The 115,343-nt window shown below is 44.0% G+C and carries 88 protein-coding genes (1 of these 88 running past the window's edge); 47 read left to right on the top strand and 41 right to left on the bottom strand.

What is annotated here, in order from left to right:
• Positions 1 to 212 precede the first annotated feature (212 nt).
• Both gyrB and FAM09_RS19865 read left to right on the top strand, forming a co-directional pair.
• Positions 213 to 2,192 carry a DNA topoisomerase (ATP-hydrolyzing) subunit B gene (gene gyrB, locus FAM09_RS19860; RefSeq protein WP_136578880.1) on the top strand — a complete coding sequence of 660 codons (1,980 nt, stop codon included), beginning with the start codon at positions 213 to 215 and terminating at the stop codon, positions 2,190 to 2,192.
• Between the two features lie 394 nt (positions 2,193 to 2,586).
• Positions 2,587 to 2,793, top strand: coding sequence for a hypothetical protein (locus FAM09_RS19865; RefSeq protein WP_136578881.1), 207 nt, complete (start codon positions 2,587 to 2,589; stop codon positions 2,791 to 2,793).
• A gap of 66 nt (positions 2,794 to 2,859) precedes the next feature.
• Here the strand turns inward: FAM09_RS19865 and FAM09_RS19870 are convergent, their stop codons facing one another.
• The 4 genes from FAM09_RS19870 to serS form a co-directional block, all read right to left on the bottom strand.
• On the bottom strand, positions 2,860 to 4,059 hold the full coding sequence (locus tag FAM09_RS19870) for a DUF1501 domain-containing protein (protein ID WP_136578882.1): 1,200 nt from the start codon (positions 4,057 to 4,059) through the stop codon (positions 2,860 to 2,862).
• A 150-nt stretch (positions 4,060 to 4,209) separates the two neighbouring features.
• On the bottom strand, positions 4,210 to 5,658 hold the full coding sequence (locus FAM09_RS19875; protein WP_136578883.1) for a DUF1800 domain-containing protein: 1,449 nt from the start codon (positions 5,656 to 5,658) through the stop codon (positions 4,210 to 4,212).
• 246 nt (positions 5,659 to 5,904) lie between these two features.
• Entirely contained in the window at positions 5,905 to 6,558 is a 654-nt protein-coding gene (locus FAM09_RS19880; RefSeq protein ID WP_136578884.1) for a porin family protein, read from the bottom strand.
• A gap of 125 nt (positions 6,559 to 6,683) precedes the next feature.
• Positions 6,684 to 7,955, bottom strand: coding sequence for a serine--tRNA ligase (serS, locus tag FAM09_RS19885; RefSeq protein ID WP_136578885.1), 1,272 nt, complete (start codon positions 7,953 to 7,955; stop codon positions 6,684 to 6,686).
• A 204-nt stretch (positions 7,956 to 8,159) separates the two neighbouring features.
• Between serS and FAM09_RS19890 the strand changes: the two genes are divergently transcribed.
• The 6 genes from FAM09_RS19890 (at position 8,160) to FAM09_RS19915 (ending at position 11,947) form a co-directional block, all read left to right on the top strand.
• Positions 8,160 to 8,504, top strand: a complete 345-nt coding sequence (locus FAM09_RS19890) for a hypothetical protein (protein WP_136578886.1) — start codon at positions 8,160 to 8,162, stop codon at positions 8,502 to 8,504.
• A 225-nt stretch (positions 8,505 to 8,729) separates the two neighbouring features.
• Positions 8,730 to 9,413, top strand: a complete 684-nt coding sequence (locus FAM09_RS19895) for a peptidylprolyl isomerase (RefSeq protein ID WP_136578887.1) — start codon at positions 8,730 to 8,732, stop codon at positions 9,411 to 9,413.
• A gap of 120 nt (positions 9,414 to 9,533) precedes the next feature.
• On the top strand, positions 9,534 to 9,914 hold the full coding sequence (gene gcvH / locus FAM09_RS19900) for a glycine cleavage system protein GcvH (RefSeq protein WP_136578888.1): 381 nt from the start codon (positions 9,534 to 9,536) through the stop codon (positions 9,912 to 9,914).
• A 93-nt stretch (positions 9,915 to 10,007) separates the two neighbouring features.
• On the top strand, positions 10,008 to 10,553 hold the full coding sequence (locus FAM09_RS19905) for an RNA polymerase sigma factor (RefSeq protein ID WP_136578889.1): 546 nt from the start codon (positions 10,008 to 10,010) through the stop codon (positions 10,551 to 10,553).
• Between the two features lie 86 nt (positions 10,554 to 10,639).
• Positions 10,640 to 11,383 carry an anti-sigma factor gene (locus FAM09_RS19910; protein ID WP_136578890.1) on the top strand — a complete coding sequence of 248 codons (744 nt, stop codon included), beginning with the start codon at positions 10,640 to 10,642 and terminating at the stop codon, positions 11,381 to 11,383.
• A 171-nt stretch (positions 11,384 to 11,554) separates the two neighbouring features.
• A complete protein-coding gene (locus FAM09_RS19915) occupies positions 11,555 to 11,947 on the top strand; it encodes a VanZ family protein (RefSeq protein ID WP_166437206.1) in 393 nt (130 codons plus the stop codon).
• Positions 11,948 to 12,665: 718 nt separating this feature from the next.
• Here FAM09_RS19915 and prfA read toward each other — a convergent pair.
• Positions 12,666 to 13,730 carry a peptide chain release factor 1 gene (gene prfA / locus FAM09_RS19920; protein ID WP_136578892.1) on the bottom strand — a complete coding sequence of 355 codons (1,065 nt, stop codon included), beginning with the start codon at positions 13,728 to 13,730 and terminating at the stop codon, positions 12,666 to 12,668.
• A 144-nt stretch (positions 13,731 to 13,874) separates the two neighbouring features.
• Here prfA and FAM09_RS19925 point away from each other — a divergent pair, with 144 nt between their 5' ends.
• Entirely contained in the window at positions 13,875 to 15,044 is a 1,170-nt protein-coding gene (locus FAM09_RS19925; RefSeq protein WP_136578893.1) for an amidohydrolase family protein, read from the top strand.
• 123 nt (positions 15,045 to 15,167) lie between these two features.
• On the opposite strand, the gene recO is transcribed toward FAM09_RS19925, so the two are convergent.
• Both recO and porZ read right to left on the bottom strand, forming a co-directional pair.
• Entirely contained in the window at positions 15,168 to 15,908 is a 741-nt protein-coding gene (recO, locus tag FAM09_RS19930) for a DNA repair protein RecO (protein WP_136578894.1), read from the bottom strand.
• On the bottom strand, positions 15,905 to 18,205 hold the full coding sequence (gene porZ / locus FAM09_RS19935; protein ID WP_136578895.1) for a type IX secretion system anionic LPS delivery protein PorZ: 2,301 nt from the start codon (positions 18,203 to 18,205) through the stop codon (positions 15,905 to 15,907). Before porZ ends, recO begins: the two co-directional genes overlap by 4 nt.
• Before the next feature lie 509 nt (positions 18,206 to 18,714).
• On the opposite strand from porZ, the gene FAM09_RS19940 reads away from it, so the two are divergent.
• From FAM09_RS19940 to FAM09_RS19980, 9 genes are all read left to right on the top strand, one after another.
• Complete coding sequence (locus FAM09_RS19940) at positions 18,715 to 21,066, top strand: efflux RND transporter permease subunit (protein ID WP_136578896.1); 2,352 nt, start codon at positions 18,715 to 18,717, stop codon at positions 21,064 to 21,066.
• 87 nt (positions 21,067 to 21,153) lie between these two features.
• Positions 21,154 to 24,285 carry a SusC/RagA family TonB-linked outer membrane protein gene (locus FAM09_RS19945; RefSeq protein ID WP_136578897.1) on the top strand — a complete coding sequence of 1,044 codons (3,132 nt, stop codon included), beginning with the start codon at positions 21,154 to 21,156 and terminating at the stop codon, positions 24,283 to 24,285.
• Positions 24,286 to 24,322: 37 nt separating this feature from the next.
• On the top strand, positions 24,323 to 25,831 hold the full coding sequence (locus FAM09_RS19950; protein ID WP_136578898.1) for a RagB/SusD family nutrient uptake outer membrane protein: 1,509 nt from the start codon (positions 24,323 to 24,325) through the stop codon (positions 25,829 to 25,831).
• Positions 25,832 to 26,296: 465 nt separating this feature from the next.
• A complete protein-coding gene (locus FAM09_RS19955) occupies positions 26,297 to 29,293 on the top strand; it encodes a SusC/RagA family TonB-linked outer membrane protein (RefSeq protein ID WP_136578899.1) in 2,997 nt (998 codons plus the stop codon).
• A gap of 25 nt (positions 29,294 to 29,318) precedes the next feature.
• Positions 29,319 to 30,746, top strand: a complete 1,428-nt coding sequence (locus FAM09_RS19960) for a RagB/SusD family nutrient uptake outer membrane protein (RefSeq protein ID WP_136578900.1) — start codon at positions 29,319 to 29,321, stop codon at positions 30,744 to 30,746.
• Positions 30,747 to 31,265: 519 nt separating this feature from the next.
• A complete protein-coding gene (locus FAM09_RS31110; RefSeq protein ID WP_208025610.1) occupies positions 31,266 to 31,910 on the top strand; it encodes a polymorphic toxin type 44 domain-containing protein in 645 nt (214 codons plus the stop codon).
• A gap of 27 nt (positions 31,911 to 31,937) precedes the next feature.
• Positions 31,938 to 32,420: a hypothetical protein gene (locus FAM09_RS19970; RefSeq protein ID WP_136578901.1), complete on the top strand. Its 483-nt coding sequence runs from the start codon at positions 31,938 to 31,940 to the stop codon at positions 32,418 to 32,420.
• A gap of 1,633 nt (positions 32,421 to 34,053) precedes the next feature.
• Positions 34,054 to 37,146 (top strand): SusC/RagA family TonB-linked outer membrane protein, encoded by a 3,093-nt coding sequence (locus tag FAM09_RS19975; protein WP_136578902.1) that lies wholly within the window; start codon positions 34,054 to 34,056, stop codon positions 37,144 to 37,146.
• A 38-nt stretch (positions 37,147 to 37,184) separates the two neighbouring features.
• Positions 37,185 to 38,672 carry a RagB/SusD family nutrient uptake outer membrane protein gene (locus FAM09_RS19980; RefSeq protein WP_136578903.1) on the top strand — a complete coding sequence of 496 codons (1,488 nt, stop codon included), beginning with the start codon at positions 37,185 to 37,187 and terminating at the stop codon, positions 38,670 to 38,672.
• A gap of 81 nt (positions 38,673 to 38,753) precedes the next feature.
• On the opposite strand, the gene FAM09_RS19985 is transcribed toward FAM09_RS19980, so the two are convergent.
• The 5 genes from FAM09_RS19985 to alaS form a co-directional block, all read right to left on the bottom strand.
• Positions 38,754 to 39,956: a TlpA family protein disulfide reductase gene (locus FAM09_RS19985; protein WP_243751723.1), complete on the bottom strand. Its 1,203-nt coding sequence runs from the start codon at positions 39,954 to 39,956 to the stop codon at positions 38,754 to 38,756.
• Positions 39,957 to 39,973: 17 nt separating this feature from the next.
• Entirely contained in the window at positions 39,974 to 41,422 is a 1,449-nt protein-coding gene (gatB, locus tag FAM09_RS19990; RefSeq protein ID WP_136578904.1) for an Asp-tRNA(Asn)/Glu-tRNA(Gln) amidotransferase subunit GatB, read from the bottom strand.
• A 250-nt stretch (positions 41,423 to 41,672) separates the two neighbouring features.
• Positions 41,673 to 42,665, bottom strand: a complete 993-nt coding sequence (locus FAM09_RS31490) for a PDZ domain-containing protein (protein ID WP_136578905.1) — start codon at positions 42,663 to 42,665, stop codon at positions 41,673 to 41,675.
• A gap of 108 nt (positions 42,666 to 42,773) precedes the next feature.
• Positions 42,774 to 43,760, bottom strand: coding sequence for a M28 family metallopeptidase (locus tag FAM09_RS20000; RefSeq protein ID WP_136578906.1), 987 nt, complete (start codon positions 43,758 to 43,760; stop codon positions 42,774 to 42,776).
• An 8-nt stretch (positions 43,761 to 43,768) separates the two neighbouring features.
• Positions 43,769 to 46,408 carry an alanine--tRNA ligase gene (gene alaS, locus FAM09_RS20005; RefSeq protein ID WP_136578907.1) on the bottom strand — a complete coding sequence of 880 codons (2,640 nt, stop codon included), beginning with the start codon at positions 46,406 to 46,408 and terminating at the stop codon, positions 43,769 to 43,771.
• Positions 46,409 to 46,544: 136 nt separating this feature from the next.
• Between alaS and FAM09_RS20010 the strand changes: the two genes are divergently transcribed.
• The 9 genes from FAM09_RS20010 to FAM09_RS20050 all read left to right on the top strand — a co-directional run bounded on the left by FAM09_RS20010 (position 46,545) and on the right by FAM09_RS20050 (position 57,087).
• On the top strand, positions 46,545 to 47,516 hold the full coding sequence (locus FAM09_RS20010) for a M23 family metallopeptidase (RefSeq protein ID WP_243751725.1): 972 nt from the start codon (positions 46,545 to 46,547) through the stop codon (positions 47,514 to 47,516).
• Between the two features lie 394 nt (positions 47,517 to 47,910).
• A complete protein-coding gene (locus FAM09_RS20015) occupies positions 47,911 to 48,864 on the top strand; it encodes a helix-turn-helix domain-containing protein (RefSeq protein ID WP_243751726.1) in 954 nt (317 codons plus the stop codon).
• 239 nt (positions 48,865 to 49,103) lie between these two features.
• On the top strand, positions 49,104 to 51,221 hold the full coding sequence (locus tag FAM09_RS20020) for a TonB-dependent receptor plug domain-containing protein (RefSeq protein WP_136578910.1): 2,118 nt from the start codon (positions 49,104 to 49,106) through the stop codon (positions 51,219 to 51,221).
• Between the two features lie 28 nt (positions 51,222 to 51,249).
• The gene (locus tag FAM09_RS20025) at positions 51,250 to 51,876 is read left to right on the top strand and encodes an HmuY family protein (protein ID WP_136578911.1); all 627 of its coding nucleotides are present in this window, start codon (positions 51,250 to 51,252) and stop codon (positions 51,874 to 51,876) included.
• Between the two features lie 171 nt (positions 51,877 to 52,047).
• Positions 52,048 to 52,866, top strand: coding sequence for a heme/hemin ABC transporter substrate-binding protein (locus tag FAM09_RS20030; RefSeq protein WP_136578912.1), 819 nt, complete (start codon positions 52,048 to 52,050; stop codon positions 52,864 to 52,866).
• Between the two features lie 3 nt (positions 52,867 to 52,869).
• Positions 52,870 to 53,919 (top strand): FecCD family ABC transporter permease, encoded by a 1,050-nt coding sequence (locus tag FAM09_RS20035; protein WP_243751727.1) that lies wholly within the window; start codon positions 52,870 to 52,872, stop codon positions 53,917 to 53,919.
• A complete protein-coding gene (locus FAM09_RS20040; protein ID WP_136578913.1) occupies positions 53,916 to 54,785 on the top strand; it encodes a heme ABC transporter ATP-binding protein in 870 nt (289 codons plus the stop codon). Before FAM09_RS20035 ends, FAM09_RS20040 begins: the two co-directional genes overlap by 4 nt.
• A complete protein-coding gene (locus FAM09_RS20045; RefSeq protein WP_136578914.1) occupies positions 54,751 to 55,785 on the top strand; it encodes a hemin-degrading factor in 1,035 nt (344 codons plus the stop codon). The genes FAM09_RS20040 and FAM09_RS20045 overlap by 35 nt, the downstream gene beginning before the upstream one ends.
• A gap of 177 nt (positions 55,786 to 55,962) precedes the next feature.
• Positions 55,963 to 57,087, top strand: coding sequence for a PepSY-associated TM helix domain-containing protein (locus tag FAM09_RS20050; RefSeq protein WP_136578915.1), 1,125 nt, complete (start codon positions 55,963 to 55,965; stop codon positions 57,085 to 57,087).
• A 121-nt stretch (positions 57,088 to 57,208) separates the two neighbouring features.
• On the opposite strand, the gene FAM09_RS20055 is transcribed toward FAM09_RS20050, so the two are convergent.
• The 9 genes from FAM09_RS20055 to hemA form a co-directional block, all read right to left on the bottom strand.
• Positions 57,209 to 58,396: a heparan-alpha-glucosaminide N-acetyltransferase domain-containing protein gene (locus FAM09_RS20055; protein WP_136578916.1), complete on the bottom strand. Its 1,188-nt coding sequence runs from the start codon at positions 58,394 to 58,396 to the stop codon at positions 57,209 to 57,211.
• Positions 58,397 to 58,584: 188 nt separating this feature from the next.
• On the bottom strand, positions 58,585 to 59,871 hold the full coding sequence (gene hemL / locus FAM09_RS20060; protein ID WP_136578917.1) for a glutamate-1-semialdehyde 2,1-aminomutase: 1,287 nt from the start codon (positions 59,869 to 59,871) through the stop codon (positions 58,585 to 58,587).
• 17 nt (positions 59,872 to 59,888) lie between these two features.
• Positions 59,889 to 60,863, bottom strand: a complete 975-nt coding sequence (gene hemB / locus FAM09_RS20065; RefSeq protein WP_136578918.1) for a porphobilinogen synthase — start codon at positions 60,861 to 60,863, stop codon at positions 59,889 to 59,891.
• Positions 60,864 to 60,931: 68 nt separating this feature from the next.
• Positions 60,932 to 61,291 (bottom strand): four helix bundle protein, encoded by a 360-nt coding sequence (locus FAM09_RS20070; RefSeq protein WP_136578919.1) that lies wholly within the window; start codon positions 61,289 to 61,291, stop codon positions 60,932 to 60,934.
• A 73-nt stretch (positions 61,292 to 61,364) separates the two neighbouring features.
• The gene (gene hemF / locus FAM09_RS20075; RefSeq protein WP_136578920.1) at positions 61,365 to 62,279 is read right to left on the bottom strand and encodes an oxygen-dependent coproporphyrinogen oxidase; all 915 of its coding nucleotides are present in this window, start codon (positions 62,277 to 62,279) and stop codon (positions 61,365 to 61,367) included.
• 116 nt (positions 62,280 to 62,395) lie between these two features.
• Entirely contained in the window at positions 62,396 to 63,436 is a 1,041-nt protein-coding gene (gene hemE, locus FAM09_RS20080) for a uroporphyrinogen decarboxylase (RefSeq protein ID WP_136578921.1), read from the bottom strand.
• Between the two features lie 10 nt (positions 63,437 to 63,446).
• The gene (locus FAM09_RS20085; RefSeq protein WP_166437207.1) at positions 63,447 to 64,148 is read right to left on the bottom strand and encodes a uroporphyrinogen-III synthase; all 702 of its coding nucleotides are present in this window, start codon (positions 64,146 to 64,148) and stop codon (positions 63,447 to 63,449) included.
• Positions 64,138 to 65,115, bottom strand: a complete 978-nt coding sequence (locus FAM09_RS20090; protein ID WP_208025611.1) for a hydroxymethylbilane synthase — start codon at positions 65,113 to 65,115, stop codon at positions 64,138 to 64,140. The genes FAM09_RS20085 and FAM09_RS20090 overlap by 11 nt, the downstream gene beginning before the upstream one ends.
• 198 nt (positions 65,116 to 65,313) lie before the next feature.
• Positions 65,314 to 66,546 carry a glutamyl-tRNA reductase gene (gene hemA / locus FAM09_RS20095; RefSeq protein WP_136578924.1) on the bottom strand — a complete coding sequence of 411 codons (1,233 nt, stop codon included), beginning with the start codon at positions 66,544 to 66,546 and terminating at the stop codon, positions 65,314 to 65,316.
• An 874-nt stretch (positions 66,547 to 67,420) separates the two neighbouring features.
• On the opposite strand from hemA, the gene hemH reads away from it, so the two are divergent.
• The 4 genes from hemH (at position 67,421) to FAM09_RS20115 (ending at position 74,850) form a co-directional block, all read left to right on the top strand.
• A complete protein-coding gene (gene hemH, locus FAM09_RS20100; protein ID WP_136578925.1) occupies positions 67,421 to 68,449 on the top strand; it encodes a ferrochelatase in 1,029 nt (342 codons plus the stop codon).
• Positions 68,450 to 68,674: 225 nt separating this feature from the next.
• Complete coding sequence (locus tag FAM09_RS20105; RefSeq protein WP_136578926.1) at positions 68,675 to 69,199, top strand: CopD family protein; 525 nt, start codon at positions 68,675 to 68,677, stop codon at positions 69,197 to 69,199.
• A gap of 1,297 nt (positions 69,200 to 70,496) precedes the next feature.
• Entirely contained in the window at positions 70,497 to 73,958 is a 3,462-nt protein-coding gene (gene ileS, locus FAM09_RS20110; RefSeq protein ID WP_136578927.1) for an isoleucine--tRNA ligase, read from the top strand.
• Positions 73,959 to 73,962: 4 nt separating this feature from the next.
• On the top strand, positions 73,963 to 74,850 hold the full coding sequence (locus FAM09_RS20115; RefSeq protein WP_136578928.1) for a TraR/DksA family transcriptional regulator: 888 nt from the start codon (positions 73,963 to 73,965) through the stop codon (positions 74,848 to 74,850).
• Between the two features lie 246 nt (positions 74,851 to 75,096).
• Here FAM09_RS20115 and FAM09_RS20120 read toward each other — a convergent pair whose 3' ends face one another.
• Together FAM09_RS20120 and FAM09_RS20125 are read right to left on the bottom strand one after the other, a co-directional pair.
• Positions 75,097 to 77,214, bottom strand: coding sequence for a S9 family peptidase (locus tag FAM09_RS20120; protein WP_136578929.1), 2,118 nt, complete (start codon positions 77,212 to 77,214; stop codon positions 75,097 to 75,099).
• A 278-nt stretch (positions 77,215 to 77,492) separates the two neighbouring features.
• Positions 77,493 to 79,313 carry an ABC transporter ATP-binding protein gene (locus FAM09_RS20125; protein ID WP_136578930.1) on the bottom strand — a complete coding sequence of 607 codons (1,821 nt, stop codon included), beginning with the start codon at positions 79,311 to 79,313 and terminating at the stop codon, positions 77,493 to 77,495.
• A 68-nt stretch (positions 79,314 to 79,381) separates the two neighbouring features.
• Here FAM09_RS20125 and rbfA point away from each other — a divergent pair, with 68 nt between their 5' ends.
• Positions 79,382 to 79,747: a 30S ribosome-binding factor RbfA gene (rbfA, locus tag FAM09_RS20130; RefSeq protein ID WP_136578931.1), complete on the top strand. Its 366-nt coding sequence runs from the start codon at positions 79,382 to 79,384 to the stop codon at positions 79,745 to 79,747.
• Positions 79,748 to 79,782: 35 nt separating this feature from the next.
• Positions 79,783 to 81,006 (top strand): FtsX-like permease family protein, encoded by a 1,224-nt coding sequence (locus FAM09_RS20135; RefSeq protein WP_136578932.1) that lies wholly within the window; start codon positions 79,783 to 79,785, stop codon positions 81,004 to 81,006.
• A 92-nt stretch (positions 81,007 to 81,098) separates the two neighbouring features.
• On the opposite strand, the gene FAM09_RS20140 is transcribed toward FAM09_RS20135, so the two are convergent.
• Positions 81,099 to 81,935, bottom strand: a complete 837-nt coding sequence (locus FAM09_RS20140) for a transketolase (protein WP_136578933.1) — start codon at positions 81,933 to 81,935, stop codon at positions 81,099 to 81,101.
• 253 nt (positions 81,936 to 82,188) lie between these two features.
• Here FAM09_RS20140 and FAM09_RS20145 point away from each other — a divergent pair, with 253 nt between their 5' ends.
• Both FAM09_RS20145 and frr read left to right on the top strand, forming a co-directional pair.
• Positions 82,189 to 83,322, top strand: a complete 1,134-nt coding sequence (locus FAM09_RS20145) for a glycosyltransferase family 4 protein (protein ID WP_136578934.1) — start codon at positions 82,189 to 82,191, stop codon at positions 83,320 to 83,322.
• A 213-nt stretch (positions 83,323 to 83,535) separates the two neighbouring features.
• Entirely contained in the window at positions 83,536 to 84,099 is a 564-nt protein-coding gene (gene frr / locus FAM09_RS20150; protein ID WP_136578935.1) for a ribosome recycling factor, read from the top strand.
• 110 nt (positions 84,100 to 84,209) lie between these two features.
• Here the strand turns inward: frr and FAM09_RS20155 are convergent, their stop codons facing one another.
• Positions 84,210 to 85,091, bottom strand: a complete 882-nt coding sequence (locus tag FAM09_RS20155) for a DMT family transporter (protein WP_136578936.1) — start codon at positions 85,089 to 85,091, stop codon at positions 84,210 to 84,212.
• Between the two features lie 66 nt (positions 85,092 to 85,157).
• On the opposite strand from FAM09_RS20155, the gene FAM09_RS20160 reads away from it, so the two are divergent.
• From FAM09_RS20160 to FAM09_RS20175, 4 genes are all read left to right on the top strand, one after another.
• Complete coding sequence (locus FAM09_RS20160) at positions 85,158 to 85,907, top strand: PPK2 family polyphosphate kinase (protein WP_136578937.1); 750 nt, start codon at positions 85,158 to 85,160, stop codon at positions 85,905 to 85,907.
• Between the two features lie 96 nt (positions 85,908 to 86,003).
• Positions 86,004 to 86,369, top strand: coding sequence for a large conductance mechanosensitive channel protein MscL (gene mscL, locus FAM09_RS20165; RefSeq protein ID WP_317130692.1), 366 nt, complete (start codon positions 86,004 to 86,006; stop codon positions 86,367 to 86,369).
• A 73-nt stretch (positions 86,370 to 86,442) separates the two neighbouring features.
• Positions 86,443 to 87,375, top strand: a complete 933-nt coding sequence (locus FAM09_RS20170) for a DUF3078 domain-containing protein (protein WP_136578939.1) — start codon at positions 86,443 to 86,445, stop codon at positions 87,373 to 87,375.
• A gap of 293 nt (positions 87,376 to 87,668) precedes the next feature.
• Positions 87,669 to 88,493 (top strand): segregation and condensation protein A, encoded by an 825-nt coding sequence (locus tag FAM09_RS20175; protein WP_136578940.1) that lies wholly within the window; start codon positions 87,669 to 87,671, stop codon positions 88,491 to 88,493.
• Between the two features lie 74 nt (positions 88,494 to 88,567).
• Here FAM09_RS20175 and FAM09_RS20180 read toward each other — a convergent pair whose 3' ends face one another.
• A complete protein-coding gene (locus FAM09_RS20180; protein WP_166437208.1) occupies positions 88,568 to 89,203 on the bottom strand; it encodes a murein L,D-transpeptidase catalytic domain-containing protein in 636 nt (211 codons plus the stop codon).
• Positions 89,204 to 89,389: 186 nt separating this feature from the next.
• A complete protein-coding gene (dxs, locus tag FAM09_RS20185) occupies positions 89,390 to 91,321 on the bottom strand; it encodes a 1-deoxy-D-xylulose-5-phosphate synthase (protein WP_136578942.1) in 1,932 nt (643 codons plus the stop codon).
• A gap of 248 nt (positions 91,322 to 91,569) precedes the next feature.
• Here dxs and FAM09_RS20190 point away from each other — a divergent pair, with 248 nt between their 5' ends.
• The 3 genes from FAM09_RS20190 to FAM09_RS20200 all read left to right on the top strand — a co-directional run bounded on the left by FAM09_RS20190 (position 91,570) and on the right by FAM09_RS20200 (position 94,734).
• The gene (locus tag FAM09_RS20190) at positions 91,570 to 92,625 is read left to right on the top strand and encodes a sensor histidine kinase (protein ID WP_243751728.1); all 1,056 of its coding nucleotides are present in this window, start codon (positions 91,570 to 91,572) and stop codon (positions 92,623 to 92,625) included.
• Between the two features lie 8 nt (positions 92,626 to 92,633).
• Positions 92,634 to 93,368 carry a LytR/AlgR family response regulator transcription factor gene (locus tag FAM09_RS20195; RefSeq protein WP_207625781.1) on the top strand — a complete coding sequence of 245 codons (735 nt, stop codon included), beginning with the start codon at positions 92,634 to 92,636 and terminating at the stop codon, positions 93,366 to 93,368.
• Between the two features lie 79 nt (positions 93,369 to 93,447).
• The gene (locus tag FAM09_RS20200; RefSeq protein WP_136578944.1) at positions 93,448 to 94,734 is read left to right on the top strand and encodes a M28 family peptidase; all 1,287 of its coding nucleotides are present in this window, start codon (positions 93,448 to 93,450) and stop codon (positions 94,732 to 94,734) included.
• A gap of 184 nt (positions 94,735 to 94,918) precedes the next feature.
• Here the strand turns inward: FAM09_RS20200 and argH are convergent, their stop codons facing one another.
• The 12 genes from argH to FAM09_RS20260 form a co-directional block, all read right to left on the bottom strand.
• Positions 94,919 to 96,220, bottom strand: coding sequence for an argininosuccinate lyase (argH, locus tag FAM09_RS20205; protein WP_136578945.1), 1,302 nt, complete (start codon positions 96,218 to 96,220; stop codon positions 94,919 to 94,921).
• A gap of 220 nt (positions 96,221 to 96,440) precedes the next feature.
• Complete coding sequence (locus tag FAM09_RS31495) at positions 96,441 to 96,719, bottom strand: four helix bundle protein (RefSeq protein ID WP_317130693.1); 279 nt, start codon at positions 96,717 to 96,719, stop codon at positions 96,441 to 96,443.
• 84 nt (positions 96,720 to 96,803) lie between these two features.
• Positions 96,804 to 97,877: a M20 family metallo-hydrolase gene (locus FAM09_RS20215; RefSeq protein ID WP_136578946.1), complete on the bottom strand. Its 1,074-nt coding sequence runs from the start codon at positions 97,875 to 97,877 to the stop codon at positions 96,804 to 96,806.
• Positions 97,870 to 98,655 (bottom strand): acetylglutamate kinase, encoded by a 786-nt coding sequence (argB, locus tag FAM09_RS20220; protein ID WP_136578947.1) that lies wholly within the window; start codon positions 98,653 to 98,655, stop codon positions 97,870 to 97,872. Before argB ends, FAM09_RS20215 begins: the two co-directional genes overlap by 8 nt.
• 11 nt (positions 98,656 to 98,666) lie before the next feature.
• Complete coding sequence (locus FAM09_RS20225; protein WP_136578948.1) at positions 98,667 to 99,638, bottom strand: Rossmann-fold NAD(P)-binding domain-containing protein; 972 nt, start codon at positions 99,636 to 99,638, stop codon at positions 98,667 to 98,669.
• 122 nt (positions 99,639 to 99,760) lie between these two features.
• Positions 99,761 to 100,906 carry an aspartate aminotransferase family protein gene (locus FAM09_RS20230; RefSeq protein WP_136578949.1) on the bottom strand — a complete coding sequence of 382 codons (1,146 nt, stop codon included), beginning with the start codon at positions 100,904 to 100,906 and terminating at the stop codon, positions 99,761 to 99,763.
• Between the two features lie 49 nt (positions 100,907 to 100,955).
• Entirely contained in the window at positions 100,956 to 101,312 is a 357-nt protein-coding gene (locus tag FAM09_RS20235) for a four helix bundle protein (protein WP_136578950.1), read from the bottom strand.
• Positions 101,313 to 101,412: 100 nt separating this feature from the next.
• Positions 101,413 to 102,444 (bottom strand): N-acetyl-gamma-glutamyl-phosphate reductase, encoded by a 1,032-nt coding sequence (argC, locus tag FAM09_RS20240; RefSeq protein ID WP_136578951.1) that lies wholly within the window; start codon positions 102,442 to 102,444, stop codon positions 101,413 to 101,415.
• A 108-nt stretch (positions 102,445 to 102,552) separates the two neighbouring features.
• Positions 102,553 to 103,758 (bottom strand): argininosuccinate synthase, encoded by a 1,206-nt coding sequence (locus tag FAM09_RS20245; protein ID WP_136578952.1) that lies wholly within the window; start codon positions 103,756 to 103,758, stop codon positions 102,553 to 102,555.
• A 17-nt stretch (positions 103,759 to 103,775) separates the two neighbouring features.
• Entirely contained in the window at positions 103,776 to 104,516 is a 741-nt protein-coding gene (locus FAM09_RS20250) for a GNAT family N-acetyltransferase (protein WP_136578953.1), read from the bottom strand.
• A 475-nt stretch (positions 104,517 to 104,991) separates the two neighbouring features.
• Entirely contained in the window at positions 104,992 to 105,750 is a 759-nt protein-coding gene (locus FAM09_RS20255) for a geranylgeranylglyceryl/heptaprenylglyceryl phosphate synthase (protein WP_136578954.1), read from the bottom strand.
• A 91-nt stretch (positions 105,751 to 105,841) separates the two neighbouring features.
• Complete coding sequence (locus FAM09_RS20260) at positions 105,842 to 106,570, bottom strand: DUF2490 domain-containing protein (RefSeq protein WP_166437209.1); 729 nt, start codon at positions 106,568 to 106,570, stop codon at positions 105,842 to 105,844.
• Between the two features lie 449 nt (positions 106,571 to 107,019).
• Between FAM09_RS20260 and FAM09_RS20265 the strand changes: the two genes are divergently transcribed.
• The 4 genes from FAM09_RS20265 to FAM09_RS20270 all read left to right on the top strand — a co-directional run bounded on the left by FAM09_RS20265 (position 107,020) and on the right by FAM09_RS20270 (position 111,993).
• The gene (locus tag FAM09_RS20265; RefSeq protein ID WP_136578956.1) at positions 107,020 to 110,388 is read left to right on the top strand and encodes a vitamin B12-dependent ribonucleotide reductase; all 3,369 of its coding nucleotides are present in this window, start codon (positions 107,020 to 107,022) and stop codon (positions 110,386 to 110,388) included.
• A gap of 448 nt (positions 110,389 to 110,836) precedes the next feature.
• Positions 110,837 to 110,959 (top strand): hypothetical protein, encoded by a 123-nt coding sequence (locus tag FAM09_RS31440; protein WP_262711675.1) that lies wholly within the window; start codon positions 110,837 to 110,839, stop codon positions 110,957 to 110,959.
• 80 nt (positions 110,960 to 111,039) lie between these two features.
• Positions 111,040 to 111,177: a hypothetical protein gene (locus tag FAM09_RS30765; protein WP_153825466.1), complete on the top strand. Its 138-nt coding sequence runs from the start codon at positions 111,040 to 111,042 to the stop codon at positions 111,175 to 111,177.
• Positions 111,178 to 111,513: 336 nt separating this feature from the next.
• Positions 111,514 to 111,993 carry a YcxB family protein gene (locus FAM09_RS20270; RefSeq protein ID WP_136578957.1) on the top strand — a complete coding sequence of 160 codons (480 nt, stop codon included), beginning with the start codon at positions 111,514 to 111,516 and terminating at the stop codon, positions 111,991 to 111,993.
• A gap of 153 nt (positions 111,994 to 112,146) precedes the next feature.
• Here FAM09_RS20270 and gldB read toward each other — a convergent pair whose 3' ends face one another.
• Positions 112,147 to 113,163: a gliding motility lipoprotein GldB gene (gene gldB, locus FAM09_RS20275; RefSeq protein ID WP_136578958.1), complete on the bottom strand. Its 1,017-nt coding sequence runs from the start codon at positions 113,161 to 113,163 to the stop codon at positions 112,147 to 112,149.
• A 236-nt stretch (positions 113,164 to 113,399) separates the two neighbouring features.
• Here gldB and FAM09_RS20280 point away from each other — a divergent pair, with 236 nt between their 5' ends.
• Positions 113,400 to 115,115 carry an NAD+ synthase gene (locus FAM09_RS20280; RefSeq protein WP_136578959.1) on the top strand — a complete coding sequence of 572 codons (1,716 nt, stop codon included), beginning with the start codon at positions 113,400 to 113,402 and terminating at the stop codon, positions 115,113 to 115,115.
• A 100-nt stretch (positions 115,116 to 115,215) separates the two neighbouring features.
• Here the strand turns inward: FAM09_RS20280 and FAM09_RS20285 are convergent, their stop codons facing one another.
• A protein-coding gene (locus FAM09_RS20285; RefSeq protein WP_136578960.1) for a lipocalin family protein crosses the window boundary here: on the bottom strand, positions 115,216 to 115,343 show its 3' end. It continues 319 nt past the right edge of the window; only the last 128 of its 447 coding nucleotides appear in the window; its start codon lies off the right edge, out of view; the stop codon is at positions 115,216 to 115,218.

Consider the following 115,343-nt stretch of genomic DNA (forward strand, 5'->3'; position numbering starts at 1 on the left):
CCCAAAAGCCATGGATTGAACAACTTATTAACGATTGCTGAATAATGTGGAAAACCTCTTGCTTTATCCCTTAAAACACAGGCGGTTGAGGCCTTTACAGACCTTGAAAAAAGTTCATAAAAAGGGGCATTAAATAAGGTCAAACCCTTTTATTTTTAGTAAATTTGCAGGATTAATTTTTTATAAACTGCAAGAGCATTCCACACGAATCTATGGCTACAGAAACTACGGAAATCCCTATCACTGCCAATAACGGTTACGGAGCAGATAGCATACAGGTTTTAGAAGGTTTGGAAGCAGTACGCAAGCGTCCTGCGATGTACATTGGAGATATTGGGGAGAAAGGTCTGCATCACCTTGTGTACGAGGTTGTAGATAACTCCATTGACGAAGCCCTGGCCGGTTATTGCAAAAACATTATGGTTACCATCCATGATGACAATTCTATTTCTGTTCAGGACGATGGCCGTGGTATCCCTACGGGCATGCACCAGAAAGAAAAAAGAAGTGCATTGGAAGTGGTAATGACGGTGCTGCACGCGGGTGGTAAATTCGATAAAAATACCTACAAGGTTTCCGGCGGTTTGCACGGGGTGGGTGTGAGTTGCGTGAACGCACTAAGTTCCAAATTGCATGTAACCGTACAGCGTGAAGGAAAGATCTTCGAACAGGAATATAGTATCGGTATCCCTAAATACGCAGTTCGCGAAATTGGCGCCAGCTCTATAACTGGTACGCTGGTACATTTCTGGCCCGATTTAACCATTTTTACCGCATCAGTTTATAAGACTGATATCCTGGAAGGCCGTTTGCGCGAGTTGGCTTACCTGAACCGGGGTATTCGCATTACCCTCTCGGATCTGCGTGAAAAAGACGATAACGGCAATAGTTACTCCAAAACATTTTACAGTGAAGGTGGTATTGTAGAGTTTGTTGAAATGCTGGATAAAAATGCCGGTCGCAATTCCTTTTTGCCAAACGTAATTTATGTTGAAGGAAGAGATGCTGATACCAATGTTGCTGTAGAAGTGGCATTGACCTATAATGATAGTTATAGTGAGCATATCTATTCTTATGTTAATAACATCAACACCATTGAAGGTGGAACCCACGTAGCGGGTTTCCGCAGGGCGTTAACCCGGGTGTTCAAAAGCTATGGCGATCGGCAGAACCTGTTTGAAAAAGCCAAGGTAGAAATTGAAGGTGATGATTTCCGCGAAGGGTTAAGTTCTATTATTTCGGTAAAAGTTCCCGAGCCGCAGTTTGAAGGACAAACAAAAACAAAACTTGGTAACAGTGAAGTAAGCGGTGTAGTAGATTCAACTGTTTCAAAAGTACTGGAAGCCTTCCTCGAAGAAAATCCCAAGGAAGCAAAAAATATCATCTCCAAAGTTATTCTGGCAGCGCAGGCAAGAGCCGCTGCCCGTAAAGCCCGCGAACTGGTACAACGTAAATCGGTATTGACGGGTGGCGGGTTACCAGGTAAACTGGCCGACTGTAGTGATCGCGATCCGGAACGTTGCGAACTGTTCCTTGTTGAGGGTGACTCGGCGGGTGGTACAGCCAAACAAGGCCGTGAACGTGCCTTTCAGGCCATTCTGCCATTGCGTGGTAAGATCCTGAACGTGGAGAAAGCCATGGAGCATAAGATCTATGAGAATGAGGAAATACGCAACATGTATACGGCGCTGGGTGTAACAGTAGGTACACCGGAAGATCCTAAAGCGCTGAACCTGGCAAAACTCCGTTACCACAAACTGATCATCATGACCGATGCCGATGTGGACGGTAGTCACATTGCCACATTGATCCTTACTTTCATTTATCGTTATATGAAAGAAATGGTTGAGCAGGGTTATGTATACATTGCCCAACCACCATTGTATCTGGTAAAAAAAGGTAAAGAATCGGCTTACGCGTGGAATGAAGAGCAACGCAAAGCACTGGTAGAAAAACTGGGCGGAGGAAAAGAGGAAAGCGTTGGCATTCAACGTTACAAAGGTTTGGGTGAAATGAACGCGGAACAATTGTGGGAAACTACCATGAATCCCGATACCCGCACGTTGAAGAAAGTAACTATTGAAAGCGCTGCTGAAGCCGATCGCATCTTTAGTATGTTGATGGGTGATGAAGTGGCGCCCCGTCGTGAATTCATAGAAAGTCATGCAAAGTATGCACGACTAGACGTATAAAAACAAATTAGAAAATTAGACAATATGCAAATGTGCAAATGAAAAAAATCAGCAATACTTCATTTGCACATTTCTTTTTTTTAATGATACGTCTCGGCTCATAGGTAAGACAGCATTTGTTCGCGAACAAATTGATGGAGGGCATTTGCTAATTTTCACATTTGCTAATTTTCACATTATCCTTCCCGTTAGTAAACACCCTATAAGAAGCTTGTACTTTTTATTGCAACAATTTTAGCTTGATGTCGTTATTACATATTCATATTCAGCGCTAAAATTGGTGTATATAAAAAAGGCGTATATTTAAACACTATTTTGGTTGTTCTGGCTAAGAATTTGCAAGAGAAGATGTCATCTTTTTTTTATTATACTAACCACGTAAATGAACTAAATTATGTCTGAGATTACACTCACTGCATACAACGTTAAAACAAAGGAAAAGAATGTGCCTATTCAGGATGCGGTAATTACCAAAACATCTAAAGGAGCATATATGGCACAGGGACATGATGGTAAAGGAAATAAATTAACCACTTTATTAGGTGAAGAAAAAGCATTAGCAGCTATTAAAGCCGGTGTTGCCAAGCAAGGCTGGGAATAAAATAATCATGGCGTGCCACGGTTTGTTTTCGTTGTCGACTGTTTAACCGTGACACGCCTCGTTTTTCTATATAAAGTTCAGGTATTCAAACTGGCTACCTAATATTTTTTTGTCATCCGCACTCAGCCATCTATTAAGGATAGTCGCATATACATTTTTAAAATCTACTTTGTATTTCAGGTCGCCTTCCTGCAGATCGCTCAGATCTGGTAACTCATTTAACACGCCTTTTTGCTGTAACCCGCCACTTATCAAAAATATATTGTTGGCTGTGCCATGATCGGTTCCGCCACTGGCATTTTGCGATACCCGGCGCCCGAATTCAGAAAAGCTCATGAGCATCACATCCTGAAAACGATTATTGCTTTTAAGGTCCTTTACAAATGCCGTAATGGCTGCATTCATTTCGGTGAATAATCTTTTTTGCTGTCCTTCCTGCGCTACATGTGTATCAAAACTTCCCAGTGACAAGTAATATACCTTTGTGTTGATGTCTGAAAGGATCAGGCTGGCAATAGTTTTCAGGCTGTTGCCTATATCTGATTTGGGATACTCCTTATTGGTGAGATGAATACGGCTTTGCTTGTAAATGTAATCGGCACTGCTTACCGTTTCTGCCATTGTTTTGTATAAATAGTCAACCGGTTTTTCATGTCCATCCGATGCATGGCTGGCAGCTACTTCTTTAAAGTATTTTTCGTTAGAGGAATTGAATAATCGCTTCGGATCTTTCATCGCCAATCCTTTCACCTGTTCACCCTTCATGGCCAGGCTGAGCACATCATCTATTTCCAATGCCTGGGTTGGTTTATCGCAGCCGGCGCATTGTGCATCGAGGTAGCGGCCTACCCAACCGGTATAAACATACTCATTGCTGTTGCTGGCGCTGTGCCAAATGTCCATGCTTCTAAAATGTGATCTGTCGGGATTTGGATAACCTACGCTGTTTAAAATGCCCAGACTGCCATCATTATACAGATCTTTTAAGCCGGTTAAAGCAGGGTGCAGTCCAACTTCATCTGTTAATAACAAAGCCTGCTCTTTAGTGATCCCTAATCGTGGGCGCGATTTATAATAGATATCGTTGCGAACGGGTATTACGGTGTTAAGTCCGTCGTTACCACCGCTTAATTGTAGTACAACCAACACTTTGTTGCCTGGTGGCACTAAAGCAGGTTTTTCAAAGGCTTTTAAAAATTTCGGCAGCATCATTGATGCTGTTGCCAGCGAGCCTATTTGTAAAAATTCTTTACGTTTTAAAATCATAAAGTAAGTTCTTGAGTTCGTTGGTTTTTTAATTCTGCTTTCACTTTCTCATTCTTTATTTCTCCGTTTTTCATTCTTCATTTCCCTGCTTTTCTTTCTACATTCAACATTCGATACCTGCCTGCCGGCAGGCAGGTTCAATATTCGACATTAACACAGCTGATACTCCGGCGTACTCATTAATTGAATAGTAGTAGTTTTAATATAGCTTTCCCGACTGGAAGCATCGATGTATTTGTTCAGTATTTTTTCATTCACCGGTTCAGCGCCCTGGATCAGTATGCCAGCAATAGCCGTGAGCAGTTTTTCACGCGGCACTTTCTCAAACTTTTTCAGGTAGGTTTCCCAATCAACAGCAGCAGAAATAACCTGTCCGCCTTTTTTACCCATTTTCTTCATGCCCATATCTTTCATGCCCATCATCTGGTCGTCATCATCTTTTGGTTGCAGGGCCACTTCATCATTATCGAAAATTAATTGTGGTATGCGCAAACGGAACATTAAGGAAGAACTGTCGATCCAGTTCTTACCGCCAGGCCATCCGGCAACATTCGGTGGGTAAAACAACATTTGACCCAACAGGCGTTGCAATAACAATTGAACCTGTTCGTTTTCGAGTTTCATGGGCAACGCGCGTCGAATGCCAACGATCAACTCAACAGGCGATTTAATTCTGCAGCCGATATTTTTAGCATCATAGAACCAATCGCTCGTGACAATGTCTTTCATTAATTCTTTTATATCGTAGCTGCTTCTATAAAAACGGTCAGCCAGCCACGTTATATGCCCTTCGTCGGGGGTATCATTTACAAAGTAGCGGTATATTTTACGGGTGATATAGGCAGCCGTTTGCTTGTGCTCCAGTAAAATGTTCAGTACATCATCGCCATTGAAGTTGCCTGTTTTGCCCAGTACGGTCTTCTTACCATCGTCGTGCTGGTTTTTTCTAAAAACAAATTCCCCGCTTAAAGCAGCGCCCCAGCCGGTAAATGCGCGGGCGGCTTCTTTAATATCGGTTTCGGTATAGTTGCCGCGCCCCATGGTAAATAATTCCATTACTTCCCGGGCGAAGTTTTCATTGGGGTGGTTTTTCTTATTCTGATTATTATTTAGGAAGTTGATCATAGAAGCGCTTTTGCTCACTTCGCGCAGCAGATCGCCAAAGTTGCCCAATGCGTTTTGACGAATGATATCCAACAGTTGTTGCTGGTAAAGGATATTGATGTTGCGACTGGCGAAATGCCCATGCCAGAAGAGGGCCATTTTTTCGCGTAATTGTTGGTCGCTATTCACCATTTGGTTCAACCAGGTGATATTGAGGCTTTTTAAGTCTTCGCGTGATTGCTGGCGGATCTTCTTGCGTTGAACTTCGTCGAGGCCGCGTTGTTGCATGCCCACTTCTTTTATACCCATAACGAGCCCTTTAAGCGCGCTATCGGCAACATCGATCATGTCTGGTCCTTTGGCAGAGGCTTTAAACAGCGAATTAACGTAGGATTTATGCGAGGCCGTAGGCAATTGATGGTATTCTTCAGCCATTGGGCCAAAGCCGGCACGCCATAGCAAGTGTTGATTTTTCAACTGGGGTGTTACAATCATTACAGGGCGTTTTGCATGTGACTACGACCGATGCGGAAAGTTTAACGACCTGTTTAATTTAATGTGATCTTGATAAGAAGTTCGATAGTTGCGGGTTTTTGCGGGAGGAGTTGATAGGTTGATAAAGTTGATTAGTTGATAGAGGGATTTAGAGGTAAGAAGTAAGAAGAGTTAGTATGCGATTTTAGTATTAAAAAAAGGCCACCTTTTATGAAGGCAGCCCCGTTTATGCAAACTTACTACTAATTATCCTTTGTTGTTGAGCAGGAAACGAACTCCAAAATAGAAGGGCGATTGGCCTTCAAAGTTTATTCCGGCGGAAAATGTTTCAATATCCGCATCGCCACCTGTTATATCAGTTTTTCTTTTTGTTTTACCATATTGTAATTGGAAGAGGTTATTTAAACCTGACTCAAGCTGTACTCTTTTATTAACGCCAAATGAGATACCGGGAGATAAACCTAAGGTGGCAAACCAGCCTTTGGTTTCTGTTACCGGATTATTTTTTGGTATTTCTTTGGAGCGATAAACGGTGTATGCTGCCTCTGCCTCACCAAAGAAGTACAACCGGCTAACTACTGGTATATACTGGCGCACAAAAAGCCCTCCACCATAACTATTTTCTTTCAATGTTGCGCCTGTATAGCCATAATTATCAGTTTTACCCTTCGAATAAATGAGTGAAACTCCGGCAACGAGATTTTCTTTAACGGCTAACCCAACGGCCGGTCTGAGGGACAAGCTATTAGTCTTGTTTTCATCCTGTTGTTCGTAATTATTTTTAATCTGGCTAAATCCTATGTTGCCGCCCAGCCAGATAGCGTTTTTATTGATCTGCGCTTTTGACGACACAATGAACATACAAACGAAAAGAAGGGAAAGTAAAAATTTCTGTTTCATAATTGCTTTTGGTTTTTGGTACAGCAAATATGAAAAGCAAAAAGGAAGTATACATCAACGTACACTTCCTTTAGCAAAGATTTATGTTAAGTATATACAAATGATTAAAACATCGTATGCTGCTATTAGTTAATCATTTGAGCGCCAAAATAACTGTGTAGCACAGCCGGTAATTGAATGCCATCTTCGGTTTGATGGTTTTCCAGCAAACACGCAACTATTCTTGGTAAGGCCAGCGAACTGCCATTTAATGAATGCACCAATTGATTTTTTCCGTTGGCGTCTTTGAAACGCACCTTCATACGATTGGTTTGGTAGCTTTCAAAGTTAGAAACAGAACTTACTTCAAGCCATTTTTGCTGGGCCGCGCTGTATACTTCAAAATCATAAGTAAGTGCTGATGCAAAGCCCATATCGCCACCGCATAATCTTAATATCCGGTAAGGGAGATCTAATGATTGCAGCAGGGTTTCAACGTGATTTACCATTTCATCCAATACATCGTAGCTTTTTTCGGGATGAACCAGTTGTACGATTTCCACTTTATCAAACTGGTGAAGCCGGTTCAAACCACGTACATCTTTGCCGTAGCTGCCGGCCTCGCGGCGAAAGCAAGGTGTATAGGCCGTCATCTTAACAGGCAGGTCGGTTTCTTTCAATAATTCATCGCGATAAATATTTGTTACCGGAACTTCGGCTGTTGGTATCAGGTAAAAGTTGTCTTCGGTAACAAAATACATTTGTCCTTCTTTATCGGGCAACTGACCGGTACCAAAGGCAGATGTTTCATTCACCATATGCGGCGGCATAAATTCTTTATAACCGGCATTGGTATTATAATCTAAAAAATACTGGATCAGTGCACGTTGAAATTTGGCGCCTTTGCCAATGTATACTGGAAAACCGCTACCGGTAATTTTATTGCCAAGCTCAAAATCGATCAGATTGTATTTTTTTGTCAGGTCCCAGTGCGGCACAGCACCGGCATGCAAAGCAGGTTTTTTACCGCCTTCGCGTATGGTAACGTTGTCTTCGGGTGTTTTACCGGGTGGTACAATTTCAGAAGGCAGGTTGGGCAGTTTTACTATCTGCTCCTGTAGCTTCTTTTCCGTTTCAGCCAGTTGATCGGCGATCGGTTGTAAAGTTGTTTTTAAAGTAGCTACCTCCTGTTTCTGGGTTTCGGCAGCTTCTTTTTGGCCTTTTGCCATTAATTGCCCGATTTCTTTGGATGCGGCATTTATTTTTGACTGGGTAGTATCAAATTCAAGCTGCAACTTTTTACGAGTATCATCCAGGGACACAAGCTCATCTACCAATGCAATATCCCCGAAATTTTTTAAAGCCAGTCTTTCCTTTACCAGCGCCGTGTTTTGTCTAATAAATGCGATCTGTAACATGTGAAATCAGGTTTGCGGCAAAGCTAAAACTAATGCGCTAATTGGCAAATGCGAAAATGTGCAAATGAAATACTAGATAACGACAGTTCAGGGACCTGATTTCTTCGGCCTTGCCGTTTTGGAGATCTCAACAGTAAAAGCGAGTTCCGAACTGAAACATTTGCACATTTACTAATTTTCGCATTAGCACATTAACTTTGCCCTATGCAGGCAAATGACGATTTACAAACCCGTTGGTGGAAGCTGGAAGAAAAGCTGATTGAACGGTTTGGCAGAAAACCCGACATGGAAACTATTTTATTTTTAATAGGTATTCAGGAATTTGGGGATATCAAGGCAAAGTTTACCAAAGAACAAAAGCAAGACCTCATGCATATAGCTACCTGTTCCTTATTGTCGCAAAGCGGCTATTACGAACTGGAAGGGGTAGATGAAGAAGGTTGGCCACATTTCAGGCAGCTAAAAGCCTTGCCCACCATGTCACTTCCTGAGCAGGAGAGTTTTCTGAAAGACCATATTCTGTTGTATTTTGAACAGCAAGACTTCTAATAATTAGCAAATGGGAAAATCCCGGGAAGTATCGGGACAAGTTGTGCAATGGGGTTGCTGAATTTGGTAAGTAGGTATGCATACGCAAACCCTGGGTTTAGCCGTTTATTAAATGTGGGTGTTCCCACACGCTGGGGCAGGTTGTCCCTGACTAAGCTTGTGGCAAATTGAAGAAGTGGGGCGCGCATTTGCACATTTGCTAATTTTCACATTTTCACATTATCTATGAAATTACTACTACTTATCGCATCCGTTTTGGTGATCTCGGCTTATGACCCTACTCCGGCCAGCAGACTTCAAGCCGATACAAGTAAAGACGTAGAAATGGTAACCACCAAAGGTACCCTGGTGATCCGTTTATCAGATTCTACCCCATTACACCGCGACAACTTTATAAAGCTGGTAAAACAACATTTTTACGATGGTCTGTTGTTTCACCGGGTCATTCCCCAGTTCATGGTACAAACTGGCGATCCCAAAAGCAAAACAGCCAAACCGGGGGAAGCTATAGGTCAGGGTTCACCGGGCTATGCGGTTCCAGCCGAATTCCGCGCCGGTTTATTCCATAAAAAAGGCGCCCTGGCTGCTGCCCGTACCAATGATGAAATCAATCCCACCCGGGAGAGCAATGGCAGCCAGTTCTACCTGGTGCATGGCAGGGTGTATGATGAAGAAGATCTGAACCAGGTGGAAGCAAGGCTTAATGGTTACAAGATACCGGCAGCTCATCGCGAGGTATATAAAACCATTGGCGGTACGCCTTCTCTCGATTCAAAATATACCGTGTTTGGTGAAGTGATAAAAGGCGTTGAGATCATTGATAGCATCGCCGCCGTAACTACCGGCGAGCGTAACCGCCCAATTGAAGATGTAAAGATCATTAAAGCCACCCTGATCAAAAGGTTATAATGTAATAAATACAACAAGTGGGGCTGCAGAAACCGGTCATAACTTAATTGTACACTTTCAGCCTTCCGGTTATTTGGACTAATATAAATTTCTTAATCTTGCAGCTCTAAATATCAAAACATGAATTTTCCGGATAATCTTCGTTACACTAAAGATCATGAATGGATAAAGCTGGAAGGCAACGTAGCTACTATAGGCATCACTGATTTTGCTCAGCGCGAACTGGGCGATATTGTATATGTAGAAGTAGAAACTGTTGGTAAAACCCTGATGGCGGAAGCTGTATTTGGTACAGTAGAAGCCGTTAAGACCGTATCTGACCTGTACCTGCCGGTTTCTGGCACCATTAACGAGGTGAACCCCACACTGGCCGATTCGCCCGAACTGGTTAATACCGATCCCTATGGCGAAGGCTGGATGGTTAGAATGACCGTAAATAACCCGGAGGATGTAAAGGCTTTGATGGATGCTGCTGCGTACGCTACCCTGGTTGGCGCCTAAAAAAATTAAAAATCCGGTGCGATCGTTATTACGTAAATTGAAAGTGGTTAAAGACCACTTTTTTTGTAACACGCCACCATCCGGGTAAACACATTGGGAATAACACTAACATATACCGAACAGGAGTTGGTGTCTCTGTTACGTAACAGGGATAATAAAGCCTTTGCTTACTTGTACGATAATTATGCAGCGGCTTTGTACAGCATTATATTACAAATAGTGAGCGATGCTGAACTGGCCAATGATGTAATGCAGGAAGTATTTGTAAATATCTGGCGCAGAATAGAACAGTACGATGCAGGCAAAGGCCGGTTGTTCACGTGGATGATGAATATTGCCCGGAACGCCTCCATAGATACCCTTCGGTCGCGGAGCTACCAGAACAGCCGAAAAAACCAATCGATCGGGGACAACGTAGATACCTTACAGGTTAAGGATGTATTACAACCGGGTGTAGATACGATCGGGTTGCGTAAAGTGCTGGAAAAATTAAAGGATGAGCAACGGATATTGATTGAACTGGCTTATTTTAAAGGATATACGCATGAAGAGATCGCTGAGCTGGAAAAATTACCGCTCGGCACAGTGAAAACGCGGATACGGAATGCGCTCATTCAGTTACGAGGTTTATTAAAGTGAATATACAGGAATACATATCAAGTGGCATAGTTGAAAGCTATGTGTTGGGGCTTGCTGATGAGGCGGAACGGGCAAACTTTGAACAAATGTGCGCCCGGCATGCCGAAGTACGGGCAGCCCGGGAAGCCTTTGAGCTCTCCCTTGAACAACACGCCATAGCTTCACAAGTGGCGCCTCCTGCTCATTTGCGGCAAAACATTCTGCAGCAACTGTCAGGAGAATCGGCCACCGCAGTTACCGGAAGCGCGCCTGTGGTGCAAATGCAACCCATCAGGCGGTCAGGCGTACCTATGACCATACGGTATGTAGCGGCAGCCAGCATTATTCTGCTGGTAGGAAGCGCAATTTTGAATTTCTATTATTTCAATAAATACAAAGAGTTCAGCCAACGCTACGACCAGTTACTGGCCCAGCAAACCGACCTGGTTAAAAATAATACTGTCCTTCAAACCAAATTAACCAACTACGAACATACCATTGCCGGGCTAACCAATCCCAATATGGCGGTTATTAAAATGGACGGTAATTCGGTGCCTGCCAATGGCAGTCCGGCCCCGGCCAGCCTGGCAACCATTCTTTGGGATACCCAATCCAAAGACGTTTACCTGATGGTGAATAACCTGCCGAAACCTGAATCCGGTAAACAATACCAGTTGTGGGCTATTGTAGATAATCAGCCTGTTGATGCCGGCATGCTCGATATGGCACATGGCCATGCAATGGTTAAAATGAAAAATATCCCCCGCGCTCAATTGTTTGCCATTACCCTGGAACAACAGGGTGGAAGTCCCACTCCTAAGGGCAAAATGTATGTGTTGGGAAAGGTGTGAAATTAATAAGCAGCAGAAAATTCCTGTTCCCGGTTGCCGGTTACCTGTTACCGGGCAAAAAATTTGGAGACCCCGATTGCTTGCAGGGTACATCGAACTGCAATTACTGGCAACTGGTATCCCGAAACTGGTAACCGGTATATCTCTTTTTCCACTATCTTTCCTTCCTATATGATGCGTCTTGTTAAAAAGCTTTGTACCTGGAAAATAATTCCTGTTGCCTGGACTGCCGTAACTATCTTTTTACTTTGTATCCCAGGGTCTGCCATTCCCAGTGCAGGTGTATTTGCCACAGAAGGAATAGATAAAGTGGTGCATGCCATATTGTTTGGCGGCATTGTTTTGCTGTGGGGCTTCAACCAGTATTTTCGTCGGGATGAGAAACAAAATTGGCAACGAATTATTGTTGTACTGACATTTTTTAGTGTGGGATTGGGGATTGGGTTAGAATTTCTACAACGTTACTATATTCCAAATCGCAGTTTTGATGGTATTGATATCATAGCCGATTCGGCCGGTGCTATTGTTGCAGCTTTTTACCATTGGTTTGTAAGGGTGAGATAGTAGTTGTGATATGAAAATCAGTTAGTTATATAAAATAAAATAGCCCCTGTGGAAACAGGGGCCGTAACCAAAACTAACTGCTTATGAGAAAATTGACTGCTTTGTGTGAGTCGTTAAAAAAGAACTTTATTATATAACGCAAATCCAATGCCATTAGTATAGATAAGCCCGTTAAAGTAAGATTAAAACCCTCGGGACTAACTGGTAAAGAACTATGCGTTGAAATATCTAATGCAAAGGAACTACGTATTTCGGGATTTTCATCGAACTTCTTAAACTTTTTGTAAAACGTTAACATTCGCGTGTTTTTAAGATAGGGTAAAACATTTATAAGCACGTAAAAGCCCTAATTATAAACCGAACGAACGTTAATTTCAGCACTGCAAACTCTTTTAGCAAGTATCTGTCTTCGGTAAAATAAACCGTTATAACGGGTATTGATATACTTAGTTGAATTAATGGAAATTTAATGCCGGTTTCTTAAGGTATTGCATTGCCTGATTGTTATTACAACTTGTCTCTTCAGATAAGTAAGAAGTGTAAGCCCTGAGTGCAACCCTGATCCCACCTGCATTACAGGCTAAGAAAGGGTGCAGTCTTTCTAGCGCTTTCACTTTACTATTGATCTGCATGAATTATCCGATACTGATGAATGAGTTAACTAAATAAAAAAACGTCCCGATGTAGCGGGACGTTTTTATTGTGGTTCTTTTAATACTTAATTCTGCTTAGTTAACTTTTCAGCGTTTTCAGCAAATTGTAATGCATCAATAAACTCCTGCACATTGCCATTCATTACATCATCTAAATTGTAAACGGTAAGGCCAATGCGATGATCCGTAATACGGCCTTGTGGGTAATTGTATGTTCTGATCTTTGCGCTACGGTCACCAGAGCTTACCAGGCTTTTTCTATGCCGCGAAATTTCTTCTTCCTGTTTACGAACTTGTTCCTCATACAATCTGGTACGCAACATTTGCATGGCTTTTTCCCGGTTACCTAACTGGGTACGTTCTGTTTGACACATCACTACCGTACCGGTAGGAAGGTGGGTTAAAATAACTTTTGTTTCCACCTTGTTTACGTTCTGACCACCAGCGCCACCGCTTCGTGCAGTTTCCATTTTAACTTCGCTGTCTTTCACTTCCACATCTACTTCTTCCGCTTCAGGCATTACCGCTACCGTAGCAGCAGAGGTATGCACCCGGCCCGAGGTTTCTGTGTCTGGAACGCGTTGTACGCGGTGTACACCACTTTCAAATTTCATGGTGCCATATACATCTTCACCTATAATTTCTAACTGAACTTCTTTATAGCCCCCTACAGTACCTTCCGATTCACTTAATACCGCAGTTTTCCAGCCTTTCTTTTCGCAATAGCGCAGGTACATGCGCAGGAGGTCGCCGGCAAATAAGCTGGCTTCATCACCGCCCGTACCGGCCCGTATTTCAAGAATGGCATTCTTCTCGTCCTGCGGATCTTTGGGGATCAGCAACTGGCGAATATGGGCTTCGAGCTTTTCTTTATTCTCTTCCAATGGGGGCAGTTCTTCCTTGGCCAGCTCCCGTAACTCGGCATCTTCGCCGCCCAGGGCTTCTTTGTAAACCTCCAGATCGCCCAATACCTTTTTATATTCCTCGTACGCTTTTACAATTTTCTCCAGGCTGCGATACTCCTGGCTCATGGCCCTGAATTTCCTGTTATTGCCCACAATTTCAGGATTGGTCAATGCTACTCCAAGGTCCTCAAACTTTGCTTTTATGGCTTCCAGCTTGTCTAACATAGTTTTGACTTAATTTTGAACAGTCGGGGTATTGGGCGTGCCACGGTTAACCCTGGCAACGCAAACAACCGTGGCACGCCTGCAAAGACTTGCCATTCTCCGACAGTTATTAAAACCTGCAAAGTTAATTGTTTCATTGCTTACATGAATTACAGAAAGTTTCAGGCAGATCATTTATTTACCGGTGGTGAATGGTTATCAGGCGATTCCGTTTTGGTTACCAGCCAGGAAGGTGAAATTGCAGATATAGTACCGGTTGCGGAGGCGGGGGGAGATATAGAAACTTTTTCCGGCATATTATGCCCTGGTTTTGTGAACTGCCATTGCCACCTGGAGCTGAGCCATATGAAAGGTATTGTTCCGGAAAAGACCGGAATGATCGATTTCCTGGTGCGGGTAATTCAACAGCGCGGTTTTGATGCGGGGATCATAAAAAACGCCATAGCGGAAGCAGAAAATAGCATGCTGCAAAATGGGATAGTGGCGGTGGGAGATATTTGCAATACCGCTAATACGGTGGAACAGAAAAAGGCAGGCCGGCTGCTGTATCATAATTTCATTGAGACCATGGGCTTTATTGAAAGCACGGCCGCACAGCGGTTCGAAGCGTCCCGGGCGGTGTATGAGCAGTTTGCCCGGTTGTACAGAACGCCTGTTGAATCAAATTCAATAGTACCACATGCGCCGTATTCCGTTTCTCCCGCATTATTTCAACTGATCACCCGTTTTCCCGGTAATCACCTGCTTACGATCCACAACCAGGAAAGCGCGGCAGAAAGGGAGTTTATTGAGAAAGGAAGCGGCGATTTTCACCGGTTGTACCAGGCGCTGAACGTCGACATCTCTTTTTACAAGCCCAGGGAAGAACAAAGCCTCAAAACATATCTTTCACATTTTCTACCTAATCAATCGCTGATACTGGTGCATAATGTAACCACCAATAAAGAAGATTTGGAGGTGATTGCAAGCGGCCAGTTGCCAATTGCCAATTTGTTTTTTTGTGTTTGTGCGAATGCGAATATTTATATCGGCAATCCTTTGCCGGATATTGATCTGTTGCGTCAATATAAGGCTGCCATTACGGTTGGAACCGATAGCCTGGCATCGAATCACCAGTTGAGCATCCTGGCAGAACTGCAAACAATTCATCAGTATTTTCCGCATATAGAAACAGGCGAGTTATTGCAGTGGGCTACGCTGAACGGGGCTCAGGCCCTGCAACTGGATGATGTGCTGGGTAGTTTTGAGCCGGGGAAGAAGCCGGGAATTATAATTGTGGACGAAGATTTCTCTCAGGTTAAAAGGTTGCTTTGAGTTCTTAGTTCTTGAGTTCATTAGTTATTAAGTTCGTTAGTTCTAAGTAACCTAATCAACAAACTGAACTCAATAACTTACTAACTTATGAACTTGTACCTTTCAGCACTCGATATATAATATTTATCCAAGAACTTCTTGTAATACCGGTAAAGTTTTCATTACCCCAAAATCCTGAACATGCAACGCATAATAGGCCTGGTAAGCCTGCAACAAAATTCGCCTGGTTTCCTGGTTAAGTTTTAACTGCGTTAACTCGTGCGGTTGCATCACTTTTAGCAGTTGGGAAGTAATATAACTATAAGGATGGCCTAAGAAATGCGGATGAACCGGATGCTCATGTACAAATTCGCCTTCCTGTAAATCGAGATAAGTAGTTTGATCGGTATAGCGGTCGCTGAAACGGAACCCATAGAACGCCGCCAGGTGTAATGCAAAATACAAAGGGAAATTACCCACTACCTGTTCATCGGCTTTATCCAAATGCGTAAACGCATCTTCTGCAAAATAGAACAGCTCGGGATTTGATTCCGGTTGTTTAAGTGTTTTTGACAACAGCTCTACCATGAACAGCGCCACTGAATTCTTTACTACATCAAAAAAAACATGCTGGTATAAATAACTCCATTTAAACTCACGCAGCCGTTGCAGGTGATGTAATTCGTTATGATAGGCAACCAGGTCAAGGATGGCGCCCGGTTGAAACAGGTTGGCTTTGCCACTTCCTTTTTTGGAAGAGGTGCGCACTCCATTCACGATGTACGATTGTATGCCGAACAGCTCTGTAAAAATAGTGACGATCACACTGGTCTCGCCATATTTTACGGTCCGTAATACAATGCCTTTGGTTTTATGGAGCGTCATTTTTGTATAAATACAATTTTAGTGACCAGTTTTTGCTGATGGGTTTCATCGCTTGTCAATACCAGATATATACCGCTTGAGATGGTGCGGCCTTTATAATCCTTTCCATTCCAAATAGCCTGACTGCCCAATGCCCTTGTTTGATATACCAGGCGGCCATTCAATTCGGTGATTTTTACAATGGCATTGTGGGCAACCCCTCTAATGGCAATGGTGCCGGTATAGCCCGGCGGTACGGGATTGGGAAATACCAATGCTTCATTATGGGTTTCTGTTGTTTCGGTAGCGGTACTTCGAAAAGAACAAATGCCTTTAGCTGTTGCAAAAAATACTTCACCGGTTTTGCCATCGATGGCAATTTGCTTTACATCATTGCTCAACAGCGGACTGTTGCTTTCAGTAAAACGATATATAGTTTTTTCAGCGTCTGCGCTAATGAGCCATACCCCGTTTTGCGTGCCTACCCATTTACGATCGGCGCCATCTACAACAATGGCCTGCACCTGTTCATCTCTAAACAAATAGCCGGCAAAATTATCCTGCTGAACAATGGGTAATACCGCATCACATCCCTGGTTGGTAAATACCTGCTGTGGGCATTGAATAACCCCGATGCCCCTGGACGTACCAGCCCAAATAAAATTGTTTTTATCTTTTGCAATACAAAGTACATTATTATCGGGCAGGTTGCCATTTCCTTTTCCGGTATGGTACAACTTCCACTGATCGTCGCCGGGATTATCGATCGATTGACCATGATTGAAACAAACCAATCCATTTGCCTTTGGTAATACCATCCATTTCTGGTTGTTGTCATCTACCACTATTTGCGAAACCGCTTGTTCAACCATGGCGTATGGAATAATGAATGATCGCCAGGTGCCATCTGCTTTTTTTACATGCACCGGGTCATCTCCACCATAATTGGCCACCCACAGGTTATTCTCTGCATCAAAACAAAGACCACTCACGCGGTAACTCGACAGGTTAAAATAAGCAGGCTTTATAACTGAATTTTGTTTGAAGATGGTTATGGAGTTATCGCTTTTTATGTTCGCCAACCCGCCGCCAAAGGAACCGGTCCATACGCTTTCGTTGGTAGGGTCAATAGCTACCGAAACCAGATCTGTCAGTGTATCGAGTGCGGGAAAACGCGAACCATTAAAATAACCCCAGGTGTTATTGCTGAATTGAAACACGCCGTTTTTATTATTAAGCGGTTCCCAATTAGCGCTTACCCCGCCTGCTGCTACCCATAGTGTGTTATGTAGAAACTGCATGCTGCCGGTTGCAATAGATAATGGTGCGTCTGGCGACAAACGGTTAAATGCAGTACCGGTGAAATTCGACAAACCGGTTAATGTATCAGCGATGTAAAATTCATTTTGAAATATAATTGCCTGCCGGGGTGATCGAATAAGTTGTGCATCTGTGATGGCTCTGTCAAATGAACCGGTTGCGGTGAGAACAACAATACGGGCCATGTTGTTATTGGTTTCGGTCAGGAGAATGCTGTTGTTCGAAACAGTACAGTTCTTAATAGTCCATCCATCGCGATAAAACAAACCCCAGCTATTTCCCGATTGCAACCAGAGTGAATCATTTTTTACAGCCAGCACTTTGTTTTGTACCGACGCCAGCGATTGTACTTGACCAACCGGTAATCCATTTGAACCTGAGATCAATTGCCAGTTGCGAAAGTCGGCCAGGTTAACGCCGCTAAGAGGTGCTTTCTTTATGCCTTCCTGCGTAGCTGCATATAAAAAAGTACCGTCACTGGTAATGGCATTCACTTTTATGGCGCTGCCGACACTACCGATGATGTAGGTGTCTTTTATTTCGTATTTATCGAGGTTGATGGCAACAATACCGAACCCGGTGGCGAGGTAAGCCAGTTGCTGATGAATGAAAACAGACTGAATGCTTTTGTCGCCGGCAGTGGATGCGTTTTTAAGGGCGTTAATATTGATTGCCCTGTTATCAACCAATACATCAATATTACTGTTGTTGTAGGCTATTACAACACGTTGGCCGTTTGGTTCGGCGGCAATAGCGCTGATACCGGTTTCGGTAAGGCCATTGATTTTGCTCCAGCGTTCAATACTGTTATTGGATGGATCAAGGGAGAACAGGCTATAGGGCGTAACGGCCCACACCTTATCGGTGGTGTAGGTAACGCCGGTTACCTGTTGATAGGGTAAGTGATCTCGCCATTGACCTATTGGCTGTATTTGTGCCCGGGAAACGAACGGAATGGTGAGCGCCACGCAATAAAAGGCCAGGATCCGTTGTAGCATAGTTTTCAAAGGTAATTATATGTGATTGAATTAGTAATATACAATCCCGGCCAAGCCGGGAACCAAAGTATGGTATACTGGTGTAGGGGACCTGCCAGGGTATCGGGGGGAAGTCCATATAAGCTCCCGGGAACTTTCCGAAAACTCAACCTGGGTGATAAAATTAATAAATGTTCAAGGGGCAATACTAAACTGTAATTAAAATGCGTACTAATGAGCTTTTTGTAATGGGGATGACTGAAAACAAAATGTCGTATTATAAATAAATAATTTCTTAATTCATTGACATTAAAAGTTGATTAGCAGCTTTAAACGCGGCAAATAAACTTCCTTAATCCTGTTAAATTGAGTTTCTTTGCTGCCAAAGTAAAAATCCCAAAAATCAAATCACAAGATCCAAAGCCTTTATTTGAGATTTTAGGTTTTTGATTTCTTATTTGGAATTAGGGAAATGTGTATTCCTTATTTGTGATTTGAGATTTGTTATTTGGAATTTAATATTTATCTACATGTGGGAAAAAATCGCCCGTTTCATTTTACGGTCTCGCTGGATGCTTCTGATACTGTTACTGGCTATAACCGGTATCCTGGGTTATCACGCTTCCAAAGTACAGATGAGTTATGAATTCGCAAGAGCTATTCCAACCGATAATCCCAAATACCAGGCCTACCAGGCTTTCCGCCAGCAGTTTGGGGAAGATGGGAATTTGATGGCCATAGGTATTCAAACCGATAAGCTGTTTCAGGCGCCTGTTTTTAATGATTATGCCGAACTGGCCAAACAAATAAAGGGCGTTGCCGCAGTAGAAGATGTTTTGAGTGTGCCCGCTGCTACCAACCTGGTAAAAGATGCAACAAATGAGAAGTTAAATGCCGTACCGGTTTTTGCTAACAGGCTGCTCTCGCAACCGGAGCTCGATAGCATGGCAGCCACTTTCTTTAACCTGCCTTTTTACCAGGGGTTAATGTATAACCCCACTACCCATACCTACATGATGGGTATCCGAATTAATAAAGACGTATTAAATTCAAAACGCAGAAATAAAGTAGTAGCTGATATTGTGGCATTGGCCGATGCCTTTGGCCGCAAGCATAACCTGGAAATGCATTACAGCGGCTTGCCCCTGATCCGCACTAACCTGGCCACCAAGGTGGCATCTGAAATGCAATGGTTTTTGCTTGGCTCAATTATTTTGTCTGCTGTAATTCTATTGATCTTCTTCCGCAGCTTCAGCGCTACGGCCATTTCACTGGCTGTAGTAATCATCGGTGTAATATGGTGTATGGGAACAATTGAATGGATGGGTTATAAAATTACCCTGCTCACAGGCGTAATACCCCCATTGATCGTTGTGATTGGCATTCCCAACTGTATTTATTTCCTGAACAAATACCACACGGCTTATAACGATGTCAATGGAGATGCTTTAAAAGGAAGCAGCAGGAAGATGGTTGCTTTAACCGCTATGATCAGCCGCATGGGCGTGGTTACCCTGTTTTGTAATATCGCGGCTGCCATTGGGTTTGCCGTGTTTGGGTTAACCAAAAGCGCCGTATTGAAAGAGTTTGGTATTGTAGCTGGCATTAACATCATGGCCCTGTTCTTTATCTCCATCATGTTCATTCCTGCGGTATTAAGCTTTTTGCCTGAACCCAAGAAAAGACACACCCGTTACCTGGAGAATAAATGGCTGCTGGCAATTTTAGATAATCTTGAACGCTGGTCGCTACATCATCAGAAACTCATTTATGGCGTAACTGTGGTGATACTGTTAGCATCAGTGGCCGGAATGTTCCGGTTGAAGTCGGTTGGGTTTATTGTCGATGACCTGCCAAAAACGGATAAGATCTACAAAGACCTGAAGTTCTTTGAATACAACTTCAAAGGGGTGATGCCACTGGAAATAGTCGTTGATACCAAGCAGAAACAGGGATTACGCCGCAACCCGGTGCAAACATTCGCCCGCATCGATTCTTTGTCGCAGTTTATTGCCGCCCAACCTGAAATGGCCCGGCCGCTTTCGATTGTAGAAGGGTTGAAATTTGCGCGGCAGGCTTATTACAACGGCGATAGCAGTAATTACAAAGTTCCTAACGAAGGCGATCTCATCTTTTTATCGCAATACCTCAGCAGTAAAGGAAGTACAGATAGCACCGGCAAGCAAAACAACTTTAACCGCGTTGTTGCTTCTTTTATGGATAGTAACCGCCGGCAGGCGCGTATTAGCGTTAATATGGCTGATGTTGGCAGCAAACATTTACCTGAGTTGATCAGCACTATTGAAGATCGCAGCCGCCAGTTGTTCGATACGGCCAAATATCATGTTGAATTTACCGGAACCAGTGTTACGTTCCTCGAAGGCAGCGCATTTATCATAAACGGGTTAAAGGAAAGTATTATGTGGGCTTTCCTGCTCATTGCACTTTGTATGCTGTACCTGTTCAGGTCGTTTAAAATTTTAATATGTTCCCTGATCCCGAATATTATACCGTTGATCATAACTGCTGGTGTTATGGGGTGGGTGGGCATAGCCATAAAACCTTCTACAGTACTCGTATTTTCAGTAGCGTTAGGTATCGCCATTGATATAACCATCAGGTTCCTGGTAAATTACAAACAGGAACTTTCTGTTAATAGTAAAAAAACTTCACATGAACTGGTGATCGATACCATACACAAAACAGGTATTAGTATAATTTATACTTCACTGGTGCTCATAGCCGGATTTGTAATATTCTGCTTTAGCGGGTTCGGCGGTACACAGGCGCTGGGTTGGCTTACTTCGCTTACCCTCGTGCTGGCTACCTTAACCAACCTGATCTTTTTACCTGCTTTGCTGCTTACTATTATAAAAAAATAGCAGGTTAGGGTCGGAAAAATGAAGTTATCATGTGCTTTTTTAGTTAAATTCGGTTACTTGATAAGTTAACCAACTAAAAAATGTCACATGAGAAAATTGCTATTACTGCTATTGGCAGTGGGTGCAAGCGCGTGCCTATTGCAGGCCCAAACCCGTACTATAACGGGTAAGGTCACTTCCCCGGATGGAAGTCCGATCCCCAACACATCAGTCAGAATTAAAGGAACAGGTTACGGAACTACCACCGGCTTCGATGGGATCTACTCCATGAATGTTCCTGCAGGCTCCAGGGTGCTTATATTTTCAGCGGTTGGAATGGGCGATGTTGAAGTTAGTATTGGTGACAAAGCTGTTATCAATATGAAGTTAGAAGTAGCGGACAGGAGCCTCTCCGAAGTTGTGGTAGTGGGTTACGGAACACAAAGACGAAGGGAAGCAACGGGAAGTCTCTCAACGGTGAAAGGCCCGGCTATCTCAGATAAGCCAGTTCAAAGTTTTGAAGCCGCTTTGGGTGGTCGCGCTCCGGGCGTACAAATTAGTATACCGAATGGGGTATTGAACAACCCGCCTGTTTTCAGGATCCGCGGAACCAATTCTATTTCTTTAAGTTCTTACCCGTTAATTGTTATTGATGGCATACCCACTTTTACCGGTGATTTCAGCGGCACCAGTGCCGGGGCTAATGCACTGGCCAGTATTAATCCCAGTGATATTGAAAGTATAGATATTGCCAAGGATGCCGCCGCTTCGGCTATATATGGTAGCCGGGCTGCTAATGGCGTTGTGTTTGTTACAACAAAAAAAGGAAAGCAGGGCCGTGCCCGCGTATCATATGATGGTTGGGTTGGCTATACAAAAGCGCAACGGCTGCCCGATTTGCTGAATGCGCAGGAGTATACTGATTTTAAAAACCAGGGATTGAAAAATGCCGGTACGTACAATGCCACCACCAACTACTTTGCATTAACGGATGGTCCCGATGGCAATCCCATTAACACCCGCTGGTACGATCATGTTTATCGTACCGGGGTTTCGCATAATAACTCCATCAGCGTTTCGGGCGCTACAGAAAATACCAATTACTATTTTTCGCTGGGGTATACCAATCAGCAGGGAATTATAAAGAAAAATGATTTCAGGCGTAAATCGGTGCTGTTTAATATAGATCAAAAAGTAAACCGGATCATTTCAACAGGCGCGAAGCTCTCTTACTCCAATGAAGAAAATTTTGCAGCAGCCAGCTCCGGGTCACTGCCGGGCGAAGCATTTGCTACCGGTGGCTTAGGCCGTGTTGCCCTGATCACGGCGCCCAGCATTTCTCCGTATAATAACGACGGCACCTATAATACAAGCGCCGGATTAATTGGCGTAATGAATAATAAACAATCGCAGGTAGGTTTTTATAATCCTATTATTACATTAGACAGGAACCGGAGCAATACCGAGATCAATCATGTTCAGGCAAACGGGTATATTCAACTGAAGCCATTAAGCTGGTTAACATTTAAATCGTTGTACGGTATCGATTACCTGTATGCCGATAACAAGATTTACCAGGACCCCATTAGCGGTGAAGCATACGCCACAATAGGCTTTGCACAAAGTGTGCTGGGAAAAAACAAACGCAGTGTATGGACGAATACGTTATCGATCGATTATGAGTTCGCCAGTAATCATTCAGTAGGATTGCTGGCCGGTATTGAAGACCAGCGAACAACCGGAGAAGGGTTTGGCCTGTCGAGGCAATCTATTTCCGATCCCTATTTTTCAAATATACAGGGTGGCTTTACAGTGAATAACCCGGTAGCGTTATCTATCGGTTCAAATTACCTGTATTCGCAATTCGGCCGGATCAATTACAATTTTGGCAAAAAGTACTATCTAAGCGGTAACCTGCGTCAGGACGAATATTCAGGGTTGGGTTTTAATAAACGTAAAGGCCTGTTCTGGGGAGTATCGGCCGGTTGGGAAATAACCAAAGAATCTTTCTGGACATCCGCCGGCATCAATAAGATCTTCAGCAGTTTTAAACTACGTGGTAGTTATGGTAAGGTGGGTAATATCAATGGTATTAACAATTATGAATCGTACAGCACTTATTCGCCCGGGTTATATGGCGGCCTGGCAACAATAGGGTATGCCAGATCAGGTAATCCTGATCTTACCTGGGAAACCAGTAATAAAACAGATGTAGGTTTTAATTTCGGTATCCTGGAAGACAGGATCACTGCCGAGTTATCGTATTACAGGAACAATATCGATGGGTTGATATTGGATGTAACGCAGGTCCCTTCAGCCGGTATTCCCAACGCCATCAGGACCAACGTGGGCAGTATGTATAACAAAGGGTTTGAAATGGGCATCAATGCCATGGTGATACAGGGAAAAGATTTTACCTGGGACGCCTACTTTAACCTGAGCATAAATAAGAACGAAATAACTGCATTGGCGCCTGGCTTGCCGTTCATCATTGTAACCTCACCGGCCGGGGCTTCTACCAACGAAGCGGTAAGCATCACCCAGCCTGGTTACAGCATTGGTACTTTATACCTGATCCCTACCAAGGGCGTAGACCCTGCAACCGGCAGAAGGATCTTTGTAAATGCCCAGGATAGAGATGTATATTATGCGCATCCCGGCCAATGGCAGTATGCCGATGGTTCTGCAGCGCCGGCAATTTCCACTACCGACAGAAGAATTCAAAAGAATACGGTCCCCAAACAGATCGGGGGCTTTGAGAACACTTTTACTTACAAAAACTTTGAGTTGAATGCACTTTTGACCTATCAACTGGGTTTCCATATTTATTATGGCACCGAAGCGGGGTTAAGAGATTATCGCTTCTGGAATAACGAGCGCGCGGTATTGAATGCCTGGACAAAAGCGGGCGACATTACCGACATGCCCAAAAATGTGTTTGGTGATAACTATTCAAACGGATCAGCCATACCGCTTGATGTGCACATGTACAAAGGCGATTTCCTGAAACTACGTAACGTAACGCTCGCTTATAATTTACCCAAATCAATTATTGATAAAGTTAAGCTCAGCAGCGCCCGGTTTTATGTAAGTGGCCAAAACCTGTACATATGGACCAAATACCCCGGGCCCGATCCGGAAACTTCAACCAATGGAAATAATCCTGCCAACCAGGGTATCGACAGAAACCAGGTTGCCAATGGCAGAACCGTAACACTTGGCTTAAAGCTGGGGCTTTAACAAATTCCTGATTTTCTAAAAGCAAAACACAGGTACAATGAAACAACTAATCAATAATATAGTTTTTGTTTGTTCGGTAACTATATTGGTTACTGCCTGCAAACGTGATAGTTTGATGGATACCAAACCAACTTCGGATATACCCGATCTGAGCGTGTATTCCACCAAAGAACAAATCGTAAACCAGATAAGAGCGCTGTATTCCAGTTTTAAAAACGGGCAGTTTCATGGCGGCCGGTTTCTCATCTACAACGATATTCGCTCGGAGGAATTCTTAAATGAAAAAACCAATGGGGTAACCGGTTTACAAACCTGGAACCATACGCTCACCAATACCGTGGCAGAAGTAAATGGCCTTTGGGCGCAGGGTTTTCTGGCCATCAATAACTGTAATATTTTTTTAGATGGCATGGCCGAAAAGGGCACTGCTGTTGTGGGGGATTCACTTTCTAAAAACTATACAGCTGAAGCAAGATTGATACGCGGGTATGCGTATTATTGCCTGTTGCAGTTATATGCACGACCTTACTGGGATGGCAATGGCACTAAACCCGGATTACCGCTACGGATATCGGGAAATAAATTGCGCGCCGATTATCAGTTGGCCCGTAGTTCAATAGCTGAAGTGTATGCGCAGGTAATAAGCGATCTGAATTATGCCGAAGCCAATCTTCCTAAAACTTATGGTTCATCGGCTGCAGAATTAAATACTACCCGGGTACATCGCAATACCGCCATTGCATTAAAGACAAGGGTGTACCTGAGCATGCAAAAATATGCCGAAGTTATTACCGAGGCAAACAAGATCGTTACTGCATCGGCGCCGTTTACAGCCACAGTAACACCCGGCGTAGCTCATGCGTTGCAGCCGGATATCACCAAAGTATTCACTACGTATAATACCACCGAATCAATTTTCTCATTACCTATGACCTCAACAACAGGTGATAATCCGGGAACGCAAAACCAACTGGCCTATTATTATTCACCGGCTTCCTCGTTGGGTGGGGTAGGTAACGGTGAATATGCATTGAATATAACAGGCATTATTGGTAATAACATCGCCTGGCCGGCTACCGATAAACGGCGCGACTTTGTAAAGACAACCGGTACTACTACCAAGAAGTATTTTCTGAGCAAGTTTTCGGCTCCTTCGCCTTATACTGATTATGTTCCGGTAATAAGATATTCCGAAGTATTGCTGAGTTTGGCAGAAGCGCGGGTTCGGTCAACCAACAGCGTAGATGCGCAGGCAGTTGCTTTATTGAATGCCGTACGGAACCGCTCAGACGCTACCAAAACATTTACGACTGGCGACTTTGCTTCAGCTACCGACCTCATCAATGCGATATTAATTGAACGCCGGATTGAATTCCTGGGTGAAGGCAGGCGTAGCCCCGACCTGTTGCGATTGGGACTTACCATACCTGCTAAAAGCAGTACGTCGTCTTCCGTGCCGGCAATAGCACCTACAGACAAGCAATACATCTGGCCAATTTCTTCTACCGAACTTGACCTGAACAAATTATGTGAAGACAACAAGTAAAATAGATCATGGCTGATGATCTGGACCTAAAACGGGGTCCTGATAGTAATAACCGGAGGCTGTCCAAGTAAAGGGCAGCCTCGCTTTTTTGGGTATTATTCCTCTCAAATAGCAATGAGTCCTGAAATTTTTTTCATATATGTTGCCAGTAGGAATGCGGAATTTTCCTTGTTTCATAAATTATCCAACAAAATTAGTAGGAAGAAAACCGCAATGTGCACTAATAATTGAAAATTGATATTTATTTGCACTCCAATTCAAAACTGTCTTGCATACACTAAATATGGTATTTAAATATTATATCTATGCGAAAATGACAAGTTTTTGATGAAAAACCGGCTATACTTGATAAGATACGTATGAATTGTTTAGTTAAAAGCAGCACTTAGTGTTAATTTATGTCCTGTTTTTAATTGGCTGTTAGTAACTAGTCATTACTGTTATTTAATATATAAAAACGCTACTATGAGAAAAATTCTATGGCTCCTCAGTGGGCTATTGTTTTGTGCGTCACAACTGCAAGCCCAATCCCGAACGATTACCGGAAAAGTTACAGATGAAAGCGGTAATCCTATTCCCAATGTTTCCATTACTTTAAAGAACACGTCATTTGGTAGTACCAGCAAACAGGATGGTACCTATTCACTTACCATTCCCGACAATGCAAGAACATTAGTGATGAGTTCAGTGGGTATGATCACCCAGGAATTTACCATTGGTTCAGGCTCTACTTTAGATGCGGTGTTGAAATCGCAAACCGGTAATTTGAGTGAAGTAGTGGTAGTGGCTTACGGAACCCAAAAGAAGAAAGAGCTTACCGGTGTGGTTGCCACGGTAAAGGCGCCCGACATTGAAAGCAAACCATTTAGTTCTGTAGATAAAATATTACAGGGCCAGGTAGCCGGTTTGCAATCCATTGCCGGTTCTGGCCAACCCGGTGCTAATCAAACGATCCTCATCAGAGGTATGAGCTCTATTACTGCCAGCAATGCACCTTTGTGGGTAATTGATGGTGTAATTATCAATACCGGTGACGTATCACGTTTGGCAACTACCGCTAACTTATTAAGCACCTTGAACCCCAACGATATTGAAAGTATTTCAGTACTGAAAGATGCGGCGGCCGGTTCATTGTATGGTAGCCGTGCTTCTAATGGAGTAATTATTGTTACTACCAAAAAAGGAAGGGCTGGTAAAACCCGCTTCCGGTTCGATACCGAAATAGGGCAAAATGATGTTGCCTATGTGAACGACAAGTACAAACCATTAAATGCCGAACAGTATTTTCAGATCACGGAAGAAGGTCTTGTTAATTCCGGAAGAACCCCCGCGCAGGTTGCTTCTACCATGGCTGGTCTTGGCTTCAATAATGGCAACGATTTTAACTGGTATGATGCGATTATTCAAAAAGGTAAACAGCAACAATATAATATCAGCGCCGAAGGCGGCAACGACAAAACCACTTTTTACATATCAGGTGGCTATTTTATGCAGGAAGGTTCCACCATTAATTCAAAGTTAGACAGAACGAGTGCAAGTGCCCGGATCTCCCATAAGGCCACTGATAAATTAACGCTGAGTTTTAATATCAATGGCGGTTTTGTGAATCAGCGTGCTCCTTTAGCCGGTGGTAGCTTTGGTAACCCGGTGCTGGCAGGTTACTTCCTGTTGCCGTCCTGGTCGGCCTACAATGCCGATGGAACCTACAACCTCACTGCTTCCAGGCTGGGCAACCTTCATAACGTAGTTGCATTAACCGAAATGGATAAACGTTTTTTGAAAGAAATAGGAATGCGTAGTAACGCATTTGCCGAATATAAAATACTGGAAAATCTGAAATTTAAAACCAGTGTAAGCGGCGACTTCAATGTGCTGGAAGAAGACCAGTATAACAATCCGCTGCATGGAGACGGTGCTCCAACAGCCGGTAGGTCTTTCTCGTATTATACCCGTCATTTCAACTGGTTATGGACGAATACCCTCGATTACCAGCAAAAGCTGTCAAAGACAAAGGATGTTACATTGAATGTACAGGTAGGTTATGAAAGCCAGAAGTCGAACGGTTATCAGAATTCCGTTCAATCGCAGCTTTTCCCAACCAACCTGAGCATGACTATGCCTGCAATAGGCGCTTCGCCCATTACGGCTTCTGCTACATTGGCAGACTACTCGTTCCTGTCGCAATTCTCTACAGCTAATATCAACTACGAAGACAAGTATGTACTGTCGGGCAGTTTTCGCCGCGATGGTTCATCCCGTTTTGGCGCCAATAACAAGTTTGGTAATTTCTGGTCAATAGGTGCTTCATGGAATGCCGACAAAGAAGCGTTTATTGAAGACCTCAATATTTTCAGCCAGTTGAAACTGCGTACATCGTATGGGGTGAACGGTAACGCCGGTATTGGCAATTACGATTGGTATAAATTATATGGCTATGGTTTTAACTATAACCAAACGCCCGGTAGCGCTCCGTCGAATGTGGGTGACAGCAACTTAACCTGGGAGTTAAACAAACCCTTTAACGTAGGTATTGATGTAGGCGTGCTGCAGAACCGCATTCAGTTGACTGTAGATTATTATGTAAGAAAAACAGAAGACCTGCTGCTGGATGTACCGTTGTCGCTGACTTCAGGTTTCTCAAGAGCTACCCGCAATGTGGGTTCCATGGAAAACAAGGGAGTTGAGATTACGATCCATGCGGTACCTGTTAAATTAAAGGATTTTGAGTGGGGGGTTGATTTTAATTACGCAACCAATAAAAACAAGATAACCAGTCTGCCTGGTGGCAATGATATAATAACAGGATCGTTTATCCTGCGTCAGGGTAGCAGCATTCAATCATTTTACCTGAGAGAGTATGCCGGCGTAGACGCTGCCAATGGAGATCCCCTCTGGTATACGGATGCTACGCACGAAACCACCACCAATAATTATTCGGCGGCTCTCCGTTCCATAGTGGGCACCTCTTTGCCAAAATATTTTGGTTCGTTAACCAATACCTTCCGGTACAAAGGATTTACGTTAGACGCACAACTGTATTATAACTTTGGCAATTATATTCAGGACCAGTGGGGTGGTTATTATATGGGTGCTGGCTTTGGTGGCACGTATAATAAAGCAGCCCGCATTTTTGATCGCTGGACAAAAGCCGGTGATAATACGGATGTACCTAAGTACATTTATGGCGGTAATAAAAACTTTAACAGCGGTTCTACTTTTTATTTGAATAAAGGCGACTTTATCCGTTTGCGCAACATTCAGCTTGGCTATACAGTTCCAACACGTATTGCTTCAATGGCAAAACTGGGTAGTGCCTTTGTGTATGTACGTGGTACCAACCTGTTCACCTGGGTTAAAGATGATAACCTGTCTTTCGATCCTGAGCAGGGTTCCAATAGCCAATCGAACCTGAATGTATTCATCCCTAAAACCATTACCGTAGGGCTGAGCCTTGGTTTCTAACATAAACAATTAATTTTTTACCATTATGAATATTTTATCTAAATATAAAGTGATTTGGCTGGCTGTTTTTGTAACCACCTTTGTTTCGTGCAGCAAGAGCTTTCTTGAGCTTTCTCCGCCCACTTCAGTTTCACCGGAAACCGCATTAAGTACCGAAAACGATCTGCTGGTTGCTACGCGCGGTATGTATGCCGGCTTACGCACCGGACCATCCATTGGTGCTACCAGTTATGCGCCGGATGCATTTGGAAGAACCATCCCGGTGATCGGTGATGTAATGGCCGATAATGGTTATCAATCGTCGCTGAATACCAACCGGTATACCTTATATAACAATTATTCATTTGCTGTAACCGATGCCAACGCCCTGGGTTTATGGACATCGTTGTATTCAGTAATATTAAGGGCTAATAATATCATTAATGCGCCCATAGCTGCCAGCGCCAATGTAAACCAGGCAAAAGGTGAAGCGTATGCGGTTCGCGCCCTGTGTTATTTTACATTGGTAAGGTATTTTGCCCGGCCTTATACGGACGATCCAAACAAACTGGGTGTTCCTATTATTACTACCTACAATGCTGATCTAAAACCTGAACGTAGCAAAGTTGCTGATGTATATACGCTGATCGTGAACGATCTTAACCAGGCGTATACCTTAATGACAATTTATACGAACTCATCCCAGTTCAGTAAATATGCAGCCAAAGGATTACAGGCAAAAGTGTATTTGACCATGGGCGATATGGCAAATGCTAAAACGGCCGCCCTGGATGTAATTAACAATAGCGGGTTTAATGTAGTGGGTGCAGCAGATAATACAGCTTACTGGAATAACACCAGTATTCGCCTCGATAAGATGGAAACGTTGTTTGAAGTTTCATCCGATGCAGTAAGCAACCTGAGCTTTGATGCCCTTGCTTACCTGTATAGCCAGGCCGGTAACTATGGCGACTTTCTGGTTGCTTCCGATCTGTATGCCTTGTTTAGCGCCAATGATGTAAGGAGGAGTTTGTATCCCCAGGGACAACGCCCTGCAGGAACATCCGTTGTGTTCATAAATAAATACACCGGCCTCGCCGGCGATCGCAGCGATACCAAAGTATTGCGCATGAGCGAAATGTATTTAATTGCAGCAGAAGCTTCTGTCGCTACCAATGAAACAGATGCACGTACTTATGTAAACTATATAACCAGCCGTAGAAACGCCGATCCTATTGCTTCTACTGGCACTGCGTTATATGAAGACATAATAAATGAGCGCAGAAAAGAGCTGGCCTTTGAAGGTGACCGGTACCTCGATCTGCAACGCCTGAAACGCACTGTAGTGCGAAGCACCAATTATACTGTCAGAAATATCGCCTATACAAACTATAGAAGAATATTGCCGATACCACAAACTGAAGTGGATGCTAACCCCAATATAAAACCACAGCAGAATGAAGGTTATCAATAGTATTGATGATTAAGTGGCCCTGACCCAAAAAGGTTAGAGCCTTAAAAAAAGAAAAATATATAGCCCGCTCTGGCGGGCTATATATTTTTAAAGGTGTTTGATAATTTTGTGTGTGGTTATTAATCGCAGAGAAACTGTTATGCATTATTGAAAACACATGGCGCAGGTAACTGTTGCCCAGGACGCAAAACCTTCCATAGGTAGGATAATCATAACATAGGTGGTGCGCTGACATTGAAACATGGGGAAAAACCGGTAATGGGGAAGCCGGGGAGTGGACTATATACAATATGACGGGTGGTTATGGAAACAGTTTGCAATTTTGGAGATATAATAATTTAGGCGCCTTTTTTACATTAACTCTTAAGGATGATGGAAATGTAGGAATAGCAAATAGGGAGTTGGCATGTTGTTGATCCGCTGGCGGATAAATATAGGAGATGGTCCTCTTATAACTACGGAGTCAATAACCCAATCAGATTTATAGATCCGGATGGTATGGGAGTTAACTCAGTGCATGTGAATGAAGTAGGAACAGTGATAAAAAAAATTGATGATAGCGATAACAGCGTTTACCTTCATAAAAAAGGTACGACTTCCGAGCAGGTTAATAAAGCATATACCAAGGAAAGTCATTCGGCTGGTGGTAAAAAGATTGGAGAGTTGGGAGGAACTATAGATATAAGTGAAATAGGACCGAATATTTTGGCGAAACATGCTGCTGAGGCGAAAGGTATGAAACAACTCTCCTGGGTAAGAAAAGTATTGCCTGGCGGGGATTGGGATCTAAAAAATGATGAAGAATCGATTTTTGGCGTTGCATGGAAATTTGATGCAGAAAAGTCGGAAGCGGCAGGAAAGGAGTTATTGCATACAGATTTTAAAATGGGCAAAATAGTTTTTGACGATGCTGCTGCTGTTGGAAACTATCATGCCGGGTATACTGGTACATCTGCCGGTATATCAAAAACGACACAATACCGGTGGGCTGGTTTAGGCGAAGCGGCTAAATTAAATTTAGGAATAGGCAGAACTCTGTCAAGGCTTGCTGATAATTTTGCTGGCACGGAAAATTACGGAGACAATATGGCTGATTTCTACTGGAATACCCAGGGCATGAATGCAGCCAGCGAGAAAATGAAAGAGAAAGCGAAGGTCAAATAATTTAAAAGTATTTATAGTATTTCAAGCATGTTTAAGTCAAACATTAAAGGGTATGTCTACGCTATAGCCTTTGTTTTTTTATGGATAGTAATATCCTCATTTGAATATGGAGACTTCAGGTTAAGCAGAATCATTCATCCGTTGTTGTGGATCGCATTAGGTATAGCCGGGATATGGTTGATACGGAATAAACGGTACAAATCTATTCGGGTAAAGCTAGTCATCCTGGTGGGTATTTATCTGCTTGTTACCTGTTGGTTTTTATTTAGTAGTGTGTTTTGCAGATCAGAAGAGGGAAGGATCGTTTACGTAAATAAAAAGAACAGGTCAAATACTATTATCTGTCGTCGGTACGCCTGCTTTCTTACTACCAGTGATTGCGAGTATTATAATAGCTGGACAATTGCCGGTGATTTGAGATGGGCGCGAAAATTGTATAGTAACCAATTCGATACTACTAAATGGGAGCGGTTTAACGATGTGTCAAAAAACAAATACTATCATCCTTAAGTGAAAGAATTAATTATGTATTGAATAGATGTTACGGAATCAATAAAATGCAAAAGCCCCCGATTGGGGCTTTTGCATTTTATGAGGTTTAAGCTTTTTTAGTTTTATGATCTCTGAGGCATTCATCCATCAGAGCAAAGAGATGAACTTTATCATCATGAAGATTTTTTTACTAAGTTGTATAGGAATTATTTTAATAGGAAAGAATGTGAGCATGGCAGACCGGCTTCAGCTCATTCCTGATCCGCTATTAACCTACTCTTTCATGTAATGACCCCTGCCTGCTTTCAATGATACCCTGTCGGGATGATTTTAATCCCTTTCTGCCCAACTTTAAATTTCGGCAACCTGCTTTCTGATGTTTCAACGGCAACCACCCCATAATCTCTTGCAAAGAATTTATGATTCCCGGTTATGAACCATAAACAACCGGAAACGAATCGTTTTAATGCTGCAATGGATCATTGTTTTTCGGGTAACCACCGTTGCACGCTGCAATAAAGTATGTTCAGATGATTTTGATCCGTTTCTGCCCAACTTAACATTTTGTCAACCAGCTTTCTGATCGTTGCAACCCAGCAACCACCCCATAACAGCCTGCCATGAGATGGAAACACGCTGCAATGACCCCAATTCAACTGCTTTTATGTCGTTGCAGCCTGACTTCTCCCCGTTGCAACCCTGCAATGGATCATTTCATCCAGGTAAAGACCATTGCTGGTTATTTTCATTATTACAACCTGTTTTGTCACGTTGAGCCAACGACAACATCCACAAAACAACTTGCAGCGATCCTCACTGCAACCTGCAATGGGTAATATCAACCAACAATGGGGATACAACAAGCATGCAACGACGATAATACAGCCAACAGCCATCCGTTGCAGCGCTGCAACGATAAAATTGCAACAACTTCAGTTTATTGCAGGCATGTATTGGGGAAAAGGCCGTTTAGTATAACGATTTTGGTGAAATTCAGGCAAGGTGACACAACCTTCAATGTCGCTTAGTTTACTGCGTTTCGACTACGCTCAGGCCTAAGCCCTTTAACTAAACGACATTGAATTGCCTATTGCCTATTGATCACCACCTTCCCCGTTTCAAGTCCCTTTGCCATTGCCGTTGGTGCGGATACTGGCGTTATTGTAAGTTCATTGTGTAATAAAGAAGCAAACGTTCGAAAGGTTTTACCCTCAATTTATGTTTATACTAAGGCTGCCTGCAGGCAGCCTTTTACTTTTTCAGGACTTATAAAATATTTTTATTTTCTGTTTCGGGCTGAAAATATATCATCTATATAAAAAATATTATCTAAGTTCTTATCTTTGGGAACCCCTACCGATAACCTTACAGGATGTGCGAAGGCAAATTCCGGGTAATTGCTTTTGATCAATAAATAAAATGAAAGATCAACCAGGCAATACCGGGAATGTCCTGGTTGGCCGTTACTAAACATGGATCTGATATTCTCATAAAGTATCAAACCTTGATAGACTTTGATCAAGACTTGATAAGAAAATATGATTTAGTGATCCTGATTTGCAGCACTCGTTTGGTTTTGTTGTCCTACTTTATTATTTCTATTATAAAAATTTCTTATTCACTGTTTTTAACCAAATAAAAGCTAACTCCGATGAGAAAATTTCTATTGATCGTCTGGTGCTGCTTATTTCTCCTTTCGGGAAAATTGCTTGCCCAAACAAGAACCCTTACCGGAAAAGTTACCGATGCCAATGGTAACCCGGTTCCAAATGCCTCTGTAGTCGTAAAAGGTACCAAATTAGGTACGGTTACGAACGCTGATGGGGTGTATTCATTAAACGTACCACCCGATGCCAAAACCCTGGTTATTTCTTCCGTTAATATGCAAGCGGAAGAAATAAAGATCGCATCAGCCAGTGAATACAACCTGACATTAAAACCACAGGATACTTCGATGGATGAAGTGGTGGTGGTAGGGTATAATACCATTGCCAAACGTTCACTAACAGGTTCTGTGAGCAAGGTGAACGGAGAGGCCGTGGCCAATAAGCCGGTTACCAGCTTTGACCAGGCGCTTACCGGTAAAGCTGCCGGAGTGCTGGTAAACACCTCTTCAGGATATGTAGGCGATGATGTCATCATCCGCATCAGAGGTGGCGCCTCTATATCTTCAGGCGGCAATCCACTGATCGTAATGGATGGCGTTCCTCTAACACAGGGCGACCAGGGACAGCTGTACACAAAGGCCAATCCCCTGGCCGAAATAAATCCCAACGACATTGAAAGTGTGGAAGTGCTGAAGGATGCCTCCGCTACAGCCATTTATGGCTCACGCGGATCTGGCGGGGTACTGCTTATTACTACCAAAAAAGGCAAGGCCGGAGTAAGCACACTCAACTATGATAACTATTTTGGTTTTAACGAAGCTGCCCGCAAAATGAAAGTGCTGAATGCAGCCGATTATATCACTACTATCAACAAGTTAAGAAGCAATGCCAACCTGGGGGTCGGCGCTAATTATGGTGATATAAATAATGATGGAAAGAGAGACACCGTCGATACCGACTGGCAGGATGAGCTTTCCCGCAAAGGTCTTGTTCAGAACCATAACCTTTCCATTAGCGGCGGTTCGCAAAGAACTACTTACTTCACCTCCCTGAACTATAATGATGTACAAAGCTATATTGATAACACCCAGCAGAAAAGAGGATCGGTGAGGTTGAACCTTGCATCAAGAGTGACCGACTGGTTGCAGATCGGAGTTAACACCCAGTATTCCCGTACCAAAACATATGGCCTGGGATCCGGAGTCGGCAACGCATTGTCGGGTATTCCGTTCGGCCCATTAACTGCCATGCCGAATATTCCAATATTTGACGCCGATGGAGAGTACTATACCGGGGTGGGCGGAAATTTGGCCACCGGTTATAATGTACCCAACCCCGTAGCGGTTACTGATTTAAATTTTGATAATCGGGATGGGCGCCGTTTTATCGGAAGCGTATTTGGTGAAGTGCAACTGATAAAAGGACTTAAGTTTAAAAGCCAGGCGAATGTTGACTATGCCACCGGTTTAACAGACCAATACTGGAATGCTGATGTGGGAGATGGCCTTGGCTTTGGATTGAAACAAAGGGTTTATAACGAAAGAAATACCTGGAGCTGGTTCAACACATTAAATTATACCCGGCAAATAGGGGCCGATCATGAGTTGAATGCGTTGGCCGGTACAGAATATACCCGCCGTACAAGCTCCTATACCTACAATTATGGAGCCGGGATAAAAGATCCGGATCTGTTACTGATAAGCCCCGATAACTTCGACGAGGTTGGCGGTGAAAATGGAATTGATGATATTGATGATGGCCTGGCTTCTTATTTTGCCGGTATCAATTATGGCTTCAGAAAGAAGTACCTGGCTACTTTTAATTTTCGGGCCGATGCCGACAGCCGCTTTGGTAAGCAGAACAGGTGGGCCTATTTCCCCTCGGGTTCAGTAGCCTGGCGGGTAACGCAGGAAGATTTTATGAGCCAGTACACATTTGTAAATGACCTGAAACTAAGGGCCAGTTATGGGGTAACGGGTAATTCTAATATTGGTTATTTCCCCGCGATCAGCACCTATGAGCCTGCGTCGTATGCCGAAATTGGGGTGTTAGCATTGGCAAATCCGGGAAACAGTGAACTTCGTTGGGAGCGACTTCAACAATTTGATGTAGGCATTGATGCGATATTATGGAAGAATACCAGCTTTACCCTGGAATATTATAACAGGAAAACCATTGACCTGATACTGGATAACCCGGTATTGGCTACCCTGGGCCTTCCCGATAATATAATCACAGAGAATGTTGGTAAACTACAAAGCCGGGGTGTGGAATTAACCGTTAATACACCTGTTTTGCATAGAGGGAACTTTCAATGGAATGTAAGTTTTAATGCGGCCTGGAACAAGACCAAAGTGCTTTCCACGAATGCCAATAACGATCAGGTGTTTGATAGTGATCCTGCTGCCACCTTCTCATTGGCAAAACCCGGTTATGGGCTGGGGGTGTTCTATCTCGTTCGCTGGGCAGGTGTTAATCCGGCCAATGGGTTGCCAACCTTCCTGGATGTAAACGGAAATCAAAAGCAGGTTGAACGGGTTGGTAACGCCAATGTATGGACAATGGTTAAGGATGGTTCTGCCACATCTGCGATAACTGCTACAGATCGGGTTGTACTGAAAGATCAAACCCCTTATCCGAAATTCTATGGCGGTTTATCACAAACATTCAACTACCTCAGTTTTGATGCCAGTATAGACCTGCAATATGCGTTTGGTGCTTATGTTTATAACCAAACCAAACAAGTTTTGATGAATTTTAGCAATACCAGGAACAAATCGGAAGATATCCTGGATGCATGGACAAAAGCCGGTGACAACACCGATGTGCCCCGCTTATTCTGGGGCAATAACTTCTTCACCACGCAGGCATCTACACGCTGGTTAGAAAAAGCCGACTTTGTTCGTATCAGAAATGTGCAGATTGGTTATACATTGCCAAAATCAATTATTAATAAGATCAAAGCAAGCAGATTACGTTTTTATGTGCAGGCCAATAACCTGTACACCTTTACCGGGTATACCGGCGTTGATCCGGAATCGAACAGTACCGGTAATACGAACATCGGGTTGGGTATCGACAGAACGAGACCTTACCTCGCCCGTACCTATACAATAGGGCTCAACTTTGGTTTATAAATGTGATTTTGCTTCAATATTTAAAATAGAAAATAGTTATGCGACATATATTCTATATTTTTCTGGCAATGGCTATCATGGGTAGTGCCTGCCAAAAAAAGGTCACTGATATTAAACCGCAGGACCTGTTATCGAGCGACCTGGCATTTTCATCACCACAAAAAATTGAAAATGCTGTTCTGTCGGGATATGATGGATTACAGAGCCCCGAGTTTATTTCAGGAAGAGCGCTGATCTATGTAGACCTCATGGGCGAGGACATTTATGATAGAACCGGTTATTTTACCGAGCTTCCCCGGTTTGGCCTGCTCGCTAACAGCGGTATTGCTTACAGCGTTTGGACGGCAGGGTATGCTTCTGTGGCAAAAGCAAATACGGGTATTGCCGGTATTACTGCCAATAGTAATAAATTAACCGCTGACAAAGCCAAAGAGCTGATAGCAGAATGTAAGTTTATTAGGGCAGTGGCTAATTTTTACCTCGTTAACTTTTTCGCACAACCTTATGTGTTCACTTCCGATGCCTCACATACCGGCATACCGTTGATAACTAAACCCTTTACCTCAAACGATCCGGCTGCCAACCAACCCAAATCTTCGGTGGCCGCTGTTTATACAGCTATTATTACCGACCTCATGGAAGCCCTGGCCGATCTGCCGCTGGAATATACCGGATACGCGAATGATGAATATCATAATAAAACACGTGGCACTAAAGCATCCGCCTCCGCTTTTTTATCAAGAGTATACCTTTACAAAGGCGATTATACCAATGCTAAAAAATATGCATTGGATGTGATCAATGGCAACTATGGTGTGTTTGCACTGAACAGTACGGTAGACGCTTCATACACCGCCTCTAATGGGGAGTATATAACGGGTGAAACCATCTGGTCAATTGCCAATAATATTAATGACAATCCGAATACCAATAATGCATTGCCCATGCATTATTATCCCAACGGAAGAGGCGACCTGTCAATATCCAGTTCTTTCCTGAGCACAACCACCAATCCTTATTTTGCCGTTGATGATAAAAGAAGAACCCTGATCATTTCAGGCACAACCGCCCAAACCGCTGCTTATAAATTCACCCGCAAGTATACCGATATTACCGGTCGTGCCGACTGGGCGCCCATCATACGCTATGCAGAAATATTGCTTACATACGCCGAAGCACAGGCGCGTACTGCAACCGGCGTTGATGCCGATGCTGTTGCTAAGCTGAACATAGTAAGAGATCGCGCTAAAGCAATTACAACATTATCATATACTGTGGGCAGTTTTGCCAATAAAGATGCCCTGATCGCTGCTATTTTAGGGGAACGTCGTATTGAGCTGGCTTTTGAAGGTCATCGCTTCTGGGACCTCATGCGCGTAAAGGCAAGTGTTACCAATAAATACGATAGCGACGGAACCAGTTTACTGCCAGCACAACCATTTGGCGCAAAGAAGAACGTGTTTCCTATTCCACAGATCGAAATTGATAAAAGTAAAGGCGTACTGGTTCAAAATGATGACTATTAAATCGAATAGTAGATAAAATAAAAGCGAGGCCCCGGCAACTGATTAGCCGGGGCCTCGCTTTTATGCTTTAATAACTTGTAATTATTTCAGAAATATCTCGTGCAGTTTATTTTCCAGTTCTTCACCGCGCAATGCTTCGCCTACCACTGTGCCATCGGGATCTATCAAAACATTATAAGGAATGCCTGTAAAATTAAAAGCAACAACCGCTTTGCTATCCCAGTAAGCGAGGTCACTTACCTGCGTCCATTTCAACTGGTCTTCCTTAATGGCCTGTATCCAGTTCTCTTTCTTTTTATCGAGCGATACACCCAGGATGGTGAAGTTTTTGTCTTTGTATTTATTGAAGGCGGCTACTACATTGGGATTTTCGGCGCGGCAGGGCGGGCACCAACTGGCCCAGAAATCAACCAATACATATTTGCCTTTAAAAGAAGCGATGGATACTTTTTTGCCATTTACATCAGGCAGGATTAAGTCGGGCGCCTTTTTACCGATCCACGCATTTTGCTGTTCCTGTTGCTCTTTTATTTTGGCAACCTGCTCTTTATAGGCGTTATACCTTTTCTTCATTTCTGCCAGGTTCGAATCGCCGGCATACTTTTGTGTAAGGCTGTTCAGGGCTGTTTCAAACTCAGGCTGTGGTAATGTTTTGGCTGACCGGCCTAATACAAATGCTGCTACTACCGGTTGGCTGGCATCTGTCATCATTCTTTTCATATACTCATTCAGCTCTTTGAGGGCTTCGTTCTTACGGTTGGTAAGATTGAGTAACGTACTGTCAGGAGCACCGATGCGCTTAAGGCTATCCAACTGGTTCATGGTTTGATCGGCGCTGATGCTTTTAACATCATAGGTAAAAATAAAATCCTGTAATTCGCGGCTGGCTACTGAGCCGGCTACAGTATAGAATTTTTCATTGGCCATATCAATGTCAACGGTGATATTTTCAACATCGTTCACCAGCGGCACCATAGGCCCATCGAGCACTACTACATTGTACATGCCAATGTTCTTGGCTTGTCCCTTTAAGGTATAAGTTCTTTTATCAGCCCGAACCGTTACGGAATCCAATTGAACGGGCGGCATGTCGCCACCAAAAGGTACTTCATATAACAACAGCGTTACCATTCCGTTTTTAACAGCATGCGGGTACAAAGCAGCAACCTTATCCAGGTTGGCTACGTTGCCGGTCACCTCCAGAATTCCTTTTTCCTTTTGGGAGCAGGCGCTAACGGCAACCATTAACATTATCAAGAGCCAGTTCGAAATCCTTTTCATCATCTGGTTTTTGTTTATAGTTATTGCAGTTTTTTTAAAAGGATATCGTTGGTGAGCTTCGGGTCAGCTTTCCCTTTAGATACCTTTTTTACTTCCCCTACAAATAATCCGATCAATCCTTTCTTCCCTTTTTTATATTCTGCTACTTTATCGGGCATTTTGTTTAACACTTCTTCTATCCATGCGGCTACATTGCCTTCGTCTGAATCCTGCAGCAGATTCAAATCCCTGGCAATTTGTAAAGGTGCTTTGCCGGGTTCTTTCAATAGCGCTGCAAATATTTTGGTAGAAGCCACTGAAAAGTTTACCTGGTTGCTATCGATCAAAGAAATAAGTGCGGCAATGGTGGCCGGCTGCACCGGTAATGCCGTTATGGGCTGACCAGTTTCATTGAGCCATGATTTAATGGGGCCCAACATCCAGTTAGCGGCCGCTTTGTAATTGGCGGAATGCTCCGTGATCTGTTCAAAATATACAGCCAGCTCTTTTTCGTCGGTGATAACGCGGGCATCGTATTCGGGTAAATGTAATTGCTGTGTGTAACGTGCTACGCGTTCTTCAGGCAATGCCGTAATGCTTGCCCTTACTTCCTGCAGCATCTCATCTGTTACCACAAATGGTGTAAGATCGGGATCGGCAAAATACCGGTAATCGTTGGCGTCTTCTTTGGTGCGCAAGGCGAAGGTGGTGCCATTGCCAGCATCAAAACTTCTTGTTTGTTGTATCACTTTCTCGCCCAACTCCACAATGTCTATCAGGCGTTTGGCTTCGTGCTCAATGGCCCGTTTTACGTTCCTGATGGAGTTGAGGTTCTTTACTTCTACTTTAGTGCCCAGTTTGGGATCGCCTTTTTTTCGTACAGAAATGTTGGCATCGCACCGCATGCTGCCTTCTTCCATATTGCCATCGCAGATCTCGAGATACCGCAACAGTTTTCTTAATTCGGTAAGGTAGGCATACGCTTCGTCGCCACTGTGAATATCGGGTTCTGTAACGATCTCCACCAGCGGCACGCCGGCGCGGTTATAATCTACACAGGTGTTATTAGCATCAACATCATGCAGGCTTTTGCCGGCATCTTCCTCCATGTGAATGCGATTGAGCCGGATATCCCTGGTGCCTTCCTGGGTACGGATGGTTATAAAACCACCCTGGCAAACAGGCGTGGTATGCTGCGATAACTGGTACCCTTTTGGCAGGTCGGGATAAAAATAGTTTTTGCGGGCAAAATAATTATGCCGGGTAATGGTACAATTACAGGCCAAACCTATTTTAACTGCATAAGAAATGGCTTTTTTATTCAATTTGGGCAGTGTACCGGGGTGCGCCAGTGTAATGGGACTGATATGCGTGTTGGGATCACCGCCAAAAGCAGCGCTATCGCCACAAAACAACTTACTGTTCGTGAGTAATTGAGCATGCACTTCCAGGCCCACAACTATCTCATATGCATCGTAATTTATCGACATATTATTCTAATTGCCTAATGGTGAAGAATCAGGCAAAAATACCTCATTTCTGGTTATGGTATTTTGATAAAAAAGGGCTGACTAAAAGCTCGTCCCTGCTTACTGATGGCCAGATGGTTTGATGGTTAGATGGCTGGACCGGGCAATCCAAAAATAAAAGAGGCTGCCCTTTTTGGTCAGCCTCCTGCGTAAGCCTTTCAATAGCTTCGGTACAACATAGCCTGCTTATGGGCTAATGTTTATAAACTTATTACAAATTGGCGGTCTTTAATTTTTTAGGGGTTTTTATTTCAACGGTTTGTGATTTACCGTCGCGCGTAAAGGTTATTTTAACCGCCTGCTTTTCTTTGGCATCCCGGGCTGCGCTGGCCAGTTCATCGGCGCTGTTCACTTTTTTTCCATCAAATTCGGTGATCACGTCATCTTTTTTGATACCGGCTTTTTCGGCAGCGGATTCATCATCAACATTTAATACTTTAACTCCCTTGCCGTCTTCGGTATCCTGTGCTTTTATACCAAGGCGGGGTTTGGCGCCGTAATGATAAACCCGGGGTGCGAAATCACCATCTTTCCAGTCGAAATTGAAATTAGGAGTTTCAAATTGATGCGGAGGAATAGCAAAAAGGTTTCCTTTTCTTTTGTCAAGGGTAGCTTCCGTTTTATTGCTTTTGCCACTTCTTTCGTAAGTGATGGTAACCTTGTCTTCGGGTTTGTGCTTGCCGATAACCTTGCTAAGGTCGGCGGGGTTGTTAATTTCTTCGTTATCAACTTTGGTGATCACATCATTTTCTTTTAAGCCCGCTTTTTCGGCTGCGCTGCCTTCGGTCACTTTTTCTATAATGGCGCCTTTCACATCTCTGTCTTTATCGGTATAAACACCCAGGGCCGCGCCATCATGCGCAAAAATGTTTTCGCCACCAAAGCTTAATGCGCCGCTCTGCCCCCTGAATGGAGAATGGGGCGCTCCATATCCAATAACACCTGGTCTTTGTTTGCGGATCACTATATTTTCATCTTTAAACTCAGTCAGCGGCTTTCCATTCACGGTAATTTCATCGCCTTTTATTTCAATGGTGACCTTACTGTCTTTATCGCCTTTTCTTTTGATAATGATCTCTTCATTGTCATTGATCTTGGTTTTCTCCTTGTCTTTTTCTTTTTCATTATCCTGGGCGGCCAGGGGTTGGCACAGCAACAGCGTCAGGGTGGCAATCGCGGTGCAGGAGATCAGGAATCGTCTCATTGTATTGTGGTTTTTGATATTAAAAATTGACTACGTGAGCTTTCGTACATCAAATATAGGGAATTAATAGAAATACGAAAATTTTCGGAAATGTTAAGATTGGTGAGGCTATGGTGTATCAGATCCATCGGCGAGGCCTGAAGAGGCCAGGGCAATCGCTTTTACTACTTCCGCCATAAATGGGTAGTCCAATGTTTCCCACTCATCGTTGAGGGAATGATAATATTGGTCATTGGGCGATGTGGTAATAATGGTATGCGCCACAATGCCCTTTTTGGCAAAAGGGTAGTTATCTGATCGGGAAAAAAGGTTTTCCTGAATAAAATAATCACCCCGAAAATATTTCTCTCCATATTGCGGGGCTAATTCGTATAACTTTTTGTTGAATATTGCCTGCAGGTCCGATTGCAAATGGCCAGTTACATAAGGATATTTTTTATCCTTTGAAATGGGCCGCCCGATCATATCCATATTGATCATGGCTTTTACTGTTTTGGGGTCGAATGATTCGACGAGTGATTTTGAGCCTAACAAACCTTCTTCTTCACCCGAAAAAGCGATGAAGATGAGGGTTCGTTCCCGCCGGGAATGTTGGGCAAAATAACGGGCTAAATGAATAAGCCCACTGATGCCCGATGCATTGTCGTTAGCGCCATTATAGATGTTATCTTTCTTTTCGGGGTGTCCTCGCTCGGGTACATGCCTTGGTATGGTCCTCTTTGTAGTGCCTATATGATCATAGTGTGCGCCGAATATAACCAGTTCATTTGCTTTAGATGTTCCGGGTAAAGCAGCTACTACGTTGAAGGCAGTTATTTTGTCGGGAACAATGAACGGCATAATATAACCGTCGTTACCTGCTATTGGTAAAGCGCCGGCATTTTTAAATGCTTCGCTGATATATAAAGCGGCATTGGAAGCTTGTACGGTGCCGGTAAGACGTCCCTGAAAGCTATCGGCTGATAGTGTTTGAACCAGTTCTTTCAGGGACGACGGCGTTATAATGGAGTCAATACTTATTGACTGGGCTGAACAAATAGTAACATTCCAGGATAAGAACAATATCAGGCAAAACCGGATATAACTATGTCGCATGTACTAATTTACAACAAGCTTTTCACTTTCGCGATCACTTGCTGCAGGTTGCTGGCGTCTTGTCCACCAGCAGTGGCCAGGGTTTTTTGTCCGCCGCCACCACCTTTGATCAGCGGTGCAATGTGTTCCTTAATAATTTTTCCGGCATCGAGCTGGCGGGCTGCTGCTACGGTATCGGCTACGCCAACGGCTACATAAGGTTTGCCGCCGATGTTGGCGCATAACACCACCAAATGATCGTTGAGATTGTTCTTCAGGTCGAAACACAATTTTTTTAATGCATCGGCGCTGCTTACTTCTACAATATCTCCTATAAACGTAACGCCATTGATGATCTCATCTTTATGCAATAGTTCATTGCGGATGCCAACCAGCATGCGGTTCTCCAGGTGTTCGAGCTTTTTCTTCAGGTCGCTGTTTTCTGCTGCAATGCTCTGAACAGCCTTTAACAGATCGGCCGGATTTTTCAACTCTTCTTTTACCAGGTGCAACTGGGTTAATTGTTCATTGATGTATTGTTCTACAGCCAACCCGCAAATAGCTTCAATACGGCGTACACCGGCTGCTACGGCTGATTCATGTTTTAATTTAAAGAGGCCTAATTCGCCGGTAGCGCCTACGTGCGTACCGCCGCACAATTCAACGGAGTAGGCGGGGTCCATGATCACTACGCGCACCACATCGCCATACTTTTCGCCAAAGAGCGCCATGGCGCCCAGTTTCAGGGCCTCTTCCTTAGGCATTTCTTTAATAACCACCGGAATGTTAGCGCGGATCTTTTCGTTCACGATGACCTCTACTTTGGCTATTTCCTCGGTAGTCATTTTGGCAAAATGCGAGAAGTCGAAACGCAGGTATTCATCATTTACCAGCGACCCTTTCTGTGCTACGTGTGCACCCAGTACTTTGCGCAAAGCGGAATGCAGCAGGTGCGTTGCTGAATGGTGAACGGCAGTTTTAGCCCTGCGTTCTGTATTGATGCGGGCATCTACGATGCCTGTTATATTAATAGGTAGCTTTTCAACAAAATGAATAATGAGGTCATTTTCTTTTTTGGTGTCCACTACAGCTACTTCCTCCCCTTCAAAGAACAGGGAGCCGGTATCGCCAACCTGTCCGCCGCTTTCGGCGTAAAAAGGCGTTTTTGTCAGCACCAGTTGAAAGGAGGTTTTGCCTTTGGCAGTCACCTTACGGTACTTCAATACTTTGGCTTCTGCCTGGGAGTGATCGTAGCCCACAAAGGTGGTATTGCCATCTTCGCTCAACACCATCCAGTCTTCGGCGTTCAGGGCAGTAGCGGCGCGGCTGCGCTCTTTTTGCTGTTTCATTTCTGCCTCAAAACCATTCTCATCTACTTCAAGGTTGTTTTCGCGGGCTATCAGGCGCGTTAAATCTACCGGGAACCCGTACGTATCATACAGTTCAAAAGCCGCGGAACCGTTGATGGTTTTGTTTTGGGCAGAACCTATAATTTCATCGATCTTTTTAAGTCCTTTTTCCAGCGTTCTCAAAAAGGCTTCCTCTTCTTCCTTCACCACTTTGGCAACAAAGTCCTCTTGCTGGCGCAGTTCAGGGAAAACGGTTTTGAATTGTTCTGCCAGCACGGGCACCAGTTGGTGCAATAAGGGGTGTTTATAATCGAGATAAGTATAATAATAACGAACGGCCCGGCGTAAAATACGGCGGATCACATAACCGGCCCCGGTATTGGAGGGCAGTTGTCCATCGGCAATAGTGAAGCTGATGGCGCGAATATGATCGGCCAGTACCCTGAATGCTACAGCCTGGTGCCAGCTGGCACTGGTTGATGGCGGGGTAGAGGGATCGTACTTCTTTTTCGTGATTTTTTCTATTGCGGCAATAGTACCGGTGAACACATCGGTATCGTAATTGGATTGTTTTCCCTGGAGCACCCGCACCAGGCGTTCCAACCCCATTCCGGTATCAACGTGTTTGGCTGGGAGCAATTCAAGACTGCTATCTTTTTTCCGGTTGAACTGCATGAACACATTGTTCCAGATCTCGATCACCTGCGGGTGGTCTTTATTTACCAGTTCAGCGCCGCTTTGTTGTTTTCTTTCTTCATCCGTCCGGCAGTCTACATGTATTTCAGAGCAGGGGCCGCATGGACCGGTGTCGCCCATTTCCCAGAAATTGTCTTTTTTATTACCCGGTAAAATGCGGTCGGGCGCCACGAATTTGGCCCATTCGTTAAAAGCCTCTTCGTCTTTGGGCAGATTTTCAGCGGTATCTCCTTGAAAATAAGTCACATATAACTGGTCTTTGGGTATTTTATATACCTCTGTAAGCAACTCCCAGCTCCAGGCAATGGCTTCTTTCTTGAAATAATCGCCAAAGCTCCAGTTGCCCAGCATTTCAAACATGGTATGGTGGTAGGTATCAACGCCCACTTCTTCCAGGTCGTTGTGCTTTCCGCTTACCCGCAGGCACTTCTGGGTGTCGGCCACCCGGGGGTAGGGCGCTTTTTTATTACCGAGGAAATAATCTTTAAACTGGTTCATTCCGGCATTGGTAAACAATAGGGTAGGGTCATTTTTTACCACTATAGGGGCCGAAGGAACGATTTCATGTCCTTTATTACGAAAAAAGTCCATGTAAAGCTGACGAATTTCTGCGCTGGTCATCATAAAACGGAACGATCTTTGATAAAATTGACACTTAAGCCTTTATATTTGTACTTGTTACCCTTAAGGCAACGGCTGCAAAGGTAACTTAATTCGGGCTGTTTTGCTGAAAAGCAACCTTGGTAATCGGCTTGTATCCATGAAGAAAATCAAGTATTACTACAACACCAATACACTCCGTTATGAAAAACTGGAGACTCCGCTACACGTAAAGCTGTTGCGAGTACTCGGTTTTATGTCGGCTGCTATTGTTACCTCTATAATTATTGTTTCTGTTGCTTACCGGTATTTTCCTTCCACCAAGGAAAAAGCGTTGATGCAGTATAATGAACAACTGCAGGAGCGCTACTGGGTGCTCGATGAGCAGGTTGCTAAAATGCAACAGCGGATGATACAGCTCGAAGAGCGTGATAATGATATTTACCGCACCATTTTCGAGGCCAATCCCATCCCCGACAGTATGCGGGCGAAAGACATGGCCCAGCAAAAAGAATTGGAAATGGTGGCCAGCATGACCAATTATGAACTGGAAAACTCCATAGTGCATTCACTGCGCAACCTCGAGAACCGCATGGCCTCGCAGGAAAAATCGTATGTTGAAATAACCAGCTTTATCAAGAATAAAGAACAACTGCTGGCCTGTACGCCGGCCATTCAACCGGTTAGCAACAGCGATCTGAAGCGTATGGCCTCGGGTTTTGGTTATCGTATTGACCCGGTTTATAAAACGGTGAAGTTCCACGCAGGCCTCGACTTTGCCGCTCCACAGGGAACGCCTGTTTATGCTACCGCCAACGGGGCCGTTAAAACAGCCGGTAACCTGGGTAATGGCTATGGTAACCACGTAATTCTGAACCATGGTTATGGGTACGAAACATTGTATGGCCACATGTACAAGGTTAAAGTACGGCCCGGCGAACGCATCAAGCGTGGTGAGATCATCGGCTGGGTAGGCAGTACCGGAAAATCAACGGGCCCTCACTGCCATTATGAGGTACATAAGAATGGCCGCCATCTCGATCCCGTTTACTTCTTTTATAATGACCTTTCTCCCGAACAATTCGACCGCTTGCTGAAGATGTCGTCTTCGAGCAACCAAAGCTTTGACTAGTTGCCGGTTACCAGTTTCCGGTTACCTGGGGTAATCATTGGGGCTTGGTTACTTTTAAGTATATGTTCCAGGTTACAAGTTTCAGGTTTCAGGTTATAACCTGTTGCCGGTTTCATGTGTCATGCCTCCCGTCTTCATATGCGAGATTTGCCCATTCTCGCTTGCCGAGCCCGACTTTCACGTTTGCCCATTTGCCGCTTCACGATTCATTGCCTTTTTAATTGTACTTCAAACAATTTTGGTACTGAGGATGTTATCCTTGGCGATTTATGAGGTTGATCATAACTGTCTGCTGTCCATAGGTATTGCCGATTGCCGTTTCACGACATTCCTGACAGTTCCGTGACTGCTAAACTCATAAACCATTGGGAAATTTAACGTTGTACCTGTATTTTTGCGTCCTAATATGTATAATCCGCCTGATATACTTTCACTGGCTTACAAGCAACCGATCATGCACGATCAGTTACAACTGTTGCAGGAAAAAGAGCAACAGATGCCTGGTTCGGTTCAGTATGCTATTAAAAGATATCGGAAACACCCGCAATGGAATATAGAAGATACCGGTGTGCTGGCCTATCATTTCAAAAAATCGGCGCCCCAGGAGAACTATGTTGAGCTGCGGTTTTGTGTTTCGGGTAATATGTATTGCAATCAGAAAGAAGTAGAATGCGATCAGTGCAAATTGAATACATCGAAGGCTTGTGCAGAAAGAGTGGAGAGCATTGATGTAATGAGCTTCCGGTTTTCGGCAGTACACTTGTCACAGTTTGTAAAACCTGGCAAGATGAAAACCATCACCGATGAAGTGCTGCAATTTGTTCATCCTTCTTCTTTTTCAAAAATACTGCCTTTGTGCGGCCGCACCCGCCAGGTGTTGGAAGCCTTACTTACGCATACCTATACAGATAGTCTGGAAAATATCTTTATCAATGCCCAAACACAAATGCTGTTGTTGTACAGCCTGGAGTGTATGCTGGGTGATGATAAAGAAATAGAGTCGTTCCAGTGTAAGTTCCTGGCCAATGAAGCGGATCGAGAAAAGATCGTGAAGGCCCGGGAAATATTACTGCAACATATTGGTGAGCCTATTACAATTAAAGAGTTAAGCCGTAAAGTAGCCATCAATGAATGCTATCTGAAAAAAGGATTTAAAGAATTATACGGCACTACCATCTTCGATTTTTACCAGAGCCAGCGCATGGAACATGCCCGTTATTTATTATATGAGAAGGGCTTAACAGTAACTGAAGTATCTATGATGCTGGGCTATTCTTCCATCTCCCATTTCTCTACTGCATTTAAAAAGCAAACCGGCTTGAAGCCGTGTGAGTTGTTATTACATTAGTAGAGAGCTGCACGCTTCACGCCACACGCTGCACGCGAAGACACCAGGCCACGTTTTCCATTTGCACATTTGCTAATTTTCGCATTTGTACTCCTTTCCCGATCGCGTAAATGAATTTCCTTTTTTTGTAACCACTGCACTTCGGTTGTGTAATAGCTTTGTACCACTCCACATTATGGCAGGCTAACACGAGGCCTGGCTTTCCTGTATTCATTTAATTAATCATTCAACAGTACAATATGCTGAAACAGCTATATTATATTGTACCAGCAATGCTTTGCTGTTACCTGAACGCAAGCGCTCAACAGGCCGTACCGGATACTGCTTCCCGGGAGTCACTCGATGAGGTAGTGGTAACGGCTACCCGTACACCTCGTTCTATTAAAAATGTGCCGGTGCCGGTAACGGTTATTGGCCAGGACAAGATAGAACGCATTGGGGCTTTACGGTTGAATGAGGTGTTGACAGAACAGGTGGGCTTGCAGATCATCAGCAATCATGGCACAGGTCTGCAGTTGCAAGGATTAAGTTCAGATTATATATTAATTCTTATTGATGGCGAGCCGGTCATTGGCCGTACCGCAGGTACGCTCGACCTTACCAGGCTGGCTGTAGGTAATATACAACGCATTGAAATTGTAAAAGGGCCTTCTTCTTCGTTGTATGGTAGTGAGGCAATGGGTGGGGTGATCAATATTATTACCAAAAAAATGCCTGCTGCTTATACCGGGCAATTACGGGCGCGGATAAGAAGATATAATACCGTTGATGTAACAGCTGAAGCATCAAAACAAAATGATCGCTGGGGTTGGTACCTGTTTGCCAACCGGCTTTCTACCAACGGCTATTATACAACTGATAGCATTTCAAAAGCAATGCCCGCTTATACTGCCTGGACGATTAACCCAAAGCTGCAATTCAAGATCAGCCGCAGTGTAGAGTTAACCCTCAACACGCGTTTTTATATAGAAGAACAAAAGAACAACCAGGGTGTGCAGGAAACCGGTGGCTTACACCTGCTGAAAGAACGCACCCGCAATACCGATGTAAATATATCGCCGGTGCTTACATATAAGCCTGATGATCGTAACAGGCTGCAGGTACGTAATTATCTTACGGCATATCAAACCAAAACAACCATCGATTATCAACCGGAGAATACGTTGTACGATGAGAGTTTTTTCAGGCAGTTGTTTAACCGCACTGAGGCGCAATACGATCGTTCCTTTTCGGATGCTCACACCAGTACCCTTGGCATTGGCAATATTATAGAAACAGTTGAGGCAACCCGTTATGATGATGGAAACAAACTAACGCAGCAATACATTTTTGGTCAGCACCAGTGGATGCCCTCCAAACAATTTAATATGGTGGCTGGTTTCCGGTACGACCGGCATAATCAATACAGCGATCGTTTGAGCCCTAAACTCGCGTTGCGGTGGAATATCAACCGGCGGCTGTGGGTGCAAGCCTCAGCCGGCGGTGGATACAAAGCGCCAGACTTCCGGCAATTGCTGCTCAATTTTACCAATCCCGTTGCAGGTTACAGTGTGTTTGGCACCAGTGTAGTGGCTGCCGGTATTGCCCGCTTGCAGGCAGATGGCCAGATCAGCAGCCTGTACATGGATGCGGCAACCATTCAAAATATAAAAGCAGAAAGCTCCGTAGCATTTAATGCCAGTGTAGCGTATAATCCCTTCACGCGATTGAATGTGCAGCTTAACCTGTTCCGCAATAACATCAACGACCTGATCGATACACGGCCCATTGCGCTGAAGACAAATGGACAAAATGTATTCAGTTATTTTAATTACAACAAAGTATTTACCCAGGGGCTGGAATTTCAAACCAGTTATTCCCTGCCGTTCGGGTTGCAATTGTCTGCCGCTTATCAATATCTCGATGCTAAAGATGTTACGGTGTGGGATAATATAAAAGCCGGCAAAGTGTATTACCGCGACGCTGCTACCAATGTAGACAAGAAAGTAAAGCGACAGGATTATGGCGGATTGTACAACCGGTCAAAACATTCGGGCAATATAAAATTGATGTACGACAATGCCCGCTTCCATTACAATATTTCAGTGCGTGGCATTTACCGTGGTCGCTTTGGTTATGGTGGCGATGTGAACAGCAACGCCCTGTTAGACGATCCGGCAGAATACGCAGATGGGTATACGGTATGGAATGTGTCGGCCCAGCAATTTTTCAACAAGTTAACTATTGAAGCAGGAATGAATAACCTGTTCAAAGCAACCAACACGTACGATCCGTTGCTGGCTGGTCGCCAGTGGTACATTGGCGCTGCTTTGCGATTTGTAAAGAACACCCGGCAACAAACCGGTAAACAAGGATAAAGGATAACATTTTTTAAATACAATAATTATGAGAAAGTTTAGCATTTGGATCGTTGCCGCATTAGTAGTAACTACAAGCGCCTGTAAAAAAGACAGCGATTCATCCTCTGCGCCCCTGGAAGCAAAAACCGTGAACGATATTAATAGTAACCCGGCCGATAACGGTGGTTACGCCATGTACTTTAATTTAACTACCGGTACAACGGTTGCTGCTGCGGATTCAAATTCTACCAAATGGGATATTGCATTTAGAACAACCACCATTAAAATAAATAGTGGTACCAGCGGACCAGGCACTGCTGCCGCGCAAATTGTTTCCACCGGCTTTGATGATCTTATTGAAGCGCCTGCCGAAGGCTATGCAACAGATAGTGACGCTGGCTATGCCATCCCTACTGGTGCAAACAAAGGATGGTATACCTATACCGGTGCTGCCGCCAGCGGTCCGCAACATGCTATACTTCCCATTGCCGGTAAAACCATCGTAGTGAAAACGGCCAATGGTAAATATGCAAAGATCCAGATAGTGAGCTATTACAAAGGCAATCCCAATATAACGACAGCGGAGTTTGCTGACTTAACTACCCGTTCGTTAGGTGGATATTATACTATTAGATATATGATCCAGGCAGATGGAAGCAGGAAGCTGCAATAATGAATATTGAATGTTGAATTTCCAATGTTGAAGTGAATACAGGAAATGAAAAATGAAGAATTAAAAACAGAGAAATAAAAAAGTAAAGACTGAACACGATGCTCAGGCTGTATTTGTTTGGAGCTTGCGGCTTGAAGCGTGCAGCTGTTTTTATCATTCACGATATAAACTATGAACAGAAAAATATCTTTAATAGTAGGGTTATTGTTTGCAACCTTTCTTTCTAACGCCCAACAACGCATTGTTTCCTTAAATGGCGCGGTTAGTGAAATATTATGCGCCCTGGGACTCGAAAGTTCCATCGTAGGTGTAGATGTTACCAGCAATTATCCCGCATCATTGGAAAAGAAAGCCAGGGTAGGGCACAACCGCACCATTTCTGCCGAAGGCATTCTGGCATTACGCCCTACGCTGGTATTAGGAATAAAAGACCAGATTAAACCGGAAGTGGCTGAACAGCTTTCCGCCGCACACATAAAAGTACAATTGCTGCAACAGGAGTATAGCGTTGCTGGTACCCGTTCATTAATACAACAAGTGGGCAGTGCCACCGGAACAACTGAAAAGGCCAAACAAATTGAGGCCGATTTCAACAAACAATGGCAGGCGCTGCGCCTTGCACCTGTTAAAAAGAAAGTGCTGTTCATCTATGCCCGGGGAACCGGCTCCATGATGGTATCCGGCACCGGAACACCTGTAGAGAAGATGATAAAACTGGCAGGCGCGCAAAATGCCGTAAATGGATTTACCGACTTTAAACCGTTGTCGTCTGAATCGCTGGTAGCTGCAAATCCTGATGTGATCTTATTATTCGACAGTGGCCTGCAAAGCCTGGGCAGTGTAGATGGTTTGCTGAAAGTGCCTGGTGTTGCCGAAACCAATGCCGGACGGAATAAGAAAGTAATTACCATGGACGGACAATTGTTGAGTGGTTTTGGCTTGCGATTGCCACAGGCTGTTAGCGAACTCAATAAAAAATTAAATCAATAGAACTTGAAGCGCAACGGGATCACCATAGGGTTAATCATTTTGTTAATAGGCACTGCTGTAACAGCGGCCGGTATTGGAGCGATGCATATTTCGCCGCAACAGGTAATAGCCATTCTGTTGAAACAAATAAACATACACATTCCCGTTACTTACGACGAAGGAATGGCCAATGTGTTATGGCAGATCCGTTTGCCGCGGGTAATTGCAGCCATACTAATTGGTTCGGGGCTGGCTGTGGCCGGCGCCGCCATGCAGGGACTATTTCGTAACCCTATGGCCGATCCCACGCTGATCGGCATCTCATTCGGCGCTTCTTTTTTTGCGGTGCTTACTATAGTTGTTTTATCATCGCTGCCCTTTATGAACGGCGCATTGATCCCAAAATATTACCTGCTGAATGTTACCACGTTTGCAGGTGCGTGCTTTACCTCTTTCGTGGTATTCCGGTTATCGAAAACAGGCGGCCGCTCTTTGATCACTACGTTGTTGTTATCGGGGTTAGCCATAAATGCCTTGTGCAGGGCTTTAACCGACCTGGTAACCTATGTTGCCAACGATGAACAATTACGCTCTGCTACCTATTGGACAATGGGCAGCCTGGGAGGCGTAACCTGGAGTAGCGTGTGGGCTTTGCTGCCCTTCATTCTGGTGCCTATTATTTTATTACCACGACTGGCAAAATCACTAAACGTATTTGCATTGGGAGAACAGGAAGCTGCTTACCTGGGTGTTAAGGTGAAACGGTTAAAAGCAGTCATTGTGGTGCTGACCACTTTGTTGGTGGGCGCATCCGTTGCCATTGCCGGCGTTATTGGTTTTGTAGGGTTGATAGTACCCCACATGTTGCGCAGTATTACCGGCAGTGATCACCGGTCACTGTTGCCTAACTGCGCATTACTGGGCGCTACGTTACTCACCATGGCCGATGTAGTAAGCAGAACGATCATTGCTCCGGCTGAGCTGCCTATTGGTATTGTTACCGCAGTAATAGGCACACCCATTTTTGTGGTATTGTTAGTAAAACAAAAAAAGCAATTGCGCTTAATGTCATGATCATTACGGCACAAAACATATCGTATTCGGTAGGGCAAAAACCTATTCTGCATAACCTGTCGTTTGCCATGCATCCGGGTGAAGTAACAGTAGTGTTGGGACCTAACGGTGCAGGCAAATCGACCTTATTGCGTATTCTGTCGGGTGAACAAGCGCCTTCTTCGGGCACCATATTGCTGAATGATAAAAGTATTCAAACCTTTTCCTTAACGCAACTGGCGCGATGCCGGGCGGTATTGTCGCAGCAGTACATGCTGAACCTCCCGTTCTGTTGCGAAGAAATAGTTATGATGGGGCGATACCCCCATTTCAATAATCATCCGGCTGCCATCGATCGCGATATTGTACAGCAATGCATGCAGGAAATGCAGGTAGCCCAGTTCACGGGCCGTTTGTATCAAACTTTATCGGGCGGGGAACAACAAAGAGTACAAATGGCCCGTGTATTGGCGCAACTGCGGGAAGCTAATGCCGGTGATGTAACTGGTAAGCTGCTGTTGCTCGATGAGCCTACGGCCAGCCTGGATTGCCTGCATCAGCAAGCCTGCCTGCAAAAAGCACGCGACCTGGCGCAGCACGGTTATACGGTCGCGGTCATTTTGCATGACCTGAACCTGGCGGCACAATTTGCCGATAAAATAATCTTATTAAAGAACGGGCAGTTGGTAAAGGAGGGAAGTATGCGAGAGGTGTTGCAACCCGATTGTATAGCCGATGCATATGAAATGGAAGTGGAAGTCTGGCAACATCCTGATTATAATTTCCCGGTGCTTGTACCGGCTGAACATAAGGTCCGGTCCATTTTAAAAACTTCAAACAAAAACAACATACATGAGTACAATAGCAGGTCTTTCGTTAAAGGATAAATGGGTAGCGTTTCACCGGGAGAATCCGCGCATTCGCATTCGCGATGCTGCCCGGCAGTTGGGTACTACGGAAGCGGAAATAATAGCCGCTTTTGCAGGCAGCAGTGTAATACGGCTTGAAAATAAATTCCCTGAGCTTTGGAAACGCATGCCCGAACTGGGCTATATAATGGCTCTTACACGTAACGAAAGTTGTGTTCATGAACGCAAAGGGGTGTTTGATAAAGTAGGTATAAACAGCCGCCATGTGGGTGTGGTAGTGGGGGAAGATATTGATATGCGGATGTTTTTTGAGCGTTGGGCTTTTGCTTTTGCCGTTTTTGAAAATGAAGAGGCTGCTTTTAAAAAGTCTATCCAGGTGTTTGACCACCAGGGCACCGCTGTTGTAAAAATATTTTTACAGGAGAACAGCAACCACGATGCATTTGGGAAGCTGGTTCGCGAGTTTGAAGACACGTTGCAATTAGCAAGCCTTGCCATTCGTGAGGCTGATCCTGCGCCTGTATACAACAATGACCTGGTTGATGTTGCTGCCTTCCGGCAGGACTGGAGTGCATTAAAGGATACCCACGATTTCTTCCCCATGCTTAAAAAGCACAATGTTTCCCGCTTACACGCTTTGCATATTGCAGGTGACTATGCCCGCAAGGTAGCTAACGACCAAATAAAGTTGCTGTTGCAAAAAGCTGCTGATGCGGAAATTGAGATCATGGTATTTGTATCTAATCATGGGAACATACAAATACACACCGGACCAGTAAAAAAGATTGTAGAAATACCCGGATGTATAAACGTAATGGACCCGTCATTTAACCTGCACCTGAAGCTGGATGATATTGCCAGCACCTGGGCAGTGAAAAAGCCAACTTCCGACGGCACGATCCATTCAATTGAAATATTTGATGCCAAAGGAAACCTGGTGGTACAGTTCTTTGGAAAAAGAAAACCAGGCGCGCCCGAACTATCGGCATGGACTGAACTTGTAACAGGATTGCAATAGCAATCAACTGTTTCCGTAATGTGGAAAAGGTGCGGCCCTGGTCTCAGGGCTGCACTAAAAAAAATCCTACCAGTTTTTTCTTTTTGCGTAAACCAATTTTCCAATTGTATAACGATTATGTAGGCTGTAATTGACATTTTTGCAGCTTAACAAGCATGGTGTGCGCAATTAAACCGTATGACTATCAAAAAGATTATAGGAAAAGTTCATTTGTGGCTGGGATTTACTTCAGGGATCATTGTTTTTATTATTGCCGTAACCGGCTGCTTGTATGCTTTTCAGGCTGAGATCACGAATATGACAACATCTTCTTTCCGGAAGGTGGCACCGCAAAATGCAGCTTTTTTGCCGCCAACCCAGGTAAAGGAGATTGTTGAAAAACAGTTGCCGGGAAAACACGTGCACAGTGTTCAATATGGAGCGAAAGACGAGGCGCTTGTGGCCACTTTTTACAGTGCTGAGCCGGAATATTATTATCTCATATATGTGAATCCTTATAGTGGTGAGGTATTGAGGGTGAAGAATATGGACCGGGATTTTTTCAGGATCGTATTGATGGGCCATTATTACCTGTGGTTGCCAGATGAAATAGGGCAACGCATCGTCATTTATGCCACCATCATTTTTGTACTCATGATGATCACCGGCCTCATCTTATGGTGGCCGAGAAATAAAGCGGCTGCCAAACAACGCTTCTCAATAAAATGGAATGCAGCCTGGCGTCGCAAAAACTACGACCTGCATAATGTGTTAGGTTTTTACATGACCTGGGTGGTGATCTTCATGGCCATTACCGGATTGGTATTTGGATGGCAGTTGCTGGCAAATGCCATTTACAAGGGCGCCGGCGGTAAAAAGTCGCTCGTTTACCAGGAGCCTTTTTCTGATACCACAAAAGTTGCCCAGGCAACTGCAATTACCTTACCGGTCGACAAATTATGGCTGCAAATGCAGCAGGAGCACAAGGAAGCGGAGATCATTGAAATGCATTTTCCGGCTACAACCAGGTCGTCTATTGAAGTGGCAATAAATACAGATGCCGACACTTATTGGCGCACCGATTACCGTTTTTTTGATCAGTATTCACTGAATGAATTGCCTGTAGAACACATTTATGGACGCTTTAAAGATGCCAAAGGAGCGGATAAATTGTTACGGATGAACTACGATATACATATAGGCGCCATTGGGGGGGTGCCTGGAAAGATCCTGGCTTTTTTTGCTTCACTTATTGCCGCCAGCCTGCCCATTACCGGGTTTATGATCTGGTGGGGTAGGAGAAAGAAAAAGCCCTCCCGATAGATCGGGAAGGCTGTACTAATCAAATACCATTAACCATTAAACCTTATCCTATGAAAACACAAAGATACATATAAAATCATTTGCATGTATATTTGTGTTTTCATTGTTTATAACTAGTGTGTTAAATTTTTAACCGGATCCGCCATTTCTCCAGCAGCCCGGTCAACAGGATGATCCCCAGGGCAAACAATAAAGATTTAACTAAGCCCATACTGCCGGTTAATAGGAATACAGGCAAGCTGATGCCCGCAATGTGTACCAATGGGTAAAAGATATAAGGCAGCAGATAAGCCGTTAACGTACTGGTGCCTGCCGGTTTTAAAATGGCAAACAGGTGTTGTTTGTTTTTACGGTCAACCAGCCAGATCAAAGCGGTAAACAGCAAAATGCTGATGCCGCTACAGATCATTACCCACGAAGGAGTTGCCCGGATCTTCGAGATGCCCGCCAGAGGCCTGATCGCAAAGCCACCAGCCAACATCACTACGCCCAAAATCAACAGTACAATAAAGCAGGTAGTGTATTTGCCTTTTTCAGCCAGCGATGAATACAATACAGCTGTAATAATGCCAGCCATGGTGAGGGAAGGAAGAGCACCATCACCGGTGATCCAGATGTACGGCTTAATTGGCTGCAGCACTTGCAGCCACCCCGCTTTTGCAGCTATGTTAAACAGTGTAAAGAATACAAATGCTCCTATCAATACCGGTAGCTTTCCTTTTGAGAACTGGAAAATAAGCGCTGTTATCAGGTACGACCAGCCAATGAGTCCTAGTATGCCCCACCAATATGGTTTTAACCAAACCGGATGTTCGTTTTCGCCGCCTTTAAATACAATGGCCAGAAACACCAGCAGCACAATACCGGCGCCTTGTAGCAATGTCTTTTTTTGCTTTGATAAGGTGGATGGATAATCGAGCCAGATCAGGAAAAAACTGATCGTTAGTAATATTTCCCAGATCGTTTTTGGGAGAAAGGCAGCAGCATTATAATTCTCGAGGTTCACGTGAAAGAATCCCATTGCCAGCAGCGCGAATGCGCGTACAAGAATATGGCTAAGGATGTTGGTTTGCGAAGCGCCCTTCGACCAGCGGTTGCCAATGGCAAACGGAATAGAGAGCCCAACAATAAAAAGAAAAGCTGGAAATACGGTGTCTGCCAAACCCATTCCATCTTCAGCGGCCTGCGTATGCTCAAGCCATAGCGGAATATTTTTCAGGGTCCACAGATCATTTACAAAGATCATTAAGAGCATGGTGAGTGCTCTGAAAACATCAATAGAAGCAAGGCGCTGTTTGAATTGGCCCATAGTAGCAGTGTTTTGGTAATTAATAAGCCTCATTACCACATTACTTTCGGTCAGTGTACAATATAAAGTTCCGTTTTGCCTGTTTTTGTACTCTTTCTATCTGTATAATAATGAAAAAAGCCGTATCCGGGATTTTATTCCATCAACGGCTGATTTTGAATATCGGGTCGCAAATATGAGTGCTGATATTATAATATCTCCTGCAAACTTTCTTTAGCTGCCTGGATGGTAGCATCCACATCTGCTTTGGTTAAAGCACTGCACAGGAACCAGGTTTCAAAGGCTGAAGGCGGTAAATACACGCCTCGTTTCAGCATGGCATGAAAGAATTTCTTGAACAGCTCATTATTGGCTGATGCGGCAGTAGAGAAATTGACAATGGGATGATCGCTGAAATGCACGCTGATCATGGAGCCCAACTGGTTAATGACATACGGCGTACCGCTTGCTTTCAATACATCATTCAACCCATTGCGCAGATAATCGGTTGTTTCATCCAACTGCTTATAAATAGAAGGATTTTCTTTCAACGTTTTAAGCATCACGTAACCGGCGATCATAGCCAGCGGATTACCACTTAAGGTGCCAGCCTGGTACACATTACCCAACGGAGAAATGTGTTGCATGATCTCTTTTTTACCACCAAACGCACCCACAGGCATACCGCCACCGATCACTTTACCATAAGTAACCAGGTCGGCATTTATTTTTAACCGCTCCTGCGCACCACCAGGCGCTAACCGGAAACCGGTCATTACTTCATCCATTATAAATATAATACCATGTTGGTTACACGCAGCACGTAATCCTTCCAGGAATCCAGGTTGTGGCAGTATGCAACCCATATTACCGGCAACCGGTTCAATAATGATAGCGGCGATCTCACCTTTGTGTTCGGCAATTAATTGCTCCACTGCCGGGAGGCCGTTATACGCGCAGGTGAGGGTGTCATTGGCAACGCCGGCTGTTACGCCCGGTACGGTTTGAATATTAAACGTGGCTACACCGCTGCCTGCTTTTACCAGGAACGAATCGGCATGACCGTGATAGCAGCCTTCAAACTTGATGATCTTATTGCGACCGGTAAAACCGCGGGCCAACCTGATGGCGCTCATACAGGCTTCGGTGCCGCTGCTCACCATCCGAATGAGGTCTACATTAGGCGCCATGCTAATGATGAGTTCGGCCATCTCAATTTCCAGTTCGGTAGGTGCGCCAAATGAGGTAGAATATTGTGCATATTCCTGTATGGCCTTAACAACAGGTTCATAGGCATGACCAAGGATCATTGGTCCCCAGGAATTGATATAATCAATAAAGCGGTTGCCATCAGCGTCGAACATGTATGCGCCTTTGGCAGATTTCATGAATACCGGCGTTCCGCCTACACTTTTAAAAGCCCGTACGGGAGAATTTACACCGCCGGGAATGCTTTGTTGCGCCCGGGAGAATAAGTTGATACTTTTTTCAAACATATTTGTCGTTCTGGGGATTAGCTAATTAGTTTTACAGCGTCCTTTGCGAAATACGTAGCTATCAAATCTGCTCCCGCTCTTTTAATGGCCGTCAGGGTTTCGAGGATGGCTTTGTTTTCATCTATCCAACCCATTCTGGCCGCTGCTTTTATCATGGCATATTCGCCGCTGATATTATACGCGCTAACGGGAACAGCTACTGCATTTTTAACTTCGCGAATAATATCGAGGTAAGCAAGCGCGGGTTTCACCATAACGATATCAGCGCCTTCCTCCACATCCATCAGGGTTTCCTTCACCGCTTCCAGGCGATTGCTATAATCCATCTGGTAGGTCTTCTTATCGCCAAAGCCGGGAGCGCTATCCAGCGCATCACGAAATGGTCCATAAAAGCTGGACGCATACTTGGCGCTGTAACTCATGATACCGGTTTTATGCAGGCCATTTTCTTCCAGCGCTTCGCGAATGGCGGCAATGCGGCCATCCATCATGTCGCTGGGCGCAACAAAATCTGCACCGGCCTGTGCATGGCTTACACTCATTTGGGCCAGCACTTCAACGGTAGCGTCATTTACAATCTCTGAACCTTCTACAATGCCATCATGGCCGAAAGAGGAGAACGGGTCAAGCGCGATATCTGTCATCACCAGCATATCCGGACAAGCCTCTTTAATGGCGCGGATGCTGCGTTGCATCAACCCTTTAGGGTTTAAGGCTTCGGTGCCTTTATTGTCTTTCAGTTCGTCTTTACATTTAATGAACAGTAACACGCTTTTCAGGCCCATGCTCCACAATTCCTTCACTTCTTTAACGGTGTTATCGAGGCTCATGCGGTAATAACCGGGCATAGAGGAGATCTCTTCTTTATAGTTCTCGCCTTCATTTATGAACAACGGTACTATGAAATCATTCGGTGTTAAAATAGTTTCCGCCACCATGCTTCTGATAGCAGGCGACTGGCGTAATATGCGGTTCCGGCGTTGTAAATACATAAGAGATTTCTGATTTAGTGATTTTGGGATTTTGGGATTTAATCTAAATCCCAAAATCACCAATGGTTTTACTTATTCCTGTTCCTTTTAGCGGAGATATCGGTTGCATTGAAAATGCTAACCAATTCATTCGCTTCATTTATTAATGGATCCAATTTTTCATTTTGTACAAGCTCTGCTGCCTTTGTTGCTTGCAACCAATATAAAGACTCATCCGCTTCTTCCAGTACAACTTCAATTTTATAGATGAAATCTGCTTTTGATTTTCCACGGCATGCTGCTCTGTAATTTGCACCAACTGATCCCGCTGCCCTGATAAGTTGTTTGGCAGTTTCAAATCCTGCGGCATTTTTGGGAAAGTGACCACAAAGTTTTATTACATTAACATGAAACTGCATGGTCCGGGCTTGCAATTCGAATTTATCCATATCGATTGATTTTATATAATACAATCAATCGCATTCCAAATCTCAAAATCCCTAAATCTCAAAATCAAAAATTCTAAACCCATTCAACAGGATGCAGGCAAGCCTGAAACACCTTATCCTCCTCACTTCCCGGTTGTGGCCGATAATCGTACTCGAACCGTACTGTGGGTGGCAGGCTCATTAAAATGCTTTCAGTTCTTCCATTTGTTTTCAACCCAAACAAAGTACCGCGGTCATGCACCAGGTTGAATTCAACATACCGGCCGCGGCGGATCTCCTGCCAGTGTTTGTGTTGTTCGGTATAAGGCAATTGCTTTCTTCTTTGAACGATCGGCAGGTAAGCGGTTAAAAATGCATCGCCGCATGTCTTGCCGAAATCAAACCAGAACTGTACATCTTTTTCTGCCGATGGGCGCTGGTGATCGTAAAAGATACCACCGATACCTCTGCGTTCTTTGTTGCGATGCCAGTTCACAAAGTAGTTATCGCATTCTTTTTTGAATGCAGGATAAAATCCGGGATCAAATGCATCGCAGGCATTCTTATACGTTTGATGAAAATGCCGGGCATCTTCTTCAAACAAATAATAGGGCGTGAGGTCGGTGCCGCCGCCAAACCACCGATCGGCTGCCGCTTCTCCTTCTTCTTCATACACCTCAAACATTCTATAATTACAATGCACCGTGGGTACGTATGGATTGATGGGATGCAACACTAACGACAGCCCACAGGCAAACCAGCTTTTACCATTTATCTTTAACTGGCTGCGCATGGTGTCGGTTACTTCACCAAATACGACTGAGGTGTTAACGCCGCCTTTTTCAAATACATTCCCATTGGCAATGACGCGGGTTTTACCGCCACCCCCCTCCGGGCGTTGCCACTGATCTTCTTTAAAAGTTGCCTTGCCATCTTCCTGTTCCAACGCTGCACATATGCGGTCTTGCAGGCCATGTATGTAGTTAATCCAGTTTTCTTTGATGTTCATGATGGTGTGAATAAGCTAGTAGCGAGTAGTAAATGGCTAGTAGGAACTGCACTTCGTAGAAGCCCTACTAGCTACTCGCTACTTACTACTCGCAGTTTGTTAGCATATTTTTGTTCCTAAGCCTCTACTCCTTGCTGCCTATATTCCTTTACTGCATCAACAAACGCCCTGGCATGATCCACGGGTACATTAGGTAGTATACCATGACCGAGGTTGGCAATATGTCGTTGACCGCCGAAATCATGCAGCATTTTCTTTACTTCTTTTTGTATCGTCGGTATCGGTGATAACAATTTAGCCGGGTCAAAATTGCCTTGCAGGGTTACGTTTGGCCCTGCCAGTTGGCGTGCCATGGCAGGCGTAATGCACCAGTCGATTCCAAGGCCATGTGCGCCGGTAGCGGCCATGCTTTGCAGTGAATGCCAGGCTCCTTTGGCAAAGATGATAGTAGCTACTTCATCTTTCAATGCGGCAACGATCTGGCGAATATATTTTAATGAAAAATTCTCGAAATCATCCGGGCTCAGCAATCCACCCCAGCTATCGAAGATCTGTATAACATCCACCCCGGCTTTAACCTGACCTTTCAGGTAAGCGATGGTGGTATCGGTGATCATTTGTAACAGGCGATGCGCAGTTTCGGGTTGGGTATAACAAAAGATCTTAGCCTCATCAAATGTTTTGGAACCTTTACCCTGCACCATATAACACAGCAGTGTCCAGGGCGCACCGGCAAACCCGATCAACGGTACGCGACCATTCAATTCTTTCTTGATCAGTTGTATGGCATCAAACACATATTGCAGGGTTTCATTTACATCTGGTACCCTGATGCGGTTGAGGTCGTTTACATTTTTAATGGGGTCTGGTAAATTCGGGCCTTTGCTTTCTATCAACTGCACTTCAAGGCCCATGGCCTGGGGAACTACCAATATATCGGAAAATAAGATGGCCGCATCTACGCCGATGATATCTACGGGTTGAATGGTTATTTCACAAGCCAGTTCGGGTGTCTGGCACCGTTCAAAGAATCCATACTTCTCGCGTAAGACCATGTATTCCGGTAAATACCGGCCGGCCTGGCGCATCATCCATACAGGGGGGCGTTCTACTTGTTCTCCTTTCAGGGTCCTTAATAATAGGTCGTTTTGCAGCATATTGTTATATCTACTTTTTAAAAAACTCAAACATTTTTTTTACCAGGTCTTCTTTACCAGGTCTTTCAGATTCAATGATCGTATTATCGGTAAATGTTTTTATGGCATCGGCTGTTGTTTGGCCAATGGCAAATAATATCGTTGATGGCAATACGGCATTGGCATAAAAGAAGCTTTGCACAGCGCTCGGACTAAAAAACAAAATACCATCATACACTTTATCAACTTTGTGTGGCGTACTGATGGTATGATAAACGATCACTTCCTGTACCGTAATTCCGTTTTGCCGAAGCTTGCCGGGTAATTCTTCGCGGCGCTGATCGCCACAGAAAAAAACAACCTGCTTAATGCCTTTATTGCTGATCATTTTATCGGCCAGGTCCGATGCATTGTTGCCAACAATATGAATGGATTGCTCGCCAAAATACCGGGCCGCCAGTTGGCGGGTGGTGTTGCCGATACAGAAAATATTCCAGTCGGGTGTTTGTCCGTTTATATACGGCGCCACCGTGCTAACTGCGTTCATACTGGTAAATACTACGGAGGCTGGTTGTTGTAATAGCTTGCCGATCTCTTCTTTTATACCGCTTGTTTGTATAGGCGTGGTGTCAATGAAGGATATGATATCAATATAGATATCTTTTGCTTTTGCCGCTTCCAACAAAGCCGTTTCCAACGGTCGTGTGCTTAATATGGAAATCTTATTTAGCATGCTGTATCTGATCGGCAATAACCTGTCCGCCATTTTGTAACAATTCTTTGGCAGCGATAACACCCAGGTTGTTGCTATTGTTGATGGCTACTGTTTTTTCGATACTTGCTTTTTCTTTTCCATCCAACGACAGAATGTTTCCTTCAAAATGAACCGTATCATCTGCAATGCTTGCCAGCGCACTAATGGGGGTAGAACAACCGCCCAGCAAAGCCCGCAGAAAGTCTCTTTCAATACCGGTACACAAGGCAGTATGGGCGTCGTTAAACAGGTGGCAGGCTTCAAAAGCATATTGATCATCCTTTCGGCAAGCCACCACAATGGCGCCCTGGGCAGGGGCTGGTAACATCCAATCCAGTTCAATGGAATGTGCAGGCCGTAGTCCGATCCTTTCCAACCCTGCGGCTGCGAATATAGCGCCATTCCAGTGGCTATCGGCCAGCTTTTGCAACCGGGTGTTTACGTTGCCGCGCAGGTTTTCGATGATATGGTTCGGGTACCGGTTCAGCCATTGGGCCTTGCGGCGAATGCTGCTGGTTGCAATAGTTAGTGGTAAGTGGCTAGTAGCTAGTGGGGAATCCTGTGATGAAGCCTCGCCTTCCCACTCGCTCCCGATAGCTATCGGGACTACTTGCTTCTCGCTTTTATATACAAGTAAGTCTTTATAAGAAGCTCTCTTTAAAACAGCAGCTGTAACAATACCCTTTGGTAATTGCGTGGGCACATCTTTTAAAGAGTGCACCGCGATATCAATGCGGTTATTCAGCAGGGCAATATCCAGGCTGCGGGTAAAGATGCCCTGCACACCCATTTCATACAAGGGCGTTTTAAGATCAATATCTCCTTCACTTTTTATATATACCAGTTCAGCGGCAAACCCATGTTGCGATAACAGGTCTTTTACCTGGGTGGCCTGCCAAACGGCGAGTTGGCTTTCCCTGGTGCCAATTCGGATCACTTTATTCATCAGTGCTTGTTCAATTTTTGCAAAGCTAATTCATCGTGAAACGTGAAACGTCAAACGTGAAAGCTGAAAGCTCGCGATAATTTTAATCTTAAAATTATCGGCACGCCTATCGATTTTGAGGCCGGCAATTACTCAGCCTTCTCCTGAATTGCGAGTTTGCCGTTTCACGTCTGCCGTCTGCCGTCTGCCGTTTCACGCTTAGGCAATGAACTCATTGATAGCTTCTATATAATAGCAACCGCGTTGGTTTTGCTGGCGCATTTTAGAAGCCATGCCATTGATTACCCGTTGTATTTTCTCGTCGGCATTTATAGTTTGGCACGCAGCTATTTCGGGTGATGAAAGTTGAATATAAGATGGAAAGGTCTGGATCTCTTTTAATTTGGTCTTTACAGCTTTGAACACCGGTACATGCTTGCGCATTTCTACCCACTCTAAAAATTCTTCTATGTGTTCGCGGATGATGATCCAGGCTTTGGGCACTTCGGCTTCGCGCATTTGCAGGGTTTCATCTTTCAGTTTAGAAAGCTCATCTACATTCACCAGGTGAACATTGGGCAGTTCCTGGGCGCTTTCTTCAACATTAAATGGAACCGAAAGGTCGATGATCAGTTTCTCGCCCTTACCTTCTAAATGCGATTTTTTAATGGTGGGTTCTACCGAATTGGTAGCTACCAGTATGATGTGTGATTCTTCTATTTTTTGACCCAGGTCCGATAAAGGTGCATGATGAAGGTCTAATTCTTCGGCCAGTTGAGCGGCTTTATCATGTGTGCGGTTAATAAGCGTAATATGGTCTGCATCCAGGTAATCTACCAGGTTTTTGCAGGTATTTCGACCAATTTTACCAACGCCCAGCAATAAGATCTTCTTGTCAGAAATATCAGCTACTTTTTCCCTGATGTACTGAATGGCTGCAAAGGATACCGAAACGGTTCCGCCGCTGAGGTGGGTTTGATTCTTTATTGCTTTGGAAGATTGCAGTACGCAATTTACCAGTCGTTCCATGAAAGAGTCGGTATAGCCCTGCTCTTTGCTGAATTTTACTGCTTGTTTTATCTGCCCTACAATTTCATAATCGCCCAGGATTTGGGAATCGAGACCGGCAGCCACTGAAAACAGGTGCTCGATGGCGGCCATTCCGTTCTTTACATATGCTAATTGGCTAAAAGTTGATGCGGTTCCTTCGGTTTGGGTGCATAGGAGGTTAATCAGTTGGTCGGCACTTTCGGCAAAACCGTAAACTTCGGTACGGTTGCAGGTGCTTAAAACAAATAACTCATGCAAACCAAATTCGGGGGCTTTGGTAAGTAGGGTAGCGTATTGATCATTACTCACTGCAAATTGGCCTCGTATCGCAGCATCGGTCTTTTTGTAATTGATCCCGGCTATAAAAAACCTTGTTATGTCCTTGGTACTGTTTCCGTGCATGAATATCGAATTCTGAAATATTGACCCTGCAAAAATACTTTCGGGCTCGTCATTGTCCTAATATGTCTGTCATTTCCTTGTCATTTTACTGTCTGATTATCATCATATGGGAATATGAGAAAATTCATACATACCTGATAAAGGGTAGAAATGACACCTTTAACAGCTTTTCTGCAGATGGTTTTTTAAACAACATCTGTCGTTTTCTGCGGCAAACAACAAGGCAATTTACCCGCATCATTTCGGCTCATAGTTCTCACGAATAATGTGTACAAAGCTGCCACCGTCCCTCGCCGCCGCCTGTTTTCTTTTACGTCATTTTTTCAATAAAAGTTGCTATCAGGCCAAACCTTGCTCCCAAGCCGAATTTTAAACTCACTTTTCATTCCCGGCACTTGAAAACACATATTTGATGACTTTTAATACAATTTTTGTAGAAAAAAAATCTCATATTGATTTTCTGCAATGTAGAGGCTCCTAAACTGTTGAGAGCACCAGCTGATGAACAAATACTTGATCCCATTCCTGCCAATTCCTCTCTTTTACCCAAATGAAACCTTTTATCTTAGGGTAATCCTAAGGTCATCCTTAGGTTATCCTTGGGTTTTCCCTGGGTTTTGATCCTGGGATGACCTTATTATAACCTTATGATAAGCTTAGAATGAGTGTACTCATTGTATTTCATCTATTTATAAAGTGAATAATTACGCAGTGTGGAAGAAGGCATAAGTGAACAGTGTAAAAGGTGTTTGAAACGCTGGTTAGCCCTAAATGCCCGGGATTTATTTGTGCGGGATGTACAACGAGAGCCACTTACTCCAAAATAATTTTGATTTTTAAGTTGTTAAGCGAATTACTTTTGCACTCAATAATTATGGCAACAACAAAAAGAGGAATTGTTTTAATGAACCTGGGTTCACCCGACTCAACCCGGGTAAAAGATGTACGTCGGTATCTGAACGAATTTTTAATGGATGAACGGGTGATCGATATGCCCTATCTGAGTCGTTTGTTACTGGTGAAGGGTATTATAGTTCCATTCCGGGCACCCAAATCGGCGCATGCATATGCTTCTATCTGGACGAAAGAAGGATCCCCGCTGATGGTATTGAGCAGGCAATTGCAGGAAGCATTGCAACAACAGGTAACTGAACCCGTGGCGCTGGCGATGCGTTATGGCTCCCCGGCACCCTGGACTGCCTACGACGAACTGCTGGAAAAAGAGCCCGGCCTGGAAGAAGTGGTGCTGGTGCCATTGTACCCGCATTATGCCTTGAGCAGTTATGAAACGGCAGTGGAATACGCAAAAGAAGCACATGCGAAAGGAAAGTATACTTTCAAGCTAACCATAGTTCCGCCTTTTTACGATAATGCGCTGTACCTGGATTCGTTGGCAGACAGCATGAAGCCCTATTTGCAGCAACCATATGATCATATCGTGTTCAGCTATCATGGCATACCCGAGCGGCATGTTCATAAAACAGATGTAACAGGACAACATTGCTTAAAGGTTAATAATTGTTGTGAAATAAACAGTGAAGCACACAAGTATTGTTACCGTCATCAATGTTTGTACACTACAAAAAAGATGGCTGAAATGCTGCAGATCCCGGAACAGAAATACAGTTATGCATTTCAATCGCGCCTGGGCAGGGATGAATGGTTAAAGCCCTATACGGCACAGCGCCTGACCGAGTTTCCGGCAGAAGGCGTAAAGAAGTTGCTGATAGCCTGTCCGGCTTTTGTGAGTGATTGTTTGGAAACGCTGGAGGAAATTGCCGGGCAGGGAAAAGAATCCTTTATAGCGGCCGGTGGTGAATCGCTTACCCTGATCCCCTGTTTAAATGTGCATCCCATGTGGGTGAAGGCGATTGCCGCATGGGTTGGAAGCGAGAAATATTAAATATCGGATGTTGAATGTTCAATGTTGAAGTAAAGAAAAGGGCATTAAGGCATGAAGAAATGAAAAATGAAGAATTAAAAACAGCGAAATGAAAAAGGGAAGAAATGCTTAAAGCTTGTATTTGCTTGCAGCGTGCAGCTTGAAGCTTGCAGCGGTTTTCACGTTTCACGACTTAGATTGCCAATTAGCACATCAGCATATTAGCACATTATCACATTAGCGTTCATGAATACTTACGTCAAGGCCCTTCATATTATCTTCATAGTTACCTGGTTCTGTGGTATGTTTTATATCGTGCGGCTGTTTGTGTACAATACAGAAGCCGGCGAAAAAAGCGAGCCGGAGAAAAGCATCCTGCGCAACAATTTCACGATCATGATCAAGCGTCTTTGGTTTGGCATTACCTGGCCATCTGCCATTGCTACGCTGATCTTTGGTCCGTGGACCTGGTACCAATTTGGTTCTACGCCCGACTGGCTGTTCGTTAAACTGTTTTTTGTAGTTGGATTATATGCTTATCATTTTACCCTGCATGCTATTTACAAACAACAGGTAAAAGGCGTTTTCAGATACAGTTCCCAGCAACTGCGCATCTGGAACGAAGTGGCCACCATCTTCCTGGTTGCCATTGTAATGCTGGCTGTGGTTAAACAAAATATGAGCGTGGTATTTGGCCTCGTTGGGCTTATTGCATTTGTAGTTGTGCTCATGAGCGCGATCAAGATCTATAAAAGTATCAGGAAGAAATAACTCAACAAAAAAACCTCCCTGGCGGAAGGTTTTACAACGGGGTCACCAATGTCTTTTAGTCCCGAAAACGGGCTCGTCCGTAGGCACGCACAGTCCGCCCTGGATTTGGTTTTCCACAGGCATAACCAGAGATTAAAAACGGGAAGGTAACGGATTACAAAAAGGTGTAAAAAAGAAAAAACCTTTCCTTTGTTTTAGAATTTTAAAGGAAAGGGGAGCAGGACTACTCCCCTTTTTAACCCCTAAACCCTAAACCGTAGAAAAGGTTTTTCATATAATGAGGTAATAATGTAATTTTCAAGTGAAACTCCCGTGAGGTAAAACCTCTTAGAGATATGTGACAGGGACTAATACTTAGAAAATATCGTACCAAAAATCAGTTTGTCACACTTAAAATTCCCCTCTAATTTTTCAACATTTCTTATTGCAAAGAGCACATAAATAGTTCCATAAATTATGCCAAACGCCAGAAATGTGGATAAAGCCGGGCTGAAAATGGCCTATTCTTTAAAAATTTTTCAAATAACTTCAACAATACCCACATAAGTTCAAATGCCGCTAAAGGTTTACCTGTAGTAACTGCAAAATCGATTGTCTGCTGTAAGTATTAAGCTGTCGTAAAATAGCCAGTGCGGGTTCAATTTGCCACTCAACCTCCAAAACCGTGTTTGAACAGCAAACAAAAGAGTGATTCTAATGATATATAACACCATCTTATAACAAAACTTAAGAATTGTGCTAAAGAACAGCAGTTTTTTTGCCCGATTAACTGAAGAAGGGGAGCGTTTGTGCACCAGTGTTATAAGCATTTCATCGTGAATACAATACATATTTTATTTCTGCAAATGCCATTTTATTGGACGGCATATCGGATTACGGGATTGTTCAACGGAAGACATAAATTAATAGATATCAATTCATTCCCTTAACGGTACAAATAAGGTTTGTATGAACCATTCTGTTGCTTACCCGTCACAAACTTATAAAGTAGAAATATGGGATAACCAAATTGGCCGACGCTACTGGGTCATAATTGTAAGGTCATTTGCCGTCACCTGGGGGTTATAAGGTGAAGGAGCCTTTTGGGTAGGGTGAGTTCTTCTGTTCATTAGCCCATCATATCGGAAGTAGGGGAATTTTACAGTAAACTAACGTCCAAAGCGCCGGTCTCAGCCGGCCTTTGCGCTAACTTTTCAGTACCTTTGCACACTTTTCGGGCTGCGGAATTACTTGTTCTGCAGCAATTTTTGGCCACAAGCCATTTTAAAAGTGATTAAACAGATTTACCGGGAATTATATGGCAGTTAACTACAGAGAGTTTCAGAAATTGAATTTGCCTGTTATAGAACAGGAAATGTTAGCTAAATGGAATGAAAACCAGGCTTTTGAGCAAAGTGTGTCGCTTCGGAGCGAGGCGCCTTCCTTTGTGTTTTATGAGGGTCCGCCCAGCGCTAACGGAATGCCGGGCATTCATCACGTTATCAGCCGCACATTAAAAGACCTGGTTTGCCGGTATAAAACCATGCGTGGCTATCAGGTAAACCGTAAAGCCGGTTGGGATACCCACGGGCTACCCATTGAGTTAGGTGTTGAAAAAGAACTGGGTATCACCAAAGAAGATATCGGTAAAAAGATCTCTGTTGAAGAATACAACCACAAATGCCGGGAGGCGGTAATGCGGTATAAAGATAAATGGGACGACCTCACCAAGAAAATGGGCTATTGGGTTGATCTGAACGACCCGTATATCACTTTCGATAACAATTATGTTGAAACTCTGTGGTATCTACTAAGTAAATTATATGAGAAGGGGTTGCTATATGAAAGCGTAAGCATTCAGCCCTATTCACCGGCAGCAGGTACCGGCCTCAGCTCGCACGAGCTGAACCAGCCCGGCACCTATAAAATGGTAAAGGATACCAGCGCCGTGGTAATGTTCAAAGCGGTGCGGGATGAGAAGTCTGAGTTTTTGTTTAAAGCAATTGAGGAGGCTGAACGCCAAACGCCGAACGCTGAACGCGCAACCGCCCACTCACCACTCACCGCTCACCATTCACCCTTCTTCATGGCCTGGACGACCACACCCTGGACGCTTCCCAGTAACCTTGGGTTAACGGTAGGCGACCGCATCACCTATGTGCTGGTTCAAACCTTCAACCCCTACACGCATTTGCCCATAAATGTGGTGCTGGCCAAAGACCTGTTAGGCAAATATTTTAAACCCGAAGCCGAGAATAGCGGTTTTGAGGAATACAAAGAGGGCGATAAGGTTCTGCCCTGGAAAATACTAGCCGAGTTCAAGGGTGCTCAAATAGAAGGTTGCCGTTACGAACAACTGCTGCCTTTTGAGGCTAATTCTATCGAGTCAATCAAAGCGCTCACTCCCAATGCGAAACCATGGCGGGTACTATTAGGTGATTTTGTGACGACTGAGGATGGTACTGGTATCGTACACACTGCACCTGATTTTGGTGCGGATGACTTCAGGGTAGGAAGCAAATACAATCTTGGCTTCTTTACCGGAGTAAATAAATACGGTAAACTGGAGAAATTGGTATTAGTCGATCGCCAGGGAAAGTTTGTTGACGGACTGGGTGAATTCAGCAATCGCTACGTGAAAAACTATAAAGACGATAAAGAATATGTGGATGTGAACGTAGATATCTGCGTAAAGCTGAAAAAAGAGAACCGGGCTTTCAAGATCGAAAAATATGAGCATAATTATCCCCATTGTTGGCGCACCGATAAACCGGTATTGTACTATCCGTTAGATGCCTGGTTTATAAAAACCACCGCTTTGAAGGACAGGCTGGTTGCCCTGAATAAAACCATCAACTGGAAGCCTAAATCAACCGGCGAAGGCCGTTTTGGTAACTGGCTCGAGAATATGGTTGACTGGAACCTGAGCCGCAGCCGTTTCTGGGGTACGCCCTTACCGGTTTGGAAAACCGAAGATGGTAACGAGGAAGTATGTATCGGTTCTGCCATTCAATTGAAGGAAGAAGCCGCGAAGGCCGATAAAGCATTAGGCACCAACAATGCAAAACTTCTCAACAACCTTGATCTGCACAAACCATATGTAGATGAAATAATACTGGTTAGCGCTTCTGGCAAACCTATGAAACGCATACCCGACCTTATAGACGTATGGTTCGATAGTGGGGCTATGCCCTATGCTCAATGGGGCCTGGACCATGAAAAGCTGAAAGCCGGCGATCCATTCCCGTTCAAACAACCGTTCAATAAAAACTACCCGGCCGATTTTATTGCCGAAGGCGTTGACCAAACCCGTGGTTGGTTCTATACCCTGCATACTATTGCCGGTCTGTTGTTCGATTCTGTAGCGTATAAAACCTGCGTTTCAAACGGGTTGGTACTGGATAAGAACGGCAACAAGATGAGCAAGCGCTTAGGCAATGTAGTTGATCCGTTCAAGACCATTGAACAATATGGCGCCGATGCCACGCGCTGGTACCTCATTACCAATGCTTCGCCCTGGGAGAACATGAAGTTCGACCTGGAAGGCATTAAAGAGGTTCAGCGTAAATTCTTCGGTACTTTATATAACACCTATCAGTTCTTCGCGCTGTATGCCAATGTAGATGGGTTCTCATTTAAAGAAGCCTATATTCCGCTGGAACAACGGCCGGAGATCGACCGATGGATCCTTTCTTCTTTAAACACCCTGATAAAAAAGGTAACGGAATATATGGACGATTATGAGCCTACCCAGGCCGGTCGTGCCATAGAAGAGTTTATGGATGAGCACCTTAGTAACTGGTACGTGCGCCTGTGCCGCCGCCGGTTCTGGAAGGGTGAGTACGAGCATGATAAAGTATGCGCGTACCAAACCCTGTACGAGTGCCTGGAAACCGTATTAATGCTTATGGCGCCCATTTCGCCTTTCTTCAGCGATGCGCTGTTCCAGAACCTGAATGCAGTTACGGGCAGGCATACCGTAGCATCTGTACATCACACAGATTACCCCGTTAGTAATCCGGCCGTTTTAGATGCCTCATTGGAAGAGCGGATGCAACTGGCGCAGGACATTTCTTCCCTGGTTTTATCGTTACGGAAAACGGCGAAATTAAAAGTGCGGCAGCCATTGCAAAGGGTGCTGGTGCCTGTGTTGAATAAACACATGAAGGCCCAGATAGAGCGGATCGAAGACCTGGTAAAAAGCGAAGTGAACGTAAAGGAGATCGAGTATCTAACGGAAGATAACGGGTTTATTAAAAAGAAGATAAAGCCCAATTATACGGTATTAGGTAAGAAGCTGGGGGCGAAAATGAAGCCCGTAGCAGCAGCATTAGCCGCTTTTACGCAGGAAGACATATCGAAATTGGAAAAAGATGGCAGTATTTCATTGGAAATTGAAAGCGAACCCTTAATATTACAGACTAATGAAGTAGAGATCACCAGTGAAGATATCCCCGGGTGGATGGTGGCCAATAAAGATGCTCTCACCGTGGCTTTGGATGTAACCGTTACCCCAGAACTGGTCAGCGAAGGTAATGCCCGCGAACTGGTTAACCGTATCCAGAAAATCCGCAAAGACAGTGGTTTCGAACTCACTGATCGAATACTGGTTAAGGTAACCGAACACCAGGAGTTGAACCAATCGATCGCCCAATTTAATAATTATATTTGCACGGAAATTTTGGCAGATAAACTTGAACTAGTACCTGAATTACCAGATGGCACCGAAATTGAAGTGAACGATATTCCATTAAAAGTGTTCGTTACAAAAAAAGCGTAAAAGTATGGCAACCAAGAAAAAGGCGGCCAAGCCAGCAAAAAAAACGATTGCCCCCAAAAAGCCAGCCCGTCCGGCCGGCGGGGCAGCCAAACCTGCTGCTAAAAAAGTAGTTGCTAAGAAAGAAGCTAAGCCTGCTGTAAAAAAGGCAGCCAAGCCAGTTGAAAAGAAGGCGCCGGCCAAGCCTCAGCCTGTCGTTCACCACGCAGCTACCAAAGCACATGCTAAGCCGCCTCACGCACCTGCCGTCAAGCCCGTTGCCAAACATGTTGAAATAAAAGAAGTTAAAGACGTAAAAAAAACAGTGGAGGCTCCTGTTAAAGTCGAAAAACCGGAAGTAAAGGTGGAAGTTAAAAAACCGGAGCCGGTTGTTCCACCACCACCGCCACCCAAAAAGCCGGAACCTCCGGCCAAACCGGTGAAAGTGGTAATTCCGGAAATAAAAACAAAAACATCGCGCAGATACGAACCGGAATTCACCAAATCAGTATTAGATCAACCAGAAAACATTCAAACAGGACCAACCATGAGATATAGTGATGCCGAATTAAGCGAGTTCAAAGATCTGATCTTAAAGAAGTTTGATCAGGCAAAGAAAGAACTTACTTATTTACAGGGTTTAATAACCCGCAAAGATGAAATGGGTGGCGATGAGAACGAAAATCGCTACATGACCATGGAAGATGGCAGTATGAGTATGGAGCGGGAACAATTGTCCCAAATGGCCAGCCGGCAGATCAATTACATTGATCACCTGGAGAAAGCTCTGATGCGCATCGAGAACAAAACCTATGGTATTTGCCGGGTTACAGGTAAGCTGATCGATAAAGCCAGATTACGGGCTGTACCGCACGCTACCTTGAGTATCGAGGCCAAGCAAATGATGAATAAATAGCATTGTCTGCTTAAAATAATCGGTTGGTTGTCAATCTGCTTGTAGTGGAATTGGAAACTTATGCCGGTGATTGAATAAAATATTAAGCCTCCCGATACATCGGGAGGCTTTTTCTATATAAGAAGTTGGAGGTAAGAAGAAATTTAGAGAATTCAAGATTTAGGGGTTTCGAGATTTATTATAAGTTTAAGCCTATGAAATCCCAAAATCTCTAAATCCCGCAATCTCAAAATCAGAAATTGGTTCTCAAAATCCTCGCTGCGCTTCCGGCGCCCAGAAGATGGCCGGCATTGGCTTTTCCAATAAATTCTGATAATAGAACTTATAAGCCTCATAGCGGCTATGTACACCCTTTGCGCCCATAAAACCATGCCGCTCGCCGGGGTAGGCCATAAATTCAAAATGCTTTTTCAGGTCCTCCAGTTTGTTTATCAGTACAATGCTGTTCTGCATGTGCACATTGTCGTCAGAGGTACCATGCACAATCCGTAACAGGCCTTTGTATTTATCGGCATAGGTCAATACCGATGTGCTTTTATACCCTTCCGGGTTATCCTGGGGCGTGTTCATAAACCGTTCGGTATAATGGGTATCATAAAACTGCCAGTCGGTAACCGATGAGTTGGCTATGCCGTAAGGAAATACATCGGCGCCGTAGGTAAGCGCCATACAGGTCATATAACCGCCAAAGCTGCCGCCGGTGATACAAAGTTTGTTGCTATCTACCCAGGGCTGTTTCTTCAGCCAGCGACCGCAGGCCATATAGTCCTCAATTTCATATTTACCTAACTGACGGAAGATATAGTTCAATCCTTTCTTCCCAAAATGACCGCTGCTGCGGTTGTCGAAGGATACCTGGATCATGCCTTCCTGCGCCCACCATTGCGTTGGGGAAACGGCCGGCCGCCAGCGATCGTACACCGTACCGGCATTGGGTCCGCCGTAAATGCTGATAAGAACCGGGTATTTTTTAGTGGGGTCGAAATTGATAGGGTAAGTGATCACTACCGGCAAACTAAACAATCCATCGGCAGATGGCACATACTTCAGGTCGTTTTTAGGGAGATTAAAATCGCCGAAATTAGCGCCTTTGCTGTTGGCCACTTCCCGAACGATCTGTCCTTTCTTCGCATCAACCAGGGCCATGGCCGGGGGCGTGTTCAGGTTAGAATAAGCGGTGATAAAATAGTTGCCGTTGGGTGAAACGCTTACGATATCATGGCTGAAATCGCCAAAGCTCAGGCGGGTAAGGCCTTTTCCGTTCAACCCGGCTTTATACAGGTCAAAACGGGCTGAATTTTCTTTGCGGGCCCTGAAGTACACAACGCCTGCTTTTTCATCTATTTTTATAATGCTGGTTCCCCAAAAATTTCCGGCGGTGATAGCGTTTTTCAACTGGCCATTGTTATCGTAGTGGTACAGGTTTTCCCAGCCATCACGGTCGCTCTTTACAATGCAGCCTTTACCGGCAGACAAGAAGGTGATGCGTTCGCTTTCATCCAGGTCGATCCAGGTAGGTTGGTTTTCATCATACACTTCTTTCTTACTGCCATTCGTGAGGTCGATATTATAGAATTTCAGGTTGTTTTGTTTCCGGTTCATCCATTGAACCCATAATTGTCCATCGGGCGACCATACCGGGGTGCCGAAATACTGGTCATCTTTTGCATTGAAATCGGCCCACACCGTTTCGCCGGGATTAATGGAAACAATACCAATTTTTACTTCAGGGTTCTTATCGCCGGCTTTGGGATAACGCGTGTTTTCGAGATATCCATGTTGTCCGTCGGCTACATAGATGGGAAATACAGGCACCTGCGATTCATCGAACCGCATAAAACAAATACGCTTGCTGTCGGCGCTCCACCAGAATGCTTTGTAACGGGTGGCCCTGCCCAGTATTTCTTCATAATAAACCCACGATGCGTAGCCATTTAAGATGGTAGAAGAGCCATCTGTTGTAAGCTGCGTTTCTTTATTGATGTCGATTTGCAGTACATACAGGTTATTGTCTTTTCTGGTATAAGCAGCCCATTTTTTATCGGGTGAAACCGTAATGTTTATGGCGCCGGATACAACCACAGGCGGTTGCAACTGGCCCATGTCTACATTGGGGTAGGGAACCGATTTGCCGGTTTTTACATCTACCATGGTGGTGATGCTTTTTCCGTCGGCTTCTTTCTGTACCAGTAAGAAATGCGTATCATCTGCCCAGCCTTTAACCAGGGGCAATTGTTGGGTAACGTTCGATTCACCGTTTTTGAAGATCTGTTCAAAGGTGAAATTCTTCTTTTGTGCATGGGAGGAAATAACAACCAATAGCAGGCATGGTAATACCATACCTATTGCAGCAGCCCTTTTCATGTAGTTTTTAGATTATTTAATTCGAAAATTAGGGAATTAGATAACTTGACAACAGATTGATGGCTGAATGGTTGAGTCAGTGGATAATAGGCAGAATGGTTGCCGGGAAACCCTGTTTCAGGTTACAAGTTCCAGGTTTCAGGGGAACCAGTTAAACCGTATTCTTGTAATTCCTTGTAACTTGCAACCTGTAACATATGCTTTGAATTGACCAGGCTACACAAATAACCCAATGATGGTTCCTGGTAACCGGCCCCCGGTATCCGGTAACTGGCTTTCTACTTCACCTCCTGCATATCTACCAGCTTCTTGTAGAAGCCGTTCTGGGCGATGAGGGTATCGTGCGTACCGCGTTCAACGATCTTGCCTTTTTGTAATACAATGATCTCATCGGCATGGCGAATGGTGCTGAGCCTATGCGCAATTACGATACTGGTGCGGTTCTCCATCATTTTATTAATGGCATCCTGTACCAGGCGTTCGCTTTCCGTATCCAGTGAAGAAGTGGCTTCGTCGAGGATCAGGATGGGCGGGTTCTTCAATACGGCGCGGGCAATTGTCAAACGCTGGCGTTCTCCACCGCTGAGTTTGCTACCGCGGTCGCCTATGTTGGTTTGGTAATTCTCTTCTTTTTTCATGATGAACTCATGCGCATTGGCAATACGGGCTGCCTGCTCAATTTCAGCAATATTGGCAACGGGATTGCCCAGGGCAATGTTGGCGGCTATGGAATCATTGAACAGAATTGGTTCCTGGGTAACAATGCCCATTTGATCGCGCAGCGACAACAGCGAATACTCTTTTATGTTAATGCCATCGATCAGTAATTCACCGCTGCTAACATCGTGAAAGCGGGGAACCAGGTCGGCCAGGGTACTTTTACCGGCGCCGGAAGAGCCTACGAGGGCAATGGTTTTACCTTTTTCTATGGTGAGGCTTATGTTATCGAGAATGGTTACATCATTGTACTTAAAGGATACATTCTTTAGCTCAATCCTGTTATCGAAGTTTTGCAGGTATCTCGGATTGGCCACTTCAGATACCATAAGCGGCGCAGTAAGCACTTCTTCAACCCGGTCAATGGCGGCAGCGCCCCGTCGCATATTATAAAATGCCTGCGAAAGTGATTTCGCCGGCTGAATGATCTGGGAAAATACGACCAGGTAAGTTATAAAGGCTTCGGACGTCAACCCCCCTTTGTGGGCAAATACCATATACCCGCCAATAAGGAGAATGCAACAAAAGATCATTACTCCCAGGAATTCCGACATGGGGGAGGCAAGATCACGCTTGAAGGCCATTTGTATACGCAATTTGTTCAGCAGGTTATTAGTGCCCACAAAGCGGTCGCGCATCAGCTTTTCAGCATTGAAGGCTTTTACCACCCGCAGGCCGCCCAGCGTTTCATCCAGGATGCTTAATAGTAAACCTTGTTGTTCCTGCGCCTTGCCCGATTCTCGTTTCAGACTTTTGCTTACCCTGCCCAGAACAAAACCGGCCAGGGGTAACAATACCAGCATCACCAGAGATAAAAGGGGACTTAAAAAAATGAGCATACCCAGCACTATAATGATGTTCAACGGGTCTTTTATCAAGCCCTCCAGGGCGCCAATGATACTCCATTCTATCTCGTTTATGTCGTTGCTCATGCGCGACATCATGTCTCCCTTCCGTTGTTCGGTAAAATAACTAACCGGCAGCGCCAGGATCTTATCGTACAGGTCTTCCCTGAACCTGGTCATTATACGGTTACGAAGTGGGATCAGCATACGGACACCCAGGTATAAAAACAGATTCTTGAGTAATATGGAAAGAATAATGGTAATACATATAGCTATCAGGGCCCGAGGATACCCATAATGAATGATCAGGTATGACAGCCCATACTTTAACTGGGCTAAGATCCCTTCTGAATTCCATTCAAGAGGAGGCCTTACAGTGAGCGGTTTTTCCTTGTTAAACAACAAATTTAAAAAAGGAGCGAGCATCGTCAGCGAAACCAGGGAGAAAACAATAGATAATACATTGAATACCAAGTAACCTATAATTCTGTCTTTTTGGTTTCTCAAATAAAAGAAAATCCTTGAAAATCGCTTCATGAAACAGTTAAAATAATGAGTAAACGGTGCAAAGTAACTAATTTTACGGCTATTAAACCGTTAAGGAAATGCAAGAAGGGAAACGTCAAAAACAGGTGGGAAGTTTACTGAATGAAGAATTAAATTTAATTTTTCAACGATTGGGGCTGAGTATGATCGACGGCGGCATGGTATCCATTTCTTCCGTAAAGCTTACGCCCGACTTATTGGAGGCCCGTATTTACCTGAGCTTTTTCCAGGTAAAGAATGGGGAAGAAGCCCTGAAAAAGATTGAAGAGAGAGCCTGGGAAATAAAAAGAGAGCTGACTGCCCGGGTGGCTAAACAATTGCGGCGCATGCCCGAACTGAAATTCTATCTGGATGATACGCTGGATCATGTGTTCAGGATGGAGGAGTTGTTTAAGAAGATCAATCCGCCGGGAAATGAAGAATAAAAAATACCACAAACAATAAACTTCAAACCACAAACTTGAATTTTTTATTCGCCTGGCGATATTTTAAAGCAAAAAAAAGTACCAATGCCATCAATGTTATTGCATGGGTGAGTATTATTGCCATTATGGGTATTACGTTTGCTTTTATTGTGGTATTGAGTGTGTTCAATGGGTTTGAAGGATTGGTAAAATCGTTGTATTCCTCGTTCTACCCCGATATAAAAATTGCTGCAAAAACGGGTAAGACCATTATACTTACGCAACAGCAATTGCAACAACTCTCCGTCATTAAAGGGGTTCGCACCTATAGTTTGGTGGCAGAAGAAAAGACCTTGCTGGTAAACGGCGATGTGCAGGTGATCGTTGACCTGAAAGGCGTAGATACTTCGTATGAATCGGTAACCGGGGTGGCCCAAAAGCTGATCCGGGGTAACTTTCAAACCGGAAGTGCCGATGAGCCCGCCCTCGTGTTAGGCAACGGAGTTGAAAATGCCGTGGGTGTTGAAAGCGATAAATACATATACCCGCTAACCGTGTATGGGTTTAAACGGGGTATGAACATCAATGTAGCCGATCCCTCACAATCTATGGCGGCCGCTAACATTATTACTTCCGGCACTTTTTTAATTCAGCAGGATATTGATAACAAATACGCCATCACCAATCTCGATTTCATGAAGCTGATGATGGGGTTGGGACCTAATGAATACAGCGGGGTGGAACTGGCGCTGCATGCCGGGGTAGATGCGGAAGATGCGCAAAAGGAAATTCAGAACCTGTTAGGGTTAAATTACCGGGTGGAAACAAAATACGAGCAAAACCAAAGCTTGTATAGTGTGATGAACCTTGAAAAATGGGCTATTTACGGCATCCTTACTTTAATGCTTATAGTGGCGGCTTTTACCATGATCGGCAGTTTAACCATGCTGGTACTGGAAAAGCAAAAGGATATACAAGTGTTGAAATCTATGGGCGCCAATAATATGCTGGTGCAAAAAATATTTTTAAGCGAAGGTTTATTGCTGGGTAGTATTGGTTCTATCGGTGGCGTGTTGTTGGCCATTATCTTTTGCTGGGCCCAGGTTAAGTACAAGCTCATTGCCATTCAGGGTGGAACCTTTTTAATAGATTATTACCCGGTAAAACTGGTGGCTTCGGATTTTCTTTTGGTACTGTTTACGGTATCGCTGGTAGCATTTTTGGCCTCCTGGTTCCCCTCCCGCCGTGCGGCCTTGCAGCCGATTGAGTTGAGGAGTTAAATGGTTGGTTATCAATTTATAAAACCATTATAAAACAAAAGGTATCCCGATAGATCGGGATACCTTTTTTATGTTAAGAAATTCTCTTCTAATTAATAGTCACCGATGGTTTCTGGTAACTGAGACAGTGCTTTTTGCAACTGCTCGTCATTAGGCGCAATACCATGCCATTCGTGGTGGCCTTCCATAAAGTCAACACCAGCACCCATTACCGTTTTCATTAAAATAACTACTGGTTTGCCTTTACCGGTACGGGCTTTGGCTTGCTCAAGACCTGCAACTACAGCATCAATATCATTTCCTTTCTCAAGAACCATTACATCCCAGCCAAAAGCGGCAAATTTGGCGCCCAGGTCACCCAGTGCCAATACTTTATCGGTTGGACCGTCAATTTGCTGACCGTTCCAGTCAACAGTAGAGATCAGGTTATCCACTTTATTATGTGCTGCAAACATAATGGCTTCCCAGTTCTGACCTTCATCCAGCTCGCCATCGCCATGTAAAGAATAAACTATGTTGTTCTCTCCATTAAGCTTTTTAGATAAAGCCACACCCAGGGCTACGCTCATACCTTGTCCCAAAGAACCGCTGGCTATCCGGATACCGGGCAGGTGCTCATGGGTGGCGGGGTGTCCCTGTAAACGGGAATCTATTTTACGAAAAGTAGATAGTTCTTTTACATCGAAATAACCCGAACGGGCTAAAGTGGAATAAAAAACAGGAGAGATATGACCGTTTGATAAAATGAAAACATCTTCATTGCGGGCTTCCATAGAAAATTGAGGATTGTGCTGCATTACCTTGAAGTATAATGCGGTAAAATACTCGGTACAACCCAGTGAACCCCCGGGGTGACCACTAGCACATCCGTGAACCATACGAACAATATCCCTGCGAATTTGAGTAGCAATGTCCTTTAAAGCTGGCATAGCAAGATTAAAATTTGGGTGCAAAACTAAAGGAATTGTTTTGTATCAATAAATCAAATTAAACTTTCCCAATATTTTTACATCAAAGGCCGTTGTATAATGGATTACTTGTATTTGAAGTAAGTGTTATTAATAGTTGGAAATCCGAAAATACACTGTAATTTGCGATGCTTTGTGGTAATGAGCCCCAGCCGGCCCGATTGGTAGCGCACGTATTCACGCATTATTATTACAAGACTTCAAAATCAGGCTGATGTTTGATGTATTATTCTCAATAGCTATTTCATTTGCAATTACCTTTTTAGCTATTCCGGTAATTATAACCGTTGCAGAACAGAAAAAATTATTTGACATTCCTGACGAGAGAAAAGTTCACCATAACCCCATACCTTCATTAGGTGGGTTAGGGATCTTTGCCGGTTTTATGCTGGCCTGTCTCATTGCTATTCCTCACCAGTCATCATCTGACTTCCAATATTTTTTTGCAGCAGCATTTGTTATCTTCTTCCTGGGTTTAAAAGATGATATACTTGTTATTTCGCCAATTAAAAAATTCATTGGCCAGGTATTAGCTGCTTTCCTCATTATATATAAAGGGAACATTCAGATTAAAAGCATGTATGGCTTCATGGGTTTACATGAACTGCCTGAAATGTTCAGCCTGCTGTTAACCTATTTAACCATCATTGTGATCATCAACTCCTTTAACCTGATTGATGGTATCGACGGATTAGCGGGTTCATTAGGGTTGATGGCCTCTACTATTTTTGGTTTTTATTTTTTACAGGTGAACATGCTCGCCTATTCGATATTGGCTTTCTCCCTGGCAGGTAGCCTGATGGCATTTTTGATATTCAATTTTCAACCGGCAAAAATATTCATGGGCGACACCGGGTCGTTGCTGATAGGGTTGGTAAATGCAATACTGGTTGTGAAATTTATCAGCGTTGCCAATCAAACCGACTCGCCATACCCTGTTATAGCCTCTCCTGCTATCAGTGTTGCCATACTGGTAATTCCTTTAATGGATACATTACGGGTGTTTGCGATCCGCACTTTTCACCGCCGTTCGCCTTTTAGTCCCGATAGAAATCACATTCACCACTTGTTACTCGACAGGGGCTTTTCACACCGCTTTATAACCCTGCTGCTGGTATCTATTAATATTTTATTTATTCTGGCTGCGTATGCAGGTCGCAATCTCGGTTGCACCTGGATCATCCTGGCCATTTTGATCGTGTTCTTTTCCGGTATAGCAGCCTTGTACTATACCCGCCCGCGAACACGCCTTTTTGTTGCCAAAACCATTGATTCACCAGATGGAGAGTTGAAAACCTCCAAAATCGTTCCGCTTACCACCGATACTATTTTGGAGCATAAGAATTAGCTTCAGTTACCGGTTGCCTATTGCCAGGTACCAGGAATATCCCGAATAACGAGGCTTAAAATTATAATTTAAAAGCTGCAAAAAAGACCCGGTAACCGGTAACTCCTGGCTGTTACCGTTTGGTTTTGCCTGTTGCCCATTGCTCATTGCCCATTGCTTCCTCCGCCATCCAAAAAATTTAAGTAGGTTTGCAGGCATTTAATATTTCTTCCTATGTCAGATGAATTAAATATTATCAGGGAATTAGCCCAGGAGAACATGGAAAAAGCCATTAATCACCTGGAAACAGAATTAATTAAAGTACGTGCTGGTAAAGCCAATCCAAATTTGGTTGACGGTATCGTTGTTGATTATTATGGAACGCCAACACCTATTAGCCAGGTTGGTAATATTTCGGTAGCCGATGCGCGCACCTTAACTATTCAACCCTGGGAAAAAAATATGCTTCAGCCTATTGAGCGGGCAATTATTGCCGCCAATATCGGCATCAATCCACAGAACGATGGAAATATGATCCGGTTATTTATGCCGCCCTTAACGGAAGAACGGCGTAAAGAACTGGTGAAAAGATCGCATGGCGAAGGGGAGCATTCAAAAGTAGCTATCCGTAACATTCGCCGTGATGCCATGGAGCAGGTGAAGAAATTACAGAAGAACGGTTTGAGTGAAGATATCTGCAAAGATGCAGAGGCCAGGATCCAAGAAATGACTGATCGCTTTATCGGGCTTGTAGACAAGCACCTTGCGGCGAAAGAGAAAGAAATTATGACCGTATAGAATGAAATTGGCGATTTCGGGATTTAGGGATTTTGAGATTTTTCAGAGGCAAAACTATTTGAAATCTCAAAATCTCTAAATCAAAAAATCAGAAATTGGCTTCTTACCTCTTACTTCTGCTTCTTTTTTGAAGTTATATACACGCCAACTAGAATAATTACTAATCCCACCACCTGCCATTCATTGATCATTTCTCCTGCCAGCATTCCCCATAATAAAGCGATAAACGGAATGCCATAAGTGACCATCGAGGCAAGTAATCCGCCCGCCCGTTTGATCATTACATAAAAAAGCACCGTGGCTACGGCTGTTCCCAGAATGCCTAACAGGGATGAAGCGCCGCTGGCTATAAGCACATTTTTTTGCGTAAGCGGTAATGCGAAATACCCGGTAGCCCAAAGAATGATAAAACAAGGGATTAATAATAACGCAAAACTTACTGCCACCACCGCCAATGAAGAGGTCTCCTGTAAATGACGGCCCACCAGGTTAATATTCAAACCATATAAAATGGTTGCCACCAACGCAAACGAAGCAAAAGAAAGGTATTGCATGCTCACGCTGCCTTTGGCAAATAATAATACCAGCATACCCCCAATGGCGATCATCACCCCAACCAGCTTATGTAATTGAAACACCTGTCCAAAAAACAGCAATCCGGTGAAGATGGTAAAGACGGGCGTGAGTGAATTTAGAAAGCCGGCCAGAGAACTATCGATCTTTGTTTCAGCGATACAAAACAAATAAGCCGGAAAGAAGCTGCCCAACAAACCCGATAGAAAAACATAGCCCAGTTTATTACGCGGTACATTTTTCCATTGCCGCACTGCCACTGGTAATAGCACCAACCCGGCGCTGAGTATGCGGATGGTGGCAACCTGGTAGGGACTTAAATATTCAATCCCTTCTTTTATGAGAATAAAAGAGCTTCCCCAAATGATACAAAGTACAATGAAAATAATCCCGTTTATAAGCATTCCCCTGTCTGCCATGTAAAAATTTGCTCAAAAATCAGGTATTCAATTTGAAATGTGATAATTTAAAAGAAACATATTTCCATGGCAACGATCAAATTGAAGGAAATCAGTACGCTGGCGCCAAAAGATTTTGATAAGGAAGCAATAAAAGAGAAAACAGCCGGTATACTCGAAAAACTGGATGATCTGCAAAACTTATTATATGCCGAGTCGAAGCATGCGGTACTGGTGATATTGCAGGGCATGGATGCCAGCGGGAAAGACGGCGCTATCAGAAAAGTATTTGGCGCCATGAACCCGCAGGGGGTGCGCGTACAATCGTTTAAAGCGCCTACTCCTGAAGAATTAAGTCATGATTTTTTATGGCGAATACATGCTGTGGCCCCGCCTAAGGGGATCATTCAACTCTTTAATCGCTCGCATTATGAAGATGTTCTCATAACGCGCGTACATAAAATAATAGACGATAAAACAGCCAAAATACGCATGAAGGCCATCAATGACTTTGAGCAGTTATTACAAGAGCATAACAGTACCACTATATTGAAGTTCTACATGCATATATCGCCTGAGGAACAAAAGCAACGCTTGCAGGAACGCATCAGCGATCCTACCAAGCAATGGAAGTACAATGAAAGGGATTTTGACGAAGCAAAACTGTGGGATGATTATATGGCCGCTTATGAAGATTGCTTTGAACATTGCAACGACGTACCCTGGACTGTAGTACCAGCCGATCAAAACTGGTATAAAGAATATATCATTGCCAGCACCCTGCAAAAGGCATTGGAAAAACTGGATATGGAATACCCCGGCCTGAAGAAAAGCTAGCTGCGAAAGGCTTTAGTTATTGTTTCAGTTGATGATTTAAAAATTTAATATATTAGTTGTAAATATCATTAACAACTAAAACTATAACTTATGGGAATGATGAAAGAATTCAGAGAATTTGCCATGAAGGGCAACGTAGTTGACCTGGCCATTGGTGTTATCATTGGCGCGGCATTCAGCAGTATTGTTAGTTCGCTTGTTGATGATGTAATAACGCCCCTGTTATTAAAGCCCGCCTTGGAAGCTGCTAATTTACAGGACTTAGATAAGTTGGTGATATTAGGTACTGTTAAAATAGGTAAGTTTTTATCGGCAATACTTAAATTCTTAATAGTTGCATTTATTCTATTCCTGATCGTGAAAGCCATCAACCGGTTCAAGAAAAAAGAAGAAGTTGCCGCTGCGGTTACTCCCGAAGAAGTTATTTTATTACGCGAAATCCGTGATGCATTAAAGAAATAGATTAGGTGGTTTTATATTTGCAAGGCATTTTGAATTGTCAAAATGCCTTTTTTAAACTATTTAATTGATCCATATGCAGAAATTGGCACTGGCTTTATCTTTTTTGTTGATAACGGTTACCAGTACAGCGCAGGACAAAACAATTCAGGAGTTAAGAAAAGAATCAGGTAAAACAGTTTCAAAAGATCAGAACGATACCCTCGTTAAAACCTGGAAGCTTGGGGGTATGTTTAACGGTACAGTTGGGCAAACCTCACTTTCAAACTGGGCAGCTGGCGGCGACCAGTTCTCTTTTAACGCCAATGGAATATTAAACCTTTTTGCGTTTTATAAAAAAGGGGTCCATTCCTGGGATAATTCCATTGATATGGAACTGGGTTACATAAATTCCACTTCCCTCGGCACCCGTAAAACCAATGACCGGATGGACCTGGTTTCGAAATATGGTTGCCAGCTTTTTGATCATATGTACCTGACCGGTTTGTTTAATTTTCGTTCACAGTTTACCGATGGGTTTACCTATCCAAATGATACCACTAAAATAAAACAGTCTACATTTTTTGCCCCGGCTTACGTGATCGTAGCGTTGGGTATGGACTGGAAGCCGAGCCCTACTTTTTCATTATTCCTTTCACCCATCACTACCCGCTGGGTAATTGTGAAAGACGATGAGTTATCGGCTAAAGGCGCTTATGGGGTCGACACAGGCAGAACATCGCGCAATGAGATCGGTGCTTATTTATCAGCCACCTGCAACAGGGAAATAATAAAAAATTTAACCTATAAAGGCAAACTCGACCTGTTTTCCAATTACAAACACAATCCCCAGAATATTGATCTGTTCATGAGTAACCTCATTAGCATGAACGTTTACAAAGGATTCTCGTTTTCTATTGGGGCTGATTTCATTTATGATGATGATGTAAAAACCTTTGGTAAAGATAAAAATGCGCCCAGGCTGCAGGTGAGGCAGTTCATAGGGGTAGGGTATCAGCGAAAGTTTTGATGTTTGAGTTTAAGGCTTTGATTGCTATGTTTTTATGTTGGCAGAATTCCAGCCATCGAACCTTCCGGCCATCAAGCCTTCAGCCATTTAACTATCCGGCGGTTGAAATTTTCATAATAGCATAGCTGACTTTTCACAACTTATATACAATAATGACTTTGGGCTGCCAGTAATTTTCTGCAATTGTTTTTTTGGCGTACGTTTGTTGGCTCCCAAAGCCTGTCGGGAAATGCTGGTGATGCAAATGAGTAACCGGGTCCCGCCAGGAGGGGTACAGGCTAAAAAAGAAGCACGTGAATCAACCGTCGTATCAGATTAAGTTACCGCAATTTGAAGGTCCGTTCGACCTGTTACTGTTCTTTATTGAACGGGATGAGCTGGACATTTATAATATTCCCATCAGCAATATCATCAAGGATTTCCTGGAATACATTCATGGCCAGGAACAATTGAATATTGAGCTTTCGAGCGAATTCATTTTGTTCGTTTCTACGCTGATGCGCATCAAAGCAAGGATGTTACTTCCCCGTAAAGAGCTGGATGCGCAGGGGAACGAAATAGATCCCCGCCAGGAACTGGTTGATAAGATCCTCGAATACAAACGCTTTAAAGAAGCATCCGCCAAGATGGCCGAAATGGAGGCCATTCGTATGCTCATGGTTCGCCGTGGTAATTTAGCCAAAGAAATAGCAACCATTGGGGAAGAAAGCGGAGAGGGAACTGAAATTCAAACTATTACACTTTTCAAATTGATGAAAACATTTGAAAAGGTAATGAAAAGGGTTGACCAGCGGAATGTGAAACCCGTGCATACGGTTGTGAAATACAACTATACCATGGAGGAAAGCCGCCAGTATGCCCTGGAAACTGTGAAAAGAGAAAAGGTAATGGCGTTTGAAAAAGTATTCGATGTTTGTAAAGATCGTATTCACGCCATCTTCATATTCCTGTCGGTACTGGAGTTGATCCAAATGAAATACATGACCATCATGGTGGGTGAAGGTCGCAATAACTTCCTGGTAGAATTTAATGAAAACTGGGAGCAGGATGTTGATCTTTCGCAGTCGCCCATTAACCCGGATGATGATCCTGACAGACAACCGGAATCAGTGTTATAATTAGCTAATGTGCTAATCTGATAATGGAATACAGGAACTGCCTTGGTCTTGCGGCTAAGGCAGTTTTGTTTGACCTAATCAAACGTATATAACAAAACCGGCTGTTTTGACTGGTCAATAACCGATGCCAGCTTTTGTAAAAACGGTGTTGACACGGTAGGGCAGCCATCACTTTGACAAATAGGCAATGGGTCTACTGCTGCATCGGGCACACAGCTATGGGCATGTAATACAACAAACCGTTTAAACGCATTGCTGTTGGTAGATTCCAATCCATGTAACTTATAGGCCAGGCCGAATTTTCCCTTGTATGGATTTCCGATCTTATACTTTCCCAGTGAAGTGCAGCCGCAGCCGACCTCATTTCCATATTGACGCCCGGTAAGCCAGTCTTTATTGCAACGGCCATGTGCTACCAATCCTGCATCGATTACAGAATCTTTTTTGAGATCGTAAATAAAGAAACGGTTCTTGCCCGATTCAATACTCATATCAAGCAAAAAACAGGTATTGGTATTATACCCGTGTTGTTTGGCATACGCCAGCAACGGCTTGCCATGGTTACTTAACCGGGTAAGTAATTTTTTGTTAGCTATACTTGTTACAGCCGTATGCGTTTTCCCGGTATTAAGTTTGGAATAATACCAGGCAGCGCCGGCTAATACAAAACAAAATATAAGGGCAAGGGAAAGAAGCAGGATTCGTTTCATGGTGGAAGGGGTATGAACAGGAGAGACGCTGTTCATCCCAGAATCCATATGTACGTATAGTCAAGAATTTGTTAAAGAAGTATCAGTTACCAGTGGCCAGTTACCGGTTACCAGGAAATACAAAATACAGTCGGGAGCAATGAAATAGAAGCCCGGCAACCGGCTACTGGTAACGGGCAACTGTTTCTAACCCAACAATTGGTTCACAGTAACCTTCCCCTTCATCATTGTACGAACGGTTTCAGCAATAGCCTGGGCATCGTAGCCACATTCCCGGTACAATTCTTTAGGGGTGCCATGTTCAACGATCTCATCGGGGATGCCTAATATTTTCACTTCGGCTTTGTAATTATGTTGTGCCATGAACTCCAGAATGGCGCTGCCAAATCCACCGGTAACAGTTCCGTCTTCAACCGTAACCACTTTGTCGTACTTACTAAAAACTTCGTGGAGCAATGCTTCGTCCAGTGGTTTAACAAAACGCATATCATAATGCGCCGGGTTCAACCCGTCCATTTTTAATTCGCGAATGGCGGCAGTGGCAAAGTTGCCGGGATGACCAAAAGTAAGAATGGCAATATCCTGACCGTCTTTTATTTTTCTACCCTTTCCGATCGGAATTTCTTCAAAAGGCGTTTTCCAGTCAGCCAGCATACCTTGTCCGCGTGGATAGCGAATTACAAACGGCCATTCCATGGTTTCCAACTGTGCAGTGTACATCAGGTTGCGCAGTTCGCTTTCATTCATGGGGGCACTGATAACCATATTGGGAATGCAACGCATATACGCGATGTCGTAGGCGCCATGATGGGTAGGACCATCTTCACCAACCAGTCCGGCCCTGTCGAGACAGAACACTACCGGCAGCTTTTGAATGGCTACATCATGCACAACCTGGTCGTAGGCACGTTGCATAAAAGAAGAATAGATATTACAGAACACCCGCATTCCCTGCGTAGCCATACCGGCGCTTAACGTTACGGCATGCTGCTCGCAGATGCCCACGTCAAAAGCGCGATCGGGCATTGCATCCATCATGAATTTGAGCGAAGAACCCGAAGGCATGGCAGGCGTTACGCCAAAGATCTTGTTGTTCTTTTCGGCCAGCTCTATAATGGTATGTCCAAATACATCCTGGTATTTGGGCGGTTGGGGGGTGTCGTATTTCTTTTTATAGATCTCTCCGGTGATCTTATCAAACAAACCGGGCGCATGCCACAAGGTTTGTTCTTTTTCAGCCAGCGCATAACCTTTTCCTTTCACGGTAATCACATGCAACAACTTGGGACCGGGGATCTTTTTCAGGTCCTGTAACGTATCAACCAGTTTGGTGATGTTATTTCCGTCGATAGGACCAAAGTAGCGCAGCTTTAATGATTCAAACAGGTTACTGCTTTTATTGATGAAACCTTTGATGCTGTGTTCGAGCTTGCTGGCCATTTCGCGGGTAAAGTTCTTACCCACGGGTAATTTGCCCAGCGCCTTCCAGATATCATCTTTCAGTCGGTTATAGGTATGAGAGGTAGTAATATCGGTCAGATATTCCTTTAACGCACCCACATTGGGGTCGATGCTCATACAGTTGTCGTTCAATATGATCAGAATGTCAGAATCGGCTACACCGGCGTGGTTCATTCCCTCAAACGCGAGGCCCGCAGTCAGGGCGCCATCGCCAATAACGGCAACGGATTTACGGTTCTCACCCTTGTATTTGGCGGCCATGGCCATACCCAGGGCGGCAGAAATAGAGGTGGAAGAATGGCCTACGCCAAAAGTATCGTACTCGCTTTCACTACGCTTGGGAAAGCCGCTGATGCCGTTGTATTTACGGTTGGTGTGAAATTCGTTCCGGCGGCCGGTGAGGATCTTATGCCCATACGCCTGGTGCCCTACATCCCATACCAATTGATCGTATGGGGTATTGTAGATGTAATGTAATGCTACGGTAAGCTCTACCACACCCAGGCTGGCAGCAAAATGGCCTCCATGTACACTTACTACATCAATGATGTATTGCCGCAATTCGTTACAAAGTTGGTGTAACTGCTCTCTGCTCAATAGTTTAAGGTCGGCTGGGGAATTGATGGTAGTCAACAATGGGCCGGGCGTGATGTCCATTTAATTGAATTTTATCGACAAAAATACATTATAAAATCATGAGCCCTAATAAAGGAAATATTTTAACACAACAAAAAAACGTGCCGGATCAAGAAAATTTGCCGCTTGCTAAAATACGCGCTAAAATCCTGACAATTTTACTACTTTGTAGTGCCGGTAACCCTACTTATTCGGCCACATATCCAAAATACATAACCAGAGCGGGCTAATTGCCTAGATTTGTTACAGTTCCATTGAGTATGATAAGTATGATAAAGAAGAGAATTCCATATTACTGGCTATGCCAGTTTGTAGGCTGGAGCGCCTTTATTTTATTGTTCATCTTTTTTTACCTGACCCTACGCACCCAGGAAACACCCTACATATACCATGTGTTAGTGCTTGAGGCGGTCCTTGGCTTCGTGGTTACCCATGTAATGCGGTTTTTTATACGTAAGAATAAGTTTATTGATAAACCGGTGAATGAGCAGGTGTTTTATATATTTTTTATTTCTATCCTGTTCTCTCTCATTTACGCGGCTATAGGTACCACCCTTGAACAGGTGCTGAACATAGAAGCACCCCGGCAAAAGTCGATTCTATTGTTAAATAAGATCATGCGGGCGTCGATGGGTTGTTTTATGTTCATCCTTATCTGGAACATGATCTATTTTGCCTATCACTATATTTTAAAAACACGGCAGGCGCAGTTAGATAAAATCCGGCTTGAATCGCTGGTAAAAGAACTGGAGTTGAAAACCATAAAAGCGCATATTAATCCACATTTTATTTTCAATGCCCTTAACAGCATCCGGGCATTGATAGATGAAAACCCCGGCCGTGCCCGTAATGCCATTACCGAGCTTAGTAATATTTTACGCAGCAGCATGCAGGCTGAAAAAGTAGAAACTGTTCCGTTTGAAAAAGAGCTGGGGATTGTAAAAGATTACCTGGCGCTGGAGTATATCCGTTTTGAAGACCGGCTGAAAATTGAATACCAGATCGACGAAGATACCCTCGACCAACCGGTGCCGCCGATGATGTTGCAAACGTTGGTGGAGAACGCCATTAAACACGGTATTGGCAAACAGATTGGCGGTGGAGTGGTAAGAGTGATCTCGGATTTTAAAGAGAATTTTCATGAGTTGGTGGTGCTGAATACCGGCTACCTGAACGGACAAATTAAAGACGACGACGGGTTTGGATTGTTCAGCACCAAAAACCGGTTGCAATTATTGTTTGGCGAAAAGGCTAATTTTGAAATAAAGCAAGTGGGATCTGATTTAGTGGAAGCCCGCATATTGATCCCTGTTGAAATTAAATAAAATGAGTTATGATTAAAGCCATTATTATCGACGATGAACGGCTGGCCAGAAGTGAGCTGCGTAAACTGCTTATGGACTTTCCTGAAATTGAAGTGGTAGCAGAGGCAAGCAATGCCGGCGAAGGGGTAGAAAAAATAGAGAACATAAATCCCGATCTGATCTTTCTTGATATACAAATGCCTGGTAAAACCGGTTTCGATATGCTGTCGGAACTGGATAAAGCGCCACACGTAATTTTTACCACGGCTTACGATGAATATGCGCTGAAAGCATTTGAAGTGAATGCGCTCGACTACCTGTTAAAACCGGTAGAACCCAAACGGCTGGCAGATGCTATTCAGAAACTGCACCTGCAGGAAGAACGCGAGCAGGGCCCCATGGTGCCGGTAAATTTCAACAGGAGCATTTTAAGCGAGAACGACCAGGTGTTTGTGAAAGACGGGGAGCGTTGCTGGTTTGTAAAGCTGAGTGATATTCGTTTGTTTGAAAGCGTTGGCAACTACGCCAAAGTATATTTCGGACCGAATAAGCCGCTCATCTTAAAATCTTTGAATGCACTGGAAGAACGGCTCGATGAGAAAACATTTTTCCGGGCCAATCGCAAGCATATTGTGAATCTGCGGTTGATAGATAAAATTGAACCATACTTTAATGGCGGTTTGTTACTGGAATTGAAAGGCGGGGAGAAGATAGAAGTGAGCCGCCGCCAAACGGTGAAGTTTAAGGAAATGATGAGTTTATAGCTATAGAGCCGTGTCACGGTTTCAAACCATGGCACGACTGGTTTATATACGAAGACGAAATTTGTCAAAAATATAATTCATGGTTAAGCGCTGTTCCTACTTTATCCTGTTGTTACTTGCAAAGCAAACCGCTTTTTGCCAATCAATCGATAAGATCATTAATGCCGCAGCGGTAGAACGCATTGAAAGAACATTGTCCTCCGACGACATGCGTGGCCGCAAAACATTCTCTCCTGAAATAGACAAGGCTGCCGATTTTATAGCTTCAACATTCAAAAAGGCAGGTTTACAGCCTGTGAATGGAAATTCGTATTTACAGGAATTTGCTATGCTGCGCACCAGCGTAATATCTGTGAATGCACAGGTAAATGGCAGAACCGTAACTACGCAAAATATTGCCGTGTTAACCGGTAAAGAAGAATTATCTATCAACCAGGCATCGGGTTATAAGATGATGGTGGTGCATGCGAAAGATACCTTGCAAAATATAATAACCCGGCTACAACGTACCGGTGGTGATTACCTGTTGATGGTTGATACAACACACCGGGCTTTGTTTGAAAGAGTAAGAAGCCGGCGGTCGGTATTTTCGCCAAAAGGCAATATTGTACTGGTGCTGGCCAGTGAAGAAGCAGGGGAGTACTCTATACACTATAAACAATCTGTTTCAGCCATGCCGCTGAAGAATGTCGTTGGTATTCTGCCCGGAAAATCGAAAAAACAGGAGTATGTTATTTTCTCGGGGCACTACGATCATTTGGGTGTTGGCAAGCCCAACGCAGCCGGTGACAGCATTTACAATGGCGCCAACGACGATGCGGCGGGTACAACGGCTGTGATTATGCTGGCCAATTATTTTGCCAAACTAAAGAATAACGAACGCACGATCATCTTTGCCGCCTTTACCGCTGAAGAAAGCGGTGGATTTGGTTCTACCTATTTTTCTCAACAGTTTAATCCCGACCAGGTAATGGCCATGTTCAATATTGAAATGATTGGTACCGAAAGTAAATGGGGAACTAACTCTGCGTTTATTACCGGGTACGAAAAAACAGACATGGGCAAGATACTGGAGAAGAACCTGGAAGGGACCAATTTTAAATTCTATCCCGACCCATATCCCGATCAACAATTATTTTACAGAAGCGATAACGCCACCCTGGCCAGACTGGGAGTACCGGCTCATACCATCTCTACCTCCAAAATGGACAGCGAGAAATATTATCATACACAGGAAGATGAAATTGAAACCCTGGACATGAACAATATGGCGGCTATAATTAAAGCCATTGCCATTAGTTCAACTTCGATTGTGGCTGGAAAGGATACTCCTACACGAGTGACACCGGATTCTTTAAAAAGGTAGTTACCTGTTGCCGGTTACCAGTTGCCGGGGAAACCAGGTTACAAGATACAAATTTCAGGTTGCAGGGTTTTAATTCCCGGGATGCGTAAACTTATGCAGGGGCTCGACTTTTAAGGCCTTGTAACATGCAACCTGTAACTTGAAATAAGTTTCAGGTTGCAGGAGCCATTTGCATATTTTCTCATTACCTAAACTTGCTCAACACTCCTTCCATCACATTAACAATCTCATCATTGCACAAATTCCCAATACTGCCTTCGTGCACGTGTAGCAACTGTTTTTTATAGTCGAAGGAAAATTCGCCCTTTTCAATCTGGTTACCTACCTGTTTATAGGCTTCGCGGAAAGGAACGCCTTTATTCACCAGCTCGTTCACGGCTTCTACGCTGAACAGGTATTTGTATTTTTCATCATCCAGGATATTGCTTTTTACCGACAGGTTCGAAAGCATTAGCCGGGTCATTTGCAGACAGGCTTTTAATTCTTCAATTGCCGGGAATAATATCTCCTTGGTCAACTGAAGGTCGCGGTGATAACCGGAAGGCAGGTTTGCCAGCAACAACGACAGTTCGTTTGGTACAGCCTGAAGGCGGTTGCATTTGGCGCGGATCAGTTCAAATACATCCGGGTTCTTTTTATGCGGCATAATGCTGCTTCCGGTTGTCAATTCATTTGGGAAAGAAATAAACCCGAAATTCTGGTTGATATACAAGCAGGCATCCATCGCCAGGCGGCCAATGGTGCCGGCAATGCCAGCCAATGCTGTAGCAATTACTTTTTCTGTTTTACCCCGGCTCATTTGAGCATAAACGGAGTTCCAGTTTAATGTTTTAAAACCTAATAATTCTGTAGTGCGTTTTCTGTTTAAAGGGAAAGACGAACCATAGCCAGCGCCGCTGCCTAATGGATTTTTATTGGCAACCTGGTAAGCGGCAGCCAGCAATTCCATATCATCGGTTAAGCTTTCTGCATAAGCGCCCAGCCATAATCCGAATGAAGAAGGCATGGCGATCTGCAGGTGAGTATAACCCGGTAATAAATGGTCCTTGAATTTTTCACCCTGGGCAATCAACAGATCAAAAGATTGCTTTACTTCTTCTTTTACCGCCAGCACTTCTGCCCGCAGAAATAATTTTATATCAACTGCAACCTGGTCGTTCCGGCTGCGGCCGCTATGAATTTTTTTACCGGCATCGCCAATGCGTTGGGTAAGTATAAATTCTACTTGTGAGTGTACATCTTCAATGCCTTCTTCAATCACAAAGCGGCCATGTTCAATATCGGCGGCTATTTCTTCCAGTCCTTTTATGGCTAAATCGGCTTCTTCTTTCGACATTAAACCTACTTCGCCCAGCATGCGTACATGCGCCATGGAACCCTGCACGTCGTATTTAGCGAGCAGAATATCAAATTCTTTATCGCGACCAACGGTGAAAGATTCGACAAGTTGTGATGTGCTGGTGGTTTCTTTGCTCCACAATTTCATAATGAATCAGTTTCCGGTTACTGGTTTCCGGTTGCCGGGCCGGCTACCAGTTTCCAGTCTCCTGTTAATAGGTTTTGTTAATTGAAATCATTGAGATTCGATTCTACCCACTGAACATATTTGTTGATTCTTTTACTTAACAGGTCGTAATCGCTTCTCAATTTATTATATAGCTCAACAATGCTGAGTGAATTTGTTTCAAATAAAAAATCCAGATGCACTATTGTTTCATATCACACTCAGACTGAGAAAATATTAAGAACTTAATAAAATCTGCCTTATAACTTCTACGTCCATATCCCTCTACTATCATTGAGGTAATTGATTTAGAGGAACGCCTTATCTGGCTGCCTTCTTCAAACAATTCATGCTTGGGTAAGGCCATCGTCATTTTATGAATCTCAATAGCTAATCGTTTCGACTCTTTGTAAATCTCTAATTCCCGGTAACTTGACATAATAGAGCGTTTTTTACTAAAATACGCTCTAACCAATAGCATTAACCCTATTCTGTATTTCCCGGTATCTGGCAACCTGTAACCGTATTCTGTATTTCCCGGCAACTGGTACCTGGTAACCGGTAACTAAAGTATTTTTTCCAACAACCTAACATACAACTCAATTCCCTCATAAACCTCATTAACAAAAATATACTCATCCGCCGTATGGCTTCTCGCTGAATCGCCGGGGCCCATTTTTAAAGCCTGAAAAGGCATCAGGGCTTTGTCTGAGGTAGTGGGGGAGCCATAATAGGTCCTTCCCAACGATACCCCCGATTTGATCAGTGGATGGTCCAACGCAATTGAAGTAGAACGCAAACGCGTACTGCGCGGCACTACTTCGCACTGCACATGCTTATGAATAGTTTCAAGTATGTCTTCGAAGGTATACAATTCATTCACGCGCGTATCTACCACAAACTTACATTGAGCGGGTACAACGTTATGCGCTTTATTATCTGTTTCAATTACCGTCACGCTCATCTTAACTGGTCCAAGCAGATCAGATACTTTAGGGAACTGGTACGATTGAAACCATTCAATATCTTTTATGGCTTTGTATATAGCATTCTCGCCTTCATTGCGTGCGGCATGTCCTGCTTTGCCATGAGCGAGGCAGTCAAGCACCATTAAGCCTCTTTCCGCCACAGCCATTTGCATTTGGGTAGGTTCACCTACAATGGCGCAATCAATTTTACCAAGGTGCGGTAATACCAGTTCTATCCCATCTTTCCCGCTGATCTCCTCTTCTGCAGAAGCGGCCAGCACCAGGTTGTATTTCAAATTAGGCTGTTGATTGAAATACAGGAAAGTTGCAATCAAAGCCACCAGCGGACCGCCGGCATCATTGCTGCCAAGTCCGAACAATTTCCCGTCTTTTTCAATTGGGGTAAACGGATCGAGTGTATAGTTCTTATTGGGCTTTACGGTATCGTGGTGCGAATTCAGTAAGATGGTAGGCTTGCTGTCGTCGAAATGCGCGCTGCGGGCATACACGTTATGCTTAACACTTTTTACAGCTACGCCATGCTTTTCGAGGAATGTGGTAAGTATCTCAGCCGTTCTGTCTTCTTCTTTACTAAAGGAAGGCGTGCTGATCAACTGTTTTAATAATTCAATTGCGCTTTGCTGTAGTGTATGTAAATTATCTTTACTCATGTACAATACTTGTTCCTGCCTTGCCGGTAATAAGATCTGTTAATTGTTCTGCTTTGCCAATGATCACTTTTTTTACGCCTTTATTCAGGGCGGCAAAAGCATTATCCAGTTTAGGGATCATACCGGCGAATATTTTTTGTTCTGATTTTAATTGCTGGTAATAGGATGGGTTAATGGAAGATATTACGGTGCTATCGTCATTGGCATCGAGCAGTACACCGCTTTTTTCAAATGAATAGATCAACTGCACATCATACAGGCTGCTCAATGCGTTGGCCACTTCCTGCGCAATGGTATCGGCATTGGTGTTGAGCAATTGCCCTTTTTGATCGTGGGTAATTGGCGCCATAACAACCGACACCTGCTGGTCGAGAATGCTTTTCAGCAAGGTGGTATTGATGGCATCTACATCACCGGCAAAGCCATAATCAATGGTGGGGTGATTTCTTTTATGGGCCAGTATAACGTTGCCGTCGGCACCGCTTAACCCAATGGCATTGCAGTTGTTTGCCTGCAATTGCGCCACAATATTTTTATTGATATAACCGGCGTACACCATCGTTACAACCTTCAGGGTTTCTGCATCGGTAATGCGACGGCCATCGATCATTTGTTGTGGAATGTTCATTTGCTCGGCCAGTTTGGTAGCCAGTTTGCCACCGCCGTGTATAAGGATCTTGTGGCCCTTTACTGCTGCAAAATCTTTTAGAAAAGACGATAATTTCTTTTCATCATCTATAATATTACCGCCAATCTTAACAACATATAATGTGGACACAGCTTGCTTATTTATTTTTTCGATTCTAATATTTCACTGAGAACGGCTTGTGCTGCCCATATGCGGTTGGAGGCTTCCTGGGTAACAATGCTGTTGGGGCCATCCAGTATTTCATCGCTCAATTCAACATTACGCCTAACCGGTAAACAATGCATTACTTTGGCATTATTGGTAGCGGCCAGCTTTTTATTGGTAAGCATCCACTCGGGATCGTTACAATAAATTTTACCGTAATCATTAAAAGTGCTCCAGTTTTTCACATAAACAAAGTCGGCGTCTTTCAATGCTTCATCCTGGTTATGCGTAATGGTAGCGCCTTTGGTGAATTGTTCATGCAGTTCATAATCCTCGGGATGGGTGATCACGAAATCAGCTTTTCCCCAGGCGTTCACCCATTGGGCAAAACTGTTGGCCACACATTGCGGCAGCGCCTTCACGTGCGGCGCCCAGGTAAGCACGATCTTTGGTTTCTTTCCTGAAGGTATGGGAGAAGCATTCAAACTTTCGTTGATGGTAATAATATCTGTTAAGCTTTGCAATGGATGCAGGGTGGCGCTTTCGAGACTTACTACCGGAATGCCTGCATATTTTATGAATTGCTTTATATACAGTTCACTGTAATCGTCTTCGCGATTCTTTAATGAAGGAAAGGTGCGGATGGCCAGAATATCAAAATAGTTACCCATAATGGGGGCAGCGTCCTTCACGTGCTCCACGGTGCTGCCACTCATGATGGCCTCATCTTCAAATTCCAGGGCCCAGCCTTCCTGGCCCACGTTAAATACAATGGGTTCCATGCCCAAATTTTGTGCAGCGATCTGGGTACTCAGGCGGGTTCGCATACTGGGATTCAAAAACAACAAACCAATGCGCTTGCCGGCTCCCAAAGATTTATCTTTAAATGGTGCGGCTTTGTATGCCAGCGCTTTTTTTACCAGTGCATCTATTTGCTGCACATCATATACACTTGTAAAATTTTTCATGCCTGTAGCAGGAAGGAATTTTAAATGATGAAAAATGTATGTAAACTACTGCTGAACGCTAAACGCTTAACGCCTAATGCGAAAGCCAGCGTTCAGCATTTAGCGTTCAGTGTTTAGCTTTTTTATGCTTCAGCACCAACCTGAATTTCTTCTTTTATTGCTTCCAGTAACTGGTCTACATCTTTTTTCCGTAAGGCCAGTGACGGTAATAATCTTATCACATTGGGTTTGGCTTCACCGGTAAATATCTTGTGCTTCCACAGCAGGTTCTTGCGCAGGTCTTTCAACGTTTCAGGTACATCAAAACCGATCATTAACCCCCGGCCACGTACATTTTGTAATTGTGGAATTTTATTCAGTTCATCCATTAAATATTTTCCAACTTCGGCTGCATTCTGAACCAGGTTTTCTTTTTCAATCACTTCAATCACCGCCAATGCTGCTGCGCAAGCCAGGTGATTGCCACCAAATGTAGTTCCCAGCATGCCGTGTTTGGGTTGCAAATGCGGCGCGATGATGATGCCTGCAACAGGGAAGCCATTGCCCATGCCCTTGGCCATGGTGTAGATATCGGCATTTACACCAGCGTAATCGTGCGAAAAGAATTTACCGCTTCTGCCGTAACCACATTGCACGCTGTCGGCAATATAAACTGCTCCATGTTCAGTGCACAACCGCTGGATGGTTTGTAAAAATACCTCGCTGGCTACATTGATGCCGCCCACGCCCTGTATGCCTTCAATGATCACCGATGATATTTCTGATCCCTGTTCTGCGAAGCAGGCTTCGAGCGCTGCTACGTCATTGAAAGGAAGAAAGATCACGTTCGGCGTTTGGTTCACCGGTGCTACAATAGATGGGTTGTCGGTTACAGCAACAGCCAGAGAGGTTCGGCCGTGGAAAGCTTTTTTAAAGGCGACTATTTTCTTGCGACCGTTGTGAAACGATGCCAGTTTTAATGCGTTTTCGTTGGCTTCTGCTCCTGAACTGACCAGGAATAACTGATAGTCGGGTTTGCCGGATAATTTGCCCAGTTTCTCTGCCAGCTCTTCCTGCAAAGGCATTTTAACCGAGTTTGAATAAAAACCGACTTTATTTAATTGAGAGGTTAATCGTTCTACGTAATGCGGATGGGTATGGCCAATAGAAATTACCGCATGACCGCCATACAGGTCAAGGTATTGTTCCCCTTTGTCATCCCATACGTAAGAGCCTTTGGCCTTTTCGATGGCGATGTTGTTGATAGGGTAGACATCGAATAATTTCATAACTCCTGTATTTTGCTTAACGCTTAACGTAAAACGCTTAACGCAAAGCTTATGAACGAATAGATTTTATAAGGTTAATTGTTTTTGCTTTTACTTCGTTAATCTTTTCGTATAACACTGTATAAAGCTCTTTTCGAATAAATCCTAAGTCCTTAGCTAGCAAAAAACAATATTCCGATTCATGGGCCGAACCTAACGAGGTATCCAAAAAATGAACAAAATCTTTATCTGAATTCCTGCCGCATCCTTCAACAATATTGAATGGTATTGAATAAGCGGCTCTTTTCATTTGCCTAAGCAGATCAAATTGTTCATATTTAGGAAAAGAAGGTGCTACTTCTTTATAAACAAACAGAACTAATTCGTGGGATTTCTCCCAAACTTCATACTTTCTATAATCTCTCATACAATGGATTTTGATAATCTCATTGCATCTTTTATCCTCAATCCCCCAACTGTATTTGTTTTCGCGTTTAGCGTTGTGCGTTCCGCGTTTAGCTTACTGGTTAAAAGTAGTTAGCCTTCAATTTTAATCCAGCACGCTCATCAACCCCAAACATTAAATTCATATTCTGTACGGCCTGGCCTGAGGCGCCCTTGGTCAGGTTGTCGATGGCGCTGTGCACTACCAGCTTGGTACCTATTTTTTCCAGTTGAATGATACATTTATTGGTATTCACCACCTGCTTTAAAAAGATCTCTCCTTTGCTCATCACGGTGAATGGATGGTTATGGTAAAAGTCATTGTATAATTCAGAAAGCTGTTCCGCCTTCCAATCGCAATCAACCAGCGAGCTGATGAAAATGCCGCGGGTAAAATCACCGCGCCAGGGAATAAAGCTCAACGCATCGGAGGCTTCCCCCTGGCCCTCTCCGGTGGAGGGGGAAGAAAAAGATGGTTGCAGTTGCTGTAACGACTGGGTGATCTCCTTTAAATGCTGATGCGTTAAGGTTTTATAAGCTTGAATATTATTGGCCCGCCAGGAGAAATGCGAGGTGGCCGATAAACTCTGTCCGGCGCCGGTTGAACCGGTAATGCCGGTGGTGTATACCGAATTCAGTAACCCTGCCTTTGCCAATGGCAACAAGCCTAATTGGATACCAGTGGCAAAACATCCCGGGTTGGCTATGTTTTGTGCGGTTTTAATTTTGCTTTTATTCAGTTCAGGCAATCCATAAATAAATTGCCGATTGCCAATGGATGATTTCGCACTCAACCTGAAGTCTTGTGAAAGATCAATGATCTTTATTTTGTCAGTTACGGTATACTCAGTTAAAAATTTCCGCGCATCGCCATGACCTACACACAGGAACAACACATCAATGCTTCCATCCTGTAAAGGAGAAAGGTCATCGGAGAATTGCAGGTTGGTTTCGCCAATTAAATCGGCATGCACCTGGTGTAAAGGATTGCCGGCATTGCTTTTACTGTTCACAAAAGCAATTTCAACATGGGGGTGATTGATCAGCAACCTGAGTAATTCTCCTCCGGTATATCCGGCGCCCCCTATTATGCCTACTTTTATTTTCTGACTCATAAAACTCAATAGAATTAAAAATTAGAAATGAAGAATGAGGAATGAGAAAGTGGATACACCTCTAAGATGCCTTTACTTTTTAATTTCTCATTTTTAATTTTTCATTTCTCATTTCCCTTTTTCGTTGTCTTCCTTCACCGAGTTCCAAATGGAGGTCTGGTTTCCGAATATTTTGCTGAACCCACGAACATCTTCGCCACTCCAGCCGCTATTCATTTCACCATACTTGCCAAACTTGCTGCTCATAAGGTCATACGATGATTCAATGCCGATCACCTGGAAGCGATAAGGTTGCAGGTGTATAAATACATCGCCGGTTACATGTTGTTGCGAATTTTCGAGGTAAGCTTCGATGTCGCGCATAACCGGGTCCATGATCTGTCCTTCGTGCAACCAGTTTCCATAGAACTGCGCCAGCTGATCTTTCCAGTTAAACTGCCATTTGGTAAGCACATGCTTTTCCAAAGCATGGTGCGCTTTTAAAATAACCATGGGCGCTGCGGCTTCAAAACCAACCCGGCCTTTAATACCAATGATGGTATCGCCTACGTGTATATCTCTTCCTACACCATACGCACCGGCAATGGTTTGCAGGTATTGAATGGCTTCGGTAGGATGACTAAATGCTTTATCGTTGATCTTTTTCAGTTCACCTTTTTCAAAGCTGAGCTTAACTTCTTCACTGCCTGTTTTGGTAACCTGCGTTGGCCAGGCTTCTTCGGGCAACATGCCTTTTGATGATAATGTTTCTTTACCACCGACACTGGTTCCCCACAAACCTTTATTGATAGAGTATACTGCTTTGGCAAAGTTCATGTTCACGCCTTTGCCTTTCAGGTAATCAATTTCTGCTTCACGGCTCAGCTTCAGGTCGCGGATGGGAGTAATGATCTCAACACCTGGGATCAAAATGTGAAAGATCATATCAAAACGAACCTGGTCGTTACCGGCGCCGGTGCTGCCATGCGCTACGGCATCGGCCTTTAATTTTTGTACGTGCTCTGCAATGTGCAGGGCCTGGCTCAACCGTTCGGCGCTCACACTTAACGGGTAGGTGTTATTTTTTAACACGTTTCCGTAAATAAGGTATTTGATGATACGATCGTAATATCCTTGTATGGCATTAACTGTTGTATGTGTTTTAACTCCCAGTTTATAGGCGTGCTCTTCAATTTTTTTCAATTCTTCATCGCTAAAACCACCGGTATTTACAATAATGCTATGCACTTCGTAGCCCTGGTCTTCGCCCAGGTATTTTACACAAAATGTAGTGTCTAAACCACCGCTAAAACCGAGAACAACTTTCTTTGCCATCTTCGCAGAAATTGTTTTTAGAAATTAAAAAAGTAGTGAAAAAAAGATTTGATCTTGCCGGCGCCGCCACCCTGGGAGTCTTTAGTTCCGCTATTGGAGTCTTTATCGTCCTTAAAGAAAGGCTTCAGCAATTTCCATTGTTTTATACGTAACATTCGTTCAAACACACTCTTCTTCTCCTCAAAAAACTCTTTGGTTTCCTGCGGCTCATAATGATCTTTCGGATCATACAGCATGGCAGTGCACAAACAGTTTTTCCGTTCCTTGCTCATGAGAATGTCGTAGTTCACACAGCTTTTACAGCCGGCCCAGAACGCTTCGTCCTGGGTAAGCTCCGAATAAGTAACAGGTTCATAACCCAGATCGCTGTTGATCTTCATCACTGCCAGTCCGGTAGTAAGGCCGAATATTTTTGAGTCAGGGAATGTCAGTCGGCTCAGTTCGAAGATCTTTTTCTTAATAGCTTTTGCCAGTCCGCCTTTACGAAAGGCAGGTGCAACAATCAATCCTGAGTTGGCTACATATTCGCCATGGCTCCAGGTTTCGATATAGCAAAAGCCGGCCCAGATGCCGTCCTGGTTGAAGGCGATCACGGCTTTTCCCTCACGCATTTTCTGTTGTATATATTCGGGCGATCGTTTGGCTATACCGGTTCCCCGGGCTTTGGCCGATGAAGCCATTTCATCGCATATGATCTGTGCAAAGCTGAGGTGTGATTCGTTAGCTACAATAACCTGAAATTGATGTTGGGTTTCCATTTTTTGAAACAAGGCTAAATGTGAAAAATGCAACGACTTAAAACATTGTGCCGGGAATCATGGCTTGCTGGAACATAAGCCATTCCGGTAACTACAGAGCATGCTGTATGGTACAGTAAGTATCAACGTCGCACCCTTACGGGGATAGGTTGGAAGAAAAAAACCGTACGGAGCCGTACAGGAAAAACCCCACGCACTATAGTAATCACGCTTTGCGCGACTACATCAGCGAGTATTATGGTGAGATTTTTTTGCATTTTAATGGGTATGCGTTTGATTCAATGAATTTGTCACCGCAAAGAAAAACACTTTTTTGAAATGATTGGGGATTTTTCGTGTAAAATTTTAGCTAATTCCCCAAATAATGATGAATTATGGGTGATGGCGGTTGGCTAAGCTACCGTTACCCGCAATTGCTTACGGGTTTGTAGGTAATAACGATCAGTGAACAAATCATTTATCAGAAAGTTCATTACTAAACGATCCTGCTGGGCACAGAATGAATGGCTGCACTCATTTCCTTTATTAATGAAGCGTCTTTCTCAATGGCATTGCCAATTACGATCATATCGGCACCGGCTTTACAATTGCGGTATGCTTTCTCCGGATCGGTAATACCACCGCCAATTACCAGCGGCACTTCAATGATCTGCGCCACTTTCTCTATCATGCTTTCGGTGATAGGACGTTTGGCGCCGCTGCCGGCATCCATGTAAATCAGCTTCATGCCCAACATTTCACCAGCCATGGCAGTACACATCGCAATTTCATTTTTGTCGGCGGGGATAGGCGCTGCATTGCTGATATAGGAAACAGTAGTAGGAGCGCCACCGTCAATGACCATGTACCCGGTAGAAATGATCTCTAACCGGCTTTGTTTTACAAACGGGGCAGATATAACATGCTGGCCGATCAGCAGCTCCGCATTGCGACCTGAAATAAGCGAGAGATAAAGCAATGCATCGGCATATGGGGTAATTTGCGAAGGACTTCCCGGAAACAGGATCACCGGAATATCGCAATTCTTCTTTATTTGTTGAACCACTTCATCCAGGCTGTTGGTGACCACCAGGCTGCCGCCCACTAGCAAGTAATCGACCCGTGCTTCTGTGGCCAATGCAGTTAATTCATCAATTTTTTCTACCGTAACCTTGTCTGGGTCAATCAGTACTGCAAATGACTTCTGTCCTTTTTCCTTATGTTGCAGTAGCGATTGATAAATGCGATTCGTCATGCTGGGCTATTGGTGACTACAAAAATGCAAAAAGTTTTCCAAAGCGGCCATAAGGTACTAAAACTTTTGCCATTTATTGTTATTCAGATCATTACAATCTGCTAAAAGCCGTTACCTGTAGTATATTTTCCCGGGTATTCCGGTTGCTGGCATCCTTAACAACCCGTAACATGTACGATAACTCAAGGTCAAGTTTCCGGTTAAAACGGTATCCGGTAGCCACCAGGCTCCGGTTCTGATCGAATACTTTACCATTTACATACCGCTGGCCACTAATATTGAAAAAGAATTCGTTTTGCAAGATCAAATACATGCCTTTTTCAAAGTCGTTTGTAGTGGAAACCAACGGAATCTGCTCTCTTATCTGGTATCGTAACCGGTTGGCAAAAGAAGTTCCGGTTCTCTTAAGGGAATTATTTGCCTGTTCCAGCCTGGGCAGAAACCGGTTTTCGAGGCGTAACCGGTGTCGCATTTGGGTTCTATGTTGATGCAAACGGGAGCCTATATTCACAGGATGGGTAAACCATACCTGTTCCAATGCCTGATGTTCAACAGCATACCCGGTAATACCACTGATAGTACGGCGATTGTCAATAAGGCAATAACCACCACCCAGGCTCCACCGGTTGCTAAATTGTATAAAAGCGCCGGTGCGAAATAAGAATGTCTGCAACTGTTGTCTTTTTGGATCTGTTCTTACACTGGCCTCCAATTGATAAATGACCTTGCGGGTAAATGCTATCTGGTTGTTGGTGGTAGCCCAGCCTGACAATGCCACCTGGGAACGGGAACAATAGCCAGTTATCATTCCAACCATCATCAGTATTAATTGTTTATAAAAAGACATTCATGCAAAGAAAAAGAACAATTACCTAATGGTCGTTTGTAAGGGGAAGAATGGGTTACCTGTTACCAGGTACCAGTTGCCAGGACTTGAATTATTGCAGCTTGATTAAAGGCGGGTATTCCGCATTAAGGGCCCGGTACCAGGAAACCGTTAACTGGTAACTGCTTGATAATTTTTCTGAATGACGTGTAGTTCAGAAGCTTAATAGATACATTTTTTTTTGATAATAACCTAAAAAAAGTAATCAACATTGCACCGTATTCTGTGCAAAAATCAAGTAAGTCACACCCAGCTTGAGCTATAGTAATTTCAACATCCTTTTTCCACAGGTGTGCATATTTAAGAATCGGAAATCTGGCCTCGAGAAGATATTTTCGTTTTCCCTCTACCCTGATTTAATCATGTTAAAAACTAAGTAACCTATGCCCAGCAAAAAGCAATCGAAAGGCTTGCAGTTCAATCGACGTTTCACCCAGGAAGGTATTTCCGTATTTGATCTGTTTGAATATGATTATCGAACGTCGGTGATCCGTAATCCGAGTGGTGAAGTTGTGTTTGAAATGAATAATGTAGAGGTGCCCAAACATTGGAGTCAGATTGCTACGGATATTCTTGCGCAAAAGTATTTCCGCAAAGCAGGCGTTCCGCAGCAGGATGGTTCGTTGGGTCGTGAAACATCTGTAAAACAGGTGGCGCATCGCATGGCTAATTGCTGGAGAGTATGGGGTGAAAAGTATGGCTATTTTGCTTCTGAAAAAGATGCCACTATATTTTATGAAGAGCTGGTGCATTGTATCCTGAACCAGTCTTGCACACCGAATAGCCCGCAATGGTTCAATACCGGTTTATTTGAAAGCTACGGCATCAAGGGAAAACCACAGGGACATTATTATGTAGACCCTGTTGACAATCAATTGAAGAAATCTACTTCAGCATATGAACGTCCGCAACCACATGCGTGTTTTATATTAAGCGTTGAAGATGACCTGGTTAACGAGGGCGGTATCATGGACCTGTGGATGCGTGAAGCCCGCATATTTAAATATGGCAGTGGCGTGGGTACCAACTTCTCCCATATCAGGGGCGAAGGTGAGAAATTAAGCGGTGGCGGCACTTCCAGCGGTTTGATGAGCTTTTTGAAGATCGGTGACCGCGCTGCCGGCGCCATCAAGAGCGGTGGTACTACCCGTCGCGCTGCAAAAATGGTTTGCCTCGATCTTGACCATCCCGAGATCATGGACTTCATTAACTGGAAGGTGGAAGAAGAAAAGAAAGTAGGAGCGCTTATAGCTGCCGGTTATCCCAGCGATTATGAGGGCGAAGCTTATAGAACTGTGAGCGGACAAAACTCCAACAATTCTATCCGCGTACCCAATGAGTTTTTTGAGAAGCTCGATAAGAACGAAGACTGGGAATTAAAGGCCAGAACCGATGGTAAAGTAATGAAACGCATTCCTGCCCGCGAAGTATGGAACCAGGTTGCCTATGCCGCCTGGCGTTGTGCAGATCCCGGTACGCAGTACGATACTACCATCAATGAATGGCATACCAGTCCTAAGGGCGGTCGCATCAACGCTTCCAACCCTTGCAGCGAATACATGTTCCTCGACAATACGGCCTGTAACCTTGCTTCTGCCAACCTGCGCCGTTTTTACAATGAAACCAATAACTCATTTGATGTAGAAGGTTTTGAATATATATGCCGTTTGTGGACGGTTGTGCTGGAAGTTTCAGTGCTGATGGCGCAGTTCCCTTCCAAAGAGGTAGCGCAACTGAGCTACGATTACCGCACCCTGGGCCTGGGTTATGCCAACCTCGGTTCTATGTTAATGGTAATGGGCATACCTTATGATAGTGAAGAAGCCCGCGGTATTGCTGGCGCGCTTACGGCTATCATGACCGGCGTAGCGTATAAAACATCTGCCGAGCTGGCTTCTTTTTTAGGACCCTTTGCACGGTACGAAGAGAACCGTGAAGATATGTTGCGTGTAATGCGTAACCACCGCCTGGCCGCGTACGATGCAGATGAGTACGAAAAACTGCATATTAAGCCACAAGGTATTAAAGCAAGATATTGTCCGGATTATTTGTTGAAAGCCGCTACCAAAGCCTGGGACGAAGCAGTACAATTAGGAGAAAAATATGGCTATCGCAATGCACAGGTAACCGTGATTGCCCCAACCGGCACTATCGGCCTGGTAATGGATTGCGATACCACTGGTGTAGAACCCGATTTTGCCCTGGTGAAATTTAAAAAGCTGAGCGGTGGCGGTTACTTTAAGATCATTAACCAGTCGGTACCCACCGCGTTGAAGAACCTGGGTTACCAGCAACGTGAAATAGAAGCCATTGTTAAATACGCAGTAGGTGCTGGCACATTTGTAGGCGCTCCTCACATCAATCATCAAACGTTAAGTGAGAAAGGATTTATTGCCGAAGAAATAAAGAAATTAGATGCAGCTGTAGCTTCCGCCTTTGAAATCGGATTCGTATTCAATGTTTACACGCTCGGGGAAGAATGCCTGCAGCGCCTGGGATTCAAACCTGAGCAATATTTTAATTTTGAATGGAGCTTGCTGGAAGCATTGGGCTTTACCGATGAACAGGTTGAGGCCGCTAATGATTTCATCTGCGGTACCATGACCATTGAAGGTGCTCCTTTCTTAAAGGCCGAACATTTGCCCGTTTTTGACTGTGCCAACAAATGCGGTAAAAAAGGAGAGCGTTACATTCACGCCCATGGCCATATTCGTATGATGGCAGCCGCACAACCTTTCTTAAGTGGTGCTATTTCAAAAACCATCAACCTGCCCAATGAAGCAACGGTAGAAGAAATCGCCGATGCTTACATGATGAGCTGGAAACTGGGTTTGAAGGCCTGCGCTTTGTACAGGGATGGTTCAAAACTGAGCCAGCCGCTGAGCAATAAGAGCGATAAGAAGAAAAAAACAGAAGAAGAAACAAGCGATAAAGCGCAAGCCATTGAGCCGCAGGAATCGAACATTGTTGACTTAGGCAAACTCACTATTACTGAATTATTAGGTGAAGTGCAAAAACGCGTGCAGGCTTCTCCCGATACCAAATTGAAACGGGAGCTGGCGCGAATTGTTGAACGCAGAACGTTACCGGCAAAACGCCGCGGCTATACACAAAAAGCCAAGATCAACGGACAAGCGCTGTTTTTGCGTACAGGCGAGTATGGCGATGGTACCGTAGGTGAGATCTTCATAGATATGGCGAAAGAAGGGGCTACCATGCGTAGCATGTTGAACTGTTTTGCCATTTCTATTTCAATTGGTTTGCAGTACGGCGTGCCGTTGGAAGAGTTTGTAGAGAAGTTCGTGTTCACCCGCTTTGAACCGGCGGGCATGGTAGATCATCCGAACATTAAGAGCACTACTTCCATTGTAGACTTTATTTTCCGTGCCCTTGCTTATGAGTACCTGGGTAGAACCGACCTGGTGCATGTACTCGACAGGCCCGAAGTAATGAATACCGGCACCGATGATTGGGATGAAATTCCCACCTCACTGGAGTATGAAAAAAAAACGCCACCATTGAGTGATGTACGGGTGGTGCCTGGTAAACCGGCAAAAGCACCGGAAGTAGAACCTTTAAAACCAGTAAAAGCCACTGTTAAAAAAGCAGAAGTAGGTATAGATGCAATCAATGCGGCAGCTAAAAGCATGCAAAGCGACGCACCGGCCTGCAATACCTGCGGACATATTACCATCCGTAGTGGAACCTGCTATAAATGTCTCAATTGCGGTAATAGCATGGGCTGTAGTTAATAAGTCCCGATTACACGTACCCGATCCAATATCCTTACGTCCCGGGTGAAATCGGGGCGGGCCGGCAACAGAACAAGTCTTGGCAACAAGCAATTGGCCGGCGCATTAATATTAAATTTTGGACGGTTATATTTTATAAACTATCCGCTCATTTTCATGAGCGGATTTTTCTTTTTAGGCCACGAAATGATGAACGCTGAAAGCAAAAGGTAGATTTGCCAGAAACGGTTGCCGGTTACCAGCCTTCCCGGTTCAACGTGCTTAATTTAGGTTCTTGATTTTTGGCTTTTTGTGATTTCCCCTCTTAAGACTATATCGGATTAGTAATCCATTCATCTTACCAAGCGGGCTGCTCATCTACTTATTTTTACATTTTTTTATATGTTTTATAATATTAATCTATTAAAGAAACCCGTTTAACCCTATTTGAAACCCAACCTTTGTACGCATGAAATTATTAACACTTTTATTACTCGCGATTGGTATTGTATCGTTGGCTTCCTGTAACCGGTACATTACTACATATGAAGCCGCCAATGGCAAGGCTAAATGTGGCAGAAGCATTCGCTAGCTGCGCCGCCTTCTGTAAACACAATTTTTATTCATTAAAATAATTTGCCCTGGGAGTTGATTCAACTGCCAGGGTTTTTTATGTCCAGTAAGATCCGGGAAGCGGGCCTTATTTCAGTACATAACTTCGTAGAGTGCGCCAGTTTTTCACCTCCCGCCACCAGCACCCTGTTGACCTCACAAAAAATACCCGGTTACCTTAATGCCTTTTTGGAGTAGGCAGAATGGTGTCGTTTTTATTTAATATATTGGTAGTCAAATATTTGAAATAAAAACGTATTGTAAATAGCACCACAAAGTGGTATTGCAACCGGGCTCGTAACGCTGTAGGTTTGCAAAAGAAATGATTACTCTTTTTGAAAAATATATCAGACCGAATTACTAAACCTAAGTATAGCCATTAAGAACAAATTTGCCCTAAAAACAGGAATCTCCCGCGAAAGCGGGATCGTTTCATGTGCACTGCTGGACAGGGTTCATTAATTTGAACCCTGTTTTTTATACCTGCCTTTGCCGGGAATCCTTACTTTTACGGCCTTAATGGGGGAAAACTGAATGACAGTCCAATTTGGTTATGATAAAAAGCAGGTGATACAGGCTTTACGTTATCACTTTTTAATGCGTCCGGAAATTAAGATCCTACTGATACTGATCAACGTATTTGCAATTACCTCTGCGGTATTGTTTGCCTTTAAGAAGATACAGGCATTATCGTTTTTAATATTTTCTTTTCTGTGGTTTTTGCTGATGCTGGTCATCTGGCGCATTTTACCAGGCAGCATTTATCGCAAATCTTTTACTTTCCAGGATCATTTTATCATGCATTTTGAGGAAGAGAACGTAGTGTTGGAAACCGCCAAAGGCGCTAAGGGCTGGGCCTGGAAACAGTTCAGCCATTTTGTAGAAAGCCCTTATTTTTTTCATTTATACTTCGATGCCCGCTCGTTTTTCCTGGTTCCCAAAGATTCGTTTAAATCTATCACCGACCTGCAAACAGCACGGGAGTTGTTAAGGAAGAAGATTGTGAAGAAATAGGGAAAGAAAATGAAGAATTAAAAATGAAAAACAGAGAAATTAAAAGGGAAAAATGCTTTAACCGTCATTTGGCGTGTAGCGTGAATTGTGCGGCGCAGCGGTGTATTCCCTTTCTCATTCCTAATTCTTAATTTCTCATTTTTCATTTCTATCCTAACCTGGTCTATACTTACTCTCTTCAAATATTTTCTTCGGATCGGTATTGAGCAGTTCGTTTAAAGAAAGCCCCTCATGCTTCGACATGTATTTCTTCACGATCTGCCAGCCGACAAATACGCCAATAGCGCCGGGTGACCGGTCGCCCAGTTCAGGTGTGCTGGGGGCTTCTTCCATATACGTTTTTATATTAACCGGGTCAATGCTGAACAGCAAACTATTGGTGAGAAAGAAATTCCAGATCTTACCCTCATTTTCATAGCAACCTTGCAGTTGAGCGCCCGTATAACCGGTCTTAACGGTATCTGCGGTATACGGTAAGATCTTATCCAGCACATATAACCGCTTCCCTTTATCAACCATTTGTTCTATCAATGCCTTGCTGCCAGATTTTTCAGGCGCAATATCGTTAATGATGTTCTTCATACAATTCACCGTAATGAAATCGGGGGTGAATCGCCGTGAAATGTAATCGGGAAATACCGATTGGCCCATGCTACTGCGGTATAATGAATAATTTTTTCCCATATGCAATTGCAGGCCAACCGCCAGCGCATCGCGGGTTATTACATCGCTGTACCCTTCCATAGGCCCGATGTACGTGATCAATTGCGGCGGGGTTTTATAGGCGGGGAAATAATATTTTACGAACTGCAACCCCTTCTCCACATCCTTTTCTATTGAATTGAAGTTGCGGAATACCTCGTCGGCTGAATCCTTGACAGGCCGGTAATCGGCAATAAACTTTTTCAGCAATGCCTGCTCCTGCGAACTGGTGTCGCTTATTCCAGGCAGTTCCATGATATTGTATAAAAAATCACCCAGAAAGAGCGGGTACTTTTCACTAAGCTGCTGCAGGGAGGCCATTATATGGTTGGTGTCTATGGCGAAGAAATCCTGTTCGAACCGTTTCACAGTAATGTCAATTTTGATGTCAGACACATCGGGAACGTTCTTGTCTTTACAGGAAAATAATCCCGCAATAACCAGTAAAACCAATCCTGCTTTTTTCATGGTATATAATTTTCATTGACCCTTTATGGGTTTTTGTCAGTATTTGTTTGATCTTTAAAAACCTGGATGTACCGGCTTTCATCGTTTCAAAGGAACGCCTGCCACCCGGTTTTTGTTGTAACGGCCTGCAATATAGGGCATAACAGGCTCAGCTTGTATCTCTTTGCACATTGGCGTAAATTTGCGCCTATAAAGCAAAAAACCTGGTGCTTTTTGTTCAAACCTAAAATATCGAAATGAAAATTGCCATCGCGCAACAAAATTATCATATAGGGAATTTCGAAGATAACACCCGAAAAATAATGGGGGCTATCCAATATGCTAAAAGCCGGAAAGCCGACCTGGTTATATTTTCCGAGCTAAGCATTTGCGGTTACCCGCCCCGCGATTTCCTGGAGTTTGATGATTTTATCAATGAATGCTATAAAGCGATTGATATTATAAAAGAGCAGGCCGATACCATTGGAGTAATTATCGGCAGCCCGCAACGAAACCCGTTAAAAGAAGGAAAAGACCTGTTTAACGCTGCCTGGTTGCTGTACGATAAAAAGGTGGTAGGCGTAGCCCATAAAACCCTGTTGCCAAATTACGATGTGTTTGATGAGTACCGTTATTTTGAGCCGGGGTTTGAGTGGAATGTGCTGGAGTTTAAAGGAAAGAAAATTGCCTTAACGGTTTGTGAAGATATCTGGAACCTGGGCGATAACCCGTTGTACCGTCAATGTCCTATGGATGTGCTGATCAATCAGCAGCCCGATCTCATGATCAATATCTCCGCTTCGCCATTCGATTACGATCACGACCAGGATCGGGAAGAGATCATTCGGGCTAACGTAGTGAAGTATGGCTTACCCATGTTCTATTGCAATGCCATTGGGTCGCAAACTGAAATTGTATTCGATGGCGGCAGCCTGGTGATGGACGCTAATGGACAGATCGTAAAGGAGATGAAATATTTTGAAGAGGATTTTGCGATTGTAAGCCTCGATGATATTGAAGTACAAAAGGCAAAACGTAAACCATTAAAGGCTATACCCGAATTTGATAAAGACATGCGGGTTTCGAAGGTAGAAGACCCCGAAAAGATCATTGAATACCTTACATCCGATGAAAATATTGGAGAAATAAAAGAAGCCCTGATACTCGGTATAAGGGATTATTTCCGGAAGATGGGTTTCACCAAAGCGATACTGGGTAGTTCAGGCGGTATCGACAGCGCTGTTACCCAGGCCCTGGCCACCCGGGCATTGGGACGTGAAAATGTGCGGGCTATTTTAATGCCTTCGCATTTCTCTACTTCCCATTCGGTAGCAGATGCAGAGCAGTTGAGTAAGAACCTGGGCAACCCGTATGATATTGTTCCGATAAAGAATGTCTACGATTCTTTCCTGCATACCCTGCAACCTATTTTTGGCGATCTGCCATTTGGGCTGGCCGAAGAAAATATACAAAGCCGTACGCGTGGGAACCTGTTAATGGCCATTTCCAATAAGTTCGGTTATATATTACTGAATACCTCAAACAAGAGTGAGCTGTGCACCGGTTATGGCACGTTGTATGGCGATATGGCGGGCGGCTTAAGCGTATTGGGCGATGTGTACAAAATGCAGGTATATGCCCTGGCCAATTACCTCAATCGCAATGGGGAGATCATTCCGGAGAATATCATTACCAAACCACCATCTGCTGAATTAAGGCCCGATCAAAAAGACAGCGATAGTTTACCCGATTATGCAGTGCTTGATAAAGTGTTGTACCAATACATTGAAAAGCGGAAAGGGCCCAAAGAACTTATTGCCATGGGCATTGATGAAGCGCTGGTAAGGCGGGTGCTGAAAATGGTGAACAGCAATGAATATAAACGGAACCAGTTCTGTCCTATCATACGTGTGAGCTGTAAAGCATTTGGCGTAGGCCGCAGGGTGCCGATTGTGGGGAAGTATTTGTCGTAAGCTAAAAGAAGAGCCAAACAACATATTTAATAAAAACGGGCTGACAATATTTGACAGCCCGTTTATTATTTTATAAAGTGAATGCGTTTTGAAACTATGATCAATGTTTGAAAATGGTAATGATTTTTGTTGTTGATGAACCGTCAAGCATTTCAGATGTGCATTCGAAAGTTGATTCAGTAAGCGTTTTAATTTTTATCAGTCTTCCGCTGCTTAATACAATCTCTG

It is taken from the genome of Niastella caeni (genome assembly GCF_004834005.1).
Classification (GTDB): domain Bacteria; phylum Bacteroidota; class Bacteroidia; order Chitinophagales; family Chitinophagaceae; genus Niastella; species Niastella caeni.

Coding starts and splice junctions, on each gene's coding strand:
- gyrB (WP_136578880.1), top strand. CDS start 213: ATGGCTACAGAAACTACGGAAATCCCTATCACTGCCAATAACGGTTAC.
- FAM09_RS19865 (WP_136578881.1), top strand. CDS start 2,587: ATGTCTGAGATTACACTCACTGCATACAACGTTAAAACAAAGGAAAAG.
- FAM09_RS19870 (WP_136578882.1), bottom strand. CDS start 4,059: ATGATTTTAAAACGTAAAGAATTTTTACAAATAGGCTCGCTGGCAACA.
- FAM09_RS19875 (WP_136578883.1), bottom strand. CDS start 5,658: ATGATTGTAACACCCCAGTTGAAAAATCAACACTTGCTATGGCGTGCC.
- FAM09_RS19880 (WP_136578884.1), bottom strand. CDS start 6,558: ATGAAACAGAAATTTTTACTTTCCCTTCTTTTCGTTTGTATGTTCATT.
- serS (WP_136578885.1), bottom strand. CDS start 7,955: ATGTTACAGATCGCATTTATTAGACAAAACACGGCGCTGGTAAAGGAA.
- FAM09_RS19890 (WP_136578886.1), top strand. CDS start 8,160: ATGCAGGCAAATGACGATTTACAAACCCGTTGGTGGAAGCTGGAAGAA.
- FAM09_RS19895 (WP_136578887.1), top strand. CDS start 8,730: ATGAAATTACTACTACTTATCGCATCCGTTTTGGTGATCTCGGCTTAT.
- gcvH (WP_136578888.1), top strand. CDS start 9,534: ATGAATTTTCCGGATAATCTTCGTTACACTAAAGATCATGAATGGATA.
- FAM09_RS19910 (WP_136578890.1), top strand. CDS start 10,640: ATGTGCGCCCGGCATGCCGAAGTACGGGCAGCCCGGGAAGCCTTTGAG.
- FAM09_RS19915 (WP_166437206.1), top strand. CDS start 11,555: ATGATGCGTCTTGTTAAAAAGCTTTGTACCTGGAAAATAATTCCTGTT.
- prfA (WP_136578892.1), bottom strand. CDS start 13,730: ATGTTAGACAAGCTGGAAGCCATAAAAGCAAAGTTTGAGGACCTTGGA.
- FAM09_RS19925 (WP_136578893.1), top strand. CDS start 13,875: ATGAATTACAGAAAGTTTCAGGCAGATCATTTATTTACCGGTGGTGAA.
- recO (WP_136578894.1), bottom strand. CDS start 15,908: ATGACGCTCCATAAAACCAAAGGCATTGTATTACGGACCGTAAAATAT.
- porZ (WP_136578895.1), bottom strand. CDS start 18,205: ATGCTACAACGGATCCTGGCCTTTTATTGCGTGGCGCTCACCATTCCG.
- FAM09_RS19940 (WP_136578896.1), top strand. CDS start 18,715: ATGTGGGAAAAAATCGCCCGTTTCATTTTACGGTCTCGCTGGATGCTT.
- FAM09_RS19945 (WP_136578897.1), top strand. CDS start 21,154: ATGAGAAAATTGCTATTACTGCTATTGGCAGTGGGTGCAAGCGCGTGC.
- FAM09_RS19950 (WP_136578898.1), top strand. CDS start 24,323: ATGAAACAACTAATCAATAATATAGTTTTTGTTTGTTCGGTAACTATA.
- FAM09_RS19955 (WP_136578899.1), top strand. CDS start 26,297: ATGAGAAAAATTCTATGGCTCCTCAGTGGGCTATTGTTTTGTGCGTCA.
- FAM09_RS19960 (WP_136578900.1), top strand. CDS start 29,319: ATGAATATTTTATCTAAATATAAAGTGATTTGGCTGGCTGTTTTTGTA.
- FAM09_RS19970 (WP_136578901.1), top strand. CDS start 31,938: ATGTTTAAGTCAAACATTAAAGGGTATGTCTACGCTATAGCCTTTGTT.
- FAM09_RS19975 (WP_136578902.1), top strand. CDS start 34,054: ATGAGAAAATTTCTATTGATCGTCTGGTGCTGCTTATTTCTCCTTTCG.
- FAM09_RS19980 (WP_136578903.1), top strand. CDS start 37,185: ATGCGACATATATTCTATATTTTTCTGGCAATGGCTATCATGGGTAGT.
- FAM09_RS19985 (WP_243751723.1), bottom strand. CDS start 39,956: ATGATGAAAAGGATTTCGAACTGGCTCTTGATAATGTTAATGGTTGCC.
- gatB (WP_136578904.1), bottom strand. CDS start 41,422: ATGTCGATAAATTACGATGCATATGAGATAGTTGTGGGCCTGGAAGTG.
- FAM09_RS31490 (WP_136578905.1), bottom strand. CDS start 42,665: ATGAGACGATTCCTGATCTCCTGCACCGCGATTGCCACCCTGACGCTG.
- FAM09_RS20000 (WP_136578906.1), bottom strand. CDS start 43,760: ATGCGACATAGTTATATCCGGTTTTGCCTGATATTGTTCTTATCCTGG.
- alaS (WP_136578907.1), bottom strand. CDS start 46,408: ATGATGACCAGCGCAGAAATTCGTCAGCTTTACATGGACTTTTTTCGT.
- FAM09_RS20010 (WP_243751725.1), top strand. CDS start 46,545: ATGAAGAAAATCAAGTATTACTACAACACCAATACACTCCGTTATGAA.
- FAM09_RS20020 (WP_136578910.1), top strand. CDS start 49,104: ATGCTGAAACAGCTATATTATATTGTACCAGCAATGCTTTGCTGTTAC.
- FAM09_RS20025 (WP_136578911.1), top strand. CDS start 51,250: ATGAGAAAGTTTAGCATTTGGATCGTTGCCGCATTAGTAGTAACTACA.
- FAM09_RS20030 (WP_136578912.1), top strand. CDS start 52,048: ATGAACAGAAAAATATCTTTAATAGTAGGGTTATTGTTTGCAACCTTT.
- FAM09_RS20040 (WP_136578913.1), top strand. CDS start 53,916: ATGATCATTACGGCACAAAACATATCGTATTCGGTAGGGCAAAAACCT.
- FAM09_RS20045 (WP_136578914.1), top strand. CDS start 54,751: ATGAGTACAATAGCAGGTCTTTCGTTAAAGGATAAATGGGTAGCGTTT.
- FAM09_RS20050 (WP_136578915.1), top strand. CDS start 55,963: ATGACTATCAAAAAGATTATAGGAAAAGTTCATTTGTGGCTGGGATTT.
- FAM09_RS20055 (WP_136578916.1), bottom strand. CDS start 58,396: ATGGGCCAATTCAAACAGCGCCTTGCTTCTATTGATGTTTTCAGAGCA.
- hemL (WP_136578917.1), bottom strand. CDS start 59,871: ATGTTTGAAAAAAGTATCAACTTATTCTCCCGGGCGCAACAAAGCATT.
- hemB (WP_136578918.1), bottom strand. CDS start 60,863: ATGTATTTACAACGCCGGAACCGCATATTACGCCAGTCGCCTGCTATC.
- FAM09_RS20070 (WP_136578919.1), bottom strand. CDS start 61,291: ATGGATAAATTCGAATTGCAAGCCCGGACCATGCAGTTTCATGTTAAT.
- hemF (WP_136578920.1), bottom strand. CDS start 62,279: ATGAACATCAAAGAAAACTGGATTAACTACATACATGGCCTGCAAGAC.
- hemE (WP_136578921.1), bottom strand. CDS start 63,436: ATGCTGCAAAACGACCTATTATTAAGGACCCTGAAAGGAGAACAAGTA.
- FAM09_RS20085 (WP_166437207.1), bottom strand. CDS start 64,148: ATGCTAAATAAGATTTCCATATTAAGCACACGACCGTTGGAAACGGCT.
- FAM09_RS20090 (WP_208025611.1), bottom strand. CDS start 65,115: ATGAATAAAGTGATCCGAATTGGCACCAGGGAAAGCCAACTCGCCGTT.
- hemA (WP_136578924.1), bottom strand. CDS start 66,546: ATGCACGGAAACAGTACCAAGGACATAACAAGGTTTTTTATAGCCGGG.
- hemH (WP_136578925.1), top strand. CDS start 67,421: ATGGCAACAACAAAAAGAGGAATTGTTTTAATGAACCTGGGTTCACCC.
- FAM09_RS20105 (WP_136578926.1), top strand. CDS start 68,675: ATGAATACTTACGTCAAGGCCCTTCATATTATCTTCATAGTTACCTGG.
- ileS (WP_136578927.1), top strand. CDS start 70,497: ATGGCAGTTAACTACAGAGAGTTTCAGAAATTGAATTTGCCTGTTATA.
- FAM09_RS20115 (WP_136578928.1), top strand. CDS start 73,963: ATGGCAACCAAGAAAAAGGCGGCCAAGCCAGCAAAAAAAACGATTGCC.
- FAM09_RS20120 (WP_136578929.1), bottom strand. CDS start 77,214: ATGAAAAGGGCTGCTGCAATAGGTATGGTATTACCATGCCTGCTATTG.
- FAM09_RS20125 (WP_136578930.1), bottom strand. CDS start 79,313: ATGAAGCGATTTTCAAGGATTTTCTTTTATTTGAGAAACCAAAAAGAC.
- rbfA (WP_136578931.1), top strand. CDS start 79,382: ATGCAAGAAGGGAAACGTCAAAAACAGGTGGGAAGTTTACTGAATGAA.
- FAM09_RS20140 (WP_136578933.1), bottom strand. CDS start 81,935: ATGCCAGCTTTAAAGGACATTGCTACTCAAATTCGCAGGGATATTGTT.
- FAM09_RS20145 (WP_136578934.1), top strand. CDS start 82,189: ATGTTTGATGTATTATTCTCAATAGCTATTTCATTTGCAATTACCTTT.
- frr (WP_136578935.1), top strand. CDS start 83,536: ATGTCAGATGAATTAAATATTATCAGGGAATTAGCCCAGGAGAACATG.
- FAM09_RS20155 (WP_136578936.1), bottom strand. CDS start 85,091: ATGGCAGACAGGGGAATGCTTATAAACGGGATTATTTTCATTGTACTT.
- FAM09_RS20160 (WP_136578937.1), top strand. CDS start 85,158: ATGGCAACGATCAAATTGAAGGAAATCAGTACGCTGGCGCCAAAAGAT.
- mscL (WP_317130692.1), top strand. CDS start 86,004: ATGATGAAAGAATTCAGAGAATTTGCCATGAAGGGCAACGTAGTTGAC.
- FAM09_RS20170 (WP_136578939.1), top strand. CDS start 86,443: ATGCAGAAATTGGCACTGGCTTTATCTTTTTTGTTGATAACGGTTACC.
- FAM09_RS20180 (WP_166437208.1), bottom strand. CDS start 89,203: ATGAAACGAATCCTGCTTCTTTCCCTTGCCCTTATATTTTGTTTTGTA.
- dxs (WP_136578942.1), bottom strand. CDS start 91,321: ATGGACATCACGCCCGGCCCATTGTTGACTACCATCAATTCCCCAGCC.
- FAM09_RS20190 (WP_243751728.1), top strand. CDS start 91,570: ATGATAAAGAAGAGAATTCCATATTACTGGCTATGCCAGTTTGTAGGC.
- FAM09_RS20195 (WP_207625781.1), top strand. CDS start 92,634: ATGATTAAAGCCATTATTATCGACGATGAACGGCTGGCCAGAAGTGAG.
- FAM09_RS20200 (WP_136578944.1), top strand. CDS start 93,448: ATGGTTAAGCGCTGTTCCTACTTTATCCTGTTGTTACTTGCAAAGCAA.
- argH (WP_136578945.1), bottom strand. CDS start 96,220: ATGAAATTGTGGAGCAAAGAAACCACCAGCACATCACAACTTGTCGAA.
- FAM09_RS31495 (WP_317130693.1), bottom strand. CDS start 96,719: ATGCTATTGGTTAGAGCGTATTTTAGTAAAAAACGCTCTATTATGTCA.
- FAM09_RS20215 (WP_136578946.1), bottom strand. CDS start 97,877: ATGAGTAAAGATAATTTACATACACTACAGCAAAGCGCAATTGAATTA.
- FAM09_RS20225 (WP_136578948.1), bottom strand. CDS start 99,638: ATGAAAAATTTTACAAGTGTATATGATGTGCAGCAAATAGATGCACTG.
- FAM09_RS20230 (WP_136578949.1), bottom strand. CDS start 100,906: ATGAAATTATTCGATGTCTACCCTATCAACAACATCGCCATCGAAAAG.
- FAM09_RS20235 (WP_136578950.1), bottom strand. CDS start 101,312: ATGAGAGATTATAGAAAGTATGAAGTTTGGGAGAAATCCCACGAATTA.
- argC (WP_136578951.1), bottom strand. CDS start 102,444: ATGAGTCAGAAAATAAAAGTAGGCATAATAGGGGGCGCCGGATATACC.
- FAM09_RS20245 (WP_136578952.1), bottom strand. CDS start 103,758: ATGGCAAAGAAAGTTGTTCTCGGTTTTAGCGGTGGTTTAGACACTACA.
- FAM09_RS20250 (WP_136578953.1), bottom strand. CDS start 104,516: ATGGAAACCCAACATCAATTTCAGGTTATTGTAGCTAACGAATCACAC.
- FAM09_RS20255 (WP_136578954.1), bottom strand. CDS start 105,750: ATGACGAATCGCATTTATCAATCGCTACTGCAACATAAGGAAAAAGGA.
- FAM09_RS20260 (WP_166437209.1), bottom strand. CDS start 106,570: ATGATGGTTGGAATGATAACTGGCTATTGTTCCCGTTCCCAGGTGGCA.
- FAM09_RS20265 (WP_136578956.1), top strand. CDS start 107,020: ATGCCCAGCAAAAAGCAATCGAAAGGCTTGCAGTTCAATCGACGTTTC.
- FAM09_RS31440 (WP_262711675.1), top strand. CDS start 110,837: ATGAAATTATTAACACTTTTATTACTCGCGATTGGTATTGTATCGTTG.
- FAM09_RS30765 (WP_153825466.1), top strand. CDS start 111,040: ATGTCCAGTAAGATCCGGGAAGCGGGCCTTATTTCAGTACATAACTTC.
- FAM09_RS20270 (WP_136578957.1), top strand. CDS start 111,514: ATGACAGTCCAATTTGGTTATGATAAAAAGCAGGTGATACAGGCTTTA.
- gldB (WP_136578958.1), bottom strand. CDS start 113,163: ATGAAAAAAGCAGGATTGGTTTTACTGGTTATTGCGGGATTATTTTCC.
- FAM09_RS20280 (WP_136578959.1), top strand. CDS start 113,400: ATGAAAATTGCCATCGCGCAACAAAATTATCATATAGGGAATTTCGAA.